The organism is Pseudomonas sp. GW822-FHT01E03 (assembly GCF_058802985.1).
This window is the reverse complement of sequence record NZ_JBXAOQ010000005.1, coordinates 57,672-173,014: the sequence shown is the minus strand read 5'-3', so window position 1 is coordinate 173,014 and position 115,343 is coordinate 57,672. Positions and strand designations below refer to the sequence as shown.

At 62.1% G+C, this 115,343-nt stretch carries 79 protein-coding genes and 2 pseudogenes (2 of these 81 cut by a window edge); 41 read left to right on the top strand and 40 right to left on the bottom strand.

What is annotated here, in order from left to right:
* A protein-coding gene (locus tag AC1RP7_RS12045) for a hypothetical protein (RefSeq protein WP_429522290.1) crosses the window boundary here: on the top strand, window positions 1-179 show its 3' portion. The gene continues 100 nt to the left of window position 1, outside the view; only the last 179 of its 279 coding nucleotides appear in the window; its start codon lies off the left edge, out of view; its stop codon occupies window positions 177-179.
* A 27-nt stretch (window positions 180-206) separates the two neighbouring features.
* Here AC1RP7_RS12045 and AC1RP7_RS12040 read toward each other — a convergent pair whose 3' ends face one another.
* The 4 genes from AC1RP7_RS12040 to AC1RP7_RS12025 all read right to left on the bottom strand — a co-directional run bounded on the left by AC1RP7_RS12040 (window position 207) and on the right by AC1RP7_RS12025 (window position 4,593).
* Window positions 207-362 (bottom strand): metallothionein, encoded by a 156-nt coding sequence (locus AC1RP7_RS12040; protein ID WP_079246731.1) that lies wholly within the window; start codon window positions 360-362, stop codon window positions 207-209.
* Window positions 363-467: 105 nt separating this feature from the next.
* A complete protein-coding gene (locus tag AC1RP7_RS12035; RefSeq protein ID WP_090456813.1) occupies window positions 468-1,220 on the bottom strand; it encodes a C1 family peptidase in 753 nt (250 codons plus the stop codon).
* Window positions 1,221-1,374: 154 nt separating this feature from the next.
* On the bottom strand, window positions 1,375-3,051 hold the full coding sequence (gene ctpM / locus AC1RP7_RS12030) for a methyl-accepting chemotaxis protein CtpM (protein ID WP_493181008.1): 1,677 nt from the start codon (window positions 3,049-3,051) through the stop codon (window positions 1,375-1,377).
* Window positions 3,052-3,276: 225 nt separating this feature from the next.
* Entirely contained in the window at window positions 3,277-4,593 is a 1,317-nt protein-coding gene (locus AC1RP7_RS12025) for a Na+/H+ antiporter family protein (protein ID WP_056722503.1), read from the bottom strand.
* Window positions 4,594-4,749: 156 nt separating this feature from the next.
* On the opposite strand from AC1RP7_RS12025, the pseudogene AC1RP7_RS12020 reads away from it, so the two are divergent.
* The 3 genes and pseudogenes from AC1RP7_RS12020 to AC1RP7_RS12010 form a co-directional block, all read left to right on the top strand.
* Window positions 4,750-6,243: pseudogene (locus tag AC1RP7_RS12020) on the top strand (methyl-accepting chemotaxis protein); the annotation flags it as partial.
* Between the two features lie 102 nt (window positions 6,244-6,345).
* Window positions 6,346-7,101: a methyl-accepting chemotaxis protein gene (locus AC1RP7_RS12015; RefSeq protein WP_492625477.1), complete on the top strand. Its 756-nt coding sequence runs from the start codon at window positions 6,346-6,348 to the stop codon at window positions 7,099-7,101.
* Window positions 7,102-7,416: 315 nt separating this feature from the next.
* The gene (locus AC1RP7_RS12010; RefSeq protein WP_407515724.1) at window positions 7,417-9,093 is read left to right on the top strand and encodes an MFS transporter; all 1,677 of its coding nucleotides are present in this window, start codon (window positions 7,417-7,419) and stop codon (window positions 9,091-9,093) included.
* Window positions 9,094-9,259: 166 nt separating this feature from the next.
* Here AC1RP7_RS12010 and AC1RP7_RS12005 read toward each other — a convergent pair whose 3' ends face one another.
* The 4 genes from AC1RP7_RS12005 to AC1RP7_RS11990 are packed head-to-tail and all read right to left on the bottom strand — an operon-like array spanning window position 9,260 to window position 11,873.
* Entirely contained in the window at window positions 9,260-10,576 is a 1,317-nt protein-coding gene (locus AC1RP7_RS12005; RefSeq protein ID WP_150814159.1) for a sensor histidine kinase, read from the bottom strand.
* Window positions 10,573-11,241 carry a response regulator transcription factor gene (locus tag AC1RP7_RS12000; RefSeq protein ID WP_057714001.1) on the bottom strand — a complete coding sequence of 223 codons (669 nt, stop codon included), beginning with the start codon at window positions 11,239-11,241 and terminating at the stop codon, window positions 10,573-10,575. The genes AC1RP7_RS12005 and AC1RP7_RS12000 overlap by 4 nt, the downstream gene beginning before the upstream one ends.
* Before the next feature lie 3 nt (window positions 11,242-11,244).
* Window positions 11,245-11,565, bottom strand: coding sequence for a PepSY domain-containing protein (locus tag AC1RP7_RS11995; protein ID WP_493180714.1), 321 nt, complete (start codon window positions 11,563-11,565; stop codon window positions 11,245-11,247).
* Complete coding sequence (locus tag AC1RP7_RS11990; RefSeq protein ID WP_057713999.1) at window positions 11,565-11,873, bottom strand: PepSY domain-containing protein; 309 nt, start codon at window positions 11,871-11,873, stop codon at window positions 11,565-11,567. Before AC1RP7_RS11990 ends, AC1RP7_RS11995 begins: the two co-directional genes overlap by 1 nt.
* Window positions 11,874-12,107: 234 nt before the next feature.
* On the opposite strand from AC1RP7_RS11990, the gene AC1RP7_RS11985 reads away from it, so the two are divergent.
* From AC1RP7_RS11985 to codA, 4 genes are all read left to right on the top strand, one after another.
* On the top strand, window positions 12,108-13,187 hold the full coding sequence (locus AC1RP7_RS11985) for a patatin-like phospholipase family protein (RefSeq protein ID WP_493180713.1): 1,080 nt from the start codon (window positions 12,108-12,110) through the stop codon (window positions 13,185-13,187).
* A gap of 75 nt (window positions 13,188-13,262) precedes the next feature.
* Window positions 13,263-13,619, top strand: a complete 357-nt coding sequence (queD, locus tag AC1RP7_RS11980; protein WP_008021670.1) for a 6-carboxytetrahydropterin synthase QueD — start codon at window positions 13,263-13,265, stop codon at window positions 13,617-13,619.
* A gap of 210 nt (window positions 13,620-13,829) precedes the next feature.
* Window positions 13,830-14,651 (top strand): alpha/beta fold hydrolase, encoded by an 822-nt coding sequence (locus AC1RP7_RS11975; protein ID WP_429522293.1) that lies wholly within the window; start codon window positions 13,830-13,832, stop codon window positions 14,649-14,651.
* 223 nt (window positions 14,652-14,874) lie between these two features.
* Complete coding sequence (gene codA, locus AC1RP7_RS11970) at window positions 14,875-16,119, top strand: cytosine deaminase (protein ID WP_090456830.1); 1,245 nt, start codon at window positions 14,875-14,877, stop codon at window positions 16,117-16,119.
* Window positions 16,120-16,238: 119 nt separating this feature from the next.
* On the opposite strand, the gene AC1RP7_RS11965 is transcribed toward codA, so the two are convergent.
* On the bottom strand, window positions 16,239-17,231 hold the full coding sequence (locus tag AC1RP7_RS11965) for a diaminopimelate epimerase (protein ID WP_493180712.1): 993 nt from the start codon (window positions 17,229-17,231) through the stop codon (window positions 16,239-16,241).
* 165 nt (window positions 17,232-17,396) lie between these two features.
* Between AC1RP7_RS11965 and AC1RP7_RS11960 the strand changes: the two genes are divergently transcribed.
* Window positions 17,397-18,548: an MFS transporter gene (locus tag AC1RP7_RS11960; RefSeq protein ID WP_493180711.1), complete on the top strand. Its 1,152-nt coding sequence runs from the start codon at window positions 17,397-17,399 to the stop codon at window positions 18,546-18,548.
* An 86-nt stretch (window positions 18,549-18,634) separates the two neighbouring features.
* On the opposite strand, the gene AC1RP7_RS11955 is transcribed toward AC1RP7_RS11960, so the two are convergent.
* The 3 genes from AC1RP7_RS11955 to AC1RP7_RS11945 form a co-directional block, all read right to left on the bottom strand.
* Complete coding sequence (locus AC1RP7_RS11955; protein WP_154863640.1) at window positions 18,635-21,058, bottom strand: TonB-dependent siderophore receptor; 2,424 nt, start codon at window positions 21,056-21,058, stop codon at window positions 18,635-18,637.
* 98 nt (window positions 21,059-21,156) lie between these two features.
* Window positions 21,157-22,140: a FecR family protein gene (locus tag AC1RP7_RS11950; protein WP_493180710.1), complete on the bottom strand. Its 984-nt coding sequence runs from the start codon at window positions 22,138-22,140 to the stop codon at window positions 21,157-21,159.
* Window positions 22,141-22,180: 40 nt separating this feature from the next.
* On the bottom strand, window positions 22,181-22,681 hold the full coding sequence (locus AC1RP7_RS11945) for a sigma-70 family RNA polymerase sigma factor (protein ID WP_057713991.1): 501 nt from the start codon (window positions 22,679-22,681) through the stop codon (window positions 22,181-22,183).
* 233 nt (window positions 22,682-22,914) lie between these two features.
* Here AC1RP7_RS11945 and tynA point away from each other — a divergent pair, with 233 nt between their 5' ends.
* Complete coding sequence (gene tynA / locus AC1RP7_RS11940) at window positions 22,915-25,203, top strand: primary-amine oxidase (RefSeq protein WP_493180709.1); 2,289 nt, start codon at window positions 22,915-22,917, stop codon at window positions 25,201-25,203.
* Between the two features lie 135 nt (window positions 25,204-25,338).
* On the opposite strand, the gene feaR is transcribed toward tynA, so the two are convergent.
* The 3 genes from feaR to paaY form a co-directional block, all read right to left on the bottom strand.
* Entirely contained in the window at window positions 25,339-26,253 is a 915-nt protein-coding gene (feaR, locus tag AC1RP7_RS11935) for a transcriptional regulator FeaR (protein WP_057713989.1), read from the bottom strand.
* A gap of 101 nt (window positions 26,254-26,354) precedes the next feature.
* Entirely contained in the window at window positions 26,355-27,278 is a 924-nt protein-coding gene (paaX, locus tag AC1RP7_RS11930) for a phenylacetic acid degradation operon negative regulatory protein PaaX (protein WP_007972019.1), read from the bottom strand.
* Window positions 27,279-27,454: 176 nt separating this feature from the next.
* The gene (paaY, locus tag AC1RP7_RS11925) at window positions 27,455-28,051 is read right to left on the bottom strand and encodes a phenylacetic acid degradation protein PaaY (RefSeq protein WP_493180708.1); all 597 of its coding nucleotides are present in this window, start codon (window positions 28,049-28,051) and stop codon (window positions 27,455-27,457) included.
* Window positions 28,052-28,399: 348 nt separating this feature from the next.
* Between paaY and paaF the strand changes: the two genes are divergently transcribed.
* From paaF to AC1RP7_RS11845, 16 genes are all read left to right on the top strand, one after another.
* Window positions 28,400-29,173: a 2,3-dehydroadipyl-CoA hydratase PaaF gene (gene paaF, locus AC1RP7_RS11920; RefSeq protein ID WP_493180707.1), complete on the top strand. Its 774-nt coding sequence runs from the start codon at window positions 28,400-28,402 to the stop codon at window positions 29,171-29,173.
* A gap of 51 nt (window positions 29,174-29,224) precedes the next feature.
* Window positions 29,225-30,016 (top strand): 2-(1,2-epoxy-1,2-dihydrophenyl)acetyl-CoA isomerase PaaG, encoded by a 792-nt coding sequence (gene paaG, locus AC1RP7_RS11915; protein ID WP_493180706.1) that lies wholly within the window; start codon window positions 29,225-29,227, stop codon window positions 30,014-30,016.
* Window positions 30,017-30,019: 3 nt separating this feature from the next.
* Entirely contained in the window at window positions 30,020-31,537 is a 1,518-nt protein-coding gene (gene paaH / locus AC1RP7_RS11910) for a 3-hydroxyacyl-CoA dehydrogenase PaaH (RefSeq protein WP_493180705.1), read from the top strand.
* On the top strand, window positions 31,530-31,979 hold the full coding sequence (gene paaI / locus AC1RP7_RS11905) for a hydroxyphenylacetyl-CoA thioesterase PaaI (protein ID WP_223504091.1): 450 nt from the start codon (window positions 31,530-31,532) through the stop codon (window positions 31,977-31,979). Before paaH ends, paaI begins: the two co-directional genes overlap by 8 nt.
* Window positions 31,972-33,183, top strand: a complete 1,212-nt coding sequence (pcaF, locus tag AC1RP7_RS11900) for a 3-oxoadipyl-CoA thiolase (protein WP_493180704.1) — start codon at window positions 31,972-31,974, stop codon at window positions 33,181-33,183. The genes paaI and pcaF overlap by 8 nt, the downstream gene beginning before the upstream one ends.
* 99 nt (window positions 33,184-33,282) lie before the next feature.
* Window positions 33,283-34,608 (top strand): phenylacetate--CoA ligase PaaK, encoded by a 1,326-nt coding sequence (gene paaK / locus AC1RP7_RS11895; protein WP_057713982.1) that lies wholly within the window; start codon window positions 33,283-33,285, stop codon window positions 34,606-34,608.
* Between the two features lie 1,009 nt (window positions 34,609-35,617).
* Window positions 35,618-36,607 (top strand): 1,2-phenylacetyl-CoA epoxidase subunit PaaA, encoded by a 990-nt coding sequence (paaA, locus tag AC1RP7_RS11890; protein ID WP_493180703.1) that lies wholly within the window; start codon window positions 35,618-35,620, stop codon window positions 36,605-36,607.
* Window positions 36,608-36,635: 28 nt separating this feature from the next.
* Window positions 36,636-36,917, top strand: a complete 282-nt coding sequence (gene paaB / locus AC1RP7_RS11885; RefSeq protein ID WP_007943393.1) for a 1,2-phenylacetyl-CoA epoxidase subunit PaaB — start codon at window positions 36,636-36,638, stop codon at window positions 36,915-36,917.
* An 8-nt stretch (window positions 36,918-36,925) separates the two neighbouring features.
* Window positions 36,926-37,687: a 1,2-phenylacetyl-CoA epoxidase subunit PaaC gene (gene paaC, locus AC1RP7_RS11880; RefSeq protein ID WP_493180702.1), complete on the top strand. Its 762-nt coding sequence runs from the start codon at window positions 36,926-36,928 to the stop codon at window positions 37,685-37,687.
* Complete coding sequence (paaD, locus tag AC1RP7_RS11875; protein WP_493180701.1) at window positions 37,674-38,207, top strand: 1,2-phenylacetyl-CoA epoxidase subunit PaaD; 534 nt, start codon at window positions 37,674-37,676, stop codon at window positions 38,205-38,207. Before paaC ends, paaD begins: the two co-directional genes overlap by 14 nt.
* A gap of 34 nt (window positions 38,208-38,241) precedes the next feature.
* A complete protein-coding gene (paaE, locus tag AC1RP7_RS11870; protein WP_493180700.1) occupies window positions 38,242-39,318 on the top strand; it encodes a 1,2-phenylacetyl-CoA epoxidase subunit PaaE in 1,077 nt (358 codons plus the stop codon).
* 178 nt (window positions 39,319-39,496) lie between these two features.
* Entirely contained in the window at window positions 39,497-39,805 is a 309-nt protein-coding gene (locus AC1RP7_RS11865) for a DUF485 domain-containing protein (protein WP_150814175.1), read from the top strand.
* Window positions 39,802-41,448 (top strand): cation acetate symporter, encoded by a 1,647-nt coding sequence (locus AC1RP7_RS11860; RefSeq protein ID WP_223504081.1) that lies wholly within the window; start codon window positions 39,802-39,804, stop codon window positions 41,446-41,448. The genes AC1RP7_RS11865 and AC1RP7_RS11860 overlap by 4 nt, the downstream gene beginning before the upstream one ends.
* Window positions 41,449-41,482: 34 nt before the next feature.
* Window positions 41,483-42,736, top strand: coding sequence for an OprD family porin (locus AC1RP7_RS11855; protein WP_218498091.1), 1,254 nt, complete (start codon window positions 41,483-41,485; stop codon window positions 42,734-42,736).
* Window positions 42,737-42,793: 57 nt separating this feature from the next.
* Window positions 42,794-44,863 carry a phenylacetic acid degradation bifunctional protein PaaZ gene (gene paaZ, locus AC1RP7_RS11850; protein WP_493180699.1) on the top strand — a complete coding sequence of 690 codons (2,070 nt, stop codon included), beginning with the start codon at window positions 42,794-42,796 and terminating at the stop codon, window positions 44,861-44,863.
* 615 nt (window positions 44,864-45,478) lie between these two features.
* The gene (locus AC1RP7_RS11845) at window positions 45,479-45,793 is read left to right on the top strand and encodes a hypothetical protein (protein ID WP_218498089.1); all 315 of its coding nucleotides are present in this window, start codon (window positions 45,479-45,481) and stop codon (window positions 45,791-45,793) included.
* A 132-nt stretch (window positions 45,794-45,925) separates the two neighbouring features.
* On the opposite strand, the gene AC1RP7_RS11840 is transcribed toward AC1RP7_RS11845, so the two are convergent.
* Genes AC1RP7_RS11840 through AC1RP7_RS11830 form a run of 3 tightly spaced genes read right to left on the bottom strand, consistent with a single transcriptional unit; the run spans window position 45,926 to window position 49,395 of the window.
* Window positions 45,926-46,834, bottom strand: a complete 909-nt coding sequence (locus AC1RP7_RS11840; protein ID WP_349735402.1) for a LuxR C-terminal-related transcriptional regulator — start codon at window positions 46,832-46,834, stop codon at window positions 45,926-45,928.
* A complete protein-coding gene (locus AC1RP7_RS11835) occupies window positions 46,831-48,249 on the bottom strand; it encodes an aminotransferase (RefSeq protein ID WP_150814181.1) in 1,419 nt (472 codons plus the stop codon). Before AC1RP7_RS11835 ends, AC1RP7_RS11840 begins: the two co-directional genes overlap by 4 nt.
* A 39-nt stretch (window positions 48,250-48,288) precedes the next feature.
* Entirely contained in the window at window positions 48,289-49,395 is a 1,107-nt protein-coding gene (locus AC1RP7_RS11830) for a polyamine ABC transporter substrate-binding protein (RefSeq protein WP_349735398.1), read from the bottom strand.
* 218 nt (window positions 49,396-49,613) lie between these two features.
* Here AC1RP7_RS11830 and AC1RP7_RS11825 point away from each other — a divergent pair, with 218 nt between their 5' ends.
* The 4 genes from AC1RP7_RS11825 (at window position 49,614) to AC1RP7_RS11810 (ending at window position 54,607) form a co-directional block, all read left to right on the top strand.
* On the top strand, window positions 49,614-50,396 hold the full coding sequence (locus tag AC1RP7_RS11825; RefSeq protein ID WP_340316011.1) for an enoyl-CoA hydratase-related protein: 783 nt from the start codon (window positions 49,614-49,616) through the stop codon (window positions 50,394-50,396).
* Window positions 50,393-51,574, top strand: coding sequence for an acetyl-CoA C-acyltransferase family protein (locus AC1RP7_RS11820; RefSeq protein ID WP_057713967.1), 1,182 nt, complete (start codon window positions 50,393-50,395; stop codon window positions 51,572-51,574). Before AC1RP7_RS11825 ends, AC1RP7_RS11820 begins: the two co-directional genes overlap by 4 nt.
* 322 nt (window positions 51,575-51,896) lie before the next feature.
* Window positions 51,897-53,018 (top strand): HlyD family secretion protein, encoded by a 1,122-nt coding sequence (locus AC1RP7_RS11815; RefSeq protein WP_493180698.1) that lies wholly within the window; start codon window positions 51,897-51,899, stop codon window positions 53,016-53,018.
* The gene (locus AC1RP7_RS11810) at window positions 53,015-54,607 is read left to right on the top strand and encodes a DHA2 family efflux MFS transporter permease subunit (protein ID WP_493180697.1); all 1,593 of its coding nucleotides are present in this window, start codon (window positions 53,015-53,017) and stop codon (window positions 54,605-54,607) included. Before AC1RP7_RS11815 ends, AC1RP7_RS11810 begins: the two co-directional genes overlap by 4 nt.
* 12 nt (window positions 54,608-54,619) lie before the next feature.
* On the opposite strand, the gene AC1RP7_RS11805 is transcribed toward AC1RP7_RS11810, so the two are convergent.
* The 5 genes from AC1RP7_RS11805 to AC1RP7_RS11785 form a co-directional block, all read right to left on the bottom strand.
* Window positions 54,620-55,060 (bottom strand): carboxymuconolactone decarboxylase family protein, encoded by a 441-nt coding sequence (locus AC1RP7_RS11805; protein ID WP_057713964.1) that lies wholly within the window; start codon window positions 55,058-55,060, stop codon window positions 54,620-54,622.
* A gap of 264 nt (window positions 55,061-55,324) precedes the next feature.
* Window positions 55,325-56,767, bottom strand: a complete 1,443-nt coding sequence (locus tag AC1RP7_RS11800; protein ID WP_493180696.1) for a mechanosensitive ion channel domain-containing protein — start codon at window positions 56,765-56,767, stop codon at window positions 55,325-55,327.
* Window positions 56,768-56,989: 222 nt separating this feature from the next.
* The gene (gene ycaC / locus AC1RP7_RS11795; protein ID WP_057713962.1) at window positions 56,990-57,616 is read right to left on the bottom strand and encodes an isochorismate family cysteine hydrolase YcaC; all 627 of its coding nucleotides are present in this window, start codon (window positions 57,614-57,616) and stop codon (window positions 56,990-56,992) included.
* 56 nt (window positions 57,617-57,672) lie between these two features.
* On the bottom strand, window positions 57,673-58,356 hold the full coding sequence (locus tag AC1RP7_RS11790; protein ID WP_090456879.1) for an isochorismatase family protein: 684 nt from the start codon (window positions 58,354-58,356) through the stop codon (window positions 57,673-57,675).
* Window positions 58,357-58,449: 93 nt separating this feature from the next.
* Window positions 58,450-59,316: a pirin family protein gene (locus tag AC1RP7_RS11785; protein WP_493180695.1), complete on the bottom strand. Its 867-nt coding sequence runs from the start codon at window positions 59,314-59,316 to the stop codon at window positions 58,450-58,452.
* A 104-nt stretch (window positions 59,317-59,420) separates the two neighbouring features.
* Here AC1RP7_RS11785 and AC1RP7_RS11780 point away from each other — a divergent pair, with 104 nt between their 5' ends.
* Window positions 59,421-60,329 carry a LysR family transcriptional regulator gene (locus AC1RP7_RS11780; RefSeq protein WP_057713960.1) on the top strand — a complete coding sequence of 303 codons (909 nt, stop codon included), beginning with the start codon at window positions 59,421-59,423 and terminating at the stop codon, window positions 60,327-60,329.
* A gap of 269 nt (window positions 60,330-60,598) precedes the next feature.
* The gene (gene dkgB / locus AC1RP7_RS11775; RefSeq protein ID WP_218498081.1) at window positions 60,599-61,402 is read left to right on the top strand and encodes a 2,5-didehydrogluconate reductase DkgB; all 804 of its coding nucleotides are present in this window, start codon (window positions 60,599-60,601) and stop codon (window positions 61,400-61,402) included.
* Between the two features lie 3 nt (window positions 61,403-61,405).
* Here dkgB and AC1RP7_RS11770 read toward each other — a convergent pair whose 3' ends face one another.
* The 7 genes from AC1RP7_RS11770 to AC1RP7_RS11740 all read right to left on the bottom strand — a co-directional run bounded on the left by AC1RP7_RS11770 (window position 61,406) and on the right by AC1RP7_RS11740 (window position 71,997).
* Window positions 61,406-64,633, bottom strand: a complete 3,228-nt coding sequence (locus tag AC1RP7_RS11770) for a transporter substrate-binding domain-containing protein (protein ID WP_493180694.1) — start codon at window positions 64,631-64,633, stop codon at window positions 61,406-61,408.
* Entirely contained in the window at window positions 64,634-65,260 is a 627-nt protein-coding gene (locus AC1RP7_RS11765) for a response regulator transcription factor (RefSeq protein ID WP_057713957.1), read from the bottom strand.
* 108 nt (window positions 65,261-65,368) lie between these two features.
* The gene (locus tag AC1RP7_RS11760; RefSeq protein WP_349735383.1) at window positions 65,369-65,770 is read right to left on the bottom strand and encodes an ANTAR domain-containing protein; all 402 of its coding nucleotides are present in this window, start codon (window positions 65,768-65,770) and stop codon (window positions 65,369-65,371) included.
* 127 nt (window positions 65,771-65,897) lie between these two features.
* Entirely contained in the window at window positions 65,898-66,614 is a 717-nt protein-coding gene (locus tag AC1RP7_RS11755; protein WP_057713955.1) for an MgtC/SapB family protein, read from the bottom strand.
* A gap of 151 nt (window positions 66,615-66,765) precedes the next feature.
* Window positions 66,766-69,480, bottom strand: a complete 2,715-nt coding sequence (gene mgtA, locus AC1RP7_RS11750; RefSeq protein ID WP_218498077.1) for a magnesium-translocating P-type ATPase — start codon at window positions 69,478-69,480, stop codon at window positions 66,766-66,768.
* Between the two features lie 562 nt (window positions 69,481-70,042).
* On the bottom strand, window positions 70,043-71,380 hold the full coding sequence (locus tag AC1RP7_RS11745) for a lysine N(6)-hydroxylase/L-ornithine N(5)-oxygenase family protein (RefSeq protein WP_057713953.1): 1,338 nt from the start codon (window positions 71,378-71,380) through the stop codon (window positions 70,043-70,045).
* 134 nt (window positions 71,381-71,514) lie between these two features.
* Complete coding sequence (locus AC1RP7_RS11740) at window positions 71,515-71,997, bottom strand: sigma-70 family RNA polymerase sigma factor (RefSeq protein WP_057713952.1); 483 nt, start codon at window positions 71,995-71,997, stop codon at window positions 71,515-71,517.
* Between the two features lie 406 nt (window positions 71,998-72,403).
* Here AC1RP7_RS11740 and AC1RP7_RS11735 point away from each other — a divergent pair, with 406 nt between their 5' ends.
* From AC1RP7_RS11735 to AC1RP7_RS11725, 3 genes are read left to right on the top strand one after another with little or no spacing between them, the layout of a single operon-like run.
* Window positions 72,404-73,576 (top strand): efflux RND transporter periplasmic adaptor subunit, encoded by a 1,173-nt coding sequence (locus AC1RP7_RS11735; protein ID WP_493180693.1) that lies wholly within the window; start codon window positions 72,404-72,406, stop codon window positions 73,574-73,576.
* Window positions 73,577-75,550: a MacB family efflux pump subunit gene (locus AC1RP7_RS11730; RefSeq protein WP_493180692.1), complete on the top strand. Its 1,974-nt coding sequence runs from the start codon at window positions 73,577-73,579 to the stop codon at window positions 75,548-75,550.
* 7 nt (window positions 75,551-75,557) lie between these two features.
* Window positions 75,558-76,952 carry an efflux transporter outer membrane subunit gene (locus AC1RP7_RS11725; RefSeq protein WP_493180691.1) on the top strand — a complete coding sequence of 465 codons (1,395 nt, stop codon included), beginning with the start codon at window positions 75,558-75,560 and terminating at the stop codon, window positions 76,950-76,952.
* Window positions 76,953-77,216: 264 nt separating this feature from the next.
* Here the strand turns inward: AC1RP7_RS11725 and pvdP are convergent, their stop codons facing one another.
* Window positions 77,217-78,836 (bottom strand): pyoverdine maturation tyrosinase PvdP, encoded by a 1,620-nt coding sequence (gene pvdP / locus AC1RP7_RS11720; protein WP_349735379.1) that lies wholly within the window; start codon window positions 78,834-78,836, stop codon window positions 77,217-77,219.
* Window positions 78,837-79,088: 252 nt separating this feature from the next.
* Here pvdP and pvdM point away from each other — a divergent pair, with 252 nt between their 5' ends.
* The 5 genes from pvdM to AC1RP7_RS11695 all read left to right on the top strand — a co-directional run bounded on the left by pvdM (window position 79,089) and on the right by AC1RP7_RS11695 (window position 87,055).
* Entirely contained in the window at window positions 79,089-80,438 is a 1,350-nt protein-coding gene (gene pvdM, locus AC1RP7_RS11715; protein ID WP_493180690.1) for a pyoverdine-tailoring dipeptidase-like protein PvdM, read from the top strand.
* A gap of 30 nt (window positions 80,439-80,468) precedes the next feature.
* Window positions 80,469-81,749, top strand: coding sequence for a pyoverdine-tailoring periplasmic protein PvdN (gene pvdN, locus AC1RP7_RS11710; RefSeq protein WP_489338971.1), 1,281 nt, complete (start codon window positions 80,469-80,471; stop codon window positions 81,747-81,749).
* A 29-nt stretch (window positions 81,750-81,778) separates the two neighbouring features.
* Window positions 81,779-82,666: a dihydropyoverdine dehydrogenase gene (gene pvdO, locus AC1RP7_RS11705; RefSeq protein ID WP_057713945.1), complete on the top strand. Its 888-nt coding sequence runs from the start codon at window positions 81,779-81,781 to the stop codon at window positions 82,664-82,666.
* A gap of 195 nt (window positions 82,667-82,861) precedes the next feature.
* Entirely contained in the window at window positions 82,862-84,511 is a 1,650-nt protein-coding gene (locus AC1RP7_RS11700) for a cyclic peptide export ABC transporter (RefSeq protein ID WP_493180689.1), read from the top strand.
* A gap of 126 nt (window positions 84,512-84,637) precedes the next feature.
* Window positions 84,638-87,055 carry a TonB-dependent siderophore receptor gene (locus AC1RP7_RS11695; protein ID WP_154861479.1) on the top strand — a complete coding sequence of 806 codons (2,418 nt, stop codon included), beginning with the start codon at window positions 84,638-84,640 and terminating at the stop codon, window positions 87,053-87,055.
* A 113-nt stretch (window positions 87,056-87,168) separates the two neighbouring features.
* On the opposite strand, the gene AC1RP7_RS11690 is transcribed toward AC1RP7_RS11695, so the two are convergent.
* From AC1RP7_RS11690 to relB, 4 genes and pseudogenes are all read right to left on the bottom strand, one after another.
* Window positions 87,169-87,684 (bottom strand): PaaI family thioesterase, encoded by a 516-nt coding sequence (locus AC1RP7_RS11690; RefSeq protein ID WP_340316049.1) that lies wholly within the window; start codon window positions 87,682-87,684, stop codon window positions 87,169-87,171.
* Window positions 87,685-87,750: 66 nt separating this feature from the next.
* A complete protein-coding gene (locus tag AC1RP7_RS11685) occupies window positions 87,751-88,287 on the bottom strand; it encodes a glyoxalase superfamily protein (protein WP_349735369.1) in 537 nt (178 codons plus the stop codon).
* Between the two features lie 206 nt (window positions 88,288-88,493).
* Window positions 88,494-88,943: a hypothetical protein gene (locus AC1RP7_RS11680; protein WP_493180688.1), complete on the bottom strand. Its 450-nt coding sequence runs from the start codon at window positions 88,941-88,943 to the stop codon at window positions 88,494-88,496.
* Window positions 88,944-88,998: 55 nt separating this feature from the next.
* Window positions 88,999-89,187 (bottom strand): annotated as a pseudogene (relB, locus tag AC1RP7_RS11675) (type II toxin-antitoxin system RelB family antitoxin); the annotation flags it as partial.
* A 536-nt stretch (window positions 89,188-89,723) separates the two neighbouring features.
* Between relB and AC1RP7_RS11670 the strand changes: the two are divergent.
* A complete protein-coding gene (locus tag AC1RP7_RS11670; RefSeq protein ID WP_340316054.1) occupies window positions 89,724-90,083 on the top strand; it encodes a DUF6124 family protein in 360 nt (119 codons plus the stop codon).
* Window positions 90,084-90,230: 147 nt separating this feature from the next.
* Here AC1RP7_RS11670 and AC1RP7_RS11665 read toward each other — a convergent pair whose 3' ends face one another.
* The 5 genes from AC1RP7_RS11665 to AC1RP7_RS11645 all read right to left on the bottom strand — a co-directional run.
* Complete coding sequence (locus tag AC1RP7_RS11665; RefSeq protein WP_493180687.1) at window positions 90,231-91,196, bottom strand: alpha/beta hydrolase; 966 nt, start codon at window positions 91,194-91,196, stop codon at window positions 90,231-90,233.
* A gap of 271 nt (window positions 91,197-91,467) precedes the next feature.
* Window positions 91,468-103,272, bottom strand: a complete 11,805-nt coding sequence (locus AC1RP7_RS11660; RefSeq protein ID WP_493180686.1) for an amino acid adenylation domain-containing protein — start codon at window positions 103,270-103,272, stop codon at window positions 91,468-91,470.
* Window positions 103,269-106,367: a non-ribosomal peptide synthetase gene (locus AC1RP7_RS11655; RefSeq protein ID WP_493180685.1), complete on the bottom strand. Its 3,099-nt coding sequence runs from the start codon at window positions 106,365-106,367 to the stop codon at window positions 103,269-103,271. Before AC1RP7_RS11655 ends, AC1RP7_RS11660 begins: the two co-directional genes overlap by 4 nt.
* An 11-nt stretch (window positions 106,368-106,378) precedes the next feature.
* Window positions 106,379-107,437 carry a TauD/TfdA family dioxygenase gene (locus AC1RP7_RS11650; protein WP_090456919.1) on the bottom strand — a complete coding sequence of 353 codons (1,059 nt, stop codon included), beginning with the start codon at window positions 107,435-107,437 and terminating at the stop codon, window positions 106,379-106,381.
* A gap of 52 nt (window positions 107,438-107,489) precedes the next feature.
* A protein-coding gene (locus AC1RP7_RS11645; protein ID WP_493180684.1) for an amino acid adenylation domain-containing protein crosses the window boundary here: on the bottom strand, window positions 107,490-115,343 show its 3' portion. The gene runs 1,383 nt beyond the window's last position; only the last 7,854 of its 9,237 coding nucleotides appear in the window; the start codon falls outside the window, past its right edge — the gene reads right to left on this strand; the stop codon is at window positions 107,490-107,492.

The following is a 115,343-nucleotide window of genomic DNA, read 5'->3' as shown; positions in this document are numbered from 1 at the left end:
AACAGGTCGAAAATGACCCATTCTGCTTCGCCATACGCGTCCCGGCGCCACTGCCGGAAGATCTGGAGCAAGCCAAGACCCTGGTGCTGCGGGTCGAAGGGCGGCGCTTGCAAGGCACCGTCCGCCACAGCGAACGCCTGGAAGATGACAGCCTCAGGCTGGAAGTGGAGCCGGACTAGGCTCCACTTTTGCTTATGCCGTGGTTTTCAGTGGGCACACTTGCAGCCTTGGGAGGCGCACTCCTCGCCGTGCTCGTGATGCTTGGCACAGGCTTCACAGCAATAGTGCTTGCCGTGACGCACGATCGGGTGCTCGCCGAGTTTGCAGGAACACTTCGGACAATCGCATATACGCTCAGTCATGGGTTTGACTCCTGTGGGTAGTGGTCGTCGGGGGGGGAGATGAAAACAACCCGTGCTTTTCAGTGTAGGGGTCGACCGCAACACCGCAACAGCGCGTATCGCGCACTACTTGAGTCCTTGATGAATTATCCGTTTCGCGAGGACAGGGAATGACGCGTAAGAGGCGATGCCACACTGATTATCTTTGTTTCTGGACATCCTTATATACCCGGCCTCCCCCCACTCCGGCCCCCTGCTATTTTTCACCAGCCAATAATCCTCGCCATCTTCGGTGCCATAACCAACAATAAGCACGGCGTAATTCAAATCATTTTCATCGCAATCTTCATCATTCAATACCCCGCCGGAGTATTTTTTAAAGTTGTCGGAAGCGTCAATCGCCGCCGATACCGGCCCTTTGGCTACGGCCTGGCGCAGTGCCTCCTCGTCGCCACGAGGAATATTCGTATAGGTCACCGTATTGGCGGCGACAGCCTTGATCATGCCTGCATCACAGCGTCCCCCGCCGCCTGTGTAAGGGTAATATTCTTCTGACTGAATACCGTGTTGCTTGACGTAGTCATAGGTGTAATCCATCAGCCCGCCATCACATCCTTGATTACCTTGCTCACTGCTGCAATCAAGAATCTGCTGCTCGGAAAGCTCGACCAGTCTTTCGGTTTGCAAAAACAATGCGCCCTCCAGGGCACCCACCGCTGAAAAAGCATAACCGGAGCCACAAGTCCCCAATTGCTTGACTCTGGTAACAGCTCCCTGGGTACGCCAGTCCACTGAGCTTGGTATATCCAGAGCCTGTGCCGTCACGGTAACGGCACAGCCGCCAACCAGGATGAAACATGAGAGTTGCCAAAACCTCATACTTAGCCCCTGTTTCTATATGGTTTGCAGTTACCTCGCTATGTCATTGAAATGAAAGACCAATAAGCCAACGGCAACAACTGTCAAATATGACAGTTGTTCAATACTGTTTAGTTATAAAAACCACACCATTTCGCGTTGTTAACCATAACTGTCAAATACGGAACTGCCCGACCAGGTTGCCCAGGCGCTGACCGAGGTCGGCCAGGCTGCGAGAGGTTTGCGCGCCGAGTTGGGTTTCGTCGGCGACGCTGTCCACCGCCACGGCAATCTGGTGCACGCTGCGATTGATCTCTTCGGCCACGGCGGTCTGTTCTTCGGCGGCACTGGCAATCTGTGCGTTCATCGAGTTGATGGTCGCGATCAGCTGAGCCATGGTGTCCAGCGAAGCCCCCGCCTCGTTGGCCTGGGCCGAGGTGCCGTCGCCGGCCTCGCTGGAGCGACGCATCGCCTCCACCGCCGACTGGGTGCCGGCCTGCAAACGGTCGATCATGCCCTGGATTTCCTGGGTGCTGATTTGCGTGCGGCTGGCCAGCGCCCGCACTTCATCGGCCACCACCGCAAAGCCGCGCCCGGCCTCGCCGGCGCGGGCGGCTTCGATGGCCGCGTTGAGCGCCAGCAGGTTGGTCTGCTCGGCAATCGAGCGGATCACCCCGAGCACGCTGACAATCGACGACACGTCTTTTTGCAGGCTGTCCAGGGACACGCCGCTGCTGCGGATGTCGTCCACCAGGGCATGGATCTTCTCGATGCTGCCGGCCACAACACGCTTGGCCGCCTGCCCTTCTTCGTCGGTCTGCTGGGCTGCTACCGCGGCGTTCTGCGCGCTCTTGGCCACTTCCTGGGCCGCCGCCGACATTTCGTTGATCGCTGTGGCCACCTGATCGGTTTCGTGACGCTGGCGTTCCATGGCCTGGTCCGAACGGTTGGCCTGGTCGGACACCTGGTTCACCAGTCCGGTCAGTTGCGAGGTCATTTCGGTGATCTGCCGTACCAGGCCGTGGATCTTGTCGACGAAACGGTTGAACGAGCCGGCCAGTTCACCGAGCTCGTCCTGACTGGTGATGGTCAGGCGGCGGGTCAGATCGCCCTCGCCCGCCGCGATGTCGTCGAGGTTGGCTTTCATCAGATGCAGCGGACGCAGAATGGTGTTGGCCAACAGCATCCCGGCAGCAGCGATCACCAACAGCACCACGACTGCTACGCCAACGATACTCAGCACCATGCCTTGCATCCGCTCCTGGACCTTGGCTTCGACCACGGCCACTTGTGCTTCGATGCCGTCGAGGTTGACCGCGGTGCCGACCGCCATGTCCCACTTCGGCAGGTATTCGGTGTAGCCGAGCTTGGGCACCAGCACCTGGGTGTTGCCAGGCAATGGCGAGCTGTATTGCAGGTAGTGCGTACCGTCCTTGGCGACTTTCACCAGGTCGCGGTTGACGTAGACACCGTTCGGGTCGCGGTTGTCCTTGAAGCTCTGGCCCACGCCCTCGGGGCTGTTGGCCTTGAACAGGCGCACGGTGTTGGAGTCGTAACCGAAGAAGTAACCGTCCTTGCCGTAGGTGATGCTCGACAGCAGCTTGATCACTTGGGCCCGCGCCGCCTCATCGCCGGGGGCGGCGGCGTCGTAGAGCGGTTTGATCGTGGTCATGGCCACGGCCACGTAGCTTTGCAAGGTTGCCTTGGCATCGCTGAGCAGGCGCTCGCGGGTCTGCTCGACTTCCTTGCGCGCCTGATCCTGAAGAATGAACAGCGTGGTCAGGCTGATGACCAGCGCAAACAGCAACACCGGGAGGACGGCAAGGGACAGGACTTTGGCCTTGAGGCTCATGCGCATGACGTTCACTCTTTTGATTTTTTGTTGGCGTGGTTAAAAGCTTTAACGGCACGCCAGGGCAAAAGTTGAACGCAGTCAATCGGAGCAGTGGAGATCCCCTGTGGGAGCGAGCTTGCTCGCGATAGCGGACTGTCAGCCAAATAGATGTTGACTGTTTCACCGCCATCGCGAGCAAGCTCGCTCCCACATTTTGATCCAGGGTAATCAGAAGGGAATTGGTTACAGGACCATCGCAGCCACCCAGCCGAACGCCAGCAACGGCAGGTTGTAATGCAGGAAGGTCGGGACCACGGTGTCCCAGATGTGATGGTGCTGGCCGTCGATGTTCAGGCCGGAAGTCGGGCCCAGGGTCGAGTCGGAAGCCGGTGAACCGGCGTCGCCCAGGGCACCGGCCGTGCCGACGATGCACACGATCGCCAACGGGCTGAAGCCCAGTTGCACGCACAGCGGCACGAAGATCGCCGCCAGGATCGGCACGGTGGAGAACGATGAGCCGATGCCCATGGTCACCAGCAACCCCACCAGCAACATCAGCAAGGCGCCAATGCCTTTGCTGTGATCGATGTACGACGCTGACGACTCGACCAGCGTCTGCACCTCACCGGTGGCCTTCATCACTTCGGCAAACCCGGAGGCGGCGATCATGATGAAGCCGATCATCGCCATCATTTTCATGCCTTCGGTGAACAGGTCGTCGGTGTCACGCCATTTGACAATGCCCGACACCGAGAAGATCAGGAAGCCGACCAGCGCACCGATGATCATCGAATCGAGCAACAACTGAATGATGAACGCCGCCGCGATGGCCACGCCGGCCACCATCAGGCTCAGCGGGTTGTATTGCACCGCCACTTGCTCGACCTGTTCGATCTTCGCCAGGTCGTAGACACGCTTCTTGCGGTAGCTGACAAACGCGATCAGCAGGCCCGCCACCATGCCCAGGGCCGGAATGCCCATGGCGTGGGTCACGTTGATGCCGCTGATGTCCACGCCGCTGCGGGCGACGTTGGCCAGCAGGATCTCATTGAGGAAGATGTTGCCGAAGCCCACCGGCAGGAACATGTAGGGCGTGATCAGGCCGAAGGTCATGACGCAGGCGATCAGTCGACGGTCCAGTTGCAGCTTGGTCAGCACATAAAGAAGCGGCGGCACCAGCAACGGAATAAACGCGATATGTATCGGCAAGATGTTCTGCGAGGCGATGGCCACGACCCAAAGCAGGCCAATCAGCAGCCATTTGACCTGGCCACCGCCGCTGGCGTGCTGGCGATCGACCATGGCCAGGGCCTTGTCGGCCAGCGCATGGGCCATGCCGGACTTGGCAATGGCCACGGCGAAAGCGCCGAGCAAGGCGTAGGACAACGCCACCGTCGCCCCGCCACCGAGGCCGCTGTTGAAAGCCTTGAGCGTCGCCTCGATTCCCAGGCCACCGGTCAAGCCACCGACCAGCGCACCGACGATCAGGGCGATCACCACATGCACGCGGGACAGGCTGAGGATCAGCATGATGCCGACCGCGGCAATTACTGCATTCATTTCATTACCTCGATACAAACGAAAAGACTCCGTCCGGCAGTCTGCGAAGAGCCACCAGCGGATTAAGGAATGGGTTTTATTAGAGGGCGCGCACTGTGCCGCAGCGTCACCTCCTTGTCAAAGCACCTCGACGCTGTCGATATGTAACGACATGTCATGACCTGTAGGAGCGAGCGAGCTCGCGATGCACCTGAGAGCACCGGGGGGATGAGGTTTCCATCGTCATCGTTGACGACCATCGCGAGCATGCTCGCTCCTACAGGGGGGAAGTGTTTGATCGCCGATAGACGGGATAAAGAAACCAAAATCCCGGCCGTTACAGTGCAAAGTCTCAGATATTTATCGAATAAGGACGTCTCCATGTCGCTCAGACAACTTTCCATTCAATGGAAAATCACCCTGCTGGCCGGGCTGTGCCTGGCGGGCATCGTGACCCTGCTGGTGGGTCTTTCGCTGTACCGCATGGAGCACAGCTCCGAGCTGGTGAAAGCCTCGAGCATGGAGATGCTGACAGAGGCGGCCCAGGCCCGGATCGAGTCCCAGGGCGAAAACCAGGCGCTGGGGATACGCCAGCAGTTCATGGACGCCTATCAGTACGGCCACGGCTTCTCCCGGCAGGTGCTGTTCCTGCGTGACCAGGCCGAGAAGCGCTTTCTCGATGCCTTCGACCTGCGCGAAGACCTGACCCGCCAGGTCAAGTCGGCCCTGCAAGCCAACCCGGACCTGCTCGGCCTGTCCCTGGTGTTCGAACCCAATGGGCTGGACGGCAAGGACGAACTGTTCGCCGGGCAAGCCGAGCTTGGCAGCAACGACAAGGGTCGTTTCGCCCTCTACTGGTCGCAGCCGACGCCGGGCAAGGTAACGTCCATGGCGCTGCCGGAAAAGGACATGGCCGACACCAGCACCGGCCCCAGCGGCGAAGCGGCCAACGCTTGGTTCACCTGCCCGCGCACCACGCTCAAGCCGTGCGTGATCGAACCTTACTTCTATGAGATCGACGGTCAGAACGTGCTGATGACCAGCATCGTTTTCCCGCTGATGGTCAACGGCAAGGTGATCGCCTCGCTGTCCGTGGACATCAACCTCAACAGCCTGCAAGCGGTCAGCCTGGGCGCGAGCAAGAAACTCTATGACGGCCAGACCAGCGTCAGCATCATCAGCCCGGCCGGCCTGCTCGCCGGCTACAGCCCGGACGCCGGCAAACTCAGCCAGCGCCTGGACGCCGTGGACAAGGCCAGCGGCGCCGAACTGCTGCGCATGCTCGCCGCCAGCAGCAAAACCGCCAGCCTGCACAGCCATCAGCAACTGAAAGTGCTGGCTCCCTTCCAGCCGATTCCCGGCGGTAAATCCTGGGGCGTGCTGCTCGACGTGCCGGAGAAAGTCCTGGTCGGCCCCGCCGAAGCCCTGAAAAAGCAACTCGATGACAGCAACACCGCCGGTACCCTGGTCGAGCTCGGCCTGGGGGTGCTCGCCGCGCTGCTCGGTCTGCTGCTGGTGTGGCTGATGGCCCGCAGCGTCACCCGACCGATCCTCGGCGTGGCGCACATGCTCGAAGACATCGCCAGCGGCGAAGGTGACCTCACCCGCCGCCTGGCCTACGACAAGCAGGATGAACTGGGCCAATTGGCCGGCTGGTTCAACCGTTTCCTCGACAAGCTGCAACCGATCATTGCCGAAGTGAAGCGCTCGGTGCAGGACGCCCGCAGCACCGCGGATCAGTCGTCCGTCATCGCCGCACAGACCAGCGCCGGCATGGAGCAGCAGTACCGCCAGGTGGACCAGGTGGCGACCGCCTCCCATGAAATGAGCGCCACCGCCCAGGACGTCGCCCGCAGCGCCGCGCAGGCGGCCCACGCCGCCCGCGATGCCGATCAGGCGACCCGTCAGGGCCTGACCGTGATCGACCGCACCACCGCCAGCATCGACAACCTCGCCGCCGACATGAGCACGGCCATGGTTCAGGTCGAAGGTCTGGCCGCCAACAGCGAGAAGATCGGCACCGTACTGGAAGTGATCCGTGCGATTGCCGAGCAGACCAACCTGCTGGCCCTCAACGCCGCGATCGAAGCGGCCCGTGCCGGTGAGGCCGGGCGCGGGTTTGCCGTGGTGGCCGATGAAGTGCGCAACCTGGCGCGGCGTACCCAGGAGTCCGTGGAAGAAACCCGTCTGGTGATCGAACAACTGCAAAACGGCACCCAGGAGGTGGTGGGTTCGATGAACAACAGCCATCGTCAGGCCCAGGGCAGTGTCGAGCAGGTTGGCCAGGCCGTGACGGCGCTGCGCCAGATCGGTGATGCGGTGACCGTGATCAACGATATGAATATGCAGATCGCCAGTGCCGCCGAAGAGCAAAGCGCGGTGGCCGAGGAGATCAACAACAACGTGGCGACCATCCGCGACGTGACCGAGTCGCTGTCGGGCCAGGCCAATGAATCGGCGCGGGTCAGCCAGTCGCTCAATAGCCTGGCGAACCAGCAGCAGAGCCTGATGGATCAGTTCCGCGTTTAAACCCTGCTGGCCGAACAAAATACCTGTGGGAGCGAGCTTGCTCGCGATGGCGGATTATCAGACACATTGATATTGAATGTGCCACCGCCATCGCGAGCAAGCTCGCTCCCACATTTATTCTTCCGTGCTGCTCAATCAAATGATGGCAAGTGGATATCTGCCGCATGCCGATTATGCTTCATGGAACCTTGCAGCGCCTTCGGGCGTCAATCTGAATGCAAGCCACGTAATCCAATGACTTCAGCCCCAGGGCCTGGGTACGGTAAGTGTTGGTGGGAACTCCGGCCTACAACAAAAGCAAGACGGAGAATACTCATGGCAGCAATCGACAATGCAACCACGGGCAGCGCGCCCCATCACGGGCTCACCAAGGAGGAACGCAAGGTCATTTTTGCCTCGTCCCTGGGCACCGTGTTCGAATGGTATGACTTCTACCTGTACGGCTCCCTCGCGGCGATCATCGCCAAGCACTTCTTCGCCGGTGTCAACGAAACGACGTCCTTCATCTTCGCCCTGCTCGCCTTCGCCGCCGGCTTCGCCGTGCGGCCCTTCGGCGCCATCGTGTTCGGCCGGTTGGGCGACATGATCGGGCGCAAGCACACGTTCCTCATCACCATCGTGATCATGGGTATTTCCACGGCCGTGGTGGGTTTGCTGCCCGGCTACGCGACCATCGGCGTGGCCGCGCCGATCATCCTGATCAGCCTGCGCCTGCTGCAAGGCCTGGCGCTGGGCGGTGAGTACGGCGGCGCCGCGACCTACGTGGCCGAACATGCCCCCAAGGGCAAACGCGGCTACTTCACCTCGTGGATTCAGACGACAGCCACCCTCGGCCTGTTTCTGTCACTGCTGGTGATCCTCGCCTGCCGTACCGCGCTGGGCACTGAAGCCTTCGAAGCCTGGGGCTGGCGGATTCCGTTCCTGCTGTCGATCCTGCTGCTGATTATCTCGGTGTACATCCGCTTGCAGCTCAACGAGTCGCCGGTGTTTGTGAAAATGAAGGCCGAAGGCAAGTCTTCCAAGGCGCCGCTGACTGAATCTTTCGCACGCTGGGAGAACCTGAAGATCGTGATCATGGCCCTGCTCGGCGGCACCGCCGGCCAGGCAGTGGTCTGGTACACCGGGCAATTCTATGCGCTGTTCTTCCTGTTGCAGACGCTGAAGATCGAACCGCAAACCGCGAACCTGCTGATTGCCGGCTCCCTGTTGATCGGCACGCCGTTCTTCGTCATTTTCGGCAGCCTGTCCGACCGTATCGGGCGCAAGGGCATCATCATGGCGGGCTGTATCATCGCGGCACTGACTTACTTCCCGATCTTCCACGCGCTGACCCAATACGGTAACCCCGACGTGTTCATCGCGCAGGAGAAGAATCCGGTCACGGTCGTCGCCAATCCCGCCCAGTGTTCGTTCCAGTTCGACCCGGTGGGCAAGGCCAAATTCACCAGTTCCTGTGACTTGGCCAAGACAGTGCTGGCCAAAAGGGCCATCCCCTACAAGAACGCGGACGCCGAGCCGGGCGCCGTTGCGCAGGTGCGCATTGGCGATAAAGTGATCGAGAGCTTCGAGGGCACTGGCATGCCGGCCGCCGACTTCAAGGCCAAGAACGACGCCTTTGCCGCCACCCTCGCCACCGCCCTCAAGGACGCCGGCTACCCCGAAAAGGCCGACCCGGCCAAGACCAACTACCCGATGGTGTTGCTACTGCTGACGATCCTGGTGATCTACGTGACCATGGTCTACGGGCCGATTGCCGCCTGGCTGGTGGAACTGTTCCCGGCACGCATTCGCTACACCTCGATGTCGCTTCCCTACCACATCGGCAATGGCTGGTTTGGTGGCTTCCTGCCGACGGTGGCGTTCGCCATGGTGGCGGCCACGGGGGATATCTACTACGGGCTGTGGTATCCGATTGTCATCGCGGTGATGACGGCGGTGCTGGGTATTTTCTTCATGCCGGAAACCAAGGATCGGGAGATTCATCACACATAAACCTGACACCTCACCCTGTGGAACCGGGTGTACTCATAATCGGCGGCCATGAAAAACCACTGTGGGAGCGAGCTTACTCGCGATAGCGTCAGCACATTCAACATCAATGTGTCAGACAGATTGCCATCGCGAGCAAGCTCGCTCCCACAGGGTTCCTGGTGTGACTTCAAGTATGTTTAGGCAACTCGATGACGACCTTCAGCCCGCCCCATTCGCTTTCCAGCAACGACAGTTTGCCGCCCCAGCTATCGACAATGTCGCGCACGATGCCCAGCCCCAAACCATGCCCATGGGTTTGCTCATCCAGCCGCGTTCCTCGGCCGAACACCTGATCGCGACGCTCTTCGGGAATGCCCGGGCCGTCATCTTCCACGTTGAGTTCAAAGCCCTCTGCAGTCTCGGCCACACTCAGGCGAACCTCGGCATCCGCCCACTTGCAGGCGTTATCCAGCAGATTGCCCAACAGTTCCAGCAGGTCTTCGCGATCCCAGGGCAATTGCAGGCCGGTGGGTGCGCGGTAGCTCAGCGCCAGGTGTTCGCCATGGATCATGTTCAGGGTGGCCAGCAACCCGGGGAGTTCCGCATCGCAATCAAACAGTGCCCCCGGCAACGCATCGCCGGACAACCGCGCACGATTGAGTTCCCGATTGAGCCGTTGCTGGACTTGCTCCAGTTGCTCCTTGAGGACCTTGCGCAATTGCGGGTGCGCGTCGAGTTGCTCGCTTGAAGCCAGGCTCAACAGCACCGCCAGCGGAGTTTTCAAGGCGTGGCCGAGGTTGCCCAGGGCATTGCGTGAGCGCTTGAGGCTGTCCTCGGTGTGGGCCAGCAAATGGTTGATCTGCGCCACCAGTGGTTCCAGTTCCACCGGCACCTGATCATCGAGTTGCGAACGCTGGCCCTGTTGAAGCTGCGCAATCTGCTCGCGGGCCTGCTCCAGCGGACGCAAGGCCCGGCGCACGGTAATCCGTTGCAGCAGCAGAATCAGCAGCAGCGCCGTCAAACCGAGGCCAAACCCGAGCTGTTGCATGCGCCGGAAGCTTTCGCGAATTGGCGTGTAGTCCTCAGCGACGCTGATGGAGATCGGCAACCCCGAACGTCGATAGTCCGTACGCAGCACCAGTAACTGTTGCCCTTCCGGACCCAGTTGCAAGTTGCCATGCAGGCCGGGGTGATCGAGCACCGGCAGTTCCTGATCCCATAAAGAACGGGAACGCCAATGACCGTCGGCGAAATCGATGCGGAAATAATGCCCGGAGAACGGCCGTTGATAAGCCGGTGACAGGCGTCGCTCATCCAGTTGCAAGCCTTGCGGCCCGCGCACCAGTGCCGCCAGCAGGTTCTCGCTGTCATTGCGCAACCCGGCTTCGAGGTAGCGCTGCAACCCCAATTCGAACAGCCACAGGCTGGTTTGCGCCAACACCAGGCCAACGACCACCATCACGCTGATCAGGCCCAGGCTCAAGCGGCGCTGGATCGATCTCACCGGGCTTGCCCGCCGAACAGATAACCCTGGCCGCGACGGGTTTCAATCACACTTTTGCCGAGCTTGCGGCGCAAGTGGTTGACGTGGACTTCCAGCACATTGGAATCGCGCTCGGTTTCACCGTCGTAGAGGTGTTCGGCGAGGTGGCTTTTGGAGAGGATCTGCTCGGGGTGCAGCATGAAATAACGCAACAGGCGAAACTCCGCGGCGGTCAGTTGAATGTCCGCACCGTCGCGCACAACGCACTGGCGACCTTCGTCCAGATGCAACCCGGCAGCCTTGAGCGTTGGCTGGTTGACCTGTCCATGGGAGCGGCGCAATAACGCCTGGATGCGCAAAAACAACTCTTCGGGATGGAATGGCTTGGTCAGGTAGTCGTCGGCGCCGGCCTTGAGGCCTTCGATGCGTTCGGCCCAGGAGTCTCGGGCCGTCAGGATCAGCACCGGCGTGGCCAGCCCCGCCGCGCGCCATTGCGCCAGCACCTCAAGCCCCGGCACGCCGGGCAAACCGAGGTCGAGGATGATCAGGTCGTAAGGCTCGGTGCTGCCCTGATGTACCGCATCGCGACCATCGGCCAGCCAGTCCACCGCATACCCCTGGCGATTGAGGCCGGCCAGCAGTTCGTCGGCCAGGGGCACATGGTCTTCCACCAGGAGCAAACGCATGGATCAGTCTTCCTTGTCTTTGAGTAAACGGCCGGTGGTGGCGTCGATGCCCAGTTCGCGGACTACGCCCTCAGGGGTCAGCAGCTCGACTTCATAAATGTAGACGTCGTGTTTTTCTTCGAGCTCGGCTTCCAGCAGCTTCGCACCGGGGTAGTGATCCATCGCCTGCTGCAGCAGTTGCTCCAGCGGCAGGATCACGCCCTGTTGACGCAGGCTCAAGGCCTCATCCTGATCCAGGTCGCGGGCCAACACTGCCGAGCAAAATGCCAGAAGCAACAGCGCCATCCGGCTACCGGTGCATTGCTTGAATAAAAACACCTTCATTACGAATCCTGATGATCCTTGAGAACCTGCCCGCTGACAGCGTCTAATTCCACATCCCAGTCGATGCCCTGAGGATCGCGAAGCTCGACCTTGTACAGGTATTTGCCATAACGCTGTTCCAGCTCGGTTTCATTGACGGTGGAACCCGGATGCCTGGCCACCGCGTTGGCATTGAGTGTCTCGAACGACACAATGGTACCAGCGTCGCGCAATCTCAGCGCTTCATCCGGGCCAAGTTCCCGGGCGTGGGCGAGGCTTGCGGTCATGCCGAGGATCGACGCGGTGAACAGGGTGGTCAGGGTTTTCATGGGTGTCTCCGTATTTCTTCAGGTACTGCCTGTGGGCGCCACCTTAACCGGATGAACTTAATTGAAACTGAATTGCCATCATTGGCAACACCGCCCTCCTTTGTGGGAGCGAGCTTGCTCGCGATAGCGGCGGCACATCCAACAATGATGTGACTGCAACACCGCTATCGCGAGCAGGCTCGCTCCTACAGTGATCGTGTTTATAATTTCTGTCGGCCCGACATCGAGACTTTAATGACCGCCATCCACATCAAGTTCCCTTCCCTGACCCTCAAGGCCGGTCCAGGTGCCTTTGCGCGCATTCGTGACAGCGGCTTGAACGCCGCCGACGTCGGCACCTTGCCTGGCGCGGCTGGCGGTCCGAAGGCGCTGGGGATTCAGGGTCTGGACCTGGCGCTGTTCGGCGAGTGGCTGCCGGCGGCACCGCGGGAACGCTCGCTGATTGGCGCATCGGTGGGTTCCTGGCGCTTCGCCAGCGCCTGCCTGCCGGACGCCGCCGAGGGCATCCGGCGTCTCGGGCAGCTCTACACCGAGCAACACTTTGCCAAGGGCGTGACCATGGCGCAGATCAGCCAGAGCTCACAGCGCATGCTCAATGACCTGCTCGACGGTCGCGATGCCTCGATCCTCGACAACAACCATTACCGCCTGAACATCATGGTGGTCAAAAGCCACGGCCTGCTGGCCGACGATCATCGCGGCCGCCTCGGGCTGGGCCTGTCGTCGGTCATCGCCGACAACCTGCGCGGCCGGGCGCGGCTGGCACGACACTTCGAACGCCTGATCATCCACGACCCGCGCCTGGCGCCGCCGGTCAATGCCTTGAATGACTTCCCGTCGCGCTTCGTCGCCCTCAATGCCGGCAACTTGCGCCAGGCCCTGCTGGCCTCGGGCTCGATCCCGATGGTGATGCAAGGCGTGCGCGATCTGCCGGGCGCCGGCGCCGGGACCTTCCGCGACGGCGGTCTGCTGGATTACCACCTGGACCTGCCCTACAGCGGCAACGACATCGTGCTTTACCCGCATTTCACCGACCGGGTGGTTCCCGGCTGGTTCGACAAGACCCTGCCGTGGCGCCGCGCCTGCCCGGTTCGCTTGCAGAACGTGCTGTTGCTGGCGCCGTCGAAGGAATACCTGGCGCGCCTGCCTTACGGCAAACTGCCGGACCGTAACGACTTCAAGCGTTTCATGGGCGACGCCCCAAGCCGACAGAAATACTGGCGCACGACCATGGACGAAAGCCGCCGCCTGGGCGACGAATTCCTCGAACTGGCCGCCAACGGTCGCCTGGGCGAGCGCTTGCTGACCCTTTAGTCAGGACAAACTGGTAAACTCGCCACCTGCCCGAATCGCTGCGGCGAACGCCACCTGAACAGAGCTGAAGATACTGTGGAAATTTTCAAAGAGTTTACCTTCGAATCCGCCCACCGCCTGCCCCACGTACCGGACGGCCACAAGTGCGGGCGCCTGCACGGTCACTCGTTCAAAGTGGCAATCCACCTGAGCGGCGACCTCGACCCGCACACCGGCTGGATCCGCGATTTTTCGGAAATCAAAGAGATCTTCAAGCCGCTGTACGAGCGTCTGGACCACAACTACCTGAACGACATTCCAGGCCTGGAAAACCCGACCAGCGAAGTGCTGGCCAAGTTTATCTGGCAGGAATTGAAGCCTCTGCTGCCGGAACTCAGCGCGATCCGTATCCACGAGACCTGCACCAGCGGTTGCATCTATCGCGGCGAATAAGCCGGCAGACAAATGCAGAACCCTGTGGGAGCGAGCTTGCTCGCGATGACGGCGCCACATTCAACATCGATGTGACTGACACAACGCCATCGCGAGCAAGCTCGCTCCCACAATGGAACAGCGTTTTGCCAGAGAAAAAGAAAACAGCCTTCATCGGCTGTTTTTTTATGCCTATGCTTTTTGCCTCGCACCCGCCAAGAGGACACACCTATGACTGACTGGCCACTGCCCCAGACCTATCGCTTCAAAGGGCACTCCGTGCGCTACGCCGTGCGCGGCGACGGCCCGCCGCTGGTGTTCGTGCATGGCACGCCCTTCTCCTCCTATGTCTGGCACCGGATTGCCCCGCACTTCATCACCACGCACCGGGTGCACTATTTCGATTTGCTGGGCTACGGGCAATCCGAGAAAGTTGATGGCGACGTGTCCCTGGGTGTGCAGAACGAATTGCTGACGCAGTTGCTGGATCATTGGGGCCTGGATCGCCCCGACGTGGTGGCCCATGACTTTGGCGGTGCCACGGCCCTGCGCGCGCACCTGCTCAACGGCAAGGATTACCGCAGCCTGACACTGATCGATCCGGTGGCGCTCACGCCCTGGGGTTCGCCGTTCGTGCAGCATGTGCGCCAGCATGAAGCCGCCTTCAGCGGACTGCCCGATTACATCCAGCAAGCGATCGTGCCGGCTTACATCCGCGGGGCGATCAAGCGGAAAATCCCGGACCACGAACTCGCCCCCTATGTTCAGCCGTGGCTGGGAGAGCCGGGGCAAGCGGCGTTCTACCGGCAGATCGCGCAGATGAACGAGCGTTATACCTGCGAGGCCGAGGGCCTGTACTCGACGATTCGCTGCCCGGTGCAGATTCTCTGGGGTGAAGATGACCAGTGGATTCCCATCGAACGCGGGCGGGCCTTGCAGCAGATGATTCCCGGATCGCGGTTTTATCCGATTCCCAACGCCGGTCATCTGGTTCAGGAAGACGCGCCCGAAGCGGTAGTCGCGGCGCTGCTGCGGTTTTTGCCCCTGCAGTAATCCTCCAGAACAAACCCAATCCCCTGTGGGAGCGGGCTTGCTCGCGAAAGCGGCAGTACATCCAGCATCTATGTAGCTGACACACCGTCTTCGCGAGCAAGTCGGATCGCCGCACCGCCGCTCCCACATTTGAACGGTGGTGATCAATGTCACTGGCGGGAATCGCCGCTGGCGAGCTAACGTAAGAGTATTGCCTAAACGATTCGCCAAAAGGATCTGCCCGATGCACATCATCAATGCCCGTCTGCGCAACCAGGAAGGCCTGCATGAGTTGAACCTGGAAAACGGCCTGATCAGCAGCATCGGCCGCCAGATCGAAGCGCCGACCCTGGGCCCTGACGATCTGGATGCCGGCGGCAACCTGGTGGTGCCGCCTTTCGTCGAGCCGCACATCCACCTCGACGCAACCCTGACCGCCGGCGAGCCGCGCTGGAACATGAGCGGCACGCTGTTCGAAGGCATCGAGTGCTGGGGCGAACGCAAGGCGACCATCACCCAGGAAGACACCAAGGCCCGGGCAAAGAAAACCATCCAGACCCTCGCCGCCCACGGCATCCAGCATGTGCGCACCCACGTTGACGTCACCGACCCGCAACTGACCGCGCTCAAGGCGATGCTCGAAGTACGCGAGGAAAGCCGGCACCTGGTCGACCTGCAAATCGTCGCATTCCCTCAGGAAGGCATCGAGTCCTACCGCAATGGTCGCGAATTGATGGAAGAAGCGATCCGCATGGGCGCCGACGTGGTAGGTGGCATTCCGCATTTCGAGTACACCCGCGATCAGGGCGTCAGCTCGGTGAAGTTTCTCATGGACCTGGCCGAACGCAGCGGTTGCCTGGTGGATGTGCATTGCGACGAAACCGACGACCCGCATTCACGCTTTCTCGAAGTGCTTGCCGAAGAGGCCCGCAGCCGCGACATGGGTTCGCGGGTCACGGCCAGCCACACCACGGCCATGGGCTCCTACGACAACGCCTACTGCGCCAAACTGTTTCGCTTGCTCGGGCATTCGGGGATCAGCTTTGTCTCCTGCCCCACCGAAAGCATCCACCTGCAAGGTCGCTTCGACAGTTTCCCGAAACGCCGGGGCGTGACCCGGGTCAACGAGTTGCTGGAAGCAGGCATGAACGTGTGCTTCGGCCAGGACTCCATCGTCGATCCGTGGTATCCGCTGGGCAATGGCAACATTTTGCGGGTTCTCGAAGCCGGCCTGCACATCTGCCACATGCTCGGTTATCGCAACCTGCAAAGTGCGCTGGACCTGGTGACGGACAATAGCGCCCGAGCCATGAACCTCGGCGATCGCTATGGCCTGGAGCGCGGGCGGCCGGCGAACCTGCTGATTCTGTCGGCGGAGAGTGATTACGAAATGATCCGCAGCCAGGGGTTGCCGCTGTACTCGGTGCGCGATGGCAAGGTCTTGATGAAGCGGACGATGCCGGTGGTGGAGTTCAGTGGGCTGGGCTGAGTTTGGTGTTGTCTGGCCTGGCCTCTTCGCGAGCAAGCCCGCTCCCACATTTAATCGCGTTTGTCTGGACAACTCGGTCAACTGTGGGAGCGGGCTTGCTCGCGAAAGCTATTTTGAAGTCAATCAATTAACCGAGCCGTACCAAACAGACTGACCCGACTCAACTCTCCCCGTTCCTCTTCCAGCAAGATCGGCGCCGTGCCACCCGGCATCGTCACCTTCACCTCCCCGGCGCAGACCCAACCTGCCCGCCAGGCCGCACAGGCCACCGCGCTGGCGCTGGTCCCCGACGACGCCGTCGGCCCCTCGCCCCGCTCGAATACCCGCGCGGCGATGTGTCCTTCGGACACCCGCATTGCCCATTGCAGGTTGACTCCCGCCGGACAAGGCTTGCCTGCGCCGACCGGCATGGCGTAGGCGATTCGCGTCAGCCCTTCACCCAGTGCCGGCTCGCGCATCTGCTCGTTGCTCGGCAGGTCCTCGGCACTTTCCACCAGCGTCACGCAATGGGGATTGCCGACCCGCGCGAACTGGCTATGCGACCACGCACTATTGAGTGCCGACAATTGTTCAACGTGGCTGAGTTCGCGACCATTGAACATCGCCGCTTCAACCCCGTGAGCACTGACCGCCGACGGCCCGAATCCCGGCTGGCCCAGATCGAGCCAAAAACCCTTCACGCCCCCGACCTCTGCGGCTTTCACTGAAGTCTGCCCCGGCGAAGGCGAATCAGCCTTGTCGTGGTGAACCCTGAGCAGACAGGCTTCGTTCTGCGGCAACAGCCCTTGATCACTGAGGGCCTGGGAAAAAATCGTCAGCCCGTTGCCACTGCGCTCGGCCAGGGTACCGTCGGTGTTGACGATCAACAGATCAAAGGGAGGCGACGACTGAAACGGTCCGACCAGCAAACCGTCGCTGCGATGATCCTTGCTACCGGACGGTTGAGTGCCTGGAGCCCAGCTGCAGCAAGCCTCGATCGCGGCCAGCGCCCAGGCTTCAAGGGTTTGCGCTGCCTGGCTGGCCTGGTCGGGCAGGTCGATGCCCTGACGGCGCAGTTCTTCGGGCGTTACCACGATGTAAATGTTGCCCCGTGCATCGTACCTCTGCGCCATGGCGCCCTCCGTGTGTCATTGGAATGGCTCAACATATCGCGAAAAACACTGGCGCTGTGCAACCATATCGCCCTGTTTGACCGTAAAACTTTCCGGGCACTGATCGAACCCTCACAGGCCGATCACTGTCCGTTGAGGACGCGACGCTTTTTGCCAAGGATTGTTATGACCAGCCTCAACAGCCAAACCACCTTCGTTCCCGGGCGTCTGGAACAGATGTCCACGCGCATCGCCTTTTTCATCGCCGGGGTCGGCATCGCCGCGTGGGCACCGCTGGTGCCCTATGCCAAGGTCCGGGCCGGACTGGATGAAGGCACCCTGGGATTGTTGCTGCTGTGCCTGGGGGTAGGTTCGATCCTGGCGATGCCGCTGGCCGGGATCCTGTCCACACGTTTCGGCTGCCGGCGGGTGACGGCCGGCGGGACCCTGCTGATCTGTGCCGCCCTGCCGCTGCTGGCGACGGTGTCGTCGATTCCGGCGCTGATCGCCGCATTGTTCATGTTCGGCGCGGGGCTCGGCACCGTGGATTCGACGGTCAACCTGCAAGCGGTGATCGTCGAGCGCGCCAGCGGCAAAAACATGATGTCGGGGTTCCATGGCCTGTTCAGCCTGGGAGGGATTGTCGGCGCGGCAGGCGTCAGCGGATTGCTTGGCCTGGGGATCTCCCCCCTGGGGGCCACGCTGGTGGTGATCGTGTTGCTGCTGATCGCGCTGGCCAAGGCCGTGCCGCATCTGTTGCCCTACGGCAGCGAGAGTTCGGGACCGGCGTTTGCGGTGCCCCATGGCATCGTCCTGTTCATTGGCGGCATGTGCTTCATCGTGTTCCTCGCCGAAGGCGCTGCGCTGGACTGGAGCGCGGTGTTCCTGACACAGGAACGTGGCATCGACACCGCGTATGCGGGGCTCGGTTATGCGGCGTTTGCCTTGACCATGACGGCCGGGCGTTTGACCGGTGACAAAATCGTACGGCGGTTGGGCGCGACGCGGGTGATTGTGTCCGGCGGGCTGACCGCCGCCGCAGGCTTGTTTCTGGCGACGTTCGCACCGAGCTGGGAGGCGGCGCTGGTGGGTTATGCGTTGCTGGGTGCCGGTTGCTCGAACATTGTGCCGATACTGTACACCGCGGTCGGCAAGCAGACGGTCATGCCCGAAAGCATCGCCGTGCCGGCCATTACCACCCTGGGTTATGCGGGCATCCTGGCAGGCCCCGCCGTCATCGGCTTCGTCGCCCATGGCAGCAGCTTGAGTTTCGCCTTTGCCTTGATGGCGGTGTTGCTGGTGGCGGTTGCCGTTGGCGGGAGAGTGTTGAAGGTCTGAAAAGCATCGCGAGCAAGCTCGCTCCCACAGGGATCACACGGAACCTGTGGGAGCGAGCTTGCTCGCGATGAATTCACCTCGGTCTATCAGAACCCGACACTGGCCTGGACAAAGAACGTGCGCGGCGCACCGACGTACATGCCCGAGTTGTTGTCGCTGGAACGGGTGAAATACTGCTTGTCGAAGATGTTCTTCACCCCCGCCCCCAGTTTCAAGTTCGACACCTGCGGACCGAAGTCATAGCCGGCACGTGCGTTCCAGAGCACGTAACCCGGGATATCACCGAACTGGCCATCAGCGGTGCCTTCAGTGATGTAGTCGCCGTTGAAGCTGCCATCGGCGTTCACGCCGGTGCCCGGCGAGCGCTGCTTGGACTGGGCGAACGCATCGAGGTTGTAAGTCCAGCGGTTGACGTCGTAACGCAGGCCGGCGGTGGCCACCTGGCGGGAGTAGAACGGCAGGTCACGGCCCTTGAAGCCCGGGATCTCACCTTCGTAGGTGGCGCGGGTGTAGGTGAAACCGGCGTTGGCGGTCAGGCCGTCCAGCATCGGGTTCAGCGCGGCCATGTCGTAGTGCACCGAGGCTTCGATACCCTGGTGCTTGGTCGCGCCGAGGTTGGTCCAGCCCACGTCATTGCTGATGTATTGCAGTTCGTCGTCGAAGTCGATGTAGAACAGCGTCACTTCACCGCCCCACACGTCATCGTTGTAGCGCGTACCGATTTCGTAGGTCTTGGCCTTTTCCGGCTCCAGGCCGTTGGCGGGCTCATTACCGATACCGCCCTGCCCCAGTTGGAAATACTGCAGCGCGCCGAACGAGGTTTCGTAGTTGGCGAACAACTTCCAGGCATCGGACATGTGATACATCACGCTCAGGGCCGGCAGCGGCTCATTGCTCTCGATGCTGCGTTTTTTCTCCGGCACCCGTTTACCGGCGTTATCGAGTACCGGGCGGTCGTGCCAATCGGTGCTGATGTGCTCGAAGCGAATGCCTGGCGTGACAGTCCAGTTGCCAACGTCAATCTTGTTGTCGACGTAGACCGAATTGGCCTCGGTTCCACCGGTACGATCCTGATAGACATGGCCGTCCGCCCCCGGACGCACGACCGGCTCATTGTTGACCAGCGCCACACGGCTGGCCTCTTCGTGCATGGCCTCTTTCAGGTAGCGATAACCGACGCTGACTTCCTGGGTGGTCGGGCCCACATCGAAGACGTGAGACACCCGTGGTTCGATACCGTAGGTGTAGTAGGTGCGCGGGTAGGAGTTGAGTGTCTTCAGGTCACGGGAGGCGATGTTGCTGCCACGGAAACTGTCGGTGTAGTAGGTCAGCACTTCGGCCTGGGTGCGATCGTCGATCTGCCGCACCCACTTGAACGACACATCCTTGCGGCGGCCGCTGAAGTTGTCGTGGTCGCGCACGGACTGGAACGGGTCGGCGTCGTACTGCGCCTGGGTCAGGCCGCCGGGCATGTCGGCCTTGGCATCGTAGTAGTGAAAGTTGAGGCTGAAATCGTCGACATCGGTCGGCGCCCAATGGGTCTTGAGGATCACGTCGTCGATGTCGTTGCCGTTGTTGCTTTCACGGTAACCGTTGCCGTTCACGCCGGAATACAACAGCGCCACGCCCATGCCGTTGTCGGCGGTGCCGCCCATGAACGCGGTGTCGATGTGCTTCCAGCCACCGTGCTGCGAGGTTTCCAGGGTCGTGCCGATTTCCGCGGAGGCTTGTTCCGGGATCGCGCGGGTCACGAAGTTGATCACGCCGCCCACGTTTTGTGGTCCGTAGCGTACGGAACCGGCACCGCGCACCACGTCGATGCTGTCGAGGTTGCCCGAGGAAATCGGCGCCATGGAGAGTTGCGGCTGACCGTAAGGCGCGAACGCCGCCGGGATGCCGTCGATCAGCACGGTGGAGCGAGGCGACAGGCGCGAAGTCAGGCCGCGCACGCCGACGTTGAGGGAAATGTCGCTGCCACCGGTACCGTTGGCGTCCTGTACCTGCACGCCCGGGACACGTTTGAGTACGTCGCCGACGTTCATCGCGCCCTGCTCGACCATGGCTTCGCGGCGGATCACGGTTCGTGCCCCGGGGTGGTTCTGCACCACGGCGGCATCGGCATCGCCGAGCCAGTTACCGACGACCTTGATGTCAGTCACGCCCAGTTCCAGTGGACCGCTGGCCGCCGATGCTGGTGCCGGCATCAGCGTCACCGAACCTTCATCGATCTGGTATTGCAGGCCGCTGCCTTGCAGCAACTGGCGCAGCGCGTCTTCCGGGGAAAGGTTGCCATCCACCGCCGGAGCCTGCTTGCCGGCGACCAGTTCAGGGCTGAAGAACACCTGAAGCGAGGTTTGCTGGCCCAACTGACTCAGGGCCTGTCCCAAGGGTTGCGCCGGGATGCGGATGGCATCGGCGGCAAAGGCCTGGGGCAGCGCAACGTTGACCGCCAGCGCGAGGGCCAGCGGTAACCAGGGGAGTTTGTTGTTTTTAGCGGTGGAGTTTTTCACGTCGAACGTAATCCTGTGGATCGCAAGAGTGTGCGTTTGTTAATGCAAACCAGTTGCAGTTGAACAGGAAGACGATGAACTCGAAAAAAACCTGAATTTTATTTTGAAATTATTTCCTGACTGCCATCGCCAAGGGTGCGCACGGCCACGGGGAGGATGCTCGGCAAGGCCTTGAGCAGCGCGTCGGTATTGTCGGATTTGAACACGCTGGTCAAGCGCAGATCGCCCACCGCCGCACTGGCGACCTTGAGTGGCTTCTCGCGATAGCGCGAGACCTGCTCGGCGACATCGGCCAGGCTGGCATTGTTGAACACCAGTTTGCCGTTGCGCCAGGCGGTCATTTCCGCCGGGTTGACGGCATAGGCGGCGGCAACTTTGCCCTGGGCATCGACGTGGGTGCCAAGGCCTGCCGTCAGATTGATGAAATCGTTATCGGCGGCGTCGCGACCTTGAACCTTGACGCTGCCCTGCTCCACCACCACCCGGGTTTCGCTGGCGCCATGACGTACGTCGAATCGGGTGCCGGTAACCGTGACCTTGCCGCTGCCCGCCGCGACCACGAAAGGCCGGCCAGTGTCATGCTCGACGCTGAACATCGCTTCGCCTTCAGTCAGCTCGACGTTGCGGCGATCCTTTTCAAAGCGCACCTGAATCCGGCTGCGGCTGTCCAGATCGACCACCGAGCCATCGGGCAACGCCACTTGGCGTCGCTCATTCAGGGCCGTTGAAAACTCGGCGGTATAAGGCGCCGGATGATTCAGGCCGCTGAACAAACCCAGGCCGAGCGCTACCGCCAACACGCTGGCAGCCACCGCGTAACGCAGCACGGGACGACGTTTTTTCAGGGCTGGCGGGGTTTCACACAAAGCACGCAAACGCGCCGCCGGTAGCAGGTCGGCGGCGCTCCACAAGCCCTGGAGCACTTCGAATTCGTTGCGGTGTTGGGGGTGCTGCTCCAGCCAGAGTTGAAACTGACGCCGCATTTCGACATCGGCAACAGGCTCCTGCAAACGCACAAACCACTGCGCCGCGTCATCGCGAACCGCTGTTTGCCCGCACGCACAATCACGAGTATCCATCATGGAAGTTCCTGTTTGGCTGGGGAGGAGAAGGCGCGGCCGGTCATGACTGCAACCCGTCCAGGCGATCGCGCAGATGCCGAAGCGTGCGGATCATATACTTTTCCACCATGTTCTTGGACAGCCCCAGGCGTTCGGCGATTTCGGCCTGGGTCAGGCCCTCGATTTTCTGCCAGACAAACACCTTGCGGCAGTTGACCGGCAGCTCGGTGAGCGCCCGTTCGATGGAATCAGCCAGCTGGATCGCGTGCATGAAATGCTCCGGGTCGCCGGTCGGCGACTCACTGAGATCGATCGCCTCTGACTCCATGGCGCCCCGCCGGTCCTCACGCCGATAACCATCCACGGCAATGTTGCGCGCGGTCTGGTGCAAATACGCCCGGGGCTGCTGCACCACCGCCGAATCGGACTCAAGCACCCGCACGAAGGTATCGTGGGCCAGGTCCTCGGCCTGCTGACGATTCCTCAGGCGACGGGTCCAGGTGCCAACCAACTCTTCGTAATGCTCGAAAAAGCCGTGTCTGCGGGGCAGCTTGAGGGTCATTGCGGTGTGCTGTGGAGACGGGGCGTTAATAGTAATGCTTCCTATTAACTTGAAGCAATGGTTTGCGTCCGCCACACAGGGCACTTTATCCCCTTGCCATTGTGCATTTCGTCAGGAAAGCTCAATTGCGGCACGGAACCAAAGAAATCTGGCAGGCATTCAAATGCAGCCATTGACTGGTTGTAACAAAGTGCAGAAATGCCCGTACCCGGCTTTCACCCAGGAATTCACACATGCTCAGCCCCAAAGCATCGCCCAAGAGAACACCGCTGGCCCGCCTCGCCCTGGCCATCACCCTGAGCACCCTCGGCCTGCCGTTCTGGGCGGGTAATGCCCAGGCCCACGGCGGTCACGCCGAAATGGTGCCGCTGCAAGCGGGTCTTGAGGAATTTGGCGCCACGGTGAAATGGGACGATTACGCCAACCTGTTCACCATTGCCAAGGACGGGGTCTACCTCAAGGTAAAGCCCGACAGCAAAGTGGCGATGCTCAACGGCAAGCGTATCGAGCTGACGGTGCCGGTGGTGTTCAAGGACCATACGGCGTTCATGTCCAAGGACTTTATCAACCAGGTGTTCCAGTCCGGGCTGGACAAGACCTTCGTCGTCGAGACCCGCCCTAACCCGCTCAACCCCCTGAGCGCAGCTGAAATCACCACGGCAGTGGACATCGTCAAGAAATCGGAAAACTACAAGCCTGGCTTCCGCTTCACCGAAGTCTCGGTCAAGGAACCGCCGAAGGATCAGGTGTGGAACTTCGTCTTCACCGGGCAAAACGTCGCCCAGCCGCGTGAGGCCTCAATCGTGGTGCTCGACGGCAAGCACGTGATCGAAGCCCTGGTCGACCTCGACACGAAAGAACTCAAGTCCTGGAAGCCGATCGAAGGCGCCCACGGCATGGTGCTGCTGGACGATTTCACAACGGTGCAGACGGCTGTGGAAACCAGCCCGGAATACGCCCAGGCCCTGGCCAAGCGCGGCATCAACGATGTGAAAAAGGTTGTGGCCACGCCGCTGACTGTCGGTTTCTTCGACGGCAAGGACGGCCTGGCGCAGGACAAGCGCCTGCTGAAAATCGTCAGCTACCTCAACACCGGTGATGGCAACTACTGGGCGCACCCGATTGAAGGCCTGGTGGCGATTGTCGACCTGGAACAGAAGAAGCTGATCAAGATCGAAGACGAAGCGCTCATTCCGGTGCCGATGAAACCGACGCCGTATGACGGTCGCGGACGCCAGGGCGTCGCAGTCAAACCGCTGGAAATCATCGAGCCCGAGGGCAAGAACTACACCATCAGCGGTAACAGCATTCACTGGCAGAACTGGGACTTCCATGTTCGCCTCGATTCGCGGGTCGGGCCGATCCTGTCCACCGTCACCTACGACGACAAGGGCAAGAAACGCAAGATCATGTACGAAGGCTCGCTGGGCGGCATGATCGTGCCTTACGGCGACCCGGACGTCGGTTGGTACTTCAAGGCCTACCTCGACTCCGGCGACTACGGCATGGGCACCCTGACCTCGCCGATTGCCCGTGGCAAAGACGCCCCGCAAAACGCCGTGCTGCTGGACGCCACCATCGCCGACTACACCGGCGCACCGACCGTAATCCCGCGCGCCATCGCGGTGTTCGAACGCTACGCCGGCCCGGAATACAAACACCAGGAAATGGGCCAGCCCAACCTCAGCACCGAGCGCCGTGAGCTGGTGGTGCGCTGGATCAGCACCGTGGGCAACTACGACTACATCTTCGACTGGGTCTTCCAGCAGAACGGCACCATCGGCATCGACGCCGGCGCCACCGGTATCGAAGCGGTCAAGGGCGTGAAATCGAAAACCATGCACGAAGACACCGCCAGGGAAGACACGCGCTACGGCACCCTGCTGGACCACAACATCGTCGGCACCACGCACCAGCACATCTACAACTTCCGCCTCGATATGGACGTGGACGGCGAGCAAAATTCGTTGGTGGAAGTGAACCCGGTGGTGTTGCCCAACGACCGTGGCGGGCCACGCACCAGCACCATGCAGACTGAAACCAAAGTGGTCGGCAACGAGCAGCAGGCGGCGCAGAAGTTCGACCCGTCGACCGTGCGCCTGCTGACCAACTTCAGCAAGGAGAACAAGGTCGGCAACCCGGTTTCCTATCAGCTGATCCCTTATGCCGGCGGCACGCACCCGGTGGCCAAGGGTGCCAACTTCGGCAAGGACGAATGGCTCTACCACCGCCTGAGTTTCATGGACAAGCAGCTGTGGGTGACGCAATACAACCCGGAGGAAAAGTACCCGGAAGGCAAATACCCGAACCGCTCGGACAAGGACTCGGGCCTGGGACAGTTCACCCAAGACAACCACTCCATCGAGAACACCGACGACGTGGTCTGGCTGACCACCGGCACCACCCACATCGCCCGTGCCGAAGAGTGGCCGATCATGCCGACCGAGTGGGTGCATGTGCTGCTCAAGCCGTGGAATTTCTTCGATGAAACGCCGACCCTGAACCTCAACGCACCGAAGTAACCAGGTCGAACGCAATACCTGTGGGAGCGAGCTTGCTCGCGATGACGGAGTGTCAGTCGACTTAAATGTTAACTGACACTCCGCAATCGCGAGCAAGCTCGCTCCCACAGGGTCAAGCGGTGTTCATGCAAACCATCAAGCATGCCGCTTGCGATACTCCCCCGGCGCAATGCCGAAGCGCGACTTGAACGCGGTGGAGAAGTAGCTCGAATCGGAAAACCCCCACGAATACCCCAGCACCGACAACTTCTCCTCCTTGCCCGATTGGCGCAGGGATTCGGCGCACAGGTCCAGGCGGCGGTTCTTGATGTAGCGCGCGACCACCAACCCTTTCTTGGCAAACATCCGGTACAGGCCACGGGTGGACATGCCGACTTCCCGCGCCAGCCATTCCGGGCACAGGTCTTCGGAGCGAATGTTTTCGTCGATGCAGGTGAGCGTCTTGCGAAAGATCCGCTCATGGGCATCGGTGCAATCGTCGGCCTGGCTGATCGCCGGGCGCAGCAGACTGACAATCGCCTCCAGGGTCGCTTCGCTTTCCTGTCGGGTCAGGTGCTGCTGGCGGGTGGCATCGAGGATCAACCGGTGCGAGAGCATCGCGATGGGCGAGGTTGCGGCAATCCGGTGGCCGCACTTGACCTGATTGAAACGCAGGGTTTGCTCGACCAGTTGATAGGGCAGGATCAGCGACAACTGCCGAGAGTTTTCGCCATAAGTGAAGTCGCTGGGCCGCGAAGCATCGATTAGCGTGATGTCGCCGGGGGACAGCAAGACCTTGTCGTCGCCTTGGGCCATGCCCGCCGTGCCGTCGAGTTGGAACACCGCAAAATACTTGCCGCCCTCGCCCGCCGCGACTTCCTGGGGCGTACGGTACAAACGCGCCTGGCACACGTCGACGAAACTGAGTTTGAGCGCATCGCTCTGGTATTCGCGGATACGTCCGGCAAACTCGCTGCCCAGGGGTTGTGCGTTGAAGGCGCCACAGATCTGGTTGATCTGATGGATCCACTGGTCGAACCCATCATGGCGCTGTGCTGTTGTAGAAATCATGTCAGGCCTCACGCAGGCTTATTTTTATTGTCTACGTCAATCCACACGACATCGGATGCTTCGAGTCTCCTGAACCGCACCACTCCCTGAACAATGACGTGCTATTTCAGTCCGCCAAAACGCCGATAGAAGCTTTCACCCACATCCGGCAACGGGCCGTCGGCCGTTTCCAGTGCGGCGTTCAGCCATTCTTCGGCCTTGGCGTAAATCAAACGGTAAATGTTGCGGCACAACTGGCGGGCGGCGCGGCCTTCCCAATCGCCGGGCAGCAACTCGTCCGGCAGTTGCGGGTCGCGCAGCAGCAGCTTGCGGTACTCGTGAATCAGCAGCACCCGCGCCAGGAAGCAGTCGGCCGGTTGCAGGTTTTCCTGCTCGCGCAGGGCTTGCCACAGCGGCCGGAACAGCTGGATGAACTCGCTGTAGTGCGCGGCCAGCTCCTCGATGTTCCAGCTCTCGCGCACCTGCAGGCGCAGGGCCTTGGAGGCTAGTACGTCCTGGGCGGTGGTTTCGAAGACAATGGTGTCTTCCTGCGCGCCGAGGTCGAGCAGGGTCGCGTTGACGTCGGAACGGTCGCTGCGCGGACAGGCCAACACCACCGGCGAAATCGCGCCGAAACCTTGCCACTCCAGTTCTTCACGCACCTGTTTGCGTTTGTCCTGGGTCAGCTGCGAGAGCATCACCAGGCACCAGGAGCCATCCCAGGCCGGCATCGTGGTGCTGTAGACCCGCTTGAAGGCCTTGTCGAAACGCCGGCGACCGGTGCCGGTCAGGCTGTAGTAACTGCGGCGACCGACCTTCTCGGCGGTCAGCCAGCCTTCTTTGGTCAGGCGAAAAATCGAGGTGCGAATCAGCCGCTCGTTGATGCCGATGGGCTCGAGCAACTGAATCAGGCTGCCCAGCCAGACGGTGCCGCCATGGGGTTCGATGGCATCCCCGTACAACGTGATGATCAAGGAACTGGCGCGGATTGGCGTCTGCTCCTGGAAGCGGGTAATCAGATGGTTCAAGGGAGTCAGGGACGACATGAGCGTTCCGTGTAAAAAAAGAAAAGGAATATACCGAAACTCTGCCTGTTAATCGCATCCACCTGTAGGAGCGAGCCTGCTCGCGAAAAACGTCCGGACAACACGGGCATTCAGACAGCCCGCGTCATCGTTGACGTCCATCGCGAGCAAGCTCGCTCCTACAAAGGGATTTGTATTCACTGGGAACTGCCCTTGGGCCGCACCCCCCTGTCGCTGATGCGCGGGCGATCAGCTTCCGGCTCGGCCAGCGGCTCGCAGACCTGCATCTGTTCCAGGCAACGCTTGGCCAACTCCTGATACTCACGTGTGCCCGCCTGCTTCCACGCCACTTCCTGATCGCTGAGGCTGCGCTTGACGCTGGCCGGTGCGCCCATGACCAGCGACTGCTCCGGGCATTCGAAACCGGCCTTGACGAACGCCGCCGCCGAAACGAATGAACGCGGACCGATCCGGGCGTTGTCCATCACCACCGCATTCATGCCCACCAGCGCATCGGCGCCAATCCGGCAACCGTGCAGCACCGCACCGTGGCCGATGTGGCCATTGCGCTCGACCACGGTGTCGCTGTCGGGGAAACCGTGCATCACGCAGGTGTCCTGCAGGTTGGCGCCCTCTTCCAGCACGATCCGCCCGAAATCCCCGCGCAGGCTGGCCAGCGGGCCGACATAGCAATGGGGACCGATGATCACGTCACCGATCAATACGGCGGACGGATGCACATAAGCGCTCGGATCAACCACCGGAGTCAGGCCATCAAGGCTGTAGCAGGTCATGGAAGCTTCCTTCACAAAGCGATGCAAATAATGACTCATTTTGTATCACATCACTTTTAACAGCACAAAGACTAAAAACCGTATCACTTGAAATACACCTTTCCGACGAATGCCAGCACATCTCCAAAATCACCATAAAACCCAATGTTTTCTAGGCATAACCCGCTATCAGCACCCCTTCAGCAGGAAGATGAAAAATCTAAACGCACACCAATAAGACACATTAAATCAATTTTCGTATTGCATTTACGTATCACGTTATAGCTATACTTGGGCAAAACCGGCCCCTGCGGCCGATCCAATAACGAGCCGGCACCCCGCCGAGCGTGCACCGTGAGAGCATCCGCCATGCCTCTGACCCTTGCCGTCGAATTGATCGAGCCTGGCGTCCGCCTGATTACCCTGCAGCGCCCGCAAGCCCTGAACGCCCTGAACACCGAGTTGCTGGGCGAACTGGCCGCTGAACTGAACATCGCGCAAGCCGACCCCGACACCCGCGCCGTGGTGCTCACCGGCAGCCGCAAAGCCTTCGCCGCCGGTGCCGACATCAAGGAAATGGCCGAGCGCGATCTGGTCGGCATCCTCGACGACCCGCGCCAGGCCTCGTGGCAAGCCATTACTCGCTTCAGCAAACCGCTGATCGCCGCGGTCAACGGCTTTGCCCTCGGCGGTGGCTGCGAACTGGCGATGCACGCCGACATCATTATTGCCGGCGAAGACGCCCGCTTCGGCCAGCCGGAAATCAACCTCGGGATCATGCCCGGCGCCGGTGGTACCCAACGTCTGCTGCGCGCCGTCGGCAAATCCATGGCCATGCAAATGGTGCTGACGGGCGAGCCGATCGACGCCCGTCAGGCCCAGCGCGTCGGTCTGGTCAGCGAAGTGACCCAGCCGGAATTTACCGTCGAGCGCGCCCTGCACATCGCTCACAGCATTGCGGCCAAGGCGCCACTGGCGGTGCGCCTGGCCAAGGAAGCGCTGCTCAAGGCCATGGACACGGACCTGGCCAGCGGCCTGCGTTTCGAGCGTCACGCCTTCACCGTGCTGGCCGGCACCCGCGACCGCGACGAGGGCATTGCGGCCTTCCAGGAAAAGCGCAACCCGATTTTCACCGGGCAATAAAGCGGCCACTGACATCCGAATTCGAACGACTGCCAAGAGAACGCCAAGACCATGAACTTCGAACACATCCTGTTTTCCATCGAGGCCGGCGTCGCCCTGCTCAGCCTCAACCGGCCAGACCAGCTCAACAGCTTCAACACCCAGATGCATGGCGAAGTGAAGGAAGCGCTCAAGCAAGTGCGGCAAAACCCGGACGTGCGCGTGCTGCTGCTGACCGGTGAAGGTCGCGGCTTCTGCGCCGGGCAGGACCTGAGCGACCGCAATGTCGCGCCAGGCAGCGCCGTGCCGGATCTGGGCGAGTCCATCGAGAAGTTCTACAACCCGCTGATCCGCCAGTTGCGCGACCTGCCGCTGCCGGTGATCTGCGCGGTCAACGGCGTGGCCGCCGGCGCCGGCGCCAACATTCCGCTGGCCTGTGACCTGGTACTGGCGGCGCGTTCGGCCAGTTTCATCCAGGCGTTCTGCAAGATTGGCCTGATCCCTGATTCAGGCGGCACCTGGACCCTGCCGCGTCTTGTGGGTATGGCTCGGGCCAAGGCTTTGGCACTACTGGGCAACCGTCTAACCGCCGAACAAGCCGAGCAATGGGGCTTGATTTACCAGTGTGTGGACGACGCCGATTTGCGCGACGAAGCGCTGAAACTGGCCCGCCACCTCGCAACCCAGCCGACCTACGGTCTGGCACTGATCAAGCGCGGCCTCAACGCCAGCCTGAGCAACAGCTTCGACGAACAGCTTGAACTGGAAAAAGACCTGCAACGTCTGGCCGGGCGCAGCGAGGACTACCGCGAAGGCGTCGGCGCCTTCATGGAAAAACGCACCCCAAGTTTCAAGGGACGCTGAGCCATGACCGCATTGAACACATCTGCACGCATCGCCGTGATCGGCGCCGGGGCCATGGGTGCCGGTATCGCCCAGGTGGCGGCCCAGGCCGGCCATCCGGTCTTGCTGCTGGACAATCGTCCCGGCGCAGCCGCCCAAGCGATTGAAGGCATCGACCGACAATTGGGCAAGCGAGTCGAGAACGGCAAGCTGTCGGCCGAGTCGCGCAGCGCCACCGTTGCGCGCCTGCAAGCGGTGGAAGCCATCGAAACCCTGGCCGACTGCGATCTGATCATCGAAGCCATCGTCGAGAACCTTGAGGTCAAACGCGCGCTGTTCCGCCAGCTCGAAGGCATCTGCGGCGAGCATTGCATCCTCGCCAGCAACACTTCGTCGCTGTCGATCACCAGCATCGCCGCACAGCTTGATCATCCACAGCGCCTGCTCGGCCTGCACTTCTTCAACCCGGCACCGGTGATGGCGCTGGTGGAAGTCGTCTGCGGCCTGGCCAGCGATCCGGCACTCGCCGAGTGCCTGTACGACACCGCCAAAGCCTGGGGCAAAAAACCGGTACACACCCGCTCCACACCGGGCTTCATCGTCAACCGCGTGGCCCGGCCGTTCTATGCAGAAAGCCTGCGGATGCTGCAGGAAGGCGCGGCCGATTGCCCAACCCTGGATGCGCTGATGCGCGAGGCCGGTGGTTTTGCCATGGGCGCGTTCGAACTGACCGACTTGATCGGCCATGACGTCAACTACGCCGTGACCTGCTCGGTGTTCGACGCTTATTACCAGGACACACGCTTCCTGCCGTCGCTGATCCAGAAAGAACTGGTGGATGGCGGGCGTCTGGGACGTAAAAGCGGACAGGGTTTCTACAGCTACGCCCAAGGCGCCGAACGCCCGCAAGCAGGTGAAATCAGCAGCAGCGCGAGCGTCGAGACTTGTATCGCCGAAGGTGACCTTGGCATCGCCCAGGGTTTGCTGGCGCGCTTGAGCGAGCAAGGTGTCGAAGTCATCCGGCGCGACGGCCGCGGATTGCTGCGAGTGGGTGACGCGGTGCTGGCCCTGAGCGATGGCCGCATGGCCTGCCAGCGTGCCCGGGAAGACGGGCTGCGCAACCTGATCCTGCTCGATCTGGCGTTCGATTACGGCAATGCCAAACGCATCGCTATCAGCCATGCGGCAGGCATTGATCCGCTGGCCCTCGAACAAGGCGTTGCTCTGCTGCAACGGGCCGGCCTCATGGTCAGCCTGCTCAGCGACAGCCCGGCCCTCGCCGTCCTGCGCACTGTGGCCATGCTCGCCAACGAAGCCGCCGACGCCCTGCTGCAAGGCGTGGCCTCGGCCACCGACATCGATCTGGCCATGCGCGCCGGGGTCAATTATCCACAGGGGCCGCTGGCCTGGGCCGATGCCATTGGCCTTTCGCACATTCTTGAAACGCTGGAAAACCTGCAAGCCAGTTATGGCGAAGAACGCTACCGGCCGTCGCTGCTGCTGCGCCGTCGCGCCACCGAAGGGAGAACATTCCATGACTAACCATGAAGCCATGACCCTGGCCAGTGAATGCGCGCAATCGCTGCTCCAGCGCGACGCCGCCAGCCAGGCCATGGGCATGCGCCTGCTCTCGGCCGGCCCCGGTTGCGCGCGAGTGGGCATGGCGGTGCGGGCCGACATGATCCAGGGTCACGGCACCTGCCACGGCGGCTACCTGTTCGCCCTCGCCGATTCGGCATTCGCCTTTGCCTGCAACAGTTACAACGAAGCCACCGTGGCCATCGGTTGCAGCATCGACTACATCGCCCCGGCGCGCCTGGGTGACACGCTGAACGCCGACTGCATCGAGCAGAGCCGTTCGGGTCGCACCGGCAACTACGACGTGCGCATCGAAAACCAGCAGGGCCAGTTGATCGCCCTGTTCCATGGCAAATCCTACAAAGTGCGCGGCCCGGTGCTGACGCAGGAGAACCCGAATGAATGACGCCCTGATCATCGACGCAGTCCGGACCCCGATTGGCCGTTACGCCGGTGTCCTGAGCAGCGTGCGCGCCGACGACCTCGGCGCGGTACCGCTGCGCGAACTGCTGCGCCGCCACCCGCAAGTGGACTGGAACACGGTTGACGACGTGATCTACGGCTGCGCCAACCAGGCCGGCGAAGACAACCGCAACGTCGCGCGCATGTCGGCACTGCTGGCCGGGTTGCCGGTCAGCGTGCCGGGCACCACCCTCAATCGCCTGTGCGGCTCCGGGCTCGATGCCATCGGCACCGCCGCCCGCGCCATTCGCAGTGGCGAAACCGGGCTGATGCTGGTCGGTGGCGTTGAATCCATGTCCCGTGCGCCACTGGTGATGGGCAAGGCCGAGCAGGCGTTTTCACGTGCAGCCGAGGTCTTCGACACCACCATCGGCTGGCGCTTCGTCAATCCGCTGATGAAAAAGGCCTATGGCATCGACTCCATGCCGGAAACGGCAGAGAACGTCGCCGAACACTTCAACATCTCCCGGGCCGACCAGGACGCCTTCGCCTTGCGCAGCCAGCAACGCGCTGCCGCTGCCCAGGCCAGCGGGCGTCTGGCCAAAGAGATTGTCGCGGTGGAAATCCCCCAGCGCAAAGGACCGGCTAAGGTGGTCGAGCACGACGAGCACCCACGCGGCGACACTACCCTTGAGCAGCTTGCCAAACTGGGCACGCCGTTCCGCGAAGGCGGCAGCATCACCGCCGGCAACGCCTCCGGGGTCAACGACGGGGCCTGCGCGCTGTTGCTGGCCAGCCCGGAAGTCGCCAAACGCCACGGCCTGACCGCCCGTGGCCGGGTCGTGGCCATGGCCACGGCTGGCGTTGAACCACGGATCATGGGCATCGGCCCGGTGCCAGCCACCCGCAAGGTGCTGGAGGTGGCCAACCTGAGCCTGGCCGACATGGACGTGATCGAGCTCAACGAAGCCTTCGCCGCACAGGGCCTGGCGGTGCTGCGCGAACTGGGCCTGAACGACACCGATCCGCGGGTCAACCCCAACGGCGGCGCCATCGCCCTGGGCCACCCGTTGGGCATGAGCGGCGCACGCTTGGTCACCACCGCCCTGCATGAGCTTGAAGAACGGAACGGCCGCTACGCCCTGTGCACCATGTGCATCGGTGTCGGCCAGGGGATCGCGCTGATCATCGAGCGTCTATCCCACTAAAGAATCGCGATTCCCGGGGAGCCGAGAGGTATCCTTGGGGCATGCACTCAAAGCCCTTGTGCAAAAGGGCTGGAACACAAAAACAATTCGAGTGAACACATGAACATGCCAATTGCCCAAGCCGTGCTGAACCCTGTGCTGGACCCGCTGGAAACCGCCAGCATCGACGAGCTGCGCCAGCATCAGCTGGAGCGCCTGCGCTGGAGCCTGAACCACGCCTACAACAACGTGCCGCTGTACCGTCAGCGCTTCGATGCGCTGGGCGTGCACCCCGACGACATCAAGTCCCTGGACGACCTGGCGAAATTCCCTTTCACCACCAAGTCCGACCTGCGGGACAACTACCCCTACGGCATGTTTGCCGTGCCGATGCACGACATCGTGCGCCTGCACGCGTCCAGCGGCACCACCGGCAAACCGACCGTGGTCGGCTACACCCAGAATGACATCGACACCTGGGCCAATGTGGTGGCCCGCTCGATCCGCGCCGCTGGTGGCCATCGTGGCGACAAAGTACACATTTCCTACGGCTACGGCCTGTTCACCGGCGGCCTCGGCGCGCACTACGGCGCCGAACGCCTGGGCTGTACGGTGATCCCGATGTCCGGTGGCCAGACCGAAAAACAGGTGCAGCTGATCAAGGATTTCCAGCCGGACATCATCATGGTCACGCCGTCCTACATGCTCAACATCGCCGATGAAATCGAGCGCCAGGGCATCGACCCGCACAAACTGGCCCTGCGCCTGGGCATCTTCGGCGCCGAGCCGTGGACCGCCGAACTGCGCAGCGCCATCGAGGCACGTATGGGCATCACCGCCCTGGACATCTACGGCCTCTCGGAAATCATGGGCCCGGGCGTGGCCATGGAATGCGCCGAAACCAAGGACGGCCCGACCATCTGGGAAGACCACTTCTACCCGGAAATCATCGACCCGGTCACCGGCGAAGTACTGCCGGACGGGCAGATGGGCGAACTGGTGTTCACCTCGCTCAGCAAAGAAGCCCTGCCGATGATCCGCTACCGCACCCGCGACCTGACGCGCCTGCTGCCGGGTACGGCGCGGCCGATGCGGCGCATCGACAAGATCACCGGGCGCAGCGATGACATGCTGATCATCCGTGGCGTTAACGTGTTTCCGACGCAGATCGAGGAGCAGGTTCTGAAAGTCAAACAACTTGCCGAGTGTTATGAGATTCATCTGTATCGCAATGGCAACCTGGACAGCGTTGATGTGCATGTCGAGCTCAAGGCTGAGCACCAGCACCTGGGCGATGAACAGCAGAAGGCTGTTTGCGGGGAATTGAGCCGGCATATCAAGACGTACATCGGGATCAGTTCGCGGATCGTTTTGCAGCCGTTCCATTCGATCAAGCGATCCGAGGGCAAGGCTTGCCACGTGGTGGATAAACGTCCGAAAGCATGACTGCTGCACCCTTTATGGCCCCGCTTTTTGCGGGGCTTTTTTTTGCCAGGGCTTTACCGACTCTGGCGCCGATCACTATTCCTGTGGGAGCGAGCTTGCTCGCGATGGCTTTGTGTCAGGCGACGTGTTTTTTACGGGTGTACATATCCATTGCTGCGGTAACGGCCACTTAGGGTTCCGCCCTTACGGCGGGTCACTTGGAAAAGCGGAGCGCCGCCCGGCCCCAAGTAACCAAGGGCTCTTGCCCCTGACATTCGGTGCCTCGCTTAGGCTCGGCATGCCGGCCGGCCTGTTTGCTGGGTTCGTTCGATTGTGATGTACCTCGTCGACTGCCAGGTCGCTATCGCGAGCAAGCTCGCTCCCACAGGTATCGAGTACATCTGCAAGATTTCGGTCGGCTGGCAGGCCGCCTTCGCGGGCAAGCCCGCTCCCACAGGGGTTGGGGACATCTGCAAAAACCAGGTCGGCTGTCAGGCCGCCATCGCGAGCAAGCTCGCTCCCACAGAAGAGCAAAGGCAGATCGGCGTACACAAACGCTCTTCACCACTCATCAGGCCGAGCGTTAGCTCGCCTGCAGCTCTTGATCTTGATCCACCCGCCCCTTCGGGAGGCTGAGTGGAGGTATTCATCCGGGGATTGGCGCGCCGCGCCGTTCGACGCAGTCGAACACATTGCATGTAGGTGCAGCGAAGCAAACCGGAGGGCAATGCCCCCGGATGAATGCCGGAGCGAAGGAACGCCGAGCCTTAGCGAGGGGCCGGACGCTCGGGGCGAGCCTTTTTTTGCTTACTTTTTTTTGGCGTTTGAAAAAAAAGTGAGTCGCCGTAAGGGCGAAACCGCCAGTGGCCGTTACCGAAGAAATGGATATGTACGCCGACCTCTCTCCCCCAATCATCCCAAAGCGATACAAAAAACAATTACGACACGTCATTTTGTGTTTGATATTAAATTCTGTATCGCTTATAAAGTTCTCCATGCCCCAGAACAGATTCAAGGCGGGAACTCAAAAATGTACGCACAGCTCGTAGAAACCGGCGTAAAGCGCATCAAGGACCTCTCGGAAATGTCCGAACAGGAACGCGCCTTCCAGGAAAAAATCGATTCAGAAATCAAGATCGAAGCCAAGAACTGGATGCCAGATGCCTACCGCCAGACCCTGATCCGGCAAATTTCCCAGCACGCCCACTCCGAAATCGTCGGCATGCTGCCCGAAGGCAACTGGGTCACCCGCGCGCCAAGCCTCAAACGCAAACTGCAACTGATGGCCAAGATCCAGGACGAAGCCGGCCACGGCCTCTACCTGTACAGCGCCATGGAAACCCTGGGCGCCGACCGCGATGAAGAAATCTCCAAGCTGCACAGCGGCAAGGCCAAGTACTCGAGCATCTTCAATTACCCGACGCTGAACTGGGCCGACATGGGCGCGGTGGGCTGGCTGGTGGATGGCGCGGCGATCGTCAACCAGGTGGTGCTGCAGCGCACCTCCTACGGCCCGTATTCCCGGGCGATGATCCGCATCTGCAAGGAAGAGAGTTTCCACCAGCGCCAGGGCTACGAAATCCTCCTGACCATGATGCGCCACGGTAACCAGGCGCAAAAAGACATGGTCCAGGACGCGATCAACCGCCTGTGGTGGCCGTCGCTGATGATGTTTGGCCCAAGCGATGAACATTCGCCGAACAGCGCCCAGTCCATGGCCTGGAAAATCAAGCGCCAGAGCAACGATGAACTGCGCCAGCGCTTCATCGACCAGACCATCCCGCAGCTGGAGCTTTTGGGCTGCACCTGCCCCGACCCGGACCTGAAGTGGAACGCCGAGCGCGGCCACTACGACTTCGGCGAAATCCAGTGGAACGAATTCTACGAAGTGCTCAAGGGCAACGGCCCGTGCAACCAGGAACGCGTCGCCACCCGCCGCAAGGCGATCGAAGACGGCGCCTGGGTTCGTGAAGCCGCCGTCGCCCACGCCCGCAAAAAACAAAACAAGAACGCCGCCTGATCCGGCCACCTGATGTGGAGTAACTGAAATGTCCGAGTGGACCCTCTTCGAAGTCTTCGTGCGCAGCAAGCACGGTCTGAACCACAAGCATGTCGGTAGCGTGCACGCCGCCGACACCACCATGGCCATCGAGAACGCGCGCGAGCTCTACACCCGTCGCAGCGAAGGCGTGAGCCTGTGGGTCGTGCCTTCGGCGTTGATCACCGCCTCGTCGCCGGATGAAAAAGACCCGCTGTTCGATCCGTCGGACGACAAGGTCTACCGCCACGCCAGCTTCTACGAGCTGCCGGCCGAAGTCGGGCACATGTGAGGTCGACCATGGACAACAAGACCGATCTGATCGAATACCTGCTGCGCCTCGGCGACAGCGCCCTGATCCAGGGCCAGCGCCTGTGCCAATGGTGTGGCAAGGCCCCGGCGCTGGAAGAAGAACTGGCGCTGATGAACGTCGGCCTCGACCTGGTGGGCCAGGCGCGCAACTGGCTGGAGTACGCCGCCGAGCTGCTGGACGACGGCCGTGATGCCGATCACCTGGCGTTTCGTCGTGACGAGCGCGCCTATCGCAACCTGCTGCTGGTGGAACAACCCAACGGCGACTTCGCGATAACCATGCTCAAGCAGTTCCTCTATGACGCCTGGCATTTGCCGGTGCTGCAGGGCCTGAGCCAGTCCAGCGACGAGCGTATCGCCGGGATTGCCGCCAAAGCCGTGAAGGAAGTGACTTATCACCTGCGCCGCTCCGGCGAGTGGGTCGAGCGTCTGGGTGACGGCACCGAGGAAAGCCACAAGCGCATGCTCGCGGCGATCCCCGAGGTGTGGCGCTTCACCGTGGAACTGATCGCCGCCGATGACAGCGAACAGCGCCTGTGCGCAGCCGGCATCACTCCGGACATCGCCAACGTCGCCGCGAAGTGGCAAGCCAAAGTCGAGCAGATCTTCACCAGCGCCACCCTGCCCGTCCCCGCGGCGCCGAGCTATTTCTACCTGAATGCACGCAAGGGCCTGCACACCGAACACTTAGGGATCCTGCTGGCCGAAATGCAGTGCCTGCCACGAGCGTACCCCGATGCAACCTGGTGAGCTGATCGCCAGCGACCTCGGCGCCCGGCCGGCTCAACCGACCGACCTGGCTGCCGCGTGGGCGATCCTGTGCGAGGTCATGGACCCGGAAGTGCCAGTGGTCAGCGTGGTCGACCTGGGCATCGTCCGCGATCTCGACTGGCAGGCCGGTCACCTTCACGTGGTGGTCACGCCGACCTACTCCGGTTGCCCGGCCACCGAAGTGATCGAAAGCGACATCCGCGAAGCCCTGGAACTCGCCGGATTCAAGGCGCCGCATTTGGAGCGCAAGTTGACCCCGGCCTGGACCACCGACTGGATCAGCGACAGCGGCCGCGAACGCCTGCGCGCTTACGGCATCGCGCCGCCCGAGGGCAGCACCAGCAAGCGCAGCCTGCTCGGCGAGAACCCGCAGGTTGTGTGCCCGCAATGCGGCAGCGCCCACACCGAGGTGCTCAGCGAGTTCGGCTCCACAGCCTGCAAGGCCCTGTACCGCTGCGTCGATTGCCGGGAACCGTTCGACTATTTCAAGTGCATCTGAGCGGCGAATCGGCCGTCCCAGCTGGAGAACAACAATGAGCAAATTTCACAGCCTGACCATCAAGGACGTGCGCGCCGAGACCCGTGACGCGGTGTCCATCGCCTTCGAGATTCCGCAGGACCTGCAAGACAGCTTCCATTTTACCCAGGGCCAACACCTGGTGATGCGCACCCAACTGGACGGCGAAGAAGTACGCCGCTCCTACTCGATCTGCACCGGGGTCAACGACGGTGAGCTGCGCATCGCCGTCAAGCGTGTTACCGGCGGACGCTTCTCGGCATTTGCCAACGAACAGCTGAAAGCCGGGCACACCCTGGAAGTGATGCCGCCCGCCGGGCATTTCTGCGTCGAACTCGACCCGGCGCGCCATGGCAACTACCTGGCCGTGGCGGCAGGCAGCGGCATCACGCCGATCCTGTCGATCATCAAGACCACCCTGGAAACCGAGCCCCACAGCCGCGTCACCCTGTTGTACGGCAACCGCTCCAGCTCCGGCGCGCTGTTCCGCGAACAGCTCGAAGACCTGAAAAACCGCTACCTGCAACGCCTGAACCTGATCTTCGTGTTCAGCCGCGAGCAGCAGGATGTCGACCTGTACAACGGCCGGATCAACGCCGAGAAATGCGAGCAGCTGTTCAGCCGCTGGCTCGACGTCAAGGCCCTCGACGCCGCCTTCATCTGCGGCCCGCAGGAAATGACCGAGACCGTGCGCGACAGCCTCAAGGCCAAGGGCATGGCGCCCGAACGCATTCACTTCGAACTGTTCGCCGCCGTCGGCAGCCAGCAAAAACGCGAAGCCCGTGAGGCGGCGCGCCAGGTGGATTCAGCGGTCAGCCAGATCACCGTCATCAGCGATGGCCGCGCCCTGGCGTTCGACCTGCCGCGCAACAGCCAGAGCATCCTCGATGCGGGTAACGAGCAAGGTGCGGAACTGCCCTACTCGTGCAAGGCCGGTGTGTGCTCGACCTGCAAGTGCAAGGTCATCGAGGGCGAAGTGGAAATGGACAGCAACCACGCCCTGGAAGACTACGAAGTGGCCGCCGGCTACGTGCTGTCGTGCCAGGCCTTCCCGATCAGCGACAAGGTGGTGCTGGATTTCGATCAGCTCTGATATCCGCCTCACGCAAAACCCTGTGGGAGCGAGCTTGCTCGCGATAGCGGTGGGTCAGCCACCATCAATGCTGAATGTAATGGCCTCATCGCGAGCAAGCTCGCTCCCACAGGGGGCCGGTGATTCGGCACGAATACAACGTTTCACCCACAACAAAAAAAACAAAGGAGCGCGCGTCATGACACCCCAGGAAATAGAACTCATCGGCCAGCACCCGGATTTCATCCAGCTGGTTCGTCGCAAACAGAAGCTGTACTGGTCACTGAGCCTGGCCATGCTGGTGATCTATTACGGCTTCGTGCTGCTGGTGGCTTTCTCCCCTTCTACCCTCGGCCAATCCCTGAGCGGCGGCGTGACCACCGTGGGCATGCTGGTGGGTGTCGTCATCGTCGGGCTGGCCTTTGCGCTGACCGGTTTCTATGTCTATCGCGCCAACAACGTGATCGATCCGCTGAATGAAAAACTCAAGCAGGAGTGCGCCCGATGAACCGCCTTCTTGCACTGTTCCTGCTGCCGCTGGCGGCTGTCACTGATGTTGCGATGGCCGCCGATGGCGTGGCCCGCCCATTGAATTGGAACGCCATCGGCATGTTCCTGGTGTTCGTGTTGTTCACCCTTGGTGTGACACGCTGGGCGGCACTGCGTACCCGCTCCACCAGCGATTTTTACACCGCTGGCGGCGGCATGACCGGTTTCCAGAACGGTCTGGCGATTGCCGGCGACATGATCTCGGCAGCCTCGTTCCTCGGCATCTCCGCGATGATGTTCCTCAATGGCTACGACGGTTTGCTCTACGCCCTGGGCGTGCTGGCCGGCTGGCCGATCATCCTGTTCCTGATTGCCGAGCGCCTGCGCAACCTGGGCAAATACACCTTTGCCGACGTGGTGTCCTATCGCCTGGAACAGACCCCGGTGCGCCTGACCTCGGCCTTCGGCACCCTGACCGTGGCCCTGATGTACCTCGTTGCGCAGATGGTCGGCGCCGGCAAGCTGATCGAACTGTTGTTCGGCATCGACTACCTCTATGCAGTGATGCTGGTCGGCGTGTTGATGGTGTTCTACGTGACCTTCGGCGGCATGCTCGCCACCACCTGGGTGCAGATCATCAAGGCGGTAATGCTGCTGTTCGGCACCAGCTTCATGGCGTTCATGGTGCTCAAGCACTTCGGTTTCAGCACTGAGGCGATGTTTGCCGGTGCCACCGCCGTGCACGCCAAGGGCAACGCAATCATGGCCCCCGGCGGCTTGCTGTCCAACCCGATCGATGCGATTTCCCTGGGGCTGGGCATGATGTTCGGCACCGCCGGCCTGCCGCACATCCTGATGCGTTTCTTCACCGTCAGCGATGCCAAGGAAGCGCGTAAAAGCGTGTTCTACGCCACCGGTTTCATCGGCTACTTCTACTTGCTGCTGATCATCGTCGGCTTCGGCGCCATCGTCATGGTCGGCACCGATCCAGCGTTCCGTGACGCCAGCGGCGCGATCATCGGCGGCGGCAACATGGTCGCGGTGCACCTGGCCCACGCGGTAGGCGGCAACCTGTTCCTCGGCTTCATCTCGGCGGTCGCCTTCGCCACCATCCTGGCGGTGGTTGCCGGGCTGGCGCTGTCCGGCGCCTCGGCGGTGTCCCATGACCTGTATGCCTGCGTGATGCGCAAGGGCCAGGCCAGCGAGCAACAGGAAATGCGCGTGTCGCGAATCGCCACCCTGTGCATCGGTGTACTGGCGATCGTCCTCGGCCTGCTGTTCGAGTCGCAGAACATTGCCTTCCTTTCGGGTCTGGTGCTGGCCATCGCCGCGTCGGTGAATTTCCCGGTGCTGTTCCTCTCGATGTACTGGAAAGGCCTGACCACCCGCGGCGCCGTCCTCGGCAGTCTGTCCGGACTGGTCTCGGCGATTGTGTTGCTGGTGCTGAGCCCGGCGGTGTGGGTCAACGTGATGCATCACGATAAGGCGCTGTTCCCGTACTCCAACCCGGCCCTGTTTTCCATGAGCCTGGCGTTCTTTAGTGCATGGCTGTTTTCCGTCACCGACACCTCGCCCCGTGCAGCCCTTGAGCGTGGCCGTTATCTGGCGCAGTTCATCCGCTCGATGACCGGCATCGGTGCCACCGGCGCCAGCAAACACTAAACGACGACCGATCAGTTGGCAGGGAATAAAAATAATGAAACCCGCACGTACCACGTCTTGTGAATCACTGTTTTCACTGGCCGCCGCATTGAGTCTGCCCATGATCGCCCCCAGCGCCATGGCCGACTTCATCGGCGACAGCAAGGCCCGCATTGATATGCGCAACCACTACATCAATCGCGATTTCCGTCAGGACAACGCGCCGCAATCCAAAGCCGAAGAATGGGCCCAGGGATTCACTGCGCGCATCGAGTCCGGATTCACGGACGGCACCTTCGGTTTCGGTCTCGACGCGCTGGGGGAGCTGGGGATCAAGCTCGACTCCAGTCCCGACCGCCGTGGCACCGGGCTGCTGCCGTTTGGCCCGCAGAGCCATGAGCCCGACGACGAGTACAGCGAACTGGGCCTGACCGGTAAATTGAAAGTATCCAAAAGCGTGTTGAAACTCGGCACCCTGCAGCCCTTGTTGCCAGTAGCGACTTACAACGACACACGCCTGTTGGGTTCGACATTTGAAGGTGGCTTGCTGACCAGCCAGGAAATCGACGGCCTGACGGTGAATGCCGGACGCCTGACCAAGGCCAACCTGCGGGACTCCTCCAGCAACGATGACATCGGCTTCGGCGCCGCCACCAGCGATCACTTCGACTTCGGCGGCGGCACCTACGCGTTCAGCCCGCAACTGAATGTGAGCTACTACTACGGCAAGCTGGAACAGATCTATCGCCAGCAATTCGCCGGACTGGTGCATACGCAACCGTTGGGCAACGACTTCAACCTGCGCAGCGACCTGCGTTATTTCGACAGCCGCGGTGACGGCGCCGAGCGGGCCGGGCGCATCGACAACCGCAACTTCAACGGCATGTTCACGGTGTCCCACGGCGCCCATAAGGTCAGTGCCGCCTACCAGCAATTGTCCGGCGACAGCGCCTTTCCGTTCCTCAACGGCGGCGATCCATACGTGGTCAACCTGGTGACGTTCAACACCTTCACCCGCGCCGACGAGGACTCCTGGCAACTGCGTTACGACTATGACTTCGCGGCGCAAGGCATTCCCGGCCTGACCTTCATGACCCGCTACACCGACGGTCGCCACGTCAAGGCAGGCACCGTCGACAACGGTCGCGAATGGGAGCGCGACACCGATATCAGCTACGTCGTCCAGAGCGGTGTGTTCAAGAACGTCAGCCTGCGCTGGCGCAACGTGACCTTCCGTTCCGGTAATGGCTTGACTACCGCCCTCGATGAGAACCGGCTGATCGTCGGTTACACCCTGGCGCTTTGGTAATTCCGAAAGGCGCGGCCGCCACCGCGCCACAACCCTTCATAACCAGGAGCAATCGTGATGTCCCCTTCACCTGCACTGCATGCCCCCACCCTGCAAAGCTTCATCGCCGGTCGCTGGATCGGCCAACACGGCGCGCAGGTCCTGCGCAGCGCCATCGACGGCCATGAAATCGCCCGCACCCACGAAGAGCGTCCGGACTTCTCCGAAGCCATCGAGCACGGCCGTCGCCAGGGCATCAGCGGCTTGATGGCGCTGGACTTCCAGCAGCGCGCCCAGCGTCTCAAGGCCCTGGCCCTGTACCTGAGCGAGCGCAAGGAACAGCTCTACGCGATTTCCCACCACAGCGGCGCGACCCGCGCCGACAGCTGGATCGACATCGAAGGCGGCAACAGCACGCTGTTCACCTACGCCAGCCTCGGCTCCCGCGAGCTGCCGTCGGGCAACATCGTCCACGAAGGCCCGGCCATGCAGCTGAGCAAAATGGGCACCTTCGCCGGCACGCACATTCTGGTGCCCCGTGGCGGCCTGGCGGTGCACATCAACGCGTTCAACTTCCCGATCTGGGGCATGCTGGAAAAGTTCGCCCCGAGCTTCCTCGCCGGCATGCCGTGCATCGTCAAGCCGGCCAGCGCCACCAGCTACCTGACCGAAGCCGTGGTGCGCCTGATGGACGAATCCGGCCTGCTGCCGGCGGGCAGCCTGCAACTGATAATCGGCAGCACCGGCGACCTGCTCGACCGCCTGCAAGGCCAGGACGTGGTGACCTTCACCGGTTCCGCCGACACTGCGGCCAAGCTGCGGGTCAACCCGAACCTGATCCGCAATTCGGTGCCGTTCAATGCCGAAGCCGACTCCCTGAACTGCGCGATCCTCGCCCCGGACGTAACCCCGGACGACGAAGAGTTCGAGCTGTTCATCAAGGAAGTCGCCCGGGAAATGACCACCAAGGCCGGGCAGAAATGCACCGCCATCCGCCGCGCCATCGTCCCGGCCAAGCACATTGATGCCGTGGCTACGCGCCTGCGTGATCGCCTGGCCAAAGTGGTGGTCGGCGACCCGTCGGTGGAAGGCGTACGCATGGGCGCACTGGCGTCTCACGATCAGCAGAAAGACGTGGCTGAGCGTCTGGAAAGCCTGTTGCAGAGCAGCGATATGCTGTTTGGTGCCCGCGACGGTTTCGAACCCCGTGGTGAAAACGTCGACAAGGGCGCGTTCTTCGCCCCGACCCTGTTGCAGGCCCGCGACCCCCATGCCGAGGGCGGCGCCCACGATATCGAAGCGTTCGGTCCGGTCAGCACGCTGATGGCCTACGACGATCTCGACGAAGCATTGGCCCTGGCCGCGCGCGGCAAAGGCAGCCTGGTGGCCAGTCTGGTGACCAAGGATCCGCAAATCGCCGCCAAGGCCATCCCGGTCGCGGCTGCCTGGCACGGCCGCTTGCTGGTACTGGATCGCCACTCTGCCGACGAATCCACCGGTCACGGCTCGCCGCTGCCACAACTCAAGCACGGCGGCCCGGGGCGTGCCGGTGGCGGTGAAGAACTCGGCGGCCTGCGCGCGGTGAAACACTACCTGCAACGCGCGGCGGTACAAGGTTCGCCGACCATGCTGGCGGCGGTCACCGGCGAGTACGTGCGCGGGGCCAAGGTCATCGAAACCGACGTGCATCCGTTCCGTCGCCATTTCCAGGACCTGCAGATCGGCGAGTCGCTGCTGACCCACCGCCGCACCGTCACCGAAGCAGATCTGGTGAACTTCGGCTGCCTGTCGGGCGACCACTTCTACATGCACTTCGACGAGATCGCAGCCAAGGAATCGCAGTTCGGCAAGCGCATCGCCCACGGTTACTTCGTGCTTTCGGCGGCGGCCGGGCTGTTTGTTTCCCCCGCGCCGGGGCCGGTACTGGCCAACTATGGCCTGGACACCTTGCGCTTCATCAACCCGGTGGGCATCGGCGACACCATCCAGGCGCGCCTGACTTGCAAACGCAAGATCGACCAGGGCAAGAAGAGCCCGCAGGGCATCCCGCAAGGGGTGGTGGCGTGGGATGTGGAAGTGACCAACCAGCTGGGTGAACTGGTGGCCAGTTATGACATTCTGACCCTGGTGGTCAAACGCGAAGACTGATCTGGATTCCTGGTTGACCACAAATCTCGTGGTCAACCAGCAACCCCTGTAGGAGCGAGCCTGCTCGCGATGGAGGTCAACGATAACGCGGGCAGTCTGACTGAACGCGCTGTCTGGACGTTCTTCGCGAGCAGGCTCGCTCCTACAGGGGGTGAGGTGATTCAGGCGTCAATTGGCGTAGGACATTTCTGTTTTTCCTAGGCTTCGGTCATGCCCGTTGTCCCTCATCCACAACCCACCGTCCCCGTTTTGCTGATATTCATTGCGCAGGTCCTAGGACATTTCCGGGCAAGGTCTTCGGAGATTTCCTTCGAATTGCGGCGATCCGCATGAACTGGTTTGAAAGGTGCTCAATCGATAGTCTTTGGTGGTCACTGAATTTCAGTGGCGGGGTGTAGGAACCTCCAGTTTCCCTAGTACCACGTTGGCGCCAATTACCTGGTTTGCGGCCGTTGAAATGCGTCCGTAAGATCAGCTGCGGCGGCTATGTACGGGCACGCTTCGGCGTGGTCGAGGTGCTAGGGACTCGATATTCCTACCCCGTACATGGCTGCCACCCTAGCCCGTAGGAAGGCTTTCGGTAGCTTCGATTTTCCTTTCCTAGAGTTAGAAAGCATGAAAACCATTCATCCCGATCCACCCTACGAAAAACCAACCCCACACCCCAACAATCGCTTCATGGCACTCACCAGCAATTGCAGTGAAATGCCCACCCTCTTCGTCGACACCCACGCACCGCTCGACATCCTGATGGACGCCGCCAACTACCGAATTCGCGCCGTCACCCAAGTGCTGGAAAACCTGTCCATGCGCGGCTCGATCGAGTGCGAATCCTTCATCCTCAGCGACTTTTCTTTGCTCTGCGCCATCCCGTTGCGCGATGGCTGTGATGTGCTGGATGTGGTCGGGCGACGGTTGCGGGCACGCTGACCAACCCTGTAGGAGCGAGCCTGCTCGCGATGGAGGCCAACGATAACGCGGGCGGTCTGACAGAACGCGTCGTCTGGACGTTCTTCGCGAGCAAGCCCGCTCCCACATTTGATTTGTGCCGAGCTGAAATTCTCAGTGCCTGCGCAACCACTCGATAAACAGCGCAAACAACTCCGACTGCGAACCCACCTCCAGTTTCAGGTACAGGTTCTTGCGGTGCATGCGCACGGTTTCCGGTGAGATGTTCATCTGGCTGGCCGTGGATTTCACCGAATGCCCGCGCAACACCATATGCGCCACTTGCCGCTCACGTTCAGTGAGCAAGTCGCTGCCGAAATGCTCGAACGCCGACTGCACCCGGTGCTTGAGATCATCGCGCATGCCCTGGTCTTTATCGCACTGGATCTCGCGACTGCGCAGCATGCCCCGTTGACTGAATTCGCTGATGAATTCGCGCACCAGCGGTTCCACGGCGCGCAGCAGATTCAGCTGCTCGACGCTCAGGCATTCACCGCCGAAACCCTGATAGAGGCTGACGGAAATCTTCGTGTCATTGCCGATATCGACAATGTAGTAGCTGTCTTCCGAGCAGCCCGCCTTCAGGTAATAGGATTTGTAGTAGTCACTGTCGAAGAAGTTGTCCGGGGCAATTTCCTCAAGGTGATAGAAGCCTTGCGCCAACCCCTGCTCCACCGCCAGGCAGAACGGGTCGAGCAAATAACCCCCGGCAAAATAGCGCTCCAGAATCGAGACCTGATACTCCTGCGCAATCCCGCGCTGATGCAGCAACTGGGGCGCGCGATCCTTACGCTCCAGGCTGATCATCATCGACTCGACGGACACCAGTTGCGCCAACGCCGACGCCAGGTGTTGCAAGGCGTCAGGCTCATCGATACGGGCGAATGCCTCGCGCATTCCCCCATGCCATTTGTGCAATGCCCCGAAGGGCACCGCGATCAGCGTATCGTCGTCTGGTTTGCTCATGCCCCGCAGTCTAGCGGCTGGACACGCCCTTGGTAACAGCCTGACTGACGAAATCATTGGCCCGCGTACTGTCCGCTCGCTTCAAGCTCGGCGGCCACTTCCAGAATGCATGTGCGCAAGGTCTCGACGATTTCATCGACCTGGGCAGACGTCAGGATCAACGGTGGCGACATGACATTGAGGTGCATGATCGGCCGCACCAGCAAGCCCCGGGCCTGGGCCCGCACGTGGATTTTCTCGCCGATGTTGATCTCGTCGGGGAATAGCGCCTTGGTGCGTTTATCGGCGACGAACTCCACGCAGGCCATGAGTTTCTGGCAGCGCACATCCCCCACCAGCGGCAAGTCTCGCAGGGTTGCCAGGCGCTCCTCCAGATAAGCCCCAACCGTGTCGACATGGGCCAGCAGGTTTTCCCGCTCGATGATTTCGATGTTCTTCAGCGCCGCCGTGCAGCACACCGGATGCCCGCTGTAGGTGAAGCCGTGGGTGAAGCAGCGGCCCTTGCCCGGCTCGGCGATGACTTTCCAGATGCGCTCGGAAAAGATGCACGCGCCCAGCGGCAGGTAGGCCGAGGTCAGGCCCTTGGCAGTGGTGATGATGTCGGGCTGCACGTCGAACACCTCATAAGAGGCAAAGAACTTGCCGAGGCGCCCGAACGAAGTGACCACTTCGTCGGCGACGAACAGGATGTCGTAGCGCTGGCAGACGTCCCACATGCGTTTGAGATAGCCCCGGGGCGGAATGATCACCCCGCCGGAGCCCATGATCGGCTCGGCGAAAAAACCGGCAACCTTGTCCGCGCCAATCGAGAGGATCTTGTCTTCGAATTCCTTGACCAGGAACTCGAGGAACTGCGCCTCGTCCATGCCATCGGGCGCGCGGTACGGATTCGGGTTGGAGACGTGGTGGATCAGCGGGTTGGCGTAGTCGAACTCCGGCACGCGGTCGGCGGCCTTGTTGCCGATCGACATGGTTAGCGTGGTAGAGCCGTGATAGGCGTTGAACCGCGCGATGACGTGCTTCTTCTCGGGTTTGCCTCGGCAGTTCTGGTAGTACTGGATCAGCCGGTACGCGGTGTCCACGGCGGTGGAGCCGCCGGTGGTCAGGAACACATGGTCGAGGTCGCCGGGGGCCAGGCTGGCGAGTTTTTCGCACAGCTCGATGGCGACGTTGTTCGACATGTCGGAAAACGGATTCGAATAGGCCAGCTGACGCACCTGGTCGGCGATGGCCTCGGCCATTTCCTCACGACCCAGGCCGATGTTGGTGCACCACATGCCGCCCACCGCATCGAGAAAGCGGTTGCCCTGAGTGTCGTAGATGTAGGCGCCGTTGCCTGCGACGATGTTCAGCGAACCCTGTTCGGCGTGTTCGTCGAACACGTGATAGCCGTGCATATGGTGAGCCTTGTCGGCCTTGACCAGCCGGGACTCGTCCGCAGGGGAAAAAACGGTGCGTGTTGGCGTCGCCATAAATAAACCTCTAACCGAATTGACTAACGTTCGAACAAATCAGATGCCGCTTTTTACGGTGCTCCAGACCCGAGTAATCGCCCGCATGTCCTTGGCGTCCTGGGTCTTCTGCGGAAACAGCCGCTCGCGAGTTTGCGCGTCGGGGTAAATCGCCGGGTTGTTACGCACATCGGCGCTCAACAACGGCGTGGCCGCGGCGTTGCTGTTGGCGTAATTGATGAAGTCGCTCACGTCCGCCATCACCTGCGGCTGCATCAGGTACTCGAGAAACTTGTGGGCATTGGCGACGTGGGGCGCGTCGGCCGGGATGTACAGGTTGTCGAACCAGATCAGCGAGCCTTCCTTGGGGATGAAGTAGGCCAGGTCGATCTTCTTCTTGGCTTCTGCGGCGCGGGCCATGGCGGTGGCGTAGTCGCCGGACCAGGTCATGGCCATGCACACATCGCCATTGGGCAGGCTGGTCAGGTAATTGACCGAGTCGAACTTGCGGATGTACGGCCGCACGGACAACAGCAAGTCCTGGGCGGCTTTCAGATCTTCCGGTGCGGCGCTTCTCGGATCACGACCCAGGTACTTCAGGGCCATGGGAATGACTTCGGTCGGGGCATCGAGCAGGGTCACGCCGCAGTCGGCGAAGCGCGAGACGATCTTCGGATCGAAGATCATCGCCAGCGAGCCGATCGGCGCGTCGGGCATGCGTTCCTTGATCTTGTCGACGTTGTAGGTGACGCCGTTGCTACCCCAGGTATAAGGCGCCGAGTACGTGGTGCCCGGATCGTACCCTTGCAGATCCTCCAGGACTTTCGGGTCCAGGTTGGTCCAGCCCGGCAGCAGTTTCTTGTCCAGCGGCTGGAACACCTTGGCCTTGATCAGCGGTGGCGCCAGGGACGCGTTCAACACGATCAGGTCATAACCGGAGTGGCCGGTGAGCAATTTGGCCTGCACCGTTTCGTAGGCATCGAAGGTGTCGTAGATGACTTTGATGCCGGTGGCCTTTTCGAAGTCGGCCACGGTTTTTTCACCGATGTAATCCGCCCAGTTGTACAACCGCAGCGTATGGCTGTCGTCCACTTGAGCGGCGTAGGCATTCAATGTCAGCGGTACAACAAACAGACTGGAAATCACCTTAAGCAGCGTCTTGCCCATAGCAAATGCACCTTATAGCGAGTTCGGCTCTGGATGAGCGGATGCCCCCACTATTGGTGGATTCGCCGGGCGCGGCCATACCCCGAATGGGTGTGTGTCGCTTTTTGGGCATACCGGCATGGCAAAAAGCGGCAGTGCAGTTGACCCGTTTTGCCATAGATCCGGGGTTTGTCCGGCGCTTAAAGTGGCAGCCCTGAACCGACCCTGCAGAGCCTGCGATGACCGACCTGATCAAACACGAGCAACGCGACGGCGTGTTGACGCTGACCATCGACCGCCCGGACAAGCTCAATGCGCTGAACAACGCCATGTACACGCAACTGGCCGAGCTGTTGCTGGCCGCCGACGAAGACCCGCAGACCGGCGTGATCATCATCACCGGTGGCCCGGCGTGCTTTACCAGCGGCAATGACCTGGTGGATTTCCTCCAGCACCCGCCGACTCATCTGGACGCCCCGGCGTTCCACCTGATGAAGGTCGTCACGCGCCTGCAAAAACCGCTGATCGCGGCAGTCTGCGGTGCGGCCATCGGTATTGGCACCACATTGCTGCTGCATTGCGATCAAGTACTGGTCACCCGCAACGCCAAGCTGCGCATGCCGTTCGTCAACATCGGCCTGTGCCCCGAATTTGGCGCCAGCCTGTTGCTGCCACGCCGGCTCGGCCATGCCCGTGCCGCGAGCCTGCTCCTGTTGGGCAACGGCCTGGACGGCAACGAAGCGGTGGCCTGGGGCCTGGCCAACGAAGCCTTCGATGACGGCGAACAATGCCTGGCGGCGGCGACAAAAATCGCCCAGCGCTTTCTGGCCATGCCCCAGCAAGCCTTGCGCCAGTCCCGGCTGCTGATGAAACAGGCTTCCCTGGCCGAACTGGAAGCCACCCTGCGCGAAGAAAACACGCTGTTCATTCAGCGCCTGAATACCGACGAGGCGAAAACCGCCTTGAACGCCCTGCTCAATCGCAGTACAGATAAGAATCCACCGAAAGGAAACCAGCCATGAACACTCCAGAAATCTACGTCGTCAGCGCCGCCCGTACCGCCATCGGTACCTTCGGTGGTTCGCTCAAGGACGTGCCGCTGGCCGACCTCGCGACCACCGCCGTGAAAGCCGCCCTGGAGCGAGCCGCCGTGGACCCGGCGCTCGTTGGCCATCTGGTGATGGGCAACGTGATCCCGACCGAAACCCGCGATGCGTACATCTCCCGCGTCGCGGCGATGAACGCCGGCATCCCGAAGGAAACCCCGGCCTACAACGTCAACCGCCTCTGCGGTTCGGGCCTGCAAGCGATCATCAACGCCGCCCAGACCCTGATGCTCGGCGATGCCGACATCGTCGTCGGTGCCGGTGCCGAATCCATGAGCCGTGGCCCGTACCTGATGCCGGCCGCCCGTTGGGGTTCGCGCATGGGCAACGCCCAAGTCATCGACTACATGCTCGGCATCCTGCATGACCCCTTCCATGGTATCCACATGGGCATCACCGCCGAGAACGTCGCCGCGCGCAACGGCATCACCCGCGAAATGCAGGACGCCCTGGCTTTCGAAGACCAGCAACGCGCGGCCCACGCGATTGCCAACGGCTACTTCAGCGAGCAGATCGCGACCGTGGAGATCCAGGATCGCAAAGGCGTCAAACTGTTCAGCGTCGACGAACATCCGCGCGCCACGTCCCTGGAACAGCTGGCAGCAATGAAGCCGGCGTTCAAGAAGGACGGTTCGGTCACCGCCGGCAATGCCTCGGGCCTGAACGACGGTGCCGCCGCACTGGTCATGGCCAGTGGCAACGCGGTCCAGGCCAATAACCTGAAACCCCTCGCCCGCCTGGTCAGCTACGCCCACGCCGGCGTCGAACCGGAATTCATGGGCCTGGGCCCGATTCCGGCCACCCGCCTGGCGCTCAAGCGCGCCGGCCTGACCGTCGCCGACCTGGACGTAATCGAAGCCAACATCGCCTTCGCCGCCCAGGCCTGCGCCGTCAGCCAGGAACTGGACCTCGACCCGGCCAAGGTCAACCCGAACGGATCGGGTATCGCCCTGGGCCACCCGGTGGGCGCGACCGGCGCAATCATCGCCACCAAGGCCATCCACGAACTGCACCGCACCGGCGGCCGTTACGCGCTGGTGACCATGTGCATCGGTGGTGGCCAGGGGATTGCGGCGATTTTCGAGCGCGTCTAAGCAATAGCTGTAAAAAAGGCCGGTGATCGCGCAGATCACCGGCCTTTTTCATTCCCGTAAACCAATAGCGAATCCCTGTGGGAGCGAGCTTGCTCCGAGCGGCGTTCCGACGATTGCGGCGTGTCAGGCACCGTCATTGTTGACTGGACGGCCGCTATCGCGAGCAAGCTCGCTCCCACAGGGGTTCTCTAGCGCAAATAAAATCCCATTCTCGCCGAACAAACCACCTGACGACTGGCAGCAAAAACCATTTGCCACAAAATATTACATTCGTCATATTATGATCATCATAATTAACCGCCGCACCCACAGGTAATCCTCCATGACCAGCATGCCCACCGTTGAACCCGACCTGGCTGCCCCGGTGACTGCCGCCAAACCTCCCCTGCTCAAACGCCTGCTGTTGCCCACCGTGGCAATCGCGGCGCTGGTACTGGCCGGTGTGTATGGCGCGCATTGGTGGAGCGCTGGGCGTTTTATCGAAGAAACCGATGACGCCTATATTGGTGGCGACGTAACGGTGATCGGGCCAAAAGTGGCGGGCTACATCGATGAAGTGCTGGTGGCCGACAACCAGAAGGTCAAGGCCGGCGACGTGCTGATCCGTCTCGATTCCCGCGACTACCGCGCCCACCTGGCCAAGGCCGAAGGCGCAGTGGCCGCCCAGCAGGCCCTGCTTGCCAACCTCGACGCCACCGAGCAACTGCAACAGGCCGTCATCGGCCAGGCCCGTGCCGGCATCGACGCCGCCGGTGCCGAAGCCGTCCGTTCGCGGGATGACGATGCCCGCTACAAAAAACTGGTGATCACCAACGCCGTCTCGGTTGAAAGTGCCCAGCGGGCCAATACCACGTTCAAGACGGCCCAAGCCCAAAGCAACCGCGCCCAGGCTGAATTGCTGGCCGCACAACGCCAGTTGAATGTGATCGACACCCAGAAACAACAAGCCCGGGCCGCCTTGATCCAGGCCAAGGCTGAGCGCGACCTGGCGCAATTGAATGTCGACTACACCGAACTGAAGGCACCGGTTGACGGTGTGATCGGCAATCGCCGGGCACGGGTCGGCGCCTATGCCCAGGCTGGCTCGCAATTGCTCTCGGTGGTGCCGACCAGCGGTCTGTGGGTCGATGCCAACTTCAAGGAAGACCAACTGGCGCACATGGTGCCGGGGCAACGGGTGGTGATCCGTGCCGACGTGCTGTCGGGGCAGGAATTCCACGGTCACCTGGACAGCCTCGCCCCCGCCAGCGGTTCGCAATTCAGCGTATTGCCGCCGGAAAACGCTACCGGCAACTTCACCAAGATCGTGCAGCGGGTGCCGGTGCGGATTCACCTCGACCCGGCCGACAGTGTGCTCGGCCACTTGCGTCCGGGGTTGTCGGTCACCGCTGAAGTGGACACGCGCAAGGAACCTCAAGCGCCAGCCGTGGCCAGCGCGCCATGAGCCGTGCCCTCGCCGCCCCGGCGCAACCGTTCAATGCCGCGAACATAGCGACGGCGACCAAGGTTTTCGCCTTCGCCAGCATGTGCATCGGCATGTTCATTGCCCTGCTGGACATCCAGATTGTCTCGGCTTCGTTGCGTGACATCGGCGGCGGGCTTTCCGCCGGCACCGACGAAACCGCGTGGGTACAAACCAGCTACCTGATCGCCGAAATCATCGTGATCCCGCTCTCCGGTTGGCTGTCGCGGGTGTTCTCGACGCGCTGGCTGTTCTGCGCATCGGCGGTGGGTTTCACCCTGGCCAGCCTGCTGTGCGGCATAGCCTGGAACATCCAGAGCATGATCGCCTTCCGCGCCCTGCAAGGGTTTCTGGGCGGTTCGATGATCCCGCTGGTGTTCACCACGGCCTTCGTGTTCTTCACCGGCAAACAACGGGTGATCGCCGCCGCGACCATCGGCGCAGTGGCGTCCCTGGCACCGACCCTGGGGCCGGTGATCGGTGGCTGGATCACCGACATATCGTCCTGGCACTGGCTGTTCTACATCAACCTGGTCCCCGGCATCTTCGTCGCCGTGGCCGTGCCGATGCTGGTAAAAATCGACCAGCCGGAACTGTCGCTGCTCAAAGGCGCGGATTACTTGAGCATGGTGTTTTTGGCGCTGTTCCTCGGCTGCCTGGAATACACCCTCGAAGAAGGCCCGCGCTGGAACTGGTTCAGTGACCGCACGATCCTGACCACCGCGTGGATCAGTGGCCTGGCCGGGCTGGCGTTCATCGGCCGGACCTTGCATGTGGCCAACCCGATTGTCGATCTGCGCGCCTTGAAGGACCGCAATTTCGCCCTCGGTTGTTTCTTCTCGTTCGTCACCGGCATCGGCCTGTTCGCCACCATTTACCTGACGCCGCTATTCCTCGGTCGGGTGCGTGGCTACGGAGCGCTGGACATTGGTCTGGCGGTTTTCTCCACCGGAGTGTTCCAGATCATGGCGATTCCGCTGTATGCCTTTCTGGCCAATCGCGTCGACCTGCGCTGGATCATGATGTTCGGTCTTGGGCTGTTCGCCTTGTCGATGTGGGATTTCAGCCCGATCACCCATGACTGGGGGGCCAAGGAGTTGATGCTGCCGCAAGCCTTGCGCGGGATTGCCCAGCAATTGGCGGTGCCGCCGGCGGTGACCTTGACCCTCGGCGGCCTGGCGCCGGCACGGCTCAAGCATGCGTCAGGGTTGTTCAACCTGATGCGCAACCTGGGCGGGGCTATCGGCATTGCAGCGTGCGCGACCATCCTCAACGACCGCACCAACCTGCATTTCACCCGGTTGGCGGAGAACCTCAACAGCACCAACGAGGCGCTCAACCAATGGCTGTCCCAAGTCGGCAACAACTTCGCCGCCCTCGGCCAGAGCGGTGACGCCGGGGTCACCGCCAGCCTGCATCAACTATGGTTGCTGACCTACCGCGAAGCCCAGACGCAAACCTATGGCGACGCGTTCTTGATGATCATGGTCTGCTTCATTATCGCCACGGCGATGGTGCCTTTGATGCGCAAGGTACAACCACCGGCCGCGCCGAGTGCCGATGCTCATTGAGGCTTGTTCGGGTCAGGCCTGAGGCATTTTGCGAAAACCTACGGCCAGACGGTTCCAGCTGTTGATGGTGCTGATGGCCACGGTCAGGTCGACCATTTCCTTGGGCGTGAACTGGGCGCTGACCATTTCGTAGTCTTCATCCGGAGCGTGGGTCAGGCTGAGCTGGGTCAGGGATTCGGTCCAGAGCAGCGCAGCGCGTTCGCGCTCGGTAAAGAACGGTGCTTCGCGCCAGGCTGTCACGGCGAACAGACGGCGCGGGGTTTCACCGCCCTTGATCGCATCAGCTGTGTGCATGTCGATGCAGAAGGCGCAGCCGTTGATTTGCGAGGCACGCAGTTTGACCAGTTCGATCAGGTTTTTTTCCAGCGGCAGTTTCGAAACGGCGGTTTCCAAAGCGATCATCGCTTTGAGGGCGTCAGGGGACGCGGTGTAGAAATCGATACGAGGTTGCATGGGGTGCTCCAGGGCAGGTGGGTGTGTGACTACGTTAGTCCCGCAGCCCGTTTACACAAATAGCCAATATCTCAAAAGTCGAGGAGGCCACTGACGGTGCCTTCCTGGTTGTCGGTGGAGGCGCGGGTGTGATGGGTTTCACTCTTCACTTTTGGTGAGTTTATTGCCGTCATCGCGAGCAAGCTCGCTCCCACATTTGATCGCATTCCCCTGTGGGAGCGAGCCTGCTCCGGGCGGCGATCCGACGATCCGCGCAGCGGCCATTCACACCCGACTGCGCAACCATCGCAGGAAGCCCTTTTTCTCCACCGCCACCGGTAGGTCCTGAGTCAGGGATTTCGCTTTTTGCAGTCGATAATCGAGCAAGGCCTGCATTGCATCGTTGATATCGTGACGGGCATCCAGGCACGGCTTGAGGTATGACTTTTCGATGCGGTACAGGCCACTGAATGTCTTGGCGGTAAACTGCGCAGGCAGCGCGCTGTCGGTGAGAATACCTGCCTCGCCGAACACCTCCCCCGGCCCCATGCGGCCGGATTCAAATGGCGCTCCATGACGCATCAAGGTCACCGAGATCACGCCGGATTCGATAATGAACAAGTGATCGCTGACCTGCCCCGCTTCCAGGATCACCTCCCCGGCGCGAAAGGTTTGCAGGGTCATGTTCTGGCTGAAGGTGTCTTTCTCTTCCTGGCGCAAGGTTGAGAAAATCGGCGAGCTGTCGAGCAACGCGCGTTTGCGAGTCGAGTTGACCGGCGGACTGGGCTCCACGCTCGACAACAAACTGACCCCGGATGCCTGCAAGTGCCGATAGGCCAGATCGTACAGCTGGTTGCGCACTGAACGTTTCTCGTCCATCGACGCGACAAAGCCGCTGATTTCGTAGACCACTCCGGTGTTGCTGGCGGTTTTCAGGCCGACGCTTGGCGACGGAGTATCGAGCAACGCACGACAACCTTGAATGGCCCGCTCCAAAGCATCGATCACCGTGTTCGGCCGCGCGTGGGGGCTCACTTCCAGCGAGACGGAGATGCCGAACATATCGCTCGGCCGACTGAAATTGATGATCTTGGCCTTGGCTGCCAGGGAGTTGGGAATCACCGCCATGCAACCCTGGGAGGTCTGCAGGCGCGTGGCACGCCAGTCGATGTCGGTGACCCGGCCCTCCATGCCATCGATGGAGATGTAATCATCGAGTTGATAGGGCTTGGTGGTGTTCAGGACGATCCCGGAAAACACGTCACTGAGGGTACTTTGCAAGGCCAGCCCGACGATGATCGCCAACGCACCGGACGTCGCCAGCACGCCCTTGACCGGCAGATCGAGCACATAGGCCAGGGCGGCAATCACCGCGATCAGGAAAATCACCGCACCGAGCAGATCCTGAAGCAATCGCCCGGTGTGCCCGACCCGTTGCATCATCACCGCGCCGATCAGCACGGTCAGGGTCCGCGCGCCGAACAACCACCAGCCGATCTGCAAACCGGTGGCCGCCAGATGCAAGGGTACGTTGTCAGCCCAGGGCGGCGGCTCCATCGGGTTCAGGCCTTCGTTGAACAACAGCAGGCTGAACAACGAAAAAATCACCACCCGTACCAATAGCCGCCAGGCGCTGCCAAGTGCACTGAGCAAGTACCACAACCCAAGATCGATCAGGATCAGCGCCATCGCGCAAATCAGCGGGTGTTCGGTGAGCAATGACAGCATCAAGCAACTCCAGCCAGGGCCAATAACGCGAAGATCGCATGGATTGGCCTCAGTGTAGGAGCATTTGATTTGGCGGGATGAACCCCCTCCCAAAAACACCACAAAACCAATGTGGGAGCGGGCTTGCTCGCGAAAGCGGTATAACAGTCAACACATAGGTTGAAAGTTAAGCAGCCTTCGCGAGCAAGCCCGCTCCCACAGGGGGGATGAGTGATGCCGAAGTTACTTGCTGTTGGCCAGTGTGCTGTAGCTGGTCATCAGGTTGCGGTAATCCGGAATATGGTTGGAGAACAGCGTACCCAATCCTTCGATGTCGTTGCGCCAGTCGCGGTGCAGTTCACAGGCCAGGCCGAACCAGGTCATCAGTTGCGCGCCCTGAGCGGTCATACGGTGCCACGCCGATTCGCGGGTCAGTTCGTTGAAGGTGCCGGACGCGTCGGTGACCACGAACACGTCAAAACCTTCGGCCAGCGCCGAAAGCGCCGGGAACGCCACGCACACCTCCGTCACCACACCGGCGATGATCAGTTGTTTCTTGCCAGTTGCCTTGATCGCCTTGACGAAATCTTCGTTGTCCCAGGCGTTGATCTGGCCCGGGCGAGCGATGTACGGCGCATCCGGAAAGAGTGCCTTGAGTTCGGGCACCAGCGGTCCGTTGGGACCGGTTTCGAAACTGGTGGTGAGGATGGTCGGCAGCTTGAAGTACTTGGCCAGGTCAGCCAGCGCCAGCACGTTGTTCTTGAATCGATCCGGATCGATGTCGCGCACCAGAGACAGCAGGCCCGCCTGATGATCAACCATCAAAACCGCGGCGTTGTCCTTGTCCAGACGCTTGTAGGAAGAAGTCATTGCAGTAGTCCTCGCATGTTATCGATGCCGATTGGAAATCGGCGTGGGGTAACCGGTTAGCGCTGGGAGTCCAGCGCTTCGTGTTCGTTCGCCACTTGCTGGGCCTTGAGGTAGCTCTCGATCAGCAACTGATAATGCGGCATGGCCTGGGCGTAGACAGCGGCCCACTGCTCGGCGTCCGGGCGGTTCCACGAGCCTTGCAGCTCAGAGAGCGTAGCCATGATGTCGATCGGCACCACCCCGGCCTGGGCCAGACGGGCAACGGTCAGATCAGTGGCCAGTTTCGAGTGGTTGCCGGAGGCGTCGACCACGGCAAACACCTTGTAGCCCTCATGCACGGCGGCGATGGATGGGAACGCCAGGCACACGCTGGTCAAGGTGCCGGCGATCACCAGGGTTTTCTTGCCGGTGGCTTTGACCGCCGCGTGAAACTCCGGGTTGTCCCAGGCGTTGATTTCACCTTTGCGCGCCACGTACTGCGCATGGGGCGCGGCCTCGTGGATTTCCGGGATCAACGGCCCGTTCGGCCCCTGGGGAACGGAAGCGGTGGTGATCACCGGCATCTTGAGCAGGGTCGCAGCCTTGGCCAGGGCAATGGCGTTGGCGCGCAATTGGGGCACGTCCATGTCCTTGACGATCTGGAACAGCCCGCTCTGGTGATCGATCAACAGCATTGCGCTGTCGTTGGGGTCGATGGTCGGTTTCTGGCCGTTGAAGTTGGCCGCGTAGGCAGTGTTCATGTGCGTTTCCTCTTTCTTTTGGGCAACAGCCATCCCTGGCCTGAAAACCGGCCTACTCATCCTGTGTAGAGTCGGGTGTTAAAGCGCTGCGAATTAAGCGTGCATCCGGCCGAAGCGACCGGACTGGAAGTCGGCGAAGGCCTGGTGGATTTCTTGCTCGGTGTTCATCACGAACGGCCCGTGGCCGACGATCGGCTCGTCTATCGGTTCGCCGCTGAGCAACAGCACCACCGCGTCTTCGCTGGCTTCGAGGCTCAGCTGATCGCCCTTGCGGTCGAACAGGGCCAATTGCCCCTGGCGCACCGATTCCAGGCCGTTGACCTGAACCGTGCCACGCAAAACCACCAGGGCGGTATTGCGTCCTTCATGCAGGTCAAGGGTGAGCAACTTGCCGGCATTCAAACGAATGTCCCACACGTCGACTGGGGTGAAGGTGCGCGCCGGGCCTTTGTGACCATCGAACTCGCCGGCGATCAGGCGCAGGCTGCCGGCGTTGTCCTTCAAGGGGATGGTCGGGATGTCACGGTCGAGAATCGTCTGGTAGCCGGGGTCGGCCATTTTGTCCCTGGCCGGCAGGTTGACCCACAGTTGCACCATCTCCAGGGTGCCGCCGCTCTTGGCGAAACCTTCGGAGTGAAACTCTTCATGCAGGATCCCCGAGGCTGCGGTCATCCATTGCACATCGCCAGGGCCGATCTTGCCGCCACTGCCGGTGGAGTCCCGGTGCTCCAGTTCGCCCTTGTAAACGATAGTCACGGTTTCGAAGCCACGATGAGGATGCCGACCAACGCCGCGTCGCTCGCTGGTCGGCGTGAATTCAGCGGGGCCGGCATGATCCAGCATCAGGAACGGGCTGATGTGTTTGCCCAGGTTGTCGTAGGAAAACAGCGTGCGAACCGGAAAACCGTCGCCAACCCAATGGGTCCGTGGACTGGTGTAGATACCGATGATGTTTTTCATGGTGTCTCCTGGTGAGGTGAGTGAAGCCATGGACAAAGCTTAAAACCGTGACCTTTGCTGCGCTAGACTGCAAAAATCAGCTTTAGCGTTCTATTTGGAGAACGATGGTGGAAGACCTCAACACCCTCTACTACTTCACCCAAGTGGTGGAGCATCACGGTTTCGCCGCGGCCGGCCGGGCACTGGACATGCCCAAGTCCAAGCTCAGCCGACGCATTGCCGAGCTTGAAGAACGCCTCGGCGTGCGCCTGCTGCACCGCACCAGCCGGCATTGCTCCTTGACGGAAATCGGCCAGGCCTATTACCAGCGCTGCCTGGCCATGCGGGTGGAGGCGGAAAGCGCCGCCGAACTGATCGAACGCAATCGCTCCGAGCCTCAGGGCTTGGTGCGTGTCAGTTGCCCGACGGCGCTGCTCAATTCCTGGGTCGGGCCGATGCTGACCCGCTACATGCTCAAGTACCCGCTGGTGGAGTTGTTCATCGAGAGCACCAACCGCCGGGTCGACTTGATCCATGAGGGCTTCGACATTGCCCTGCGGGTACGTTTCCCCCCGCTGGAAAACACCGACATGGTGATGAAGGTGCTGGGCAACAGCACCCAGAGCGTGGTCGGCAGCCCGGCCTTTTTATCGCGCCTGTCGACACCGGCTTCCCCGGCCGACCTCAGCGGTTTGCCGAGCCTGCACTGGGGCGCGGCGCAGCGCGAATATCAGTGGGAACTGTTCGGGGCCGATGGCAGCACCGCGATGATCCGGCATGCACCGCGGATGGTTACCGATGACCTGTTGGCGTTGCGCCATGCCGCGGTCGCCGGGATCGGCATCGTGCACCTGCCCAGCGTGGTGGTGCGCGATGAAATCGCTGCCGGGCAACTGGTGGAACTGGTGCCGGGCTGGGCACCGAAAAGCGGTGTCATCCATGCGATCTTCCCCTCGCGTCGGGGCCTGCTGCCTTCGGTGCGCACGTTGATCGATTTTCTTGGGGAAGAATTCAGCCGCAGTGATATTGCTTAAGGGTGGGGTAAGGCTTTGGACCGAGTGATGGCTATCGCGAGCAAGCTCGCTCCCACAGGGATTCACTGCGTCCACAGCATTTGTGTACGACCCGGATCATTGTGGGAGCGAGCTTGCTCGCGATGGCGCCAGACCAGACACCTTCAATACATCGGTCTGACCCGATTCTTGATTTCCGGTAAACATTGCTTTGCCAATCCAGCGGTTTTTCTCACGGATACAGGCGCCGATACTGCCGCCCATTCCCACTGCAACCTCTGGAGTCTTCAATGTCTATTCCCGCTTTCGGCCTGGGTACGTTTCGCCTGCAAGGCCAGGTGGTCATCGATTCGGTGAGCACCGCCCTGGCGCTTGGCTACCGGGTGATCGATACCGCACAAATCTACGAGAACGAAGCCGACGTCGGCGAGGCTATCGCCGCCAGCGGCATCGCCCGGAAAGAGTTGTTCATCACCAGCAAGATCTGGGTCGCCAACCTGGCCGGTGATCGTCTGATCGACAGCTTGAAGGAAAGCCTGCGCAAACTGCAGACCGACTACCTGGACCTGACCCTGATCCACTGGCCGTCGCCGGATGATCAGGTGCCGGTCGAAGAATTCATGGGCGCCCTGCTCGAAGCCAAACACCTGGGCCTGACCCGGCAGATCGGCGTGTCCAATTTCACCATCGACCTGATGAAACAGGCGATCGCCGCCACGGGTGCCGCGCACATCGCCACCCACCAGATCGAACTGCACCCTTACCTGCAGAACCGCGAGGTCGTCGAGTTCGCACGCAGCCAGGGCATCGGCATCACCTCGTACATGACCCTGGCTTACGGTGAAGTCCTCAAGGATCCGCTCATCCAGCAGATCGCCGAACGCCTGCACGCGACACCGGCGCAGGTCACCCTGGCCTGGGCCATGCAATCGGGTTACGCCGTGATCCCGTCTTCCACTCGCCGGGCCAACCTTGAAAGCAACTTGAAGGCTCGCGAACTGACCTTGAGCGAAGCCGACATGGCGTTGATCGCAACGCTGGATCGCGGCCACCGTTTGACCAGCCCAAAAGGTATCGCACCGAACTGGGATTGAGCCTCAATCCTGCTCGAGATGCCGGTCCAGGCGGGCCATGGCTTGCTGTAGCTGGTCGACGGCGTCGTCGATCAGCACCCTGCGACCGTCATTGCACGCCTGCTCCAGTTGTTCGCAACACTCGACCAGGGCAAGCGCTCGCACCATCAGCGCCCCGCCCTTGATCCGGTGTGCCAGTTCCTGCAAGCCCGGGCGATTGCCGCCGGCATGCAAGGCCAGTAAATGCACGCGATCCTCGCGGTTGCTCAGCGCCAGATCGCGTAACAGTTGATCGATCAGCTCACGGTCCGCATCCGCAAAGCGCTCCAGCCCGCTCAAATCGAATTCGGCGACGCCATGGTCGTCAGTTAGCGCTGAGGGTGCGCTGGCAAACCGCTGGGCCAGCCACGCCTGCAAATCCACCAGGCGAATGGGTTTGAACAAGCAATCGTTCATGCCCGCCGCCTGGCATCGGACCTTCTCCTCGGCCTGCGCATTGGCGGTAAAGCCCAGTATCAGCGTCGGCGACAGCCCCTGCACCCGCTCTAGCTCACGTATTGCACCCGCCAATTCGTAACCACTGAGCACCGGCATGTTGCAGTCGGTGATGACCAGATCGAACCCTTGCCCGCGCCACTGTTCAAGCCCCTGCGCCCCGTCTTCAGCCAGCACCACGCGATGGCCCAGGTAGCTCAGCTGCCGCGAGAGCAACAGGCGATTGGCCGGATAATCGTCGACCACCAGAATCGACAACGCCCGGGTCGTGAGCTGCGCCGGATCCAGGGGCTTGCCCCCCGCGGGTAACGCTTGCAGGGCGGGCAGCACCAGGCTGATGTCCACCCGCGTCCCATGCCCAGGCTGACTGTCGAGTTGCAACCGGCCGCCCATCATTTCGCACAGGGTACGACTGATCACCAGACCCAGGCCGGATCCTTGCCGGGCGCTCTGCTGGCTGTTGCCCGCCTGCACGAACGGGCTGAACAGGCGTTGCTGGTCGAAAGCACTGATGCCGATGCCGCTGTCCTCGATCTGTACGCTGACGGCGAGGTGCGCCGGAGCTTGAGGCTGCACTCCCAGCATCAGCTTCACCTGGCCTTCCCGGGTGAACTTGATCGCATTGCTCAGCAGATTGGACAGCACCTGTTTGAAGCGCGTGGGGTCGAGCATCACGTCACAGTCACTGTGTTCGTCGAGTTCGACCCGCCACTGCAGATTCTTCTGCACCGCCAGCCCTTCGAAAACCCGGCAGACCGACGTCACCAGCGTCTGCAGATTGACCCGCTCCGGCGCCAGTGACAAATGCCCGGATTCGATCCGCGCGACGTCCAGAATGTCGCCGATCAAATCCAGCAATTGTTGCCCGGCGTTGGACGCCACTTCGATGGCGGCGCGGTCGGTCTCCCCTTCATCGGCCCGCTTCAGCGCCAGTTCGAGCATGCCGATCAAGGCGTTCATCGGCGTGCGGATTTCATGGCTCATGGTGGCCAGGAACGTGGTCTTGGCCCGGTTGGCGTCGTCCGCCGCGTCCTTGGCTTCCTGCAGTTGTCCGAGCAATTGCTGACGCTGGCGAATCTGGCGCCGCTGCCAGACGATCCCGGCCAACGCGAGCAACAGCAAGACACCCGCCACTGCAAACGCCTTCACGATCGCCTGCCGGTGTCGCAACCAGTAACTCTGCTCGACCATCGAGTCATAGCGCCAGGGCTGGGTCAGCTCGTCAATTTCTTCGGGAGGGATGCTCAACAGCGCCTTGTCCAGGATCGAATGCAGCTCGGTGGCCTCGCGACTGGTCGCCAGGGTGCTTCGTGCAGGGTCGGTGCCCACGGTGCTGGTCACTTGCAGGCGATCGCGATACTGCCGGGAAATCAGGTAACGGGCGCTGATCAAGGAGTTGATGCCGCCGTGGGTCTTGCCTTGGGCGACCATTTCCATGGCGTCCGTCGACAATGGTGCATCCACCAGCTGGATCAGCGGGTAATGCTGGCGAAGGTACTCGCCGACAATGTTGCCCTGGGTCAGTGCCAGGGTTCGCCCTGCCATGTCATCCAGCGTCCTGGGGCTGTCCGCGGCCACGCGGGTCACCAGCACCGAAGGGCTGCTCAGGAACGCCCGGGTGAACAGCAATTGATCTTCACGCTGGGAACTGAGGCCGATACCGGCCAGCACATCGATCTGCCCGCTCCTGATGCCGGTCATCATCTCGGCCACCGATTTCATGCCCCGGATGTCGAATTGCAAGCCGGTGCGCAAACTGATTTTCGTCAGCACATCGACGCCAATACCGCGGAACTTGCCTTCACTGTCGATAAATGAAATCGGCGGAATGTTTTCGTTGATCGCGACCCTCACCCGTGGGTGGCGTTCGAGCCAGCGTTGTTCGGCCACGCTCAATTGCAATGACTGGGTGCCGGGGATAGACACCCCGTTTGCCCCCCAACGACGCAGGATGTTCATTTGTTCATTGGTGGTGATGGCCGCCAGCGCCTTGTTGACGATGCGCAACAGCGAATCGTTGTCGCGGGCCATCGCAAAGGCAAAACGCCCGGACTCCATGGGCGAGAAGTCCGTCAGGTGTACGTTGTTCAGGTAATTTCTGCTGATCAGGTAATGGGCGTTGATCGCATCGCCCAGGTAGACATCGGCCTGGCCGAAAGCCACGGCGCCCATCGCCGCCAATGTCGAAGGAAACAGCTGGACCTGCGCCCTGGAATAGAACTGTTGCACGCTGTATTCGGGCAGGTAGTGATACAGCATCACCAGCCGCTTGCCGGCCAGTGTCGGGTCGAGCACCGGAGGGAAATCGGTGCGCGTGACCAGCACCGGTTGATCGACCGCGTACGCGCTGGACATCTGTAACTGTGGATCTTCGGCTTCAAATCGATTGGCCGTTCCCAGCAGGTCTGCCTGCCCTTCCTTGATGGCCTGCACCGCGTCGGCCCGCGACGGATAACGTTGGACCTCAATGACGACGTTCAGCAATTGTTCGAGCAAGCCGGCGTAATCGGCTGTCAGGCCTTCGAATACCTTGCCCGCCGTGTTGAACTCGAAGGGGGGATAGTCCGGCGCCGAGACAGCCAGCACCAACCGGCCCTTTTGCTGTAGCCAGCGCGACTCGGTTTCCGACAACCTGACGCTCAGGCCTTCGACACTCGAGCGTCCCAAAAGGGTCAACGACTGTTGCGCACAGACCGTCGATGCCCAGAGAAGAAGGCCGATCAGCACCCCACCTGCCAGTCGTCGGAGTGCGTTCATTCAGATCAGATGATTGCGCAGGGCGAAATCCCTCAAGTGCACCGACGAGTTCACGTTGAGCTTGAGGGTGAGTCGGGTCTTGTAGGTACTGACGGTCTTGTAGCTCAGGTGCATGATCTCGGCGATTTCGAGGTTTTTCGACCCCCGGGCCAGGTACTGCAGGATGGTCAACTCACGATTGGACAGCCTGTCGATCAACTGCTTTTCGCTGCGTTGCAACTCCCCCATCGACACGGAACTGGAGGGAATCTGAGCGAAATAGGTGTAGCCGGCCATCACGCAATTCACCGCCGCCTTCAGGTCATCCAGGTCCTTGCTCTTGCAAACATAGGCAACAGCCCCGGCACGCATGCAGCGGTCCTGATAGAACTGGGCCTCCAGCGAGGTGAACACCACCACGCGACATCGCATCTTTTCGGTCTTGATACGGTCCATCACCTCAAGCCCCGCCACACCGGGAAGGCCCAGATCAAGCAGCACGACATCCGGTTGATGCTCCCGGATCAACGTCAGGACCTTATCGCCACGGCAGGCCTCGTAAATCCGCTTGAACCCTTCGCCCTTGAGTACGAGTTTGATCATGGAGCGAACCACCGGATGATCTTCCGCAATCAGTGCTGACTTCATGACATCTCCCGTGCAAACCAACACGATCGGGCAAAAAATGCCCTCCAGGCACCGCAGCGGTTGGACACAACGCTGCGCATAGACTTTTGCATGGAAGGCTGCAAAGAACTACCTGACAGAAATGACAGTTCCGACAAACGGTAGCCGACGATCGACAGCGCTCATCAGCTGCGTAATGCACACCAGGTCAGGCAGGGCAGTCCGGCTGACCTGGACGTTGCCCGCGACGGGCGGCAACGGCGTCTGCTGTTCATTGAAGATAAACGCGTGATGAACCTGCGGGTTGTCGGCAAAAAAACTCAACAGGTCCAGCCCTTCGCTGGCCATCGCCCCGTTGATAAGCACCAGGTCCAAAGGCTCGCAACCGTACTCCACCAGTGGCAGGAGCTCGTCGAGGCTCTGCACCGGTGCTACGCGAAAGTAGCCGAGCTGATTGAACAGTCGCTCGATCCGCAGGCGGTTGAAGTGCTGCGCATCGGCGATCAGGATGCGCAAGGATTTGTTCGGCATGGTGACCTCCAAAAGGATGTCGATTTCAAGAGGTCGCAAAGCCTACGGAAGACCTTCCTGGGTTTATGTAGGAATTTTCCTAAATAAAAGCCGGTTAGTCTGACGCTTGCCAGGGAAACCTTGGCCCTTACTCCGTGGTACTCGGACTCCAGAACGCCTGCACCACCAGGGTCGAGGTCGAAATCCGTGCCACCAGCGCATCCAGCTCATCACCATCGACCGAAGTGGTGGCCAGGGTGGCTTCGATTTCAATTTCATCCGTGCCGAAGGCGTGCACATCGACATCGCTGGCCGGGTAGTTACTGCGTTCCAGCTCGGCTTCGAGCAAGGCCAGCACGGCTTTCTGCTGCGTGCGTCGGGCAATGACATAGACGATGTTGGTGACCTCCGCCGAAATCACATCCAGCGGCTGACGGTTGATGTTGTTGACGATCGGCCGCAGCAAGGTGTTGGCCGCGAGCACAAACAAGGTGCCAAGCAACGCCTCGGCCAGCAGGTCGGCACCGGCGCAGGCACCGACTGCCGCCGAGGTCCAGAGCGTGGCGGCCGTGTTGAGACCGCGCACGTTGCCCTCTTCGCGCATGATCACCCCGGCACCGAGGAAGCCGATGCCGGAAACTACGTAAGCTACGACCCGCACGGCACCTTCGGCACCGGCGAGACGGTTGGCCATGTCGACGAAAATCGCCGCGCCCACCGCCACCAGCACGTTGGTGCGCAGGCCGGCGGTGCGCTGCCGGTACTGGCGCTCGAAACCGATCAGGCCACCGAGGATGAAGGCCGCGCTGAGGCTGACCAGGGTGTCGAGCAGGGAGGTCAGGTTGAGGTTGTTCAGTGCTTGCATGATGAATCCTTTGAAAAACACACGATCCCCTGTGGGAGCGAGCTTGCTCGCGATGGCGGTGTATCAGTTGACATGGATATCGACTGACACTCAGTCATCGCGAGCAAGCTCGCTCCCACAGGGGTTGCGTTGATTGGCCAGCCTCGCGGCTTTATTGCCAGCCAAACCGGCGAATGTAGAACCCCTTCACCGCCTGGGTCAGCGCCATGTACGCCAGCAGGATCACCGGCAGGAACACGAAATACAGCGAAGGCAACGCCTGCAATTTGAAGTAATGGGCCAACGGTCCCATCGGCAGGAAAATCCCCACGGCCATGATCAGCCCGGTCATCACCAGCAAGGGCATGGCCGCGCGGCTTTGCAGGAACGGGATTTTCGGCGTGCGGATCATGTGCACGATCAGCGTCTGGGTCAGCAGCCCGACCACGAACCAGCCGGACTGGAACAGGGTCTGGTGATCCGGGGTGTTGGCATCGAACACGTACCACATCAAGGCGAACGTGGTGATGTCGAAGATCGAACTGATCGGCCCGAAAAACAGCATGAAGCGCCCGACATCCGCCGGCTGCCAGCGCTGCGGTTGCTTGAGCATTTCGTCATCGACGTTATCGAACGGAATGGCGATCTGCGAAATGTCATAGAGCAGGTTCTGCACCAGCAGGTGCATCGGCAGCATGGGCAGGAACGGTATGAACGCACTGGCCACCAGCACCGAGAACACGTTGCCGAAGTTCGAACTGGCGGTCATCTTGATGTACTTGAGCATGTTGGCGAAGGTCCGGCGCCCTTCCAGCACACCCTCCTCCAGCACCATCAGGCTCTTTTCCAGCAGGATGATATCGGCCGCTTCTTTGGCGATGTCCACGGCGCTGTCCACCGAAATACCGATGTCGGCGGTACGCAGGGCCGGGGCGTCATTGATGCCGTCGCCCATGAAACCGACCACATGGCCGTTGCCCTTGAGCAGACGGACAATGCGCTCCTTGTGCGAGGGCGTCAGTTTGGCGAAGACGTTGGTGGTCTCCACGGCTTTCGCCAGTTCGGCGTCGCTCATGCGCTCGATGTCATTGCCCATCAGCAGGCCCTGCTGCTCCAGGCCGACTTCGCGGCAGATTTTCGCCGTCACCAGTTCGTTGTCGCCGGTCAGCACTTTCACCGCCACGCCATGGGCGGCCAGGGCCTTGATGGCCGGTGCGGTGCTTTCTTTCGGCGGATCGAGAAATGCCACGTAACCGATCAGCGTCAGTGCCTGTTCGTCGGCCAGGCTGTAGGTATCGCGGCCTTCGACCATTGGCCGTGCCGCTACCGCAACCACCCGCAGGCCCTCGGCGTTGAACGTGGCCGTGACCTGACGGATGCGCGCCAGCAGTTCTTCGGTCAAGGCTTCATCGACTTCGCCATGACGAACCCGCGAGCACACCGCCAGCACCTCTTCCACCGCGCCCTTGCAGATCAGCAAGTGCGGTTGATCGCGCTCGGCGACCACCACCGACATGCGCCGACGGGTGAAGTCGAACGGAATCTCGTCGACCTTGCGAAACGCCGTGCCAACTTTCAATTCACGATGGATTTCGACGTGTTCGAGCACCGCCACATCCAGCAGGTTTTTCAGCCCGGTCTGGTAGTAGCTGTTGAGGTAGGCCATTTCCAGCACGTCATCGGAGTCATGGCCCCAGACATCGACGTTGCGCGCCAGGAAGATCTTGTCCTGGGTCAGGGTGCCGGTCTTGTCGGTGCACAGCACGTCCATGGCGCCGAAGTTCTGGATAGCGTCGAGGCGTTTGACGATGACTTTCTTGCGCGACAGGAACACCGCGCCCTTGGCCAGGGTCGAGGTGACGATCATCGGCAGCATTTCCGGGGTCAGGCCCACGGCGATCGACAGCGCGAACAGCAGCGCTTCGGTCCAGTCGCCCTTGGTGAAACCGTTGATGAACAACACCAGCGGCGCCATCACGAACATGAAGCGGATCAGCAGCCAGCTGACTTTGTTGACCCCGGTCTGGAACGAAGTCGGTGCCCGGTCGGTGGCGCCGACCCGCTGGGCCAGGGCACCGAAATAGGTGCTGTTGCCGGTGGTGAGAATCACCGCCATGGCCGTGCCGGACACCACGTTGGTGCCCATGAACAGGATGTTGTCCAGGTCCAGGGGATTGAGCGTGTCACGGTCCTGCTGGCGGGGAAACTTTTCCACCGGCATCGATTCGCCGGTCATGGCAGCCTGGCTGACGAACAGGTCCTTGGCGCTGAGCACCCGGCAATCGGCGGGAATCATGTCGCCGGCAGACAACACGATCAGATCGCCCGGCACCAAGTGCCTGATCGGCAATTCGATACGCTGTGCGCCGCGGTCCTCAAGGTCCCGGCGCATCACCGTGGCGGTGTTGCTGACCATCGCCTTGAGGGCATCGGCGGCCTGGTTGGATTTGGTTTCCTGCCAGAAACGCAGGAAGGTCGAGAGCACCACCATGGAGAAAATCACGACGGCGGCTTTCATGTCTTCGGTCAGCCAGGAGATGACCGCCAGCAACGTCAGCAGCAGGTTGAACGGATTCTTGTAGCAGTGCCACAGGTGCATCCACCAAGGCAGTGGTTGTTCGTGCTCGACTTCATTGAGGCCGAACTGCTCGCGCAAGGCATCGGCTTCAAGCTCGCTCAAGCCATCGGTGTGACTGCCCAGGGTGTTGAGCAATTGACCCGTGTCGCTGCCGGCAGCGGCCACCAGGGTTTGCGCCAGGCTGGGCGGGACTTCACGGCTGACCGTGGTGTCGGTGAAGGTTTCCAGCAACGCCAGGCTACGGAAGTGCCGGGCGATGTGGCGGTTACGCAGGAAGCCTGCGAAGAATTCCTTGAGGTTAAGTTTCATGGCTGGTGCCCCTTTGGTCAACCGGGAAACCGTCGAGCAGGCGGGTCCACGCCTCTTGCGCCGGAACAACCGGCAAAGCAAGGCCTGGCACGCCGGTCACGAATGACAGGCGTGTCGATAGAGCGGCGGCCACGACAACAAGTCGAAACCACGCACTGTTCAGCGTCGATGAGAGGGACGTCGGGACACGGCCAGGACGGGCCATGATCGGGATGCCGCTGCTCGCTTGTCGGCGAGACAACGGCACAGGAGACTGCGCGTTATCTTGCCGAGAAAATGCCGATTACCGAGACCGGCCGACAACTGTCACTCGAACAAGTACCCACTGTGGGTCTCCGTAATGGATGAAAACGCGCGAAGCTTACGCCCCGAAGTTTGGAGAGTAAACCCGCTATAAAAGCTTGCCGGGGGGAATCGCGGGGTTCTTCAGGAAGGGTTCAGGATTGACTGTTTTGGGTGATTTCAATGGCCCCATCGCGAGCAAGCTCGCTCCCACATTGGAATGCGGTTCCCTGTGGGAGCGAGCTTGCTCGCGATGGCGGCCTTTTAGTCGCCGCAGGACTCAACTGGCCGTGGCCAACAACAAATCCACCACCGACCGGCCATGCCCGCGATGCTTGCCGTGTTCGTACAGCGAGCCGGCAATCTCATCGGCACGAATCGGCAGGATCGACAGCAAGGTGTCGCTCAGCCCATGGCTTGCCTGGCAAAAGCCCTGCATGTAGAGGCCGGCCTTGCAGCGTTCATCGGTGATCAGTTTGTAGTTGCGGTCGACCTCGAAATCACCCAGGTACTCTTCGAGCGGTGCCAGCAACTTGCGGTGCATCTGCCGCTCGTAACCGGTGGCCAGCACCACAGCGTCGTAGTGACGCACCGAGACTTCGCCGGTGGCGTTGTTGCGCAACACCAGTTCGATGCCCCGTTCGTTGGCGGTGGCCTTTTCGATGGTGGTCAGGGTGCGGAACGCATGACGGGCGATGCCCGAGACCTTCTGCCGATAGAAGATGCCGTAGATTCGCTCGATCAGATCGATGTCCACCACCGAGTAGTTGGTGTTGTGGTACTCGTTCACCAGGCGCTCGCGCTCGCTGCTTGGCTGCTGGAACACCAGGTCAGTGAACTCCGGGGAAAACACTTCGTTGACGAAGGGGCTGTCGTCGGCCGGCTTGAGTGCCGAGCCGCGCAGGATCATGTCCACCTGCACCGACGGGAAGCTGTCATTCAAATCGATGAAGGCCTCTGCCGCGCTCTGCCCGCCTCCGATGATCGCGATGCTCATCGGCCGGTTGTCCACGCACGGCTGCTTGGCCATCTGCGCCAGGTACTGGGAGTGATGGAACACCCGGCCGTCATCCCTGAGTGCCTTGAACACCTCGGGAATGCGTGGCGTGCCACCGGCGCTGACCACCACCGACCGGGTGGTGCGCACCTGCTGATGCCCGGTCGCATCGCGAGAAATCACCCGCAACGCCTCGACCTGATGGTTGTGCAGCACCGGCTCGATGGTCAGCACTTCTTCGCCGTAGCGACTTTGCGCGGTGAACTGCCCGGCGACCCAACGCAGATAGTCGTTGTACTCCATGCGGCACGGATAGAAGGTGCCCAGGTTGATGAAATCCACCAGGCGCCCGTGGGCCTTGAGGTAATTGACGAACGAGTAAGGGCTGGTCGGATTGCGCAGGGTCACCAGGTCCTTGAGGAAGGAAATCTGCAACTCGCTCTGGGTCACCAGGGTGTTGCCGTGCCAGCGGTAGTCGGCCTGCTTGTCGAGAAACAGCACATCCAGGTTGCCCTGGCTCGCCCCGCGCTCTTGCAGCGCGATGGCCAGTGCCAGGTTCGAGGGGCCGAAACCGACGCCGATCAGGTCGTGAACGAGGGGCGATGCAATTGCCTGTGTCATTTCCAGTGTCCTCTGGATGTTCCCCTCAAAGGCGGGGGCATTGAACCTAAGTGACCTGACCCACCAAGGGCCGCACAACAGGTCGTCTGTTGAGTAGGAACGAGGACCGTGAAAAAAAATTTAACCGCGCAGGCTCACTGGGTGTCCCACTGTCGCATCCGTATACGGCAATGCTTCATGGCATTGACAATGTGCTTCTCGACCATTGCCCGGGAAATGCCCAGTTGCTCGGCAATTTGCGGATGGGACAGGCCTTCGATCTTGCGCAGCAGGAAACTCTCGCGGCACAACCTCGGCAACTCCGCCAGGGCACACTGGAGCATTTCCAGACGCTGGCCATGATCGAGCACGTTATGCGGCGAAGGGGTGAAATAGCGCTCTTCATTGTCGAGCACCTCAAGAGGTTCGGCCTGACGCAGGGTGTTGCGCCGATGGTCGTCGATAACCAGGTTGAGGGCGGTGCGATAAAGGAACGCCCGGGGCTGCTCGATCGGCGTATCACTGGAACGCTCCAGGACCCGCAGATAAGCGTCATGCACCACATCTTCGGCCACCTGACGGTTGCCCAGCCTGGCGTTCAGGAAACACACCAGTTCGCGATAGTAGTTTTCCAACATGACTCCCGTCCGCACGGGGGTGCGGTTTCTGTCCTTGAGCCCTTTGCGCGACCATTGAAATAAACAGTGGCACGATAATGGCAGTTCGAGTCGCGTAATTTATAGTAATTCTCATATAGATTTAAAGTACTGCTTCAACTTGCCTGGTATTTAGTCACGAACCCTGTAGGAGCGAGCTTGCTCGCGAAGGCATCAAGGACAACGTGTTGACCCAGACGGCACGCGTTATCGTTAACGTGCATCGCGATGCAAGCTCGCTCCTACATTAGTTTGTGTCAGCACCTAAATTCCCCGGCGCTTTCTACGTTTACAGGACAGCTCCCCGTCCCTGTCCGGCCCTGCCGGCAGCGTTCAGCCATCGACCTGCTGCTGAACGACGGGCCGATTTCCTAGGCCGGAACCCTGCATGAAACGTCCCCGACAGACCCGACGCGCCCTGCTTGCAGCATTTTGTCTGATCCCCGTGGTAGCCGTCGCCGCCTGGCAGTTCATCCCGCCGGGCCGCGACGGGCTCGTCACCGTTCAGGTCAGCCGCACCGACATTGAAAGCAGCGTCACGGCATTGGGCACCCTGCAACCGCGGCGCTATGTCGACGTCGGCGCCCAGGCCTCCGGGCAGATCCACAAGATTCACGTGGAAGTCGGCGACGTGGTCAAGGAAGGCCAGTTGCTGGTGGAAATCGACCCGTCCACGCAACAGGCCAAACTCGATGCCGGGCGCTTTTCCATCGAAAACCTCAAGGCGCAGCTGCAGGAGCAGCGAGCGCAGCACGACCTGGCCCGGCAGAAATACCAGCGTCAACAGAACCTCGCCGCCGGCGGCGCCACACGTGAAGAAGACGTGCAGACCGCCCAGGCCGAACTGCGCGCCACCCAGGCACGGGTCGACATGTTCCAGGCGCAGATCCGCCAGGCCGAAGCCAGCCTGCGCAGCGATCAGGCGGAGCTCGGCTACACGCGGATTTATGCGCCGATGGCCGGCACCGTGGTGGCGCTGGATGCCCGGGTCGGCCAGACCCTCAATGCCCAGCAGCAAACGCCGCTGATCCTGCGCATCGCCAAGCTGTCGCCGATGACCGTGTGGGCCGAGGTCTCGGAGGCCGACATCGGCCACGTCAAACCCGGCATGCACGCCTGGTTCACCACCCTGAGCGGCGGCACCCGGCGCTGGACCAGCACCGTGCGGCAAATCCTCCCCGTTCCGCCCAAGCCCCTGGACCAGACCAGCCAGGGCGGCGGCAGCCCCGCCAGCACCAGCAAAAGCGGGAGTGCCCGCGTGGTGCTGTACACCGTATTGTTGGACGTCGACAACGCCGACAACGCCTTGATGGCGGAAATGACCACCCAGGTATTTTTCGTCGCCAATCAGGCGCAGAACGTTCTCACCGCGCCCATCGCCGCCCTGCAGGCAGGCCCGCAGACAGACCAGCAGACGGCGCAAGTGGTCGCCAGCAATGGCAGCATCGAGCAGCGCAACGTGCGCACCGGCATCAGCGACCGCCTGCGGGTGCAGATCCTCGATGGCCTGCAGGAGGGCGATCACCTGTTGATCGGCCCGATCGACGGGAGTGGCGGCTGAATGCACACGCCCCTGATCGAACTGCACGATATCCGAAAAGCCTACGGCGGTGGCGACGCGCCTGAAGTCCATGTGCTGCGCGGCATCGACCTGTCGATCCATGCCGGGGAGTTCGTGGCAATCGTCGGCGCTTCCGGCTCCGGCAAGTCGACGCTGATGAACATCCTCGGCTGCCTCGACCGCCCGACCTCGGGCGAATACCGCTTCGCCGGGGAAAACGTCGCGGCGCTGGACAGTGACGAACTGGCCTGGCTGCGTCGTGAAGCCTTCGGTTTTGTGTTCCAGGGCTACCACCTGATTCCCTCCGGTTCGGCCCAGGAAAACGTCGAGATGCCGGCCATCTACGCCGGCACCCCGGCCGCCGAACGCCACGCCCGCGCCGCCGCCCTGCTCGACCGCCTCGGCCTGGCTTCGCGCACCGGCAACCGTCCGCATCAACTCTCCGGCGGTCAACAGCAACGGGTGTCGATTGCCCGCGCCCTGATGAACGGCGGCCACATCATCCTGGCTGACGAACCCACCGGCGCCCTCGACAGCCACAGCGGCGCCGAGGTCATGGCCCTGCTCGACGAACTGGCCAGCCAGGGCCACGTGGTGATCCTCATCACCCACGACCGCGAAGTGGCGGCCCGGGCCAAGCGCATCATTGAAATTCGCGACGGCGAGATCATCAGCGACAGCGCCCGGGAGAATCCCACCGCGCAAAACTCTGCCAACCCCGGCGCCCTGCAAGCCGTCGATTTGCGCAAGCGCCTGAGCGAAGGCGCCGAAGCCACCGGCGCCTGGAAAGGCGAATTGGTCGATGCCGTGCATGCGGCGTGGCGAGTGATGTGGATCAACAAGTTCCGCACCGCGCTGACCTTGCTCGGCATCATCATAGGCGTGGCCTCGGTGGTGGTGATGCTGGCCGTGGGCGAAGGCAGCAAGCGCCAGGTGATGGCGCAGATGGGCGCGTTCGGTTCCAACATCATTTACCTCAGCGGCTCGGCGCCCAACCCGCGCACGCCCATGGGCATCGTCACCCTCGATGAGGTCGCCGCGATTGCCAGCTTGCCCCAGGTGATGCGGATCATGCCGGTCAACGGCCAGGAGGCCGGGGTGCGCTTTGGCAACCTTGATCACATGAGCTACGTCGGCGGCAACGACACCAACTTCCCGGCGATTTTCAACTGGCCGGTGGTCGAAGGCAGCTACTTCACCCACGCCGATGAACAGAACGCCGCGGCGGTCGCGGTGATCGGACACAAGGTGCGGACCAAATTGCTCAAGGACGTGGCCAACCCGATCGGCCAGTACATCCTGATCGAAAACGTCCCCTTCCAGGTGGTCGGCGTGCTCGCGGAAAAAGGCGCCAGCTCCGGCGACTCCGACAGCGACGACCGTATCGCCATCCCCTACTCCGCCGCGAGCGTGCGCCTGTTCGGCACCCACAATCCCGAGTACATCGCCATCGCCGCCGCCGACGCGCGCAAGGTCAAGGAAACCGAAAAAGCCATCGAGCAACTGATGCTGCGCCTGCACGACGGCAAGCGCGACTTCGAACTGACCAACAACGCGGCGATGATCCAGGCCGAGGCGCGCACGCAAAACACCCTGTCGCTGATGCTCGGTTCGATCGCGGCCATTTCGCTGCTGGTGGGCGGGATCGGCGTGATGAACATCATGCTCATGACGGTGCGCGAGCGGACTCGCGAGATCGGTATCCGCATGGCCACCGGTGCCCGCCAGCGCGACATCCTGCGCCAGTTCCTCACCGAAGCGGTGATGCTCTCGGTGGTGGGCGGCCTCACCGGGATTGCCCTGGCGCTGATCGTCGGTGGCGTGCTGATTTTCAGCGAAGTCGCTGTCGCGTTCTCCCTGATAGCGGTGCTGGGTGCCTTCGGCTGCGCCCTGGTCACCGGTGTCGTTTTCGGCTACATGCCGGCCCGCAAGGCTGCCCGACTCGACCCGGTCACGGCCCTTACCAGTGAATGATCGATTGATGAAGCCGCCACTCAGTGTGTTAACCCTGTGCCTGTTGCTCGGCGCCTGCAGCACCCCGCCACAGCGCCCCGACAGCGGCGTCCAGCCGCCGGCTACCTGGCAATCGCCGCACACCGCAGGCGCTGTCCATGACAACCAGCAATGGTGGAACCGCTTCGGTAGCCCGCAACTGGGTCGCCTGATCGAACAGGCGCGGCTTGGCAGTTACGACCTGGCCACGGCCATCGCCAGAGTGCGCCAGGCCCAGGCCGACACGGTGATTGCCGGCGGCTCGCAACTGCCCGAAGTCAAGGCAGGGGTCAACGCCAACCGCCAGAAATTGCTGCGCGGCAACGGCTACAGTCAGCTCGATGCCGACAGCGATAACGACGCCGTCGACTACTTCACGGCGAACCTGGTTGCCAGCTACGAAATCGATTTCTGGGGTGGCCAGCGGGCCAGCCGCGACAGCGCGCAATTCAGTCTCAAAGCCAGCGAGTTCGATCAGGCCACCGTGGAACTGACGTTGCTCAGCGGTGTGGCCAACGGTTACGCGCAAGCCTTGTCGTTGCAGGAGCAGAGCCGCATCGCCGAGTTGAATCTGGCCAATGCCCAAAGCGTGTTGAAACTGGTGCAGACCCGTTTCGATTCGGGTTCGGCCACAGCCCTGGAACTGGCACAGCAAAAAAGCCTGGTGGCGGCGCAGCAACGCCAGCTGCCGCTGGTGCAGCAACAGGCCGAGGATGCACGGATCAGCCTCGCCGCTCTGCTCGGCCGCCCGGTTCAGGCGCTGTCGCTGGGTCAGGAACGCTTTGATCAACTGACCTGGCCTGCGATTGACGCCGGGATACCCAGCCAGTTGCTCAGCCGCCGTCCGGACATTGCCCGGGCCGAGGCGCAACTGGCCGCGGCCCAGGCCGACGTCACCGTCGCCCGGGCCGCGATGCTGCCGACCGTGACCCTCACCGCCGAAATCGGCTCCGGTGCCGACCGGGCCGACGACATCCTGCGCAGCCCCTTCTACAACCTCACCGCCGGGCTGCTTGCGCCGGTGTTCAACAACGGCCGCCTCGGCGCCCAGCGCGACAAGGCCACGTCGCGTCAGCAAGAACTGCTGGAAACCTATCGCGGCGCGATCATCAACGGCTTCGCCGACGTCGAAAAAGCCCTCAACAGCATTCGCGGGCTGGATGAGCAGCGCGGGTGGCAGAGTGAAGAACTGAGCCAGGCGCAGACCGCCTTCAATATCGCGCAAAGCCGTTATCAGGCCGGGGCCGAGGATTTGCTGACGGTGCTGGAGACCCAGCGCACCTTGTACGCGGCGCAGGATTTGAACGTGCAGCTGCGGTTGTCGCGGATGCAGGCGAGTATTGCCCTGTACAAGGCGCTTGGGGGTGGGTGGCAAGTCTTGTAGTTGCTGGGCCTGTCAGGACGCCATCGCGAGCAAGCTCGCTCCCACAGGTTATGCGTCGTGCCCGGATCATGCGGCAAATACAAAACCCTGTGGGAGCGGGCTTGCCCGCGAAGGGGCCGGCACATCCAACATCAACATTGCCTGACAGGACGCCTTCGCGAGCAAGCTCGCTCCCACAGTGGATCGTCAGTGAACACAAAGTCTGTGTACGACCAGGTTCAAATGTGGGAGCGAGCTTGCTCGCGATTGAACGATAACGCGGTATCAAGCCTGGCTTTGTTTAGCCTTCAGATTGCGCGCATACCACGGCCGCTGGGGCACTTTGCGGAACAAATCCTTCAGTTTCGTCTCGTCCTCGCCAAAGGTAATGCGCAACGCCAGCTTCATGGTTTCCGGGTCCATTTCCACTGACTTGCCGGCCTGCAACCCCGGTGTGGTGCTGCAACCGTGGGTGCTCGGGCCGAGCCACGGGTCGTCGATCTCGACCCAGCGTCCCGGCGCGAACCATTGCACGCCGTTGACCTGCAGCCGACTGACCTGCCCCGGATGAAAACGCTCGTGGGCGCGAAACCAGTCTTCCAGGCGATCGTCGATCCAGCCATGGAAATGCCAGAACACCGGGCTGACATGGGAAGAAAACGGGTCGCCGAGAAAATCGTTTTCCGGTGCAAACCAGCGTGCGGAAAAGTCCGCCGGATCCCGGGCGAACGGCACCGGCTGACCGTTGGACGGATCACGCGGCACCGAAGCCCAGCGCATGTGCAGCCAGTCGTGCAGGCCCAGTTCGACCTCCGAGCCGAACTGGCCGAGGGTCAGCGTCGACAGGTAACGCGGATCGCGGTAGCGGGATTCCCAGACCTGGAAATTGCTGTGATACGTCTCGCCGGTCTTGATGTCGCTGACCCATTGCGTGTACTCGTCATCGTCCTCGGCCAGCCAGGTCGGCGGCAGCGCGGTGCCGTCGTGATTGTCGAAGTAACGCGCAAAGCCGAGCCGGTCCCGCGCCAGCTCCGGTTGCGGCAACGGGAAGTGCGTCCAGGACGGCAGGTCCTGCATCGAACGCGCGGTGCCGAGCATGTGCCGGTGCATGAAGAAAAAGTCCACGCCAGAACCGTTGCGATCCTTGCGCACACCTCGGGCATCGCGCTCCTGGTCCCGCGGTCCGGGTTGCCAGCCGAGCCCGCGCAAGGCGCCGCGCTGGTCTTCGGACAGCTTGTGCCACTTGTCCCGGGAGGCATGCCAGAGCTGGTGGAACAACCGGTGCTCCGGCGATACCAGCCAGGCGAGCAGGGTCGGATTGAGGCCGGCGCGCTCGCGAGCTTCAGGGAACACCCGTTTGACGGCGATGAAGCGATTGTCCTGGGCGGTCAGCATCAGTGGCCGATTCAGGTCCAGCACACGTCCACTGAGACTGCCGCTGCCAGCATTACCGAAACCGGCCCAGACCTCGTCCAGAGTCATCTCGAATTCGTATTCGCAACAGCCGCTGGCGCCCAGCAGTCGCCAGGCCAGCTGCTTCGGGTTGGCCCCGGACAAATCGCCGAGCACTCGGTAACGGGGCGCTTCGGTAGAGCGCAAACGCTCGGCGGTGTCGAGATAACCACTGACACCGCGCCCCTTGTGGCCGATGTCGAGGAATACTTCCAGGCCTTCGAGGGGCAAGCCTTCGATACCGGCGTCACGACCTTCGAAACGAATCTGCCAGACCCCGCGCAAGGTATCCGCCAAGCGTTGGCCGGCAACATCCGCCACCTCGAACGAAGCTTCGCCAGGGGTGATCGTCGGATCCGGCCTGGTCAGTTCGCGATGCCCGTAATACACCGCCGGCACGGCGGCACCGGTCAGCGCCAGACCCGCGAGGAACCATCGTCGAGAAATCGTCATTGCCCTACCTGTGTCAGCCATGGAGCAGGCTTTATCCAAGCTAGAACGATTGTTGCCCCGCAGAATTTAAGAGCATCGCGAGCAAGCTCGCTCCCACATTGGATCTATGTCGCACTGAAGATCCCTGTGAGAGCGAGCTTGCTCGCGATGAGGCCATCAGCCGCGCTAAATTTTCCGGTCAGCCACTCGTTCCCCCCAGATAGCAAAGGCCCCTGCGCCTGATCCGGGGCGGCGAACCTGACTGAGACGGCAATGACAAAATTACGTTCGAAAAAGGCTCTTTTCATCGGCCTGCCGCTGGCCCTGGCGATCAGCGCGGGTGCAGGCTTCGCGGCCTGGGATCACTGGTTCAGGGACAACCCCGGCTACCCGGTCAAGGTGATGAAACAGGCCGAGCAACTGCAGGAACGCATCCTCTCGTTCGACAGCCACATCACCGTGCCCATGGATTTCGGCACCGTCGGCAACGAAGTCGACAAGGACGGTGAAGGCCAGTTCGACCTGGTCAAGACCGGTCGCGGGCGTCTGTCCGGGGCGGCGCTGACGATTTTCGGCTGGCCGGAAATCTGGAACGGTCCCAACGCGCCCCATCGCCCTACCGCCGGCTTCGTCGACGAAGCCCGCTTTGAGCAGGAAACCCGCTACAAGATCATCAGCGCGATGGTGCGTGACTTCCCCAATCAAGTGGCCATCGCCTACACCCCCGACGACTTGCGCCGCCTGCACGGCGAAGGCAAGTTCGCGGTGTTCATCAGCATGCTCAACGCCTATCCGCTGGGCAATGACCTCAATGCCCTGGACAAGTGGGCTGCGCGCGGCATGCGCATGTTCGGCTTCAGCTACGTGGGCAACAACGCCTGGGCCGATTCGTCGCGGCCGCTGCCGTTCTTCAACGATTCCCGGGATGCCTTGGGCGGGCTGTCGGACATCGGCAAGCAAGCGGTGCATCGCCTCAACGACCTGGGCGTGATCATCGATGTGTCGCAGATGTCGACCAAGGCCCTGGAGCAAGTGGCGCAACTGAGCCGCACGCCGATGGTCGCCTCCCACTCGGCACCGCGCGCCCTGGTGGACATCCCGCGTAACCTCAGTGACACGGAAATGCAATTGATCAAGCACAGCGGCGGCGTAGTGCAGATCGTCGGCTTCCCCACCTATATCCGCCCGCTGAGCCAGGCCACCCAGGACAAACTCAACGCCCTGCGCGCCCGTTTCGACCTGCAACCGCTGCAAGGCCTGGAGATGGCATTGATGCCCGGCGACCCGGTGATCACCGTCTGGCCCGAGCAGCGTTTCGGCGAGTACGCCAGCCAGCTCTATTCGATCCTCGACGAAGAACCCAAGGCCACCCTCAAGGATTACGGCGACGCTATCGACTACGCCGTGAAAAAAATCGGCATCGACCATGTCGGCATCAGTTCCGACTTCAACGACGGCGGAGGCCTGGACGGTTGGAAAGACGTCAGCGAGGCCCGCAACGTGACCGCCGAACTGATCAGCCGCGGCTACAGCGACGCCGACATCGCCAAGCTCTGGGGCGGCAACTTCCTGCGGGTCTGGGACCAGGTGCAGAAGTCTTCCCGGCCTGTCGTAAAAAACTGATTTTTCCTTTTGCCAAAGCGAACCGAATCCATGACCAACCGTCGTTCATTCCTCAAGCAGGCCGGCATTCTGGCGGCCGGCATTCCCCTGGCCTCCGCCGTGAGCCTGCCAGCACGGGCCGCCAGCCCCGCGCCGTTGCCCAAGGACAAATGGGACCAGTTGCGCCAACTGTTCACCCAGGACCCGAACTACCTGCACTTCGCCAACTTCCTGGTGACCTCGCACCCTCTGCCTGTGCGTGAAGCCATCGAGATGCATCGCGCCAATCTCGATCGCAACCCGGGCCTGGCCATGGACTGGCATCGCGGCGAAACCGAACGCCGCGAAGAAGAGGTGCGCGTGTGGGCCGGTCGTTACTTGAAGGCCAAGCCGTCGCAGATCGCCCTGACCGGCAGCACCACCGAAGGCCTGGCGATGATCTACGCCGGTATCCATGTGCGCCCGGACCAGGAGATCCTCACCAGCGAACACGAGCACTACGCCGCCAACAGTGTGTTCGAATACCGCACCCAAAAGGACGGCACCCAGGTTCGCAAGATCAAATTGTTCGAAGACCCGTACAAGGTCTCGACCGCCGAAGTGCTGGCCGCGATTGAACGCAACATTCGCCCCGAAACCCGTGTACTGGGCATGACCTGGGTGCATTCCGGCAGCGGCGTGAAGCTGCCCATCGGCGAGATCGGCAAACTGGTGGAGGAGAAAAACCGGGGCCGCGCCGACAAGGACCGCATCCTCTACGTGATCGATGGCGTACACGGCTTCGGCGTGGAGAACGTCGACTTCCCGGACATGCACTGCGACTTCTTCATTGCCGGCACCCACAAATGGATGTTCGGCCCACGGGGCACCGGGATCATCTGCGCCCGCTCCGACGAGCTCAAGGACGTGACCCCGACCATCCCGACATTCTCTGAGGCCACCCAGTTTTCCACCGTGATGACCTACGGCGGCTACCACTCGTTCGAACACCGCTGGGCACTGACCGAAGCTTTCAAATTGCACCTGGAGCTGGGAAAGGCCGAGGTCGCGACGCGCATTCACGACATCAACAGCTACCTGAAGAAACGCTTGCAGGCACACCCGTCGGTGGAGCTGGTCACGCCGCTGTCGCCGGAGTATTCCGCCGGTTTCACCTTCTTCCGCATCAAGAACCAGGACTGCGACGAAGTCGCCAACTTCCTGATGGATCAGCGCGTGGTGTGTGACGCCGTGGACCGTGATGTCGGGCCGATCATTCGTGTGTCGCCGGGGCTGCTCAATACCCAAGCGCACATCGACAAGTTGATGGAACTGATGGCCAGCAAGCTCTGAACCGCCGATTCCCTTTAGCGAGAACCCTTATGAAAAACATCCTGAACAGGGGGCGTTCCAAAGGCCTGGGCGCCCTGATGCTGCTGGCATTGCTCGGCAGTGCCATGCCCGGCCTCGCCCAGGCGTATACGGCGCCGCTTCCGGGCAAGGTCTTCAAGGATTGCCGTAACTGCCCGGAAATGGTCGTGCTGCCCGCCGGCACGTTCACCATGGGCACCCCGGAAGACGAAGTCGGCCGTGAGCCTGATGAAGGCCCGATGCATGAGGTGACGTTCGACAAGCCGTTCGCCATGAGCCGCTACCAGATCACCGCTGGCGAATGGGACCAGTACCTCAAGGAAACCGGAATCACCCTGCCCGATGGCGACACCCGCCCCGGCCGCGAGTGCATCAACAGCAAGCCACGTTATCCACAGAGCCCGCGCCAGCCGGCGGTGTGCATGAACTTCGCCGAGGTCAGTGCCTACGTCGCCTGGCTGTCGATGAAGACCGGCCAGCACTACCACATCGTCAGCGAGGCCCAGCGCGAATACGCCGCCCGCGCAGGGGCAACGGGCCCCTTCCCCTTCCCGTTCGACCCCGGCACCGAGTACAGCATCGCCACCCACGCCAACACCTACGGCCCCACCGATGGCTACAGCTACAGTTCGCCGGTCGGCAGCTACCCGCCCAACGCCTTCGGCATGTACGACATGCACGGTAACGTCTACGAGTGGATCGCCGACTGCTACCACCCGGACTACGTCGGCGCTCCTACCGATGGCAGCGCCTGGACCGAACCGAACTGCGACACCCTGCGCATCCGTGGCAACGACTGGGGCGAAGCACCGGTGTTTTCCCGCTCGGGCAACCGCAATGACATCGACCCGCAAACCCGTGGCGACTGGATTGGATTTCGTGTAGTACGCACTCTCTGACCCCCCTTGCCCTTGTGGGAGCGGGCTTGCTCGCGAAGGCGTCGTGTCAGCCAACATCAACTTTTCTGATCCACCGCTTTCGCGAGCAAGCCCGCTCCCACAGGTTTGGCACCACCTGTCTCCTACCGTTTAAATTAAGCCCTTCACCAGACGTTCTACTGGGTATCTGCCTTACGACCCAAGGAACTGTCTGCCATGACCCAGCCTACCCGAGGCGCCATCGGCGAATTACTGGCCCTGTTGAAACCGTTTCGACTGATCGTCGCCGCGTCCATTTTCCTGGGCATGGTGGGTGGCCTGAGCGTGACGGTGTTGCTGGCCACCATCAACAACGCGCTGCATTCGCCGCACGGCCTGACCCAAGGCGTGGTCGCGCTGTTCGGCGGCCTGTGCCTGCTGGCTCTGGGTAGTTCGATCTGCTCCGACATCGGCACCAACTATGTTGGCCAGCACATCATTGCCAGGCTGCGCAAAACGCTGGGGGAGAAAGTCCTTTCGGCCCCCATCGAGCAGATCGAGCGCTACCGCAGCCACCGGCTGATCCCAGTGCTGACCCACGACGTCGACACCATCAGCGACTTCGCCTTCGCCTTCGCGCCGCTGGCGATTTCCCTGACCGTGACCCTTGGCTGCATGGGTTACCTGGCGATGTTGTCGTGGCCGATGTTCCTGATGATGGTGCTGGCAATTGCCATCGGCACCGCCATCCAGTTCTATGCGCAGGGCAAGGGCATCCAGGGTTTCATGGCCGCCCGCGATGCCGAAGACGATTTGCAAAAGCACTACAACGCCATTGCCGGCGGTGCCAAGGAATTGCGCATCCACCGCCCGCGCCGCCAGCGCATGTTCGTCAAGGGCATCCAGGGCACCGCCGATTTCATCTGTAACACCCAGGTGCGTTCGATCAACACCTTCGTGATCGCCAAGACGCTGGGCTCGATGCTGTTCTTCGTGGTCATCGGCCTGGCGCTGGCGCTGCAATCGTTCTGGCCGAGCGCCGACCAAGCGGTGATGAGCGGTTTCGTGCTGGTGCTGCTGTACATGAAAGGCCCGATCGAGCATCTGGTCAGCACCTTGCCGATCGTGAGCCGGGCGCGGATTGCCTTCCGCCGCATCGCCGAGCTGTCCAGCCAGTTTTCCTCGCCCGAGCCGCACCTGCTGCTCAACGACAACGGCATCCGGCCAACCGTGCTCGACCGCCTGCAACTGAACAATGTCAGCTACGCCTTCCCCGCCGCACCGGGCAGTGACGCGTTTCGCCTGGGCCCGGTGAACCTGACCATCGAGCAAGGCGACATCATTTTCATCGTCGGCGAAAACGGCTGCGGCAAGACCACCCTGATCAAGTTGCTGCTGGGCCTCTACGCGCCGCAACAGGGTTCGATCCAGCTCAACGGCCAGGGCATCGATGCGCACAATCGCGACGACTATCGCCAATTGTTCACCACGATTTTTGCCGATTACTACCTGTTCGATGACGTGGTCCAGGGCGACCAGCACATCCCCGAAGATGCCAACGCCTACCTGCAACGGCTGGAGATCGCGCACAAGGTCAGCGTCAGGGACGGCAGCTTCACCACCACCGACCTGTCCACCGGCCAGCGCAAGCGCCTGGCGCTGGTCAATGCCTGGCTGGAAGAACGCCCGGTGCTGGTGTTCGACGAATGGGCCGCCGACCAGGACCCGACCTTCCGCCGCATCTTCTACACCGAGCTGCTGCCGGACCTCAAACGCCTGGGCAAAACCATCATCGTCATCTCCCACGACGACCGTTATTTCGATATGGCCGATCAACTGGTGCGCATGGAATCGGGCCGGGTCGTCACCGAGCGCGCAACCGCCTAAGCGCCGTGGCCGCACGCAAATCCTTGTTTTTTGAAGTTTGTTTTCCGGTTTAGCCAAAGTGGTCCGTCTAATAATAATTATCATTAACTAAAAAACTGCACACACCATTCTGGAGCGATTCGAGCAATGCAAAGCCTTACTCTGTCCCGCGCACCCTTGGCGTTAGCCATCGAACGGCAAAAGAAATTCCGAACGGTCGTGCCGGGCGCGCTGCTGACCCTGTTGCTGCTGGGTACGTCCCAGGTCGAGGCAGCCCCGGTGAACGTCAATGTACCGGCTCAGTCCCTGGCCAGTGCATTGCGCCAACTGGGCCAGCAGACCAACCTGCAGATTCTCTACAGCCAGGACATGGTCAACGGCATCAAGTCCACGGCGGTGTCCGGCAACATGGAACCGGAACAGGCACTGAAAACCTTGCTGCTGGGGAGCGGCATCAATTTTCAGTTGAATGGCAACACCGTGTCGCTGGTGCCATCGGCCGGTGACTCCAGTGCATTGCAACTGGGTGCGACGTCCATCACCGGCGTGGCGCTGGGGCCAACCACCGAAGGCTCGCACTCCTACACCACCAATGAAGTCACCATCGGCAAAGGCAACATAAAGCTCAAGGACATCCCGCAGTCGGTGTCCGTCGTCACGCGCCAGCGCATGGACGACCAGAACCTGAACAGCCTGCAGGACGCCATGCGTCAGGTCACCGGCGTGACCATCAAGACCTACAACTCCGGCTCCAGCCTCAATGACGTCTACATGCGTGGCTTCCTCGTCGACCAGGTGCAGGTCGACGGCGTCTCGCAGCCCACCGGCCAGGGCGACATGGCCACCAGTTTCGACCTGGCGATGTACGACCGCATCGAAGTGCTGCGCGGCCCGTCGGGCCTGTACCAGGGCGCGGGCGAACCCGGCGGTACCATCAACGTGGTGCGCAAGCGCGCCCTGAGCAAATTCGCCCTCGGTGGCGAGCTGGCTGCCGGCTCTTACGATCGCTACCGTTCTTCGGTGGATGTCACCGGCCCGTTGAACGAACAGGGCACCGTGCGCGGTCGTTTCATCACCGCCTACGAGAACAACCAGTCTTTCGTCGACTACGCGCAGAACGAACGCCCGATGGTCTACGGTCGCCTGGAATTCGACCTCGACCCGGCCACCACCCTGTCGATCGGCGGCGCTTACCAGAAGAACAACTCCACCCCGGCCTTCGGCCTGCCGGCCTACGCCGACGGCTCATTGCTCGACGTGCCGCGCTCGACCTTCGTCGATGCCAAGTGGAACACCCTCAACGAAAAAGTCTGGGAATCCTTCGCCGAGCTCGACCACGAACTGGACAACGGCGGTCAGTTCAAGACCACCCTGACCTACCGCGATGCCGAAACCCCGGAGCGTAACTTCACCTGGGCCGACGGCGCGGTCGACCCGGCCACCGGTGACAGCTGGGCCGTGGCCTACGACTACTACACCCACATCAAGACCGTCGGCGTCGACAGCTTTGTCACCACGCCGTTCGAGTTCGCCGATCGCCGACACGAGTTCACCGTGGGTGCCGAGTACCAGCACCTGGACAAGGATTTCACCTACGGCGGCGGCGAGTACTTCCCGATCAACGTGTGGAATCCGGGCAGCATCGACATTCCCCGCAATGACTATGCGCACGTCAACGGCAACTGGTCCAAGTCCGATCAGTACGGCGTCTACACCCGCGCCAAGTTCAACGTCACCGACTGGCTCGATGTCATCGGCGGCAGCCGCGTGACCTGGTACGAAAGCGATGCGAAGAACGCCAACGCCTTCTTCAACAACTTCGGCGAAGCCCACACCAGCATCAACCGCAAGGTCGTGCCGTACGGCGCCATCATCGGCAAGATCACCCCAGAACTGTCGACCTACTTCAGCTACACCGGCGTGTTCAAACCGCAAAGCGAAATCGGCACAAACGGCGAGCCGGTCGGCCCGCGCGAAGGCAAGCAATACGAAATCGGCCTCAAGCGCGAATTCTACGACGGTCGCCTGAACGCCAGCATCGCCGCCTTTCGCATCTACGATGAAAACCGCGCCGAATACGACAACACCTCCGGTGCCTACATGACCGAAGGCAAGGCACGCAGCGAGGGTTGGGAAACCGAGCTGAGCGGCAACCTGACCGACAACTGGAGCATCGTCACCGGTTACGCCTACACCTCCACCAAGTTCCTGGACGGCGACCAGGCCAACAAAGGCAAGACCTTCAGCACCATCACGCCCAAGCACAACTTCAACCTGTGGACCAAGTACGAGTTCACCGACGGCCCGCTCAAGGACTTCAGCGTCGGCGGTGGCGTGCGTGTGGTCAGCGACACCTACTACCAGCGTGACGTGAAGTTCCATCAAGGCGGCTATGCTGTTACCTCGGCGCAAGTCGGCTACAAGTTCAACGAACACCTGTCGTCGACACTGACCGCCAACAACCTGTTCGACCGCAAGTACTACGACCGCGTCGATGCCTCCTGGGGCACCAACTTCTACGGCGACCCGCGCACCCTGACCCTGAGCCTGCGCGCGCAGTACTGATGGCTGACTGCCTCCACCTGTAGGAGCGAGCTTGCTCGCGATGGTCGTTAACGATTACGCGTGTTTACTGGTTGAACGCTGCGCCTGTGAGTCCATCGCGAGCGAGCTCGCTCCTACATTAGTGGCCCGGTGCCGTTTTCTGCTTGCGCAGCGGCCCTGAGTTGCTCGGTATCGACACGGACAAACGTGGAGTCCCCGACAGCGGTCAGGACATCCCCGGCGAAGACCTCGCAAATAACCCGACTTTTACGCCCGACCTCGCCCTCGACTTTTGCACGCAGTGTCAGGGGGACACCCATCGGGGTGGGCTTGATGTACTTGATTCCCAGGTTACCGGTGACGCAGGTGATGTGGGGCAAGCTGCCCACCTCGCGCTGTTCTGCCCGGTAGTGATATGCCATCGCTGCCCAGTTGGAGTGGCAATCGACCAGCATCGCAATCAAACCGCCGTAAACCAGACCCGGCCAGCCGCAATACTTGTCATCCGGCATGTGCTGCGCCATGACATGCACGCCGTCTTCATGCCAGAAGCTCTTGATGTGCAGCCCGTGCGGGTTTTGGCTGCCGCAGCCATAACAAACGCCTTCAGGCGCGGCGATGTCTTGAAGCGAAATGTCCTGCGTGGTCATACCGTGTCCATCCTTAATACCGGGTGGTTCAAAACGGACCGGGTCGCCCTGGTCCGCACCGTCTGATCAATACTGGCAGAAGCGAATCCGGTTGCCGAACGGGTCGTAGACTTGCAGCTCCTTGCCCCAGCCCTGCTGAACAATATCCGGGCGTCCGTATCCGTAGCGCTTGCCCTGCAATTCGTCCCTGAGCAGTTCGATGTTGTGCATGGGCACGAACACCGTCGAGCCCGGGCTGGCATCGCCGTGGTGCTCGGAAAGGTGCAGTTGCAACCCGTCGCGACTGATGCCCAGGTACAGCGGCAAATCCGCCTCGAAACGATGCTCGAACTCGACGCTAAAGCCCAGGAAATCCAGATAGAACTCACGCGCCTTGGCTTCGTCGAACATCCGCAAGATTGGAATGGGTTTGTCGAACGTTGCAGCAGGCCTGGACGGGGTGTTTGCCTGGGCAAGCATCGCTGACGCGGTGTTCCAGTCCTTGTAGCCCAGTTGCTGGGCGACCAGTTCCAGCGCAGTGGAATGGGTCACCACTTGATTGCGTTCCTCCAGCGAGGCGCGCAACTGTCTGGCCATTTGCTTGGCTTGCTCGATTGAAAACATGACTGCTCCTGTAGCCGAGATGCTTTGGTGCTCGCGTTGCCAAACCTCGACCGTCAAGAGAGGCGACAGGGTTTGTAGAAGGAGGAGACGCTTTCACCTTTCCCAACGGGAGCGAGCGGCGGGCAGCATCGGGCCGAGGTCGATAATACATAGCCGATACGGAATGCGGAAGATGGCTCGGCAGAACCCTGTCCGAGGCCTGAGGACTACTCCTTTAGACGTGAAAGTTGCTGAACCACAAATGCCCCGACGGTCACCGCGCTGGCTGCCCATGCGCAAGCCACCTGCCAATATCTGAAAGGACCGAGCACATCTCCCATCAGGAAACCGGTCGAAAGCAGAAACAGAAACAACGCAATGGCTGCCAGGACGACGCGTGGAATCGCCATCAACCACCGCCACCAGGCCCCGGGTTCAAAACGCCGCGCCACCCATCGAGTCAACGCTGTCAGGCCCGCAAACAAAAATGCCGCAATGACCAGCAGGAGCGGAATGATAAAGAGAGCCAGCGCGGGCTCGACTTCTCCACCGTCCTCACCGGGTGTGTAGAAGTTTTCTGTCCAGATTTCCCTGCACAGGGCGGAGGTCAGGAAAATGACGGCCACAGGGGCGATAGGGAATATCAGGCAACTGATGAGGTTTTTTTTACGTTCCATCAATGAGTCGTCCTTGGTTTTTTTTCAGAAGGCCGATGGGCTTGATTCTGCGTGGTCCGCTACCGCGTCCATTAGACTTTGATTCGAGAAGAGCTCGCATATCAACCATTACCTGATCATGCGGGACGTTCGGGTACGGGCTTTTAAGCGAAGCCTGCACCTTGGAGCGGAACCAGCAGTCATAGCTGGCGGCATGTTCGTCAGTCTCAATCTTTGGTGTGGTGGTGGAAAGCTCGGTGCTCACATTGACCTCCTGGATCGCCGTCGTCGCAGGCAAGGTGAAGTGTCATTTGCCGGAGCAACTGTTCATTGCGCGTTAGATCGTAAACACCGGGCTTCCGACGGCCAACCGCAAACTTTCGTAGGATTCTTCCGGCCGACTCCGAGGTTTTCAACGCTCTCTGACAAGGCAAAACAGCGGGTTAAATGCCACTCGACAGTGTTTGTTTAATCGGCCTACAGGTTACTTCGTGAAAGCCACAACGCCTTGCGTCGTTGCCTACAGGTACGCCAGAATCCGCCGGCTTGTGCGCCTTGGGGGTCGTCGGTAACTTGATTCGGGTCACTGATTGTCAGTGATCGGGTTTAGTAGCCCGGCCAAGGTTAGAACGGTCGCATGAGTATCATCAGTCAGGCATCTGCCTGTGTTTGATGGTGGCTGTGCGCATGGCGCCCCCGGGCGCGCCGGTTCCTCACCTTGCCGGTCTACTAACTTGCGCACAGCTGCCACCCTTTCGTTTAGTAGCGAACTGGTGCTGCCCTACTTAAAGGTAAGTATCTATGTTCAAGGTAACTCCAAACCCGCCGGAATCCGATCCGGCCTCCCCGTACGAAAGCCCCGATTCAAAGCAATTCCACCAAGCCGCCGAGCGCGCGCTCGATCACCACCTCAACCCCGGCACCAACATCATGGCCACCCCGCGCACACCCAGCACGATGTTCATCGTCAATCCCGAACTCAGTACCGAAACCCTGCTGGTGCATGCCAGCGAGTCGCTGGCGTCGGCCAATGTCATGGCCAACGATCTGGTGGATCATCTGGAAGGGACAAGCCGCAATGCGCTGTTGGGGATTGCGCAGGTGATCATGCTGGGGGAACTGGCGGTCAATCGGGCGCTGGATCGGCTTGATCCGCCTTAGTCATCCGAGTCAGCGCAAAACAAACTGTGGGAGCGAGCTTGCTCGCGATGGCGGTGTGTCAGACACATCAATGTTGAATGTGCTGCCGCTATCGCGAGCAAGCTCGCTCCCACAGGGGGACGGCGTCGCTGATCACTACGCCATACGTCAGGCCAGACTCTCGCTGATCTGCGCCGCCAGTTGCGCCAGCATCCCCGGCACTTCCTGGACCATCTCGCCCATGCGCGCAAAGTCGTGGGTCATGCCGGCCTTGACCTCCAGCACCAGGGGTTGCCCCGCAGTACACAGTTTCTCGGCCCAGGCCAGGCCTTCATCGAGCAACGGGTCGTATTCGGCCAGCCACAACACCGTCGGCGTCAGCCGTTGCACGCACTCGGTGTACAACGGTGAAAAACGCCAGTCGGCACGATCCGCTTCACTGCGTTGGTATTGCTGGTAGAACCATTCCAGCGTGGTGGCTTCCAGCAGATAGCCTTCGGCGAATCGCTCGAGGGACGGGCGTTTTTTTACCGCGTCGATCACCGGGTACAGCAACACTTGCAGGCGCGGCACAAGCGGCCATCCCAACGGGTCCTGGGCGATGGCGATACACAGCGATGCCACCAGGCTGCCGCCGACGCTGTCCCCGGCCAGCGCAATGCGCCTGGCGTCCAGCCCCAGCGCCTTGGCTCCGGTGATGGCCAGCCAACGCGTGATGTCTTCGGCATCGTTGTAAGCGGTGGGGAAACGGTGCTCAGGCGCCAGGCGATAGTCCGCCGACAACACGGCAAACTCCCCCGCCAGCGCCAGGCGCCGGCACAGGGTGTCGTGGGAATCGAGGCTGCCCACCACGTAACCGCCGCCATGGAAGTACAGCAACACCGGGCGCGGCTCGTTGTCCGGTTGTGGTTTGGCGTACAGCCGCGCATTGAGCACATGCCCATCCCGTGCAGCAATGCTGACCTCCGTCACCGTCAACGCCCCCGTCGGGGCCGCATCGAGCAACTGCGAAGTCTGTTCGAATTGCTGCCGCGCTTCGCTCGGGTTCAGCTCATGCATGGGTCGGCTTTTGCCGCTGAGGCGGCCGAACTCGGCCAGCTCTAGAAACCCTTCGATGTCCGGGTGCAGTGCCATGGGCGGTAGTCTCCAAAAATAAAAAGCTCGCCCAATAAACGAACCGTGAGGAGCGTTCATTAGGGCGTCATCCTGTTCAATGAAGAATCTCCCAGGCCGAACAAGAAACCTGTGGCGAGGGGGCTTGCCCCCGTTGGGTCGCGAAGCGGCCCCAGAACCAGCGTTTGAGATTAGTCAGACATACCGCGTTGTTCGGGTTTGCGACTGCTTCGCAGCCGAACGGGGGCAAGCCCCCTCGCCACAGGTTTTCCCCTCATCACAAGTAAACGGCTTAAGACTGCGGCACCACCTCCCGGCCAAGCGCAGCCACCACAGCGTCCAGACACTCCTCCTGCTGCAGGATATCGAAGTGGCCGGCCGTTACCGTTTGCACCTTGCGCAGCCGTGGTCGCTGACGCTCCAGGGTCGCGCGTTCGGCCGTGGGGTTGCCATCGGCCCACCAGCAATGCAGCTCGGCTTGCGTAATCGGCAGGGTCTCGACCTGCCGCGACAGCGCCTTCAACCGCGTACTGACCATGAACGTCTGGGCCAACTCATCGGCACCGAGCAGCGCGTAGCCGCTGGCCTGATCGCTTTCGCTGTCGATCACCGCACGAATGATCCGCGCCACTGCCTCGTGGCCCCCCGTCGACTCGGTACTCAACACCCGGGCAATCACCTCGCCATCCATGCCCAAGGTTGCACCGAGGAACTCGGCCAGATCCGTGCGCCACTCATCCGGGCTGGCGACGGCATTGACCTGGGTTGGCACAAAGCTGTCCACCAGGCCGACAAACGCCACTCGCTGGCCCTGCTGTTCGAACAAGTCACTCACCATCAACGCCAACGCCCCGCCCAGCGACCAGCCCAGCACGTGGTACGGCCCCAGGGGTTGCCGGGCGCGGATCGCCTCTACGTAATCCTGGGCCATCTGCGAAAGCGAGCTGTCGTGCCACTGCCGGTCGAGCAGCATCCGGCATTGCACGCCGTACACCGTGCGCTCGCCATCCAGGCGTCGGGCCAACGGCTCGTAGTCGAACACCGTGCCGAAACCGGCGTGCAGGCAGAACAGCGGCGGCTGATCATTCACCACCTGGTTTAGCAGCAACAGCGGTTGCGGACTGTGTCGCAGCGGCTGTTCATCGAGACCGGACAACCCGGCAATCGTCGGCTTGGCCATCATGTCCCGCAGCTTGAGCTGGAAGCCCGGCTCATTCAGCGCGCGCACTTTCGAGATCACCTTGAGGGTGCGCAGCGAATCGCCGCCCAACTCGAAGAAGTTGTCGGTAATGCCAACCTTCTCGATGCCCAGCACCTGTTGCCAGATATCCGCCAGCGCCCATTCCAGAGGCGTGCGCGGCGCCACGTAGTCACGGCCGGTGAAGGCCGGGTCCGGCAAGGCCTTGCGGTCGAGCTTGCCGTTGGGGGTCAACGGGAAGCGCGGCAGCACCACGACCTGCGTCGGTACCATGTAGTCGGGCAGGCTCTCGCGCAATGCCGCTTGGCAACGCGGGCCGAGGCCGTCATCTTGCGCCGCCACCACATAGCCCACCAGCTGCGGCCCCTGGCCGTTGTCGCGCACCACCACCAGCGCATCGTTGACCCCGGCCTGCTCGCGCAAGCGGGCTTCGATTTCACCCAGTTCGATGCGGAAGCCGCGCACCTTGACCTGGTGGTCGATACGCCCGACATAATCGAACACGCCATCCTCGCGACGGCGCACCAGGTCGCCGGTGCGGTACAGGCGCCCGCCTTCAGTGCTGAAAGGATCGGCGACGAAGCGCTCGGCGCTCTGCCACGGGTGACGATGGTAGCCACGCGCGACACCCCGTCCGCCGATGTACAACTCACCGACCATGCCCACCGGCAGCGGGTTGAGGTCCATGTCCAGCACGTGCAGGCTGCGGCTGCCGACGCGTTGACCAATCGGCGCATACATCGCCTGGCAGTGGCCGTCGGCGGCGATTTTCCACAGCAGCGGTGTGACCACGGTTTCCGTCGGCCCATAGCCGTTGACCAGGAACTGCGGCTTGAGTGTGTGCTTGACCCGCTCGAACGTGGCGTCCGGCACCGCGTCGCCACCGAAGCAATAGATGCGCACCGGCGGCGGGTCGCCGCCCTGCAATTCGGCGTGTTCGGCCAGTTGCAGCAGATAGGCCGGCGGGAAGCAGGCGACGCTGATGCGCTGGCGGTGCAGCACGGCCAGGGTCTGTTCGGCGGTCCACAAGGTGTTATCGCGGATCACCAGGGTCGAGCCGCTGATCAGCGCGGTGATCCAGCGTTCATGGGCGCCGTCGAAGGCGAACGACATGAAATGCAGCTCGCGATTGTCCGGGTCCATCTCGTACAGCTCGGCAATGGCTTGCACGTGCATGCTCAAAGGCCCGTGGGCGACGGCGACGCTTTTCGGCTTGCCGGTGGAGCCCGAGGTGTAGATCAGGTAGGCCAGTTGCTCGGCGTGCACGGAACTCGATGGCACTGCAACATCGACGTCGAGGTTCAAGCGATCCACTGCGACCATCGCCGTGCCCGGATTGAGTTGCGCGCTATCGCACAGACGCTCCTGGGTCAGCAACAAGCGCATGTCGCTGTCGGCCATCATGTAGCGCAGGCGTTCCTGCGGGTATTGCGGGTCCAGCGGCACGTAGGCCGCACCGCACTTCATCACCGCCAGCAGCGACACCACCAGCTCCAGCGAGCGCTCCATGAACACACCGATCACATCTTCGGCCTGCACGCCTTGCTCCAGCAGATGCACTGCCAGGGCATCGGAGCGATGGTCAAGCTCGGCATAACTCAACTGCTCGGCGTCGCGATCGGCATAACTGAGCACCAGCGCCGTGTGATCCGGTTGCAGTCGCGCACGCTGACGGATCAGTTCGTGCACCGGCGTCTCGTCACCCTCAGCCACCACCGGCAGTTCGCCGTCCAGCGCCCGGCCTTCGTCCAGGGTCAGCAGGCCCAGCTCACCAACGGCGCGCCCGGCGTCGTCGCACAAGCGCTGCATCAGGCTTTCCATGTGGCTGCGCAGGATTTCCACGGTGGCCAGATCGAACTGGTCGCGCTGGTGCATGTACTCGATGCGCAGCCCCTCGTCGAGGCTGACCATCAGGTCCATGGCGAAGCTGGTCAGGCCGAAATCGGAGACGTCTTCAAAGCGCAGGGAATCGCCGTTCCACTCGCGAAGGGTACGGTCCACCGGCTGGTTTTCGAATACGATGATGCTGTCGAACAACGACTGCCCGCCCTGCCCGGCCCAGCGCTGAATATCACTGAGCGGGGTTTGCTGGAAGTCGCGGATGTCGAGGTTGCAGGCCTGGATCTCCCGCAGCCAGTCGCCGACGCTGGCTTCGGTCGGCACCGTGTTGACCACCGGCAAGGTGTTGATGAACAACCCGAGCATGTTCTCCGAGCCATTGAGGGTTTCCGGGCGCCCGGACACCGTGGCGCCGAAGGTCACCGTGCGCTGGCCGGTGTAGCGCTGCAACAGCAGCAACCACGCGGCTTGCACCAGGGTGTTGAGGGTCACTTGCTGTTGCTGGGCAAAGGCCTGCAAACCCGCGGTCTGCCCGGCGCTCAGGTGCGTATAGATCGCGTGATAACCGGCTTGCGGCGCCTTGACCGGCAGTGCGCGGGCCAGGTGCGTGGCGCCTTCGAGGTTACTGAGTTTGTCTTTCCAGAACGCTTCGCTGGCCTCGGCGACTTGCTGGCCGAGCCAGTCGATGTAGTCGCGATAGGCGGCCACCGGCTCGTGCTCCTCACCGCTGTAATGGCGCAGCACTTCACCGATCAGGCGCGACACGCTCCAGCCATCCATGAGGATGTGGTGGTAGGTCCAGATCAGGCGATAGCGGTCGTCTTCCAGGCGCACCAGCAACAGGCGCAACAGCGGTGCGCGGTTCAACGAGAAGCCGCGTTCGCGCTCCTCGAGGGCCAGTTGGCGGGCGCGCTCAGGCTGACCATCGAGCCCGCGCCAGTCCAATTCAGTGAGCAGTGACGGCGCGTCACGCAGCACCACTTGCAGCGGTTCCTTGTCGCCTTCCCAGAGGAATGCGGTGCGCAGAATTGCGTGACGCCGGGCGGCATCGGCCCAGGCCTCGCGGAAACGCGTACCGTCTACCCCGCGCACGCCTACTTCGATCTGGTTGACGTAGAGCCCCGACTCGCCGTCCTGCACCGAGTGGAACAACATGCCTTGCTGCATCGGCGACAGCGGATAAACATCCTCGACTTCGTCCGCTGTCAGTTCCAGCGCCTGATACTGCGCGTCACTCAGTTCGATGTTCGCGGCCGGTGCAAGCACAGTCTGTACGGCTTGATCTGCCGTGAGCGGTTGAGCGACCGTGGCCAGTTCGGCGATGCTCGGATGGCTGAACACATCTTTGGGCGAAATGCTCAACCCGGCCTTGCGTGCGCGACTGACAGCCTGGATCGAGACGATTGAATCGCCGCCCAGTTCGAAGAAGTTGTCGTGCATGCCAATCTGCGGCATTTCGAACAACGCCTGCCACACGGCTTGCAGCCTCGCTTCCACGGCACTGCGCGGGGCAACGTATTCGCGCACTTGCAGGTCCGGTTGCGGCAATGCGCGGCGGTCGAGCTTGCCGTTGGGCGTCACCGGCAACTGATCGAGCAACAGCACGTGGCTCGGCTGCATGTGCTCGGGCAGCGCGTTGCGCAAGTGTTGCTTGAGTGGATCAACGGCAACAGGACCTGTGACGTAAGCCACCAATTGCTTGGACTTGCCAACGTCGAGGGCGATCACCACGGCCTCGCGCACCGATGGATGCTCCAGCAGGCAGGCTTCGATCTCCCCCAGCTCGATGCGCAAGCCGCGGATCTTCACTTGATGGTCGATGCGCCCGACGTATTCGATCACGCCGTCCTCGCGGTAACGCGCCAGGTCGCCGGTGCGGTACAGGCGCTCACCCTGCTCACCGAACGGGCTGGCGACGAAGCGTTCGGCAGTCAGCTCCGGACGGTTGTGATAACCACGAGCCAGGCCGATGCCGCCCAGGTACAGCTCACCCACACAGCCCGCCACTTGCGGTTGCAGGCTGTCGTCGAGGATGTAGGTCACCAGGTTGGCAATCGGCTGACCGATCGGCACGCTGAAGCCGCCGTCGTCGACACAAGTCCAGTGGGTCACGTCGATGGCCGCTTCGGTCGGGCCGTACAGGTTGTACAGGCCAACGTTGGGCAGCACGCGGAACAGGCTGTGCTGCAAGTCCGCCGACAGGGCTTCGCCGCTGCACATGACCTGCCGCAGGCTGGCGCAACGCTCGAAGCCTTCGCCCTGCACGAACGCCTGCAGCATCGACGGCACGAAATGCAGGGTGCTGACCCGGTACTGCTCGATCAGGCTGACCAGTTGCGCCGGATCGCGATGGGCACCCGGCTCGGCCACGGCCAGGCGTGCGCCGGTCATCAATGGCCAGAAAAACTCCCAGACCGACACGTCGAAACTGAACGGGGTTTTCTGCAAGACGGTGTCGCGCCCGTCCAGCGGATAGGCGCCCTGCATCCACGCCAAGCGGTTGTACAAGGCCTCATGGTGGTTGGCCGCGCCCTTGGGTTTGCCGGTGGAGCCGGAGGTGTAGATCATGTAGGCCAGCGATTGCAGCTCGACCACACAGGGCAGGTTTTCGTTGCTCAGGCCGTCCAGCAAACCGGCCATGTCATCGAGACAAATCGCCGTGGCGGCGGGCGGAATCGGCAACTGCTCAAGCAAATGACGCTGGGTCAGCAGCAGGTGTACGCCGCTGTCGTCGAACATGTGCTCCAGGCGTTCGCGCGGGTAGTCCGGGTCCAGCGGCACGTAGGCGCCACCGGCCTTCATGATCGCCAGCAGGCCGATCACCAGTTCCAGCGAACGCTCGGCGGCAATGCCCACCAGCACTTCGGCGCCGACGCCCTGGCTGCGCAGGTGGTGCGCCAGCCGGTTGGCCTGTTGGTTGAGTTCGCGATAGCTGAGGGTCTGGCCGGCAAACACCAGGGCCGGGGCCTCCGGGGTTTGCAGCACCTGGGCTTCGAAGCACTGGTAAACCGGACGCACATCCGGCCAGGCCTGCGCGGTGCGGTTGAAACCCTCGATCTGCTGCGCCGTTTGTGCGGCATCGAGCAGGTTCAAGCGCCCCAATGGCTGCTGCGGCGCACTGACCATGGCATCGAGCAATGCCAGCAGACGTGTGCTCAAGCCTTCAATGGCTTCTGCGCTGAACAGCGCCGTGTCGTAGTTGAAACGCAAATCCAGGCATTCACCCAGCTCGGCGGCGATGGCCAGGGGGAAGCTGGTCTGGTCGTGGTTGCTGATGCCGGAGAACTTCAGCGCGCTGGCATTGCCCTCCTCCAGCGCTTGCGCCACCGGGTAGTTTTCGAACACCAGCAGCGTGTCGAACAGCGCCTCGCCAGAGTGACCGGCCCAACGCTGCACATCCGCCAGCGGTGTGTATTCGACTTCGCGCAACTTGAGGTTGAGCGCCTGGACTTCATCGATCCATTGGCTGACCGTGCGCTCGGGGTGCGGTGTGGCGATCACCGGCAAGGTGTTGATGAACAGACCGATCTGCTGCTCGATGCCTTGCAATTCGCTTGGACGCCCCGACACCGTGGCGCCGAACGCCACTGTTTGCTGCCCGGTGTAGCGCTGCAACAGTAACAGCCACGCCGCTTGCAGCACCGTGTTGGGCGTGACGCGGGCCTGACGGGCGAACCCGCTCAGGCGCTCGGTGGCTGTGCGGTCCAGGCTCAGGTGCAGGGTGCGATGAGCATCGCCCTGCCCGGCAACCGGCCCCGGCAAGGCGCCGGCCAGTCGCGTCGGTTCGGTGAACGACTGCAATTGCTCCAGCCAGAACGCTTCGCACGCGGCGCGATCCCGGGTGCCCAACCAAGTCATGTAATCGCGATAACCGCCAACACTCGGCGCCGGCATGATTCCGCAATACCGCTGCAGCACTTCGCCGAACAACTGCGAAGTGCTCCAGCCGTCGAGCAGGATGTGGTGGTTGGTGAAGATCAGGTGATGGCGGTCATCGGCGGTCTGCACCAGGGTCAGGCGCAGCAACGGCGCCAATGTCAGGTCGAAACCGCGCAGACGGTCGTCCTCGGCCAGGCGATCCAGCGCTTCGGTAACCTTGGGTTGATCGCGCCAGTCGAGCACGGTCAGCGGCAGCGTGGCGTCGGCCCGGATCACTTGCAGCGGCCGCGAACCATTGCTCTCGCTAAAGAACGCCGCGCGCAGCACTTCATGGCGCTGCAGCGTCTGCTGCCAGGCAGCGCGGAACGCCTCGACGTCGAGCCCCTGCACATCCACGCGCATCTGCGGGATGTAGGCCCCGGCATCCGGGGCGAACAGGCTGTGAAAAAGCATGCCCTGCTGCATCGGCGACAGCGGCAGGATGTCTTCGATCTGGCTGGCCGCCAGCGGCAAGGCATCCAGCTGCGCCTGATCGACGCGCACCAGTGGCACGTCGCTCGGGGTCAACCCGCCGGCACCGCTCAGGCAATGTTCGATCAGCTGTTGCAGCTCCAGGGCGTAGGCATCGGCCAGACGTTGCACGGTCTGCGGGTTGAACACGTCACCGCTGAAAGTCCAGCTCAGGCGCAATTGCCCGGCATACACCTGACCGTTGATGCTCAGGCCCCGGTCCAGTTCGGCCGATGCGCCCTGCTCGGCGCCACCGTTTTCCCGGGCCGGGCGCCACGGTGCCTGTTCGTCGAAACTGGCATCGAACTGGCCCATGTAGTTGAAGGTGACCTGCGGCGACGGCAGATCCTCAAGGCCGGCGTCGGCCAGATAGCGCAGGATGCCGAAGCCGATGCCCTTGTCGGGCACGGCGCGCAGCTGTTCCTTGACTGCTTTGATGCTGCCGGCCAGATCAGTGGCCGGGGTGAGTTTCACCGGGAAGATCGAGGTGAACCAGCCCAGGGTGCGGGTCAGGTCGATGTCGTCGAACAGGTCTTCGCGACCATGGCCTTCCAGTTTCACCAGCGTCGAAGTTTGACCGGTCCAGTTGCTCAACACCCGCGCCAGCGCGGTCAGCAACAGGTCGTTGACCTGGGTGCGGTAAGCCGCCGGGGCGTCCTGCAGCAGTTGGCGGGTCAATGTGCTGTCGAGCAACGTTTCCACGCTCACGGCATGCTGGCTGGCCAGGCTGCCTTGGGGGTTGTCGGCGGGCAGTTGCACCTGTACGTCGCGGTACTGGTCTTGCCAGTAACTGGCTTGGCTGGCCAATGCAGCACTTTGCGCATGAGTTTGCAGGCGAGCGGCCCAGGCCTGATAGGCGCTGGTTTTCGAAGGCAGACGCAGGGGTTGAGCTTGCTGCGCTTGTTGATACGCGGTTTGCAAATCTTCCAGCAGCAATCGCCAGGACACGCCATCCACCGCCAGGTGATGCACCACCAGCAGCAGGCGCTGGCCCGCCGGGCCCATGTCCACCAGCAAGGCACGCAACAGCGGGCCGCCCTGCAGATTCAGGCTGGCTTGCGCGGCGTTGCACAGTTCAAGCAGTTCATCGGCATTGGCGGCCTGGCGCTGCCACAGCACCTCGGCACTGTTCCACTGCTCGGCCTGGGCCTGTTGCCAGACGCCGTCGACCTGACGCAACCGCAGACGCAACGCGTCGTGATGTTCTACCAGCGCGGCCAAGGCCTGTTGCAGGCTGTCGCTGTCCAGCGGCTCGCGCAGTTCCAGCAGCAGCGACTGGTTCCAGTGGTGACGGGCCTCGATGTCTTGCTCGAAGAACCAGTGCTGGATCGGCGTCAACAGCACCTCGCCACGCACCGGCCCCTGGTCGATGAGCAACCCGGCGCTGCGTATCGCGACCTTCGCCAGGCTCTGCACGGTCTGGTGCTGGAACAGGTCCCGCGGGGTGATGCGAATCCCGGCCTGTCGCGCGCGGCTGACCACCTGGATCGAGATGATCGAGTCGCCGCCCAGTTCGAAGAAGTTGTCGTCGATGCCCACGCGCTCGAGCTTGAGCACGTCTTGCCAGATCGCCGCCAACTCGGTTTGCAGCTCATCCATCGGCGCCGTGTAGGCCTGCTGCGCCAGCGTTGCGTCGGGCTTGGGCAATGCAGCGCGATCCAGTTTGCCGTTGCCGGTCAGCGGCCATTGGTCGAGTTTGATCAGATGCGCCGGCACCATGTAGTCCGGCAAACCGGCCTGCAAATGTTCACGCAGGGAGTGGCGCAAATCGCTGTCGCCGCCGCTCGCGGTGAACCACGCGACCAATTGCGGGCTGCCATTGACCTGCGGTGCCAGAACCAGCGCCTGCTCGATGGCCGGATGGCTTTGCAGACGATCCTGGATTTCCCCCAGTTCGATGCGGAAACCACGAATCTTCACCTGATGGTCGATACGCCCGGCGTACTCGATGCTGCCATCGGCGCAATAACGCGCCAGATCGCCGGTGCGATACAGGCGCGCGCCCGACTCGGCGGCGAACAGGTCCGGCACGAACCGCGTGGCGGTCAGGTCGGCACGCTGGTGATAACCGCGGGCAAGGCCGGCACCGCCGACGTACAACTCACCGACGCAGCCCTTGGCCACCGGGTTCAGGCGCGGGTCGAGCACGTACCAGCGCAGATCGCCGATCGGCTCCCCCAGCGGCGAGCTATTGGCACCATCGAGGTCGGCGCGGGACAGCGGCCGGTAGGTCACATGCACGGTGGTTTCGGTGATGCCGTACATATTGATCAGCAACGGCTGCCGGTCGTCGAAGGCGTCATACCACGGACGCAGGCTGGCCACGTCCAGCGCCTCGCCACCGAACACCACATACCGCAGGGACATGTCTGGCGCATTGGCGCAGGCGAACGGCATCAACTGGCGAAAGGCCGAAGGGGTCTGGTTGAGTACCGTGACTCCCTCATCACTGAGCAAGCGGGCGAAGTCTTCCGGGGAGCGGCTGACCGCGTGGGGCACCACCACCAGCTTGCCGCCGTAGAACAACGCGCCAAAGATTTCCCACACGGAAAAGTCGAAGGCATAGGAGTGGAACAGGCTCCACACATCCTGCGCATTGAAACCGAACCAGTGCTCGGTGGCGCTGAACAGCCGCGTCAGGTTGCTGTGTGGCAGCAGCGTGCCTTTGGGTTTGCCGGTGGAACCGGAGGTGTAGATGACGTAGGCCAGGTTCGCTGGAGCGGTCAGGTTCGGCAGGTTGTCGGCACTGGCTTCAAGCAGCCAGTCGCTGGCGTGATCGAGGCAGATCACTTCAATGCCTTCGTTCAACGGCAGCTGCGGCAACAGCGCGGAATCGGTCAGCAACAGGCGCGTGCCGCTGTCGGCGAGCATGTAGGCCAGGCGGTCCTGCGGGTATTGCGGGTCCAGCGGCACGTAGGCGCCACCGGCCTTGAGGATCGCCAACAGGCTGACGACCATCTCCAGCGAACGCTCCAGGGCAATGCCCACCAACACATCGGGGCCGACGCCGCGCTCGCGCAGGCGATGGGCGATGCGGTTGGCGCGTCGGTTCAGTTCGGCGTAAGTGAGGGTGACGCCGTCGCAGGTCACGGCGATGTTGTTCGGGTGCGCGGCGGCTTGGGCTTCGATCAGTTGATGGGCGCACAACCGGTTCGCCTGATCGCTGTTCAACCCGGCAGTGCGATTCCAGTCGAGCAATGTGGCCTGCTGCTCGGAGGCGTCGAGCATGCACAGGTCCGCCAAGGCAACCGTGCTGTCAGTGCAAATCGCCTGCAACAGATTCAGCCAGTGCCGGCCAAGACGCTCGATGGTCGAGACGTCGAACAGCTCGGTGGCATACACGAACGAGGTATGGATGCCCTCGTCGCCCTCGACGGTGTCGAGCATCAGGTCGAACTTGGTGGTTTTCTCATCCCAGATCAGCGGTTCGACGCTCAGCCCCGGCAGGTCCCAGCGTTGCGGGCCGCCACTGTCGCGCTGGTGGTTGAACATCACCTGGAACAGCGGGGTGTGGCTCAGGCTGCGTTCCACGCCCAGGCCATCGACCAGTTGCTCGAACGGCAAATCCTGATGGGCCTGTGCGCCGAGTGCCGCGGTCTTGATCTCGGCCAGCAATTGCCCAAACGGCTGGTCGGCCCGGGGCTGGCTGCGCAACACCTGGGTGTTGACGAAAAAGCCCAGCAGATTTTCCACGTCCTGGCGGGTGCGGTTGGCAATCGGCACGCCGACACGAATGTCCTGCTCGCCGCTGTAGCGATGCAACAGTGTCTGCAACGCTGCCATCAGCACCATGAACAGGGTGCAGCCTTCGCGGCGGGCAAGATCACGCAGTTGGGCGGTCAACGCAGTGGAGATTTCCAGCTCGACGCTGGCCCCCTGCTGGCTCGGGATCGCCGGGCGACGACGGTCGGTCGGCAGGTTCAGTGGCGGGTGTTCGCGGCCCAACTGCACGCGCCAGTAATCGAGCTGGCGATCGGCCTCGCCGGCCTCCAGCCACAGCCGCTGCCAGCGGGCGAAGTCGGCGTACTGAATGCCCGGCTCCGGTAGTTGCGCGGCCTGCCCGGCGCTCAGTTGTGCATAGAGCCGGGTGAACTCCTGCAACAGGATCGGCAGCGAACCGCCGTCGGTGACAATGTGGTGGAAGGTCAGCACCAGCACATGTTGCTGCGCATCGAGGCGGATCAAGCGGCAGCGCATCAACGGGCCGTGTTGCAGGTCGAACGGCTGCTCGGCGTTCAGGGCGATCTGCCGCTGCAGTTCGGCCTCGTCGCCAGCGCTGACTTCGAGCAGCGGCGCATCCATCCGTGGGTGAATCTTTTGCAGCACTTGCCGGTCGTCGAAAACGAAGGTGGTGCGCAGCACTTCGTGACGCTGCACCAGCGCGCTCAGGGTCTGCGCCAGCGCCTCAGGGTTGAGTTCGCCGCTCAGGCGGAAGGCACCGGTCAGGTTGTAGGCAGTGGCCTGGGGCTGCATCTGCCAGAGGAACCACAAGCGCTGCTGCGCGTAGGACGCCGGCAGCGTGTCGACGGCGCGGTCCCGTGGCGGGATCGGCAGCAGTTCCAGGGTCAGCCCCTGGGCATGCATCTTCTGTTGCAACGCGCGCCGGGCGTCCGCGCTCAAGCCGCAGAAACGCTGGGCCAGGGTCATCATTCTGTCCGGTGCAGCACTCATCGCGCGTGTTCCTCATCCACTTCGTCGAACAACGCTTCAAGGGCGTCTACATCGTTTTCTTTATGTTCACTGTGCTGACGGAACTGCTCGATCTGCGCCGCCAGGCGTTCCAGGGTGTCACCGTCGAAAAACAGCTTGAGCGGGATCGCCAGGTTCAGTTCTTCCTGAATCCGCGCACGAATGCGCGTGGCCAGCAGCGAGTGCCCGCCGAGTTCGAAAAAGTTGTCATGCACGCCGACGCGTTCGACGTGCAGCGCTTCGGCCCAGATCGTCGCCAGGGTTTTTTCCAGGTCGTTGCGTGGCGCGACGAAGACGCTGCGGCGCACATCGAGATCGAGCAAGGCCTGGCGATTGAGTTTGCCGTTGGGCATCAACGGGAAGCGCTCCAGCACCTGCAAGCGCGCCGGTTGCATGTGCTCGGGCAGTGCCTCGGCCAAGTGGCTGCGCAATTCGTTGAGGCGGATGTCGGCGGTGTCGGCCGGGGACACCACGAAGCCCAGCAGTTGCGGGCCGGTCGGGGTTTCCCGGGCAATCACGGCGGCGTCCTCGATGCCCGGCGCGTTGCGCATGGCCGACTCGATTTCGCCCAGCTCAATGCGGAAGCCACGGATTTTCACCTGGTGATCGACCCGGCCCAGATACTCCAGCACGCCATCGGCGCGATAGCGCGCCAGGTCGCCGGTGCGGTACAGGCGCTGGCCCGCCGCCTTCGCGAACAGGTCGGGGACAAAACGCTCGGCCGTCAGCGCGGCCCGTTGCAGATAGCCTCGGGCAATGCCGGCCCCGCCGACATACAACTCGCCTTCGACGCCCACGGCCACCGGTTGCAGGTCCGGACCGAGCACATGGATGCGCATGCCGGCAATCGGTTGGCCGATGGGAATGCTGTCGTCATCGTCGCTGAGGGGCAACTCCCAGGCCGAACACCACACGGTGCCCTCGGTCGGGCCGTACTCGTTGACCAACGCCACCCCCGGCAATGCCTCGCGATGTCGCTGTACCAGTGCGTTGCTGCAGGCTTCGCCAGCGACGATCACACAGGCCAGCGCCTGGCGGTCGAGGTGTTCGAGAATCTGTGCGTGGTACGACGGCAAGGTCAGGTAGTGGGAAATCTCCTCGCGCTGGATCAGCGCCGCCAGTTGCGCCGGATCCTTGTAGCTGTCTTCGTCCGGCAGGCACAGGGTCGCGCCCTGCCCCAACGCCCAGAAAACCCCGGCCACCGAGCTGTCGAAGGAGAACGACGAGAGCATCAGGAACCCGCGCAGCGGCTGGCGATAAAAGGCATTGCGCGCCAGGGTCGAGGCCACGGCGTTGGCATGGCTGATCATCACGCCCTTGGGTTTGCCGGTGGAACCGGAGGTGTAGATGACGTAGGCCAGATTGGCGCTGTCGCCTTGTGGCTCAGGCCGGGTTTGCGCGGCGGACCAGACTTCGGCCCCCGGCATCAGGGAAATTGTCCGCTCACCAGGCAATGCATCCGGCAGCGTTTGGCAGGCCAGCACATGGCGCGCGCCGGTATCGGCGAGCATGAACGCCAGACGCTCAATCGGGTAGTTCGGGTCCAGCGGCAAGTACGCAGCGCCAGCCTTGAGCGTGCCCAACAGGGCGATGACCATTTCCAGGGAGCGCTGGCCGTAGACCGCAACAATTTCATCCGGGGTCACGCCTTGGCCGCGCAAGGCATTGGCCACCTGATTGGAGCGCGCATCCAGTTCGGCATAGCTCAGGCGCTGACCGTTGACGCTCAGGGCGATGCGTTGCGGATGCAGGTGCGCCTGTTCGCTGAACAGTTCTTGCAGGAAGCGGAACGGCAATGCCTGCTCGGTGGCATTCGGGTTGAAGCCTTCGACCAATCGGGTCAGTTGTGCGTCATTGACCAGATTCGCCTGAGCCAGGGTCATTTCGGGCGAACCCAGCAATTGGTGACTGAACTCGACAAACTGTTCCAGCCATTCAACCAGTATCGATTCGGGCAGCGCACCGTCAAGACACGACAACTGCAACTGATCGCCCTGCACTCGCAAGCGAAGGACTTCGGGGTTGCCGTCGTCCACCTCGATAGCGCTTTCAATGGCGGCCTGATAGACGAAGCCGTAACGCAGCGGCGCGGTACCTTCGGCGCTCAGTTCGAATTCATTGAGGCAATCGAGCCACGACAGCGACTGTTCGACGCTGGCGGCAAACGCCACCAGCGCTTGTGCCAGTGTCTGCTGGCTGCGGTGATCGAAGGCCACCGGCAAACGCCGGGCGAAGCGTCCGAGGGTGGCGATGGTTTGCTCGTTGCGCCCCTCCACCTGCCAGCCCATCAGCAGCTTTTCCTGGTGGCCGATGCGTGCAACGAATGCGGTCCACAGCAAAAGCGCCACTTGCTCTGCCTCAACGCCCGTTTCGGCAGCGACCCGTTGCACGCCAGCAAGCCATGGGGCGTCAATCAACGTTGCCTGACGACGAACCAGAGTGACTTCGACGGCTTTTTCGAACGGCACGCGATGAGCCACGACGAACTGCGATTGCAGGTTGCGCCAGAACGCCGCGCCCTGGTGGCCGATGTCCTCTTCGCGCAGTTCTTCCTGCCATGCGCTGTAGTCCAGGTATTGCAGCGCGTCCTCGTCGTCGACCAGGGTTTCACCGCGCAACAGGCTGGCGAGCTCGGCCGACAGCACACGCAACGAGGCTTCATCGACGCTGCTGGCTGGGGTCAGCAGGGTGATGAGCTGCTGCCCTGCCTCGTCTTCAACCTGCGCCACCACCAGCGCCTGATTCGAATCTTCAACCATGACTTCACGGCTGCGGCTCAAGGCCTCGGCCACTGAAGGCTGGTTACCCAGCAGGGTGAGCGGCACCCCATCGCAAAGGCTCTGCACCGGCCACTTCATGCCCGGCAGACGACGGTACAGCGTGCGCAGGATTTCATGGCGCTGACTGAGTGTTTCCAGTGCCCTGCGCAATGCCTGAGCCTCCACGGGCCTGGCGAGCGGCAACGTCAGCGCGGCGAACAGCGGTCGTGCGCCCAGCTCCTGGGCCCGCAAATAAAAGGCCTGCTGGGCCGAAGTCTGGAATACGTCTACCGAAGGTTCGAGGGCGGTGGTGTTCATGTCGGGTGTCCTTATTCCTGATCCAGGTCGGCGCTTTTCTGCGCGATGGCCATGGCCGTGAGGATTTTTCTGTAGCCGGTGAATTCGTTGCGCGCATGCACGCTGAGGATGTTGTCGAGCAGGACCACGTCGCCCTTCTCCCAGGCGAACTCGACCATCACCTCGCGGTAGATGCCTTGCAGGTGACGAATCACGTCCTCGGGAATCGGCGAGCCGTCGCCGAAGAAGGTGTTTTGCGGCAAATCTTGCGGGCCGAACTCACGCAGCAGGTTGTCGCGGATGCTGTCCGGCAGGGTCAGTGCGTTGAAGAAGGTGCCGTGGTTGAACCAGATGCGCTCGCCGGTCAGTGGATGGCGCACGATGGCCGGGCCGTTCTGCCGAGTGCGCAGGCGATTGCCCGGCTTCCATTCGGCCTGGATGCCGATTTTGGCGCAGTAGGCCTCGACTTCGCTGCGATCCTCGCTCTGGAACACGGTCTGCCATGGCAGGCCCATGCCGTCGCCGTAGTTGCGCACGTACATGATGCGTTTGCGGGCAAACTCTTCGCGCACCGCCGGGTCGATCCGCGCGAGGATCCGGCGGGTATCGCCGAAGGGCGTTTCACCGCCGGTGGTCGACGGCGTGTCGCAGTAGAAGTACAGGTGACGCGGGAACACCGGCGAGTACGAGTGTTCGTTGTGCGGGAAGATTTTCTCCGGTGCCGGGTAGTCGGTGGAGCTGTAGATCTTGAACTGGCCGCTGATCTGGGTCCGTGGCGAGGCGCGGAACAGGTACTCCAAGGCACCACCGGAAATCCCGTCGACACAGCGGTTGAACTCGCCGATATCCGCCACCTGGAAGCCACGGAACAGGATCACCGCGTGTTCCAGCAGCTTGCTTTCGATCAGCGCGCGATTCTGGGTCGCCCATTCCACCAGGCTCACGCCGGACACGGCCGGACGGCACACCAGCGGCATGCTGAGGCCTTCGAACATCGGCGCAAAACTCACCAGCCGCGTCGGATCGGTGGACAGGCTCTTGCGGGCACCACGACCCATCTTGGGAATGGACTTGGTCGTTGAAACGGTCATAAACCCCTCCAGAAAATGTTGACGGCGGCGCTCAAAGGCGCCGCCGACTGAATCAGTCCGCCGCGGATTGCGTTACCGGTGCGCCACGGTTCGCCGAGCGGCGCTTGATCGCCATGGCGCCGCCGAGCAACGCCTTGCGTTGTTCGCTCAAGCGCGCATCGGCACGGCGTTGCACATCGGCGGCCAGGTCCAGCAACTCACCGACCTGCACTCCGTCAGCGCGTATCAGCGCCTGGAGTACCGCCCGGATCTGTTCGAACAAACACTCCAGCGTGCTCGGCAGGTACTGGCCCACCGGCGTTTCGAAACTCAGGTGAATGTGCTCGGCATCGTTGTAGAACGCGGCGACCATGCCGATCTCGGCGGCCTGGCGCCCGGACGGGAAGTCCTCGACCTCCAGGCCCTCCATCGACGACAAGCGACCAACGCCTTCCTGGTAGATCAGCTTGATGTCGAACAGCGGCGAACGGCCGGCCCGGCGCGGCAAGCGCAAGGCTTCCACCAGTCGCTCGAACGGCAGGTCCTGATGGTCCGAAGCCTCCAGCACCGCCCGGCGACAGGCCTCCAGCAACTGCGCCGCCGACTGCTCGGCATCGACCTCCACTTGCAGTACTAATTGGTTAACGAAGAAGCCGACCATTTCTTCAAGCTCGGCTTGATTTCGGTTGGCGATATCGGTGCCGATACGCACCCGACTGACCTCGGTACGCTGGCGCAGGACGAGGGTGAAACCGGCCAGCAGCAGCATGAACAGCGACAGATCGCGCTGTTGGGCAAAGTCGCGCACCTGCTGGCTGAGTTCGGCGCTGAAGGTGAAATGAGCACTGGCGCCTTCTTGCGCCGTGCGCCGGTCGCCATCGGCGGGCAACTCGAGCACCGCTTGTGGCTCGGCAAGGCGCTGCTGCCAGTAGTCGAGTTGGCGCTGCAACTCGCCGCCCTGCTCCAGCCACTGGCGCTGCCATTTGGCGAAGTCAGCGTACTGCACACTGTGCGCCGGCAGTTGCGGGGTCTGGCCACGGTTGAGGGTTGGATAGAGCGTGACGAATTCATTGATCAGGACGCGGAACGACCAGTCATCAGCGACGATGTGGTGCACCGTCAGCAACAGCACATGTTCGTCATCCGCGACCCGCAGCACCCGCACCCGCAGCAACGGACCGTGGCGCAGGTCGAATGGCCGGGCGACCTCCTCGCGGGCCAGTTGCTGCGCTTCGACGTCCGGCGCCGGTCGATGCCGCAGGTCGCTGGCCTCGAAGCTCAACGGCAATTGTCCGTGCACCCGCTGCCAGGTGTGGCCGTCTTCTTCGTAAAAGGTGGTGCGCAACACGGCATGACGTTGCACCAGGGTTTCGAAGGTTCGACGCAGGGCGTCGAGGTTCAGTTCGCCGCGCAGGCGCAAGGCACCCGGCATGTTGTACATCGAACTGTCCGGTTCGAGGTTCCACAGGAACCACAAGCGCTGCTGGGCAAAGGACAACGGCTGACGTTCGCCAGAGGTATCCGCCACCAGCGCCGGGCGCTCACAGCTGTGTTGCAGCGCCTGCACCTGAGCGGCGAAATCTTCAAGGCGCGGGTGTTCGAACAGGCTGCGCAAACTCACCGAAAGGCCCAGGCGCTGGCGGATCTGCGAGACGATTTGTGTCGCCAGCAACGAGTGCCCGCCCAATTCGAAGAAGCTGTTTTCCCGATCGACGCGATTGACCTGCAACACCTGCCGCCAGATCTGCGCCAGTTCGATTTCCAGTGCGCCTTGCGGGGCGCTGCCGACATCGGCCTCCCAGACCTGCGGGGCCGGCAACGCGGCGCGGTCGAGTTTGCCGTTGCGGTTGAGCGGCAACGCGGCCAGCAACACCAGTTGCGCCGGCAGCATGTAGTCCGGCAGGCGCTCGCCCAAGGCGCGGCGTACGGTGTCGGTGAGTTGACGTGGATCCGAGTTCAGCCATTCATCACTGGCCGGCACTACGTAGCCGATCAATTGCTTGCCACCAACGCCTTCATGCACCAGCACTGCGGCTTCGCTGATCATCGGCAAGCCTTGCAGATGCGCTTCCAGCTCACCCAACTCAACCCGGAAACCACGGATTTTCACTTGATGATCGATGCGTCCCAGGTACTCCAGCGCACCGTCCTCGCGATAGCGCGCCAGGTCGCCGCTGCGGTAAAGCCGCGCGCCTTGCGTGCTGGAAAACGGATCGGCGATGAAGCGTTCGGCGCTCAAGCCCGGTCGCTGGTGATAACGCTGGGCAAGGCCGGCGTCGCCACCGATGCACAATTCGCCGACGCAACCGGTCGGCAGCAGGTGGCCTTCGCTGTCCAGCACATACAGCGCACGCCCCGGTAGGGCTTTGCCGATGGGCACGCCAATGTGATTGCGGGTATCGGCCAGTGTGCATTCGTGGGTGCTGGACACCACCGTGGCTTCGGTTGGCCCGTAGGTGTTGAGCAGGCGTACATTGCCCAGGCCGGCGGCGTGCCACAGCTTCAAACCTTCCAGCGACATGGCTTCGCCGCCGACGTGGACCTGACGCAAACGCCCCTTGTCCCGCTGCGGGTGCGCGGCCCACTCCTGAGACAGCAGGAACCAGTACGCCGCCGGCAAATCCGCCAGGGTCACGCCATGCTCGATGATCTGGCGATAGAGGGTGTCGGTGTCCCACAGTTCATCGCCGCGCATCACCAGCGCCGCGCCCACGCACAATGGCGGGTAGCACTGCTCGACAAAGCCGTCGAAGCTGAACGTTGCGAATTGCAGCACGCGGTCTTGCGGGGTGAGTTGTGAATAGTGCGCCGCGATCACGCAAAACTCGCGCAGTGCCGCATGGGCCAGGCACACACCTTTCGGGCGTCCGGTGGAGCCGGAGGTGTAGATCAGATAGGCCAGGTCTTCGGCGCTGGCGAGGTTGATCAGGTTGTCGGTGGAATACCCGGTGTCTGCACCCGGCTCCAGCGCCAGACGCGGCAAACCTTGCGGCAGCGCTACATCGGCCAGCAGGCCCGGTTGCGCCAGCAGCAGGTCCATGCCGCTGTCTTCGATCATGTAGGCCAGGCGCTCGGCCGGGTAATCCGGGTCCAGCGGCACATAACCGGCGCCGGACTTGAGGATCGCCATCAGGCTGACGATCATCTGCCCATTGCGCCGCACCGCCAGGCCCACCCGCTGCCCCGGCGCCACGCCCTGGGCACGCAGGCGATGGGCGAGCTGGTTGGCTTGCGCATTGAGCTGGGCGTAGGTCAGGCGCTCATCACCGACCATCACCGCCAGCGCATCGGGGGTGCGTGCCGCTTGTTGCTCAAACCGCTGATGAGCCAACAACGGGCTATCGATTGGCGGCGCCGGCGGACGGGAACACGCCAGCACCATTGCTTGCGCCTGTGCATCCAGCAAGCTGACCGCGCCCAATGCCTGTTGTGGCTGTGCGACGAACTGCTCCAGCACCTGCAACAGGCTGGCGCCCAACTGGCTGATCTGCGCGGCACTGAACCGGGTTCGGTCGAAACTGAAATCCAGGCGCAGGCTGGCGCCGACTTCGATGCCCAGGGTCAGCGGGTAACTGGTGATTTCGTGATTGCGCAGCGCACCGAAGGTCAGGCCCGCCGGCGCCCCTTGCTTGAGGGCTTCGGCCACCGGGAAGTTCTCGAACACCAGCAGGCTGTCGAACAGCGCCCCCTGTTGCCCGGCCCAGCCCTGAATGTCGTACAGCGGCACGTGTTCGAACTCGCGCAGGCTCAGGTTCAGGGCTTGCAGGTCGTTGAGCCACTGGGCCACCGACTGCCCCGCTTGCGGCGCGGCGATGATCGGCAAGGTGTTGATGAACAGCCCCAACTGCTGCTCTATGCCCGGCAGCGGCGCGGAGCGTCCGGCAATCGTTGCGCCAAACGCCACACAGGACTGGCCCGTGTAGCGTTGCAACAGCAGGCCCCAAGCGCCTTGCAACAAGGTGTTGAGGGTGATTTTCTGCTGGCGGGCAAAATCGCTCAGGCGCTGTAGCGCGGCGCTTTCAAGGTTCAATTGATGTTCACCCATGCCGTACCCATGGGCAGGCGTCGGCAAGGCTTGCGCCAGCAGCGTCGGCGTTTCCAGCGGCGCCAACGCTTGTTTCCAGAACTGCTCGGCGGCCAGCAGCGGCTGCTGTTGAATCCAGCCCAGATAGTCGCGGTATTGCCCCAACGGCCTGGCCAACGTCTGGCCGGCATAGTGCTGGATCACTTCGCCGAGCAACTGCGCGTTGCTCCAGCCGTCCATGAGGATGTGATGGCTGGTATGGATCAGGTGCCAGCCTTCACTGCCCCGGCGCACCAGCAGCAGGCGGAACAATGGCGCGGCGCTGAGTTCGAAGCCACGGCTGCGTTCCTCGGCGGCCAGTGCATCGAGATCGATGTCGGCTGCTTCGATCACTTGCAGTTGCAGGTCGATCTGGCGATGAATCACCTGATGCGCGCACTCAAGCCCCAGCCAGTGGAAGCTGCTGCGCAGGATGTCGTGTCGGTTGATCGCCGCCTGCCAGGCCCGGCCGAATGCCGCCAGCTCCAGCCCCTGGATGTCCAGGCGCAATTGATTGATGTAGGCCTCGGCCTGGGGTTCGTACAGGGTGTGGAACAGCATGCCCTGTTGCATCGGCGTCAGCGGGTAAACGTCCTCGATGGCCGGCGCCGCAACAGGCAAGGCATCGAGTTGTGCCTGGGTGATGCGCGCCAGCGGGAAGTCCGACGGCGTAACCTGGCCTGGCGCTGTCGCACAGCAATGTTCGATCAGCGTCTTGAGTTCTTCGGTGTAGGCATCGGCCAGTCGCTGCACCGTGGACTCGGCAAACATGTCACGGCTGAAGCCCCATTGCAGCGAGAGCTGCCCGCCATAGACCTGGCCCTCCACGGTCAGCCAGTTGGCCAGCGGTGCATCATCGCCCTGGGCCTGGCCGCCGCTTTCCGGGGCCGGGACGAACAGCGCGGCGTCGTCGAACTGACGGTCGAACTGCCCCAGGTAGTTGAAGGTAATCCGTGGCGCCGGCAAGTCTTGCAGGGCCTGGCGCTGCGCCGTTTCGCCCAGGTAGCGCAGCAGTCCATAGCCCAGGCCTTTGCCGGGAATGGCGCGCAGTTGCTCCTTGATCGACTTGATCGAATTTGCCACCCCGGTCTCGGGTTGCAGGCGCAGCGGAAACAGGCTGGTGAACCAGCCGACGGTGCGGCTCAGGTCGAGGTCGTCGGACAGGTCTTCGCGGCCGTGGCCTTCCAGCTGGATCAGCGTCGAGCCCTGCCCGCTCCAGCGGCAGATGACCCGCGCCAACGCCGTGAGCAACAGATCATTGACTTGGGTGCGATAGGCCGCCGGGGCCTGTTGCAGCAACTGACGGGTCAGTTCGGCATCCAGTCTGGATTCGATCTTGTGCCCGTGGCGCTGCTGCAAGCTGCCCTGGGGGTTGTCGCACGGCAGGTCCCGGGCGTCCGCCAGTTGCGCCTGCCAGTACGGCATTTGCCCAGGCAAGGTGCCGGCATGCTGTTGCAGATGCGCGGCCCAGGCTTGATAGGCGCTGGTTTTCTCGGGCAGTGCCACTTGCCGGTAAGCCTGTTGCAAATCTTCGAGCAATACCCGCCATGACACCCCGTCCACGGCCAAATGATGAACCACCAGCAACAGGCGCTGACTGCCATCGTCGAGGCTGATCAGCAAGGCACGCAGCAGCGGCCCGCTTGCGAGATCGAGGCTGCGTTGCGCTTCATCGCACAGGGCGGTCAAGGCTTCGGTCGAAGACGCCCGACGTTGCCACAATCCAGCTGACTCGACTGGCGCTGCGTTGCGCTGCTGCCAGCCTTCGGCACCGTCGATGAAGCGCAGGCGCAAGGCATCGTGGTGGTTGATGACGGTAACCAAGGCCTGCTCCAACACCTCAGGATTCAACGCGTCCCGGGGCGTCAGCAGCAGCGACTGGTTCCAGTGTTGACGCTGGGCGATGGTCTGTTCGAAGAAGTAATGCTGTGCCGGGGTCAGGATCACCTCGCCACTGACCGGGCCTTGATCGACAGTGCTGCGGCTGTCGAACGCCGCGACCAGCGCCAGGCTACGCACGGTCTGGTACTGGAACAGATCCCGCGGGCTGAGGCGAATGCCCGCCTGGCGGGCACGGCTGACCACCTGGATGGAAATGATCGAGTCGCCGCCGAGCTCGAAGAAATTGTCTTCGAGGCCCACGGGTTCCGCGCCCAATACGTCCTGCCAGATCTGCGCCAGCGCGATCTGCATCGCATCTTGTGGCGCAACGAATGCCTGTTGCGGCGTGGCATCGGGCGGCGGCAAAGCCTTGCGGTCGAGCTTGCCGTTGGCGGTCACCGGCAAGGCGTCCAGTGGCATCAGGTAGGTGGGCACCATGTATTCCGGCAGGCTGTCGAGCAGCCAGGCCTTGAGGGTTTGTGGCCACTGCGCATCGGTGTCGGCGTTTTCCAGCACCAGATACGCCACCAGATGCTTGCCGCCCTGCACCAGCACCACGGCCTCACGCACCAACGCATGCTGCATCAACCGGGTTTCGATTTCCCCCAGTTCGATGCGCAGGCCGCGCAATTTGACTTGATGGTCGAGGCGCCCGAGGTATTCGATCACCCCATCGGCGCGCTGCCGCACGCGGTCGCCGGTGCGGTACAAGCGCGCACCGTCATGGAAGGGGCACGGCACAAAACGCTCGGCGCTGAGCGCCGGACGCCGGTGATAACTGCGCGCCAGCCCGGCGCCACCGAGGTACAACTCCCCCGCCACGCCGGCCGGAACCGGCAGTAATTGTGCATCCAGCACATGGGTGCGCAGGTTGGCGATGGGCCGGCCGATGGGCACGCTGTCGGCGCCTTCGTCGATGCAGGTCCAATGGGTGACGTCGATGGCCGCCTCGGTCGGGCCGTAAAGGTTGTACAACCCGGCACCCGGCAGCTTTTTGAACACCTGCAATTGGGCATCCAGCGGCAAGGCTTCGCCGCTGCAGACGATGCGCTTGAGACCGGTGCACGCCTCGACACCCGGCTCGTGGATGAACGCCTGGAGCATCGACGGCACAAAGTGCAGCGTACTGATGCCGTACTCACCGATCAGGCGGATCAACCGCGCCGGTTCACGATGCGCCCCCGGTGGCGCCACCACCAGGCGCGCGCCGGTCATCAGCGGCCAGAAGAATTCCCACACCGATACGTCGAAACTGAACGGGGTCTTCTGCAACACCGAGTCGCCGCCATCCAGCCCGTAAGCCTGCTGCATCCAGCACAAGCGGTTGACCAGCGCCGCGTGACTGTTGCCGGCGCCTTTGGGCTTGCCGGTGGAGCCGGAGGTGTAGATCACATAGGCCAGGTTCAGTGGATGCACTTCAACTGGCGGGCAGGACTCGCTGTAGCCGTCGAGCCAGTCTTGCTCCTGATCCAGGGCGATGACCTTGACGCCCTCGGTGGGCAGTGCGCCGAGTAAAGTGCTTTGGGTGAGCAGCAGGCCAATCGCACTGTCTTCGATCATGTAGGCCAGGCGTTCAGCCGGGTATTCCGGGTCCAGCGGTACGTAGGCACCACCGGCCTTGTGAATCGCCAGCAGTCCGATGACCATTTCCAGTGAACGCTCGACACAGATCCCCACCAGCACATCCGGCCCGACACCCTGCTCGCGCAAGCAGTGCGCCAGTTGATTGCTGCGGGCGTCGAGTTGCGCGTAGCTGAGCTGACGATCGCCAAACACCAGTGCCGGCGCGCCGGGGGTGCGTCGGGCCTGGGCCTGAATCAACTGGTGCATGCACTGCTCGACCGGATAGATCTCGGCGGTGCGGTTCCAGTCCTGCACCAGCACTTGCTGCTCATCCGCCGTCAGCATCGGCAACTCGCCGATTTTTTGTGTCGAGTCGTCGACTATCGCCTGCAACAGGCGCGTCCAGTGCCGGGCCATGCG

Coding starts and splice junctions, on each gene's coding strand:
- AC1RP7_RS11695 (WP_154861479.1), top strand. CDS start 84,638: ATGCAAAGCCTTACTCTGTCCCGCGCACCCTTGGCGTTAGCCATCGAA.
- AC1RP7_RS11785 (WP_493180695.1), bottom strand. CDS start 59,316: ATGAAAAACATCATCGGTATCTACACCAGTCCACGGACCCATTGGGTT.
- AC1RP7_RS11780 (WP_057713960.1), top strand. CDS start 59,421: ATGGTGGAAGACCTCAACACCCTCTACTACTTCACCCAAGTGGTGGAG.
- AC1RP7_RS11745 (WP_057713953.1), bottom strand. CDS start 71,380: ATGACACAGGCAATTGCATCGCCCCTCGTTCACGACCTGATCGGCGTC.
- AC1RP7_RS11670 (WP_340316054.1), top strand. CDS start 89,724: ATGTTCAAGGTAACTCCAAACCCGCCGGAATCCGATCCGGCCTCCCCG.
- AC1RP7_RS12035 (WP_090456813.1), bottom strand. CDS start 1,220: ATGAGGTTTTGGCAACTCTCATGTTTCATCCTGGTTGGCGGCTGTGCC.
- AC1RP7_RS11810 (WP_493180697.1), top strand. CDS start 53,015: ATGAGCCGTGCCCTCGCCGCCCCGGCGCAACCGTTCAATGCCGCGAAC.
- AC1RP7_RS11830 (WP_349735398.1), bottom strand. CDS start 49,395: ATGGGCAAGACGCTGCTTAAGGTGATTTCCAGTCTGTTTGTTGTACCG.
- AC1RP7_RS11765 (WP_057713957.1), bottom strand. CDS start 65,260: ATGAAGTCAGCACTGATTGCGGAAGATCATCCGGTGGTTCGCTCCATG.
- AC1RP7_RS11985 (WP_493180713.1), top strand. CDS start 12,108: ATGACCGCCATCCACATCAAGTTCCCTTCCCTGACCCTCAAGGCCGGT.
- AC1RP7_RS11740 (WP_057713952.1), bottom strand. CDS start 71,997: ATGTTGGAAAACTACTATCGCGAACTGGTGTGTTTCCTGAACGCCAGG.
- AC1RP7_RS12040 (WP_079246731.1), bottom strand. CDS start 362: ATGACTGAGCGTATATGCGATTGTCCGAAGTGTTCCTGCAAACTCGGC.
- pvdM (WP_493180690.1), top strand. CDS start 79,089: ATGACAAAATTACGTTCGAAAAAGGCTCTTTTCATCGGCCTGCCGCTG.
- AC1RP7_RS11860 (WP_223504081.1), top strand. CDS start 39,802: ATGAACCGCCTTCTTGCACTGTTCCTGCTGCCGCTGGCGGCTGTCACT.
- pvdN (WP_489338971.1), top strand. CDS start 80,469: ATGACCAACCGTCGTTCATTCCTCAAGCAGGCCGGCATTCTGGCGGCC.
- paaZ (WP_493180699.1), top strand. CDS start 42,794: ATGTCCCCTTCACCTGCACTGCATGCCCCCACCCTGCAAAGCTTCATC.
- AC1RP7_RS11945 (WP_057713991.1), bottom strand. CDS start 22,681: ATGACCCTCAAGCTGCCCCGCAGACACGGCTTTTTCGAGCATTACGAA.
- paaX (WP_007972019.1), bottom strand. CDS start 27,278: ATGTCGTCCCTGACTCCCTTGAACCATCTGATTACCCGCTTCCAGGAG.
- AC1RP7_RS11735 (WP_493180693.1), top strand. CDS start 72,404: ATGAAACGTCCCCGACAGACCCGACGCGCCCTGCTTGCAGCATTTTGT.
- AC1RP7_RS11730 (WP_493180692.1), top strand. CDS start 73,577: ATGCACACGCCCCTGATCGAACTGCACGATATCCGAAAAGCCTACGGC.
- AC1RP7_RS11950 (WP_493180710.1), bottom strand. CDS start 22,140: ATGATGGATACTCGTGATTGTGCGTGCGGGCAAACAGCGGTTCGCGAT.
- AC1RP7_RS11805 (WP_057713964.1), bottom strand. CDS start 55,060: ATGCAACCTCGTATCGATTTCTACACCGCGTCCCCTGACGCCCTCAAA.
- AC1RP7_RS11700 (WP_493180689.1), top strand. CDS start 82,862: ATGACCCAGCCTACCCGAGGCGCCATCGGCGAATTACTGGCCCTGTTG.
- AC1RP7_RS11990 (WP_057713999.1), bottom strand. CDS start 11,873: ATGAAAACCCTGACCACCCTGTTCACCGCGTCGATCCTCGGCATGACC.
- AC1RP7_RS11965 (WP_493180712.1), bottom strand. CDS start 17,231: ATGGCGCAGAGGTACGATGCACGGGGCAACATTTACATCGTGGTAACG.
- pvdP (WP_349735379.1), bottom strand. CDS start 78,836: ATGACGATTTCTCGACGATGGTTCCTCGCGGGTCTGGCGCTGACCGGT.
- AC1RP7_RS11650 (WP_090456919.1), bottom strand. CDS start 107,437: ATGACCGTTTCAACGACCAAGTCCATTCCCAAGATGGGTCGTGGTGCC.
- AC1RP7_RS11825 (WP_340316011.1), top strand. CDS start 49,614: ATGACCGACCTGATCAAACACGAGCAACGCGACGGCGTGTTGACGCTG.
- paaE (WP_493180700.1), top strand. CDS start 38,242: ATGAGCAAATTTCACAGCCTGACCATCAAGGACGTGCGCGCCGAGACC.
- AC1RP7_RS12010 (WP_407515724.1), top strand. CDS start 7,417: ATGGCAGCAATCGACAATGCAACCACGGGCAGCGCGCCCCATCACGGG.
- AC1RP7_RS11960 (WP_493180711.1), top strand. CDS start 17,397: ATGACCAGCCTCAACAGCCAAACCACCTTCGTTCCCGGGCGTCTGGAA.
- AC1RP7_RS11995 (WP_493180714.1), bottom strand. CDS start 11,565: ATGAAGGTGTTTTTATTCAAGCAATGCACCGGTAGCCGGATGGCGCTG.
- AC1RP7_RS11655 (WP_493180685.1), bottom strand. CDS start 106,367: ATGAACACCACCGCCCTCGAACCTTCGGTAGACGTATTCCAGACTTCG.
- paaB (WP_007943393.1), top strand. CDS start 36,636: ATGTCCGAGTGGACCCTCTTCGAAGTCTTCGTGCGCAGCAAGCACGGT.
- AC1RP7_RS11660 (WP_493180686.1), bottom strand. CDS start 103,272: ATGAGTGCTGCACCGGACAGAATGATGACCCTGGCCCAGCGTTTCTGC.
- AC1RP7_RS11680 (WP_493180688.1), bottom strand. CDS start 88,943: ATGGAACGTAAAAAAAACCTCATCAGTTGCCTGATATTCCCTATCGCC.
- paaY (WP_493180708.1), bottom strand. CDS start 28,051: ATGACCTGCTACAGCCTTGATGGCCTGACTCCGGTGGTTGATCCGAGC.
- feaR (WP_057713989.1), bottom strand. CDS start 26,253: ATGATTTCTACAACAGCACAGCGCCATGATGGGTTCGACCAGTGGATC.
- AC1RP7_RS11975 (WP_429522293.1), top strand. CDS start 13,830: ATGACTGACTGGCCACTGCCCCAGACCTATCGCTTCAAAGGGCACTCC.
- AC1RP7_RS11855 (WP_218498091.1), top strand. CDS start 41,483: ATGAAACCCGCACGTACCACGTCTTGTGAATCACTGTTTTCACTGGCC.
- AC1RP7_RS11755 (WP_057713955.1), bottom strand. CDS start 66,614: ATGCAAGCACTGAACAACCTCAACCTGACCTCCCTGCTCGACACCCTG.
- AC1RP7_RS12025 (WP_056722503.1), bottom strand. CDS start 4,593: ATGAATGCAGTAATTGCCGCGGTCGGCATCATGCTGATCCTCAGCCTG.
- codA (WP_090456830.1), top strand. CDS start 14,875: ATGCACATCATCAATGCCCGTCTGCGCAACCAGGAAGGCCTGCATGAG.
- paaD (WP_493180701.1), top strand. CDS start 37,674: ATGCAACCTGGTGAGCTGATCGCCAGCGACCTCGGCGCCCGGCCGGCT.
- paaC (WP_493180702.1), top strand. CDS start 36,926: ATGGACAACAAGACCGATCTGATCGAATACCTGCTGCGCCTCGGCGAC.
- AC1RP7_RS11840 (WP_349735402.1), bottom strand. CDS start 46,834: ATGATTTCGTCAGTCAGGCTGTTACCAAGGGCGTGTCCAGCCGCTAGA.
- AC1RP7_RS11790 (WP_090456879.1), bottom strand. CDS start 58,356: ATGAACACTGCCTACGCGGCCAACTTCAACGGCCAGAAACCGACCATC.
- AC1RP7_RS11820 (WP_057713967.1), top strand. CDS start 50,393: ATGAACACTCCAGAAATCTACGTCGTCAGCGCCGCCCGTACCGCCATC.
- ctpM (WP_493181008.1), bottom strand. CDS start 3,051: ATGAGCCTCAAGGCCAAAGTCCTGTCCCTTGCCGTCCTCCCGGTGTTG.
- AC1RP7_RS11685 (WP_349735369.1), bottom strand. CDS start 88,287: ATGTTTTCAATCGAGCAAGCCAAGCAAATGGCCAGACAGTTGCGCGCC.
- AC1RP7_RS11770 (WP_493180694.1), bottom strand. CDS start 64,633: ATGAACGCACTCCGACGACTGGCAGGTGGGGTGCTGATCGGCCTTCTT.
- paaI (WP_223504091.1), top strand. CDS start 31,530: ATGACTAACCATGAAGCCATGACCCTGGCCAGTGAATGCGCGCAATCG.
- tynA (WP_493180709.1), top strand. CDS start 22,915: ATGCTCAGCCCCAAAGCATCGCCCAAGAGAACACCGCTGGCCCGCCTC.
- AC1RP7_RS11815 (WP_493180698.1), top strand. CDS start 51,897: ATGACCAGCATGCCCACCGTTGAACCCGACCTGGCTGCCCCGGTGACT.
- paaG (WP_493180706.1), top strand. CDS start 29,225: ATGAACTTCGAACACATCCTGTTTTCCATCGAGGCCGGCGTCGCCCTG.
- paaF (WP_493180707.1), top strand. CDS start 28,400: ATGCCTCTGACCCTTGCCGTCGAATTGATCGAGCCTGGCGTCCGCCTG.
- pvdO (WP_057713945.1), top strand. CDS start 81,779: ATGAAAAACATCCTGAACAGGGGGCGTTCCAAAGGCCTGGGCGCCCTG.
- mgtA (WP_218498077.1), bottom strand. CDS start 69,480: ATGAAACTTAACCTCAAGGAATTCTTCGCAGGCTTCCTGCGTAACCGC.
- paaA (WP_493180703.1), top strand. CDS start 35,618: ATGTACGCACAGCTCGTAGAAACCGGCGTAAAGCGCATCAAGGACCTC.
- paaH (WP_493180705.1), top strand. CDS start 30,020: ATGACCGCATTGAACACATCTGCACGCATCGCCGTGATCGGCGCCGGG.
- pcaF (WP_493180704.1), top strand. CDS start 31,972: ATGAATGACGCCCTGATCATCGACGCAGTCCGGACCCCGATTGGCCGT.
- AC1RP7_RS12000 (WP_057714001.1), bottom strand. CDS start 11,241: ATGCGTTTGCTCCTGGTGGAAGACCATGTGCCCCTGGCCGACGAACTG.
- AC1RP7_RS11760 (WP_349735383.1), bottom strand. CDS start 65,770: ATGCCGAACAAATCCTTGCGCATCCTGATCGCCGATGCGCAGCACTTC.
- AC1RP7_RS11865 (WP_150814175.1), top strand. CDS start 39,497: ATGACACCCCAGGAAATAGAACTCATCGGCCAGCACCCGGATTTCATC.
- AC1RP7_RS11665 (WP_493180687.1), bottom strand. CDS start 91,196: ATGGCACTGCACCCGGACATCGAAGGGTTTCTAGAGCTGGCCGAGTTC.
- ycaC (WP_057713962.1), bottom strand. CDS start 57,616: ATGACTTCTTCCTACAAGCGTCTGGACAAGGACAACGCCGCGGTTTTG.
- paaK (WP_057713982.1), top strand. CDS start 33,283: ATGAACATGCCAATTGCCCAAGCCGTGCTGAACCCTGTGCTGGACCCG.
- AC1RP7_RS11835 (WP_150814181.1), bottom strand. CDS start 48,249: ATGGCGACGCCAACACGCACCGTTTTTTCCCCTGCGGACGAGTCCCGG.
- AC1RP7_RS12015 (WP_492625477.1), top strand. CDS start 6,346: ATGGAGCAGCAGTACCGCCAGGTGGACCAGGTGGCGACCGCCTCCCAT.
- AC1RP7_RS11690 (WP_340316049.1), bottom strand. CDS start 87,684: ATGACCACGCAGGACATTTCGCTTCAAGACATCGCCGCGCCTGAAGGC.
- dkgB (WP_218498081.1), top strand. CDS start 60,599: ATGTCTATTCCCGCTTTCGGCCTGGGTACGTTTCGCCTGCAAGGCCAG.
- AC1RP7_RS11845 (WP_218498089.1), top strand. CDS start 45,479: ATGAAAACCATTCATCCCGATCCACCCTACGAAAAACCAACCCCACAC.
- AC1RP7_RS11800 (WP_493180696.1), bottom strand. CDS start 56,767: ATGCTGTCATTGCTCACCGAACACCCGCTGATTTGCGCGATGGCGCTG.
- AC1RP7_RS11725 (WP_493180691.1), top strand. CDS start 75,558: ATGAAGCCGCCACTCAGTGTGTTAACCCTGTGCCTGTTGCTCGGCGCC.